90 protein-coding genes, 3 tRNA genes, 1 other RNA gene and 2 pseudogenes are annotated in these 95,899 nt (G+C 62.8%); 52 read left to right on the top strand and 44 right to left on the bottom strand.

What is annotated here, in order from left to right:
* Nucleotides 1-112: pseudogene (locus H6X51_RS20490) on the top strand (IS110 family transposase); the annotation flags it as partial.
* 192 nt (nt 113-304) lie between these two features.
* Nucleotides 305-1,153 (top strand): Tim44 domain-containing protein, encoded by an 849-nt coding sequence (locus H6X51_RS12175; protein WP_185267750.1) that lies wholly within the window; start codon nt 305-307, stop codon nt 1,151-1,153.
* Nucleotides 1,154-1,195: 42 nt separating this feature from the next.
* On the opposite strand, the gene H6X51_RS12170 is transcribed toward H6X51_RS12175, so the two are convergent.
* Together H6X51_RS12170 and H6X51_RS12165 are read right to left on the bottom strand one after the other, a co-directional pair.
* Nucleotides 1,196-1,750, bottom strand: coding sequence for a response regulator transcription factor (locus H6X51_RS12170; RefSeq protein ID WP_185267749.1), 555 nt, complete (start codon nt 1,748-1,750; stop codon nt 1,196-1,198).
* Entirely contained in the window at nt 1,747-3,018 is a 1,272-nt protein-coding gene (locus H6X51_RS12165) for an ATP-binding protein (RefSeq protein ID WP_185267761.1), read from the bottom strand. Before H6X51_RS12165 ends, H6X51_RS12170 begins: the two co-directional genes overlap by 4 nt.
* A gap of 172 nt (nt 3,019-3,190) precedes the next feature.
* On the opposite strand from H6X51_RS12165, the gene H6X51_RS12160 reads away from it, so the two are divergent.
* Nucleotides 3,191-3,892, top strand: a complete 702-nt coding sequence (locus tag H6X51_RS12160; RefSeq protein ID WP_185267748.1) for an SIMPL domain-containing protein — start codon at nt 3,191-3,193, stop codon at nt 3,890-3,892.
* Between the two features lie 15 nt (nt 3,893-3,907).
* Here the strand turns inward: H6X51_RS12160 and H6X51_RS12155 are convergent, their stop codons facing one another.
* Entirely contained in the window at nt 3,908-4,123 is a 216-nt protein-coding gene (locus H6X51_RS12155; RefSeq protein ID WP_185267747.1) for a hypothetical protein, read from the bottom strand.
* 69 nt (nt 4,124-4,192) lie between these two features.
* On the bottom strand, nt 4,193-4,873 hold the full coding sequence (locus tag H6X51_RS12150) for an energy-coupling factor ABC transporter permease (protein ID WP_185267746.1): 681 nt from the start codon (nt 4,871-4,873) through the stop codon (nt 4,193-4,195).
* Nucleotides 4,874-5,088: 215 nt separating this feature from the next.
* On the opposite strand from H6X51_RS12150, the gene H6X51_RS12145 reads away from it, so the two are divergent.
* The 5 genes from H6X51_RS12145 (at nt 5,089) to H6X51_RS12125 (ending at nt 7,098) form a co-directional block, all read left to right on the top strand.
* A complete protein-coding gene (locus H6X51_RS12145; protein WP_185267745.1) occupies nt 5,089-5,265 on the top strand; it encodes a DUF3094 family protein in 177 nt (58 codons plus the stop codon).
* Nucleotides 5,266-5,307: 42 nt separating this feature from the next.
* Nucleotides 5,308-6,624 (top strand): NAD(P)/FAD-dependent oxidoreductase, encoded by a 1,317-nt coding sequence (locus H6X51_RS12140; RefSeq protein ID WP_185267744.1) that lies wholly within the window; start codon nt 5,308-5,310, stop codon nt 6,622-6,624.
* A 219-nt stretch (nt 6,625-6,843) separates the two neighbouring features.
* Nucleotides 6,844-6,919 (top strand) — tRNA-Asn (locus tag H6X51_RS12135).
* A 12-nt stretch (nt 6,920-6,931) separates the two neighbouring features.
* Nucleotides 6,932-7,008, top strand: a tRNA-Pro gene (locus H6X51_RS12130).
* Nucleotides 7,009-7,022: 14 nt separating this feature from the next.
* Nucleotides 7,023-7,098, top strand: a tRNA-Lys gene (locus tag H6X51_RS12125).
* 310 nt (nt 7,099-7,408) lie between these two features.
* Here H6X51_RS12125 and H6X51_RS12120 read toward each other — a convergent pair.
* The 3 genes from H6X51_RS12120 to H6X51_RS12110 all read right to left on the bottom strand — a co-directional run bounded on the left by H6X51_RS12120 (nt 7,409) and on the right by H6X51_RS12110 (nt 10,439).
* A complete protein-coding gene (locus tag H6X51_RS12120; protein ID WP_185267743.1) occupies nt 7,409-8,953 on the bottom strand; it encodes a phosphoenolpyruvate carboxykinase in 1,545 nt (514 codons plus the stop codon).
* A gap of 162 nt (nt 8,954-9,115) precedes the next feature.
* On the bottom strand, nt 9,116-9,997 hold the full coding sequence (gene hslO / locus H6X51_RS12115) for an Hsp33 family molecular chaperone HslO (protein WP_185267742.1): 882 nt from the start codon (nt 9,995-9,997) through the stop codon (nt 9,116-9,118).
* A gap of 34 nt (nt 9,998-10,031) precedes the next feature.
* On the bottom strand, nt 10,032-10,439 hold the full coding sequence (locus H6X51_RS12110) for an RNA-binding S4 domain-containing protein (protein ID WP_185267741.1): 408 nt from the start codon (nt 10,437-10,439) through the stop codon (nt 10,032-10,034).
* Nucleotides 10,440-10,816: 377 nt separating this feature from the next.
* Between H6X51_RS12110 and rimB the strand changes: the two genes are divergently transcribed.
* Both rimB and rimK read left to right on the top strand, forming a co-directional pair.
* Complete coding sequence (rimB, locus tag H6X51_RS12105; protein ID WP_185267740.1) at nt 10,817-11,284, top strand: retropepsin-like aspartic endopeptidase RimB; 468 nt, start codon at nt 10,817-10,819, stop codon at nt 11,282-11,284.
* Nucleotides 11,285-11,294: 10 nt separating this feature from the next.
* Nucleotides 11,295-12,200, top strand: coding sequence for a 30S ribosomal protein S6--L-glutamate ligase (rimK, locus tag H6X51_RS12100; RefSeq protein ID WP_185267739.1), 906 nt, complete (start codon nt 11,295-11,297; stop codon nt 12,198-12,200).
* 85 nt (nt 12,201-12,285) lie between these two features.
* Here the strand turns inward: rimK and yrfG are convergent, their stop codons facing one another.
* Nucleotides 12,286-12,957, bottom strand: a complete 672-nt coding sequence (yrfG, locus tag H6X51_RS12095) for a GMP/IMP nucleotidase (RefSeq protein WP_185267738.1) — start codon at nt 12,955-12,957, stop codon at nt 12,286-12,288.
* Between the two features lie 66 nt (nt 12,958-13,023).
* Here yrfG and nudE point away from each other — a divergent pair, with 66 nt between their 5' ends.
* From nudE to mnhG, 9 genes are all read left to right on the top strand, one after another.
* Nucleotides 13,024-13,590 (top strand): ADP compounds hydrolase NudE, encoded by a 567-nt coding sequence (gene nudE / locus H6X51_RS12090; RefSeq protein ID WP_185267737.1) that lies wholly within the window; start codon nt 13,024-13,026, stop codon nt 13,588-13,590.
* Nucleotides 13,587-14,399: a 3'(2'),5'-bisphosphate nucleotidase CysQ gene (gene cysQ, locus H6X51_RS12085; RefSeq protein WP_185267736.1), complete on the top strand. Its 813-nt coding sequence runs from the start codon at nt 13,587-13,589 to the stop codon at nt 14,397-14,399. The genes nudE and cysQ overlap by 4 nt, the downstream gene beginning before the upstream one ends.
* A 9-nt stretch (nt 14,400-14,408) precedes the next feature.
* The gene (msrA, locus tag H6X51_RS12080; protein ID WP_185267735.1) at nt 14,409-15,050 is read left to right on the top strand and encodes a peptide-methionine (S)-S-oxide reductase MsrA; all 642 of its coding nucleotides are present in this window, start codon (nt 14,409-14,411) and stop codon (nt 15,048-15,050) included.
* A gap of 200 nt (nt 15,051-15,250) precedes the next feature.
* Complete coding sequence (locus tag H6X51_RS12075; RefSeq protein WP_185267734.1) at nt 15,251-18,166, top strand: monovalent cation/H+ antiporter subunit A; 2,916 nt, start codon at nt 15,251-15,253, stop codon at nt 18,164-18,166.
* A complete protein-coding gene (locus H6X51_RS12070; protein WP_185267733.1) occupies nt 18,166-18,507 on the top strand; it encodes a Na+/H+ antiporter subunit C in 342 nt (113 codons plus the stop codon). The genes H6X51_RS12075 and H6X51_RS12070 overlap by 1 nt, the downstream gene beginning before the upstream one ends.
* Nucleotides 18,504-20,144, top strand: coding sequence for a monovalent cation/H+ antiporter subunit D (locus H6X51_RS12065; RefSeq protein WP_185267732.1), 1,641 nt, complete (start codon nt 18,504-18,506; stop codon nt 20,142-20,144). Before H6X51_RS12070 ends, H6X51_RS12065 begins: the two co-directional genes overlap by 4 nt.
* Entirely contained in the window at nt 20,141-20,638 is a 498-nt protein-coding gene (locus H6X51_RS12060; RefSeq protein WP_185267731.1) for a Na+/H+ antiporter subunit E, read from the top strand. Before H6X51_RS12065 ends, H6X51_RS12060 begins: the two co-directional genes overlap by 4 nt.
* An 8-nt stretch (nt 20,639-20,646) precedes the next feature.
* The gene (locus tag H6X51_RS12055) at nt 20,647-20,916 is read left to right on the top strand and encodes a K+/H+ antiporter subunit F (protein WP_407925968.1); all 270 of its coding nucleotides are present in this window, start codon (nt 20,647-20,649) and stop codon (nt 20,914-20,916) included.
* Nucleotides 20,913-21,296 (top strand): monovalent cation/H(+) antiporter subunit G, encoded by a 384-nt coding sequence (gene mnhG / locus H6X51_RS12050; RefSeq protein WP_235991321.1) that lies wholly within the window; start codon nt 20,913-20,915, stop codon nt 21,294-21,296. The genes H6X51_RS12055 and mnhG overlap by 4 nt, the downstream gene beginning before the upstream one ends.
* 54 nt (nt 21,297-21,350) lie before the next feature.
* On the opposite strand, the gene H6X51_RS12045 is transcribed toward mnhG, so the two are convergent.
* The 5 genes from H6X51_RS12045 to H6X51_RS12025 form a co-directional block, all read right to left on the bottom strand.
* Complete coding sequence (locus H6X51_RS12045; protein ID WP_185267729.1) at nt 21,351-21,629, bottom strand: hypothetical protein; 279 nt, start codon at nt 21,627-21,629, stop codon at nt 21,351-21,353.
* A complete protein-coding gene (locus H6X51_RS12040; RefSeq protein ID WP_185267728.1) occupies nt 21,586-22,056 on the bottom strand; it encodes a hypothetical protein in 471 nt (156 codons plus the stop codon). The genes H6X51_RS12045 and H6X51_RS12040 overlap by 44 nt, the downstream gene beginning before the upstream one ends.
* Nucleotides 22,053-22,370: a DUF883 C-terminal domain-containing protein gene (locus H6X51_RS12035; protein ID WP_185267727.1), complete on the bottom strand. Its 318-nt coding sequence runs from the start codon at nt 22,368-22,370 to the stop codon at nt 22,053-22,055. The genes H6X51_RS12040 and H6X51_RS12035 overlap by 4 nt, the downstream gene beginning before the upstream one ends.
* A 108-nt stretch (nt 22,371-22,478) precedes the next feature.
* Nucleotides 22,479-23,321 (bottom strand): 23S rRNA (adenine(2030)-N(6))-methyltransferase RlmJ, encoded by an 843-nt coding sequence (locus H6X51_RS12030; protein WP_185267726.1) that lies wholly within the window; start codon nt 23,319-23,321, stop codon nt 22,479-22,481.
* A gap of 73 nt (nt 23,322-23,394) precedes the next feature.
* On the bottom strand, nt 23,395-24,345 hold the full coding sequence (locus H6X51_RS12025; RefSeq protein WP_185267725.1) for a LysR family transcriptional regulator: 951 nt from the start codon (nt 24,343-24,345) through the stop codon (nt 23,395-23,397).
* A gap of 161 nt (nt 24,346-24,506) precedes the next feature.
* On the opposite strand from H6X51_RS12025, the gene H6X51_RS12020 reads away from it, so the two are divergent.
* Nucleotides 24,507-25,430, top strand: coding sequence for a bile acid:sodium symporter family protein (locus H6X51_RS12020; RefSeq protein ID WP_185267724.1), 924 nt, complete (start codon nt 24,507-24,509; stop codon nt 25,428-25,430).
* Nucleotides 25,431-25,443: 13 nt separating this feature from the next.
* Here H6X51_RS12020 and H6X51_RS12015 read toward each other — a convergent pair whose 3' ends face one another.
* Together H6X51_RS12015 and H6X51_RS12010 are read right to left on the bottom strand one after the other, a co-directional pair.
* Nucleotides 25,444-27,243 carry a GspE/PulE family protein gene (locus tag H6X51_RS12015; protein ID WP_185267723.1) on the bottom strand — a complete coding sequence of 600 codons (1,800 nt, stop codon included), beginning with the start codon at nt 27,241-27,243 and terminating at the stop codon, nt 25,444-25,446.
* Between the two features lie 22 nt (nt 27,244-27,265).
* Nucleotides 27,266-28,669 carry a CYTH domain-containing protein gene (locus H6X51_RS12010; RefSeq protein WP_185267722.1) on the bottom strand — a complete coding sequence of 468 codons (1,404 nt, stop codon included), beginning with the start codon at nt 28,667-28,669 and terminating at the stop codon, nt 27,266-27,268.
* Nucleotides 28,670-28,798: 129 nt separating this feature from the next.
* Here H6X51_RS12010 and H6X51_RS12005 point away from each other — a divergent pair, with 129 nt between their 5' ends.
* The 3 genes from H6X51_RS12005 (at nt 28,799) to argE (ending at nt 32,010) form a co-directional block, all read left to right on the top strand.
* Entirely contained in the window at nt 28,799-29,476 is a 678-nt protein-coding gene (locus H6X51_RS12005; protein WP_185267721.1) for a TIGR00153 family protein, read from the top strand.
* 46 nt (nt 29,477-29,522) lie between these two features.
* A complete protein-coding gene (locus tag H6X51_RS12000; protein WP_185267720.1) occupies nt 29,523-30,773 on the top strand; it encodes an inorganic phosphate transporter in 1,251 nt (416 codons plus the stop codon).
* Between the two features lie 91 nt (nt 30,774-30,864).
* Nucleotides 30,865-32,010 (top strand): acetylornithine deacetylase, encoded by a 1,146-nt coding sequence (gene argE, locus H6X51_RS11995; RefSeq protein ID WP_185267719.1) that lies wholly within the window; start codon nt 30,865-30,867, stop codon nt 32,008-32,010.
* A 222-nt stretch (nt 32,011-32,232) separates the two neighbouring features.
* Here argE and amn read toward each other — a convergent pair whose 3' ends face one another.
* Nucleotides 32,233-33,678, bottom strand: a complete 1,446-nt coding sequence (amn, locus tag H6X51_RS11990; protein WP_185267759.1) for an AMP nucleosidase — start codon at nt 33,676-33,678, stop codon at nt 32,233-32,235.
* A gap of 159 nt (nt 33,679-33,837) precedes the next feature.
* On the opposite strand from amn, the gene argA reads away from it, so the two are divergent.
* Nucleotides 33,838-35,121: an amino-acid N-acetyltransferase gene (gene argA / locus H6X51_RS11985; protein ID WP_185267718.1), complete on the top strand. Its 1,284-nt coding sequence runs from the start codon at nt 33,838-33,840 to the stop codon at nt 35,119-35,121.
* A 234-nt stretch (nt 35,122-35,355) separates the two neighbouring features.
* Nucleotides 35,356-37,194, top strand: a complete 1,839-nt coding sequence (gene ilvD / locus H6X51_RS11980) for a dihydroxy-acid dehydratase (protein WP_185267717.1) — start codon at nt 35,356-35,358, stop codon at nt 37,192-37,194.
* Nucleotides 37,195-37,219: 25 nt separating this feature from the next.
* Here the strand turns inward: ilvD and H6X51_RS11975 are convergent, their stop codons facing one another.
* The 6 genes from H6X51_RS11975 to H6X51_RS11950 form a co-directional block, all read right to left on the bottom strand.
* Entirely contained in the window at nt 37,220-37,591 is a 372-nt protein-coding gene (locus H6X51_RS11975) for a DUF1090 domain-containing protein (protein ID WP_185267716.1), read from the bottom strand.
* A gap of 362 nt (nt 37,592-37,953) precedes the next feature.
* Nucleotides 37,954-38,472 carry a dihydrofolate reductase gene (locus tag H6X51_RS11970; protein ID WP_185267715.1) on the bottom strand — a complete coding sequence of 173 codons (519 nt, stop codon included), beginning with the start codon at nt 38,470-38,472 and terminating at the stop codon, nt 37,954-37,956.
* A 38-nt stretch (nt 38,473-38,510) separates the two neighbouring features.
* Nucleotides 38,511-39,284, bottom strand: a complete 774-nt coding sequence (locus tag H6X51_RS11965; RefSeq protein ID WP_185267714.1) for a ParA family protein — start codon at nt 39,282-39,284, stop codon at nt 38,511-38,513.
* Nucleotides 39,285-39,368: 84 nt separating this feature from the next.
* A complete protein-coding gene (locus H6X51_RS11960; RefSeq protein ID WP_185267713.1) occupies nt 39,369-40,163 on the bottom strand; it encodes a thymidylate synthase in 795 nt (264 codons plus the stop codon).
* Entirely contained in the window at nt 40,147-40,953 is an 807-nt protein-coding gene (lgt, locus tag H6X51_RS11955) for a prolipoprotein diacylglyceryl transferase (RefSeq protein ID WP_185267712.1), read from the bottom strand. The genes H6X51_RS11960 and lgt overlap by 17 nt, the downstream gene beginning before the upstream one ends.
* Nucleotides 40,954-40,962: 9 nt before the next feature.
* Entirely contained in the window at nt 40,963-41,745 is a 783-nt protein-coding gene (locus tag H6X51_RS11950; RefSeq protein WP_185267711.1) for a sulfite exporter TauE/SafE family protein, read from the bottom strand.
* Between the two features lie 131 nt (nt 41,746-41,876).
* On the opposite strand from H6X51_RS11950, the gene H6X51_RS11945 reads away from it, so the two are divergent.
* Nucleotides 41,877-42,623: an NRDE family protein gene (locus H6X51_RS11945; RefSeq protein WP_185267710.1), complete on the top strand. Its 747-nt coding sequence runs from the start codon at nt 41,877-41,879 to the stop codon at nt 42,621-42,623.
* Between the two features lie 2 nt (nt 42,624-42,625).
* Here H6X51_RS11945 and ptsP read toward each other — a convergent pair whose 3' ends face one another.
* Both ptsP and rppH read right to left on the bottom strand, forming a co-directional pair.
* Nucleotides 42,626-44,893 carry a phosphoenolpyruvate--protein phosphotransferase gene (ptsP, locus tag H6X51_RS11940; RefSeq protein WP_185267709.1) on the bottom strand — a complete coding sequence of 756 codons (2,268 nt, stop codon included), beginning with the start codon at nt 44,891-44,893 and terminating at the stop codon, nt 42,626-42,628.
* Nucleotides 44,894-44,895: 2 nt separating this feature from the next.
* Nucleotides 44,896-45,387 (bottom strand): RNA pyrophosphohydrolase, encoded by a 492-nt coding sequence (gene rppH, locus H6X51_RS11935; protein ID WP_185267708.1) that lies wholly within the window; start codon nt 45,385-45,387, stop codon nt 44,896-44,898.
* Nucleotides 45,388-45,530: 143 nt separating this feature from the next.
* Here rppH and H6X51_RS11930 point away from each other — a divergent pair, with 143 nt between their 5' ends.
* A complete protein-coding gene (locus tag H6X51_RS11930; protein WP_185267707.1) occupies nt 45,531-46,184 on the top strand; it encodes a histidinol-phosphatase in 654 nt (217 codons plus the stop codon).
* 262 nt (nt 46,185-46,446) lie between these two features.
* Here the strand turns inward: H6X51_RS11930 and H6X51_RS11925 are convergent, their stop codons facing one another.
* Complete coding sequence (locus H6X51_RS11925; protein ID WP_185267706.1) at nt 46,447-47,640, bottom strand: class I SAM-dependent rRNA methyltransferase; 1,194 nt, start codon at nt 47,638-47,640, stop codon at nt 46,447-46,449.
* A 124-nt stretch (nt 47,641-47,764) separates the two neighbouring features.
* Here H6X51_RS11925 and H6X51_RS11920 point away from each other — a divergent pair, with 124 nt between their 5' ends.
* The gene (locus H6X51_RS11920) at nt 47,765-48,298 is read left to right on the top strand and encodes a glycine cleavage system protein R (RefSeq protein WP_185267705.1); all 534 of its coding nucleotides are present in this window, start codon (nt 47,765-47,767) and stop codon (nt 48,296-48,298) included.
* Here the strand turns inward: H6X51_RS11920 and mgtE are convergent.
* The 10 genes from mgtE to H6X51_RS11870 form a co-directional block, all read right to left on the bottom strand.
* On the bottom strand, nt 48,295-49,917 hold the full coding sequence (gene mgtE, locus H6X51_RS11915; protein ID WP_185267704.1) for a magnesium transporter: 1,623 nt from the start codon (nt 49,915-49,917) through the stop codon (nt 48,295-48,297). The two genes, H6X51_RS11920 and mgtE, sit on opposite strands and share 4 nt — an antisense overlap.
* A 130-nt stretch (nt 49,918-50,047) precedes the next feature.
* On the bottom strand, nt 50,048-52,933 hold the full coding sequence (gene gcvP, locus H6X51_RS11910; RefSeq protein ID WP_185267703.1) for an aminomethyl-transferring glycine dehydrogenase: 2,886 nt from the start codon (nt 52,931-52,933) through the stop codon (nt 50,048-50,050).
* Nucleotides 52,934-52,991: 58 nt separating this feature from the next.
* Nucleotides 52,992-53,372: a glycine cleavage system protein GcvH gene (gene gcvH, locus H6X51_RS11905; protein WP_185267702.1), complete on the bottom strand. Its 381-nt coding sequence runs from the start codon at nt 53,370-53,372 to the stop codon at nt 52,992-52,994.
* A 74-nt stretch (nt 53,373-53,446) separates the two neighbouring features.
* Nucleotides 53,447-54,532 (bottom strand): glycine cleavage system aminomethyltransferase GcvT, encoded by a 1,086-nt coding sequence (gcvT, locus tag H6X51_RS11900; RefSeq protein ID WP_185267701.1) that lies wholly within the window; start codon nt 54,530-54,532, stop codon nt 53,447-53,449.
* A gap of 78 nt (nt 54,533-54,610) precedes the next feature.
* A complete protein-coding gene (locus H6X51_RS11895) occupies nt 54,611-56,212 on the bottom strand; it encodes an ABC transporter permease (RefSeq protein WP_328795668.1) in 1,602 nt (533 codons plus the stop codon).
* 107 nt (nt 56,213-56,319) lie between these two features.
* Nucleotides 56,320-57,321 (bottom strand): extracellular solute-binding protein, encoded by a 1,002-nt coding sequence (locus H6X51_RS11890; protein WP_185267700.1) that lies wholly within the window; start codon nt 57,319-57,321, stop codon nt 56,320-56,322.
* A gap of 453 nt (nt 57,322-57,774) precedes the next feature.
* Entirely contained in the window at nt 57,775-59,019 is a 1,245-nt protein-coding gene (locus H6X51_RS11885) for an FAD-dependent monooxygenase (protein WP_185267757.1), read from the bottom strand.
* Between the two features lie 23 nt (nt 59,020-59,042).
* Complete coding sequence (gene ubiH / locus H6X51_RS11880; RefSeq protein WP_328795666.1) at nt 59,043-60,236, bottom strand: 2-octaprenyl-6-methoxyphenyl hydroxylase; 1,194 nt, start codon at nt 60,234-60,236, stop codon at nt 59,043-59,045.
* Nucleotides 60,233-61,573, bottom strand: a complete 1,341-nt coding sequence (pepP, locus tag H6X51_RS11875; protein WP_185267699.1) for a Xaa-Pro aminopeptidase — start codon at nt 61,571-61,573, stop codon at nt 60,233-60,235. Before pepP ends, ubiH begins: the two co-directional genes overlap by 4 nt.
* Before the next feature lie 10 nt (nt 61,574-61,583).
* Complete coding sequence (locus tag H6X51_RS11870; RefSeq protein WP_185267698.1) at nt 61,584-62,156, bottom strand: UPF0149 family protein; 573 nt, start codon at nt 62,154-62,156, stop codon at nt 61,584-61,586.
* A gap of 165 nt (nt 62,157-62,321) precedes the next feature.
* Between H6X51_RS11870 and H6X51_RS11865 the strand changes: the two genes are divergently transcribed.
* From H6X51_RS11865 to H6X51_RS11845, 5 genes are all read left to right on the top strand, one after another.
* Nucleotides 62,322-62,531: a TIGR02449 family protein gene (locus H6X51_RS11865; RefSeq protein ID WP_185267755.1), complete on the top strand. Its 210-nt coding sequence runs from the start codon at nt 62,322-62,324 to the stop codon at nt 62,529-62,531.
* Nucleotides 62,528-62,830 carry a cell division protein ZapA gene (locus H6X51_RS11860; protein ID WP_185267697.1) on the top strand — a complete coding sequence of 101 codons (303 nt, stop codon included), beginning with the start codon at nt 62,528-62,530 and terminating at the stop codon, nt 62,828-62,830. The genes H6X51_RS11865 and H6X51_RS11860 overlap by 4 nt, the downstream gene beginning before the upstream one ends.
* A 49-nt stretch (nt 62,831-62,879) precedes the next feature.
* Nucleotides 62,880-63,058, top strand: a non-coding RNA gene (gene ssrS, locus H6X51_RS11855) — 6S RNA.
* A 4-nt stretch (nt 63,059-63,062) separates the two neighbouring features.
* The gene (locus H6X51_RS11850; protein WP_185267696.1) at nt 63,063-63,659 is read left to right on the top strand and encodes a 5-formyltetrahydrofolate cyclo-ligase; all 597 of its coding nucleotides are present in this window, start codon (nt 63,063-63,065) and stop codon (nt 63,657-63,659) included.
* A gap of 365 nt (nt 63,660-64,024) precedes the next feature.
* Nucleotides 64,025-65,878 (top strand): diguanylate cyclase, encoded by a 1,854-nt coding sequence (locus tag H6X51_RS11845; protein WP_185267695.1) that lies wholly within the window; start codon nt 64,025-64,027, stop codon nt 65,876-65,878.
* 1 nt (nt 65,879) lies between these two features.
* Here the strand turns inward: H6X51_RS11845 and ilvA are convergent, their stop codons facing one another.
* Entirely contained in the window at nt 65,880-67,400 is a 1,521-nt protein-coding gene (ilvA, locus tag H6X51_RS11840) for a threonine ammonia-lyase, biosynthetic (protein WP_185267694.1), read from the bottom strand.
* A 127-nt stretch (nt 67,401-67,527) separates the two neighbouring features.
* On the opposite strand from ilvA, the gene rpiA reads away from it, so the two are divergent.
* Nucleotides 67,528-68,208: a ribose-5-phosphate isomerase RpiA gene (gene rpiA / locus H6X51_RS11835; RefSeq protein WP_185267693.1), complete on the top strand. Its 681-nt coding sequence runs from the start codon at nt 67,528-67,530 to the stop codon at nt 68,206-68,208.
* A gap of 23 nt (nt 68,209-68,231) precedes the next feature.
* Here the strand turns inward: rpiA and zigA are convergent, their stop codons facing one another.
* The 5 genes from zigA to serA form a co-directional block, all read right to left on the bottom strand.
* Nucleotides 68,232-69,437, bottom strand: a complete 1,206-nt coding sequence (zigA, locus tag H6X51_RS11830) for a zinc metallochaperone GTPase ZigA (protein ID WP_185267692.1) — start codon at nt 69,435-69,437, stop codon at nt 68,232-68,234.
* Between the two features lie 218 nt (nt 69,438-69,655).
* Nucleotides 69,656-71,017, bottom strand: a complete 1,362-nt coding sequence (locus H6X51_RS11825; RefSeq protein ID WP_185267691.1) for an ATP-binding protein — start codon at nt 71,015-71,017, stop codon at nt 69,656-69,658.
* Nucleotides 71,014-71,691, bottom strand: a complete 678-nt coding sequence (locus H6X51_RS11820) for a response regulator (protein ID WP_185267690.1) — start codon at nt 71,689-71,691, stop codon at nt 71,014-71,016. The genes H6X51_RS11825 and H6X51_RS11820 overlap by 4 nt, the downstream gene beginning before the upstream one ends.
* Before the next feature lie 105 nt (nt 71,692-71,796).
* The gene (locus H6X51_RS11815; protein WP_185267689.1) at nt 71,797-72,402 is read right to left on the bottom strand and encodes an outer membrane beta-barrel protein; all 606 of its coding nucleotides are present in this window, start codon (nt 72,400-72,402) and stop codon (nt 71,797-71,799) included.
* A gap of 232 nt (nt 72,403-72,634) precedes the next feature.
* On the bottom strand, nt 72,635-73,864 hold the full coding sequence (serA, locus tag H6X51_RS11810; RefSeq protein WP_185267688.1) for a phosphoglycerate dehydrogenase: 1,230 nt from the start codon (nt 73,862-73,864) through the stop codon (nt 72,635-72,637).
* A gap of 172 nt (nt 73,865-74,036) precedes the next feature.
* On the opposite strand from serA, the gene H6X51_RS11805 reads away from it, so the two are divergent.
* The 3 genes from H6X51_RS11805 to H6X51_RS11795 all read left to right on the top strand — a co-directional run bounded on the left by H6X51_RS11805 (nt 74,037) and on the right by H6X51_RS11795 (nt 77,297).
* A complete protein-coding gene (locus H6X51_RS11805) occupies nt 74,037-75,431 on the top strand; it encodes an FAD-binding oxidoreductase (RefSeq protein ID WP_185267687.1) in 1,395 nt (464 codons plus the stop codon).
* A gap of 96 nt (nt 75,432-75,527) precedes the next feature.
* Nucleotides 75,528-76,196, top strand: coding sequence for a fumarylacetoacetate hydrolase family protein (locus H6X51_RS11800; RefSeq protein ID WP_185267754.1), 669 nt, complete (start codon nt 75,528-75,530; stop codon nt 76,194-76,196).
* 201 nt (nt 76,197-76,397) lie between these two features.
* Nucleotides 76,398-77,297 carry an SdiA-regulated domain-containing protein gene (locus H6X51_RS11795; RefSeq protein WP_185267686.1) on the top strand — a complete coding sequence of 300 codons (900 nt, stop codon included), beginning with the start codon at nt 76,398-76,400 and terminating at the stop codon, nt 77,295-77,297.
* A 6-nt stretch (nt 77,298-77,303) separates the two neighbouring features.
* Here H6X51_RS11795 and H6X51_RS20090 read toward each other — a convergent pair.
* A pseudogene (locus H6X51_RS20090) lies at nt 77,304-77,913 on the bottom strand (IS1595 family transposase); the annotation flags it as partial.
* A gap of 481 nt (nt 77,914-78,394) precedes the next feature.
* Between H6X51_RS20090 and H6X51_RS11790 the strand changes: the two are divergent.
* From H6X51_RS11790 to H6X51_RS11725, 14 genes are read left to right on the top strand one after another with little or no spacing between them, the layout of a single operon-like run.
* A complete protein-coding gene (locus H6X51_RS11790; RefSeq protein WP_185267753.1) occupies nt 78,395-79,213 on the top strand; it encodes a sugar transferase in 819 nt (272 codons plus the stop codon).
* Nucleotide 79,214: 1 nt separating this feature from the next.
* Entirely contained in the window at nt 79,215-79,865 is a 651-nt protein-coding gene (locus tag H6X51_RS11785) for a CpsD/CapB family tyrosine-protein kinase (RefSeq protein WP_185267685.1), read from the top strand.
* A 17-nt stretch (nt 79,866-79,882) separates the two neighbouring features.
* Nucleotides 79,883-80,890, top strand: coding sequence for a polysaccharide biosynthesis/export family protein (locus H6X51_RS11780; RefSeq protein WP_185267684.1), 1,008 nt, complete (start codon nt 79,883-79,885; stop codon nt 80,888-80,890).
* A gap of 8 nt (nt 80,891-80,898) precedes the next feature.
* Nucleotides 80,899-82,491 carry a GumC family protein gene (locus tag H6X51_RS11775; RefSeq protein ID WP_185267683.1) on the top strand — a complete coding sequence of 531 codons (1,593 nt, stop codon included), beginning with the start codon at nt 80,899-80,901 and terminating at the stop codon, nt 82,489-82,491.
* Between the two features lie 10 nt (nt 82,492-82,501).
* Nucleotides 82,502-83,545 (top strand): glycosyltransferase family 4 protein, encoded by a 1,044-nt coding sequence (locus H6X51_RS11770; protein WP_185267682.1) that lies wholly within the window; start codon nt 82,502-82,504, stop codon nt 83,543-83,545.
* Nucleotides 83,542-84,903, top strand: coding sequence for an O-antigen ligase family protein (locus tag H6X51_RS11765; protein ID WP_185267681.1), 1,362 nt, complete (start codon nt 83,542-83,544; stop codon nt 84,901-84,903). The genes H6X51_RS11770 and H6X51_RS11765 overlap by 4 nt, the downstream gene beginning before the upstream one ends.
* Nucleotides 84,900-85,865 carry a glycosyltransferase gene (locus H6X51_RS11760; RefSeq protein WP_185267680.1) on the top strand — a complete coding sequence of 322 codons (966 nt, stop codon included), beginning with the start codon at nt 84,900-84,902 and terminating at the stop codon, nt 85,863-85,865. The genes H6X51_RS11765 and H6X51_RS11760 overlap by 4 nt, the downstream gene beginning before the upstream one ends.
* Entirely contained in the window at nt 85,858-86,994 is a 1,137-nt protein-coding gene (locus H6X51_RS11755) for a glycosyltransferase (RefSeq protein WP_185267679.1), read from the top strand. Before H6X51_RS11760 ends, H6X51_RS11755 begins: the two co-directional genes overlap by 8 nt.
* A gap of 2 nt (nt 86,995-86,996) precedes the next feature.
* Nucleotides 86,997-87,989, top strand: a complete 993-nt coding sequence (locus H6X51_RS11750) for a polysaccharide deacetylase family protein (protein ID WP_185267752.1) — start codon at nt 86,997-86,999, stop codon at nt 87,987-87,989.
* Nucleotides 87,986-89,296 carry an oligosaccharide flippase family protein gene (locus H6X51_RS11745; protein ID WP_185267678.1) on the top strand — a complete coding sequence of 437 codons (1,311 nt, stop codon included), beginning with the start codon at nt 87,986-87,988 and terminating at the stop codon, nt 89,294-89,296. The genes H6X51_RS11750 and H6X51_RS11745 overlap by 4 nt, the downstream gene beginning before the upstream one ends.
* Complete coding sequence (locus tag H6X51_RS11740; protein ID WP_185267677.1) at nt 89,290-91,221, top strand: hypothetical protein; 1,932 nt, start codon at nt 89,290-89,292, stop codon at nt 91,219-91,221. Before H6X51_RS11745 ends, H6X51_RS11740 begins: the two co-directional genes overlap by 7 nt.
* A complete protein-coding gene (locus H6X51_RS11735) occupies nt 91,218-91,922 on the top strand; it encodes a GNAT family N-acetyltransferase (protein WP_185267676.1) in 705 nt (234 codons plus the stop codon). The genes H6X51_RS11740 and H6X51_RS11735 overlap by 4 nt, the downstream gene beginning before the upstream one ends.
* Entirely contained in the window at nt 91,919-93,040 is a 1,122-nt protein-coding gene (locus tag H6X51_RS11730) for a GNAT family N-acetyltransferase (RefSeq protein WP_185267675.1), read from the top strand. The genes H6X51_RS11735 and H6X51_RS11730 overlap by 4 nt, the downstream gene beginning before the upstream one ends.
* Nucleotides 93,037-93,837 (top strand): carbohydrate deacetylase, encoded by an 801-nt coding sequence (locus tag H6X51_RS11725; RefSeq protein WP_185267674.1) that lies wholly within the window; start codon nt 93,037-93,039, stop codon nt 93,835-93,837. The genes H6X51_RS11730 and H6X51_RS11725 overlap by 4 nt, the downstream gene beginning before the upstream one ends.
* Here the strand turns inward: H6X51_RS11725 and H6X51_RS11720 are convergent.
* Together H6X51_RS11720 and H6X51_RS11715 are read right to left on the bottom strand one after the other, a co-directional pair.
* Nucleotides 93,808-94,290, bottom strand: a complete 483-nt coding sequence (locus tag H6X51_RS11720; protein ID WP_185267673.1) for a DUF523 domain-containing protein — start codon at nt 94,288-94,290, stop codon at nt 93,808-93,810. The genes H6X51_RS11725 and H6X51_RS11720 overlap by 30 nt on opposite strands.
* A gap of 7 nt (nt 94,291-94,297) precedes the next feature.
* The gene (locus H6X51_RS11715) at nt 94,298-94,942 is read right to left on the bottom strand and encodes a 2OG-Fe(II) oxygenase (RefSeq protein WP_407925965.1); all 645 of its coding nucleotides are present in this window, start codon (nt 94,940-94,942) and stop codon (nt 94,298-94,300) included.
* A gap of 133 nt (nt 94,943-95,075) precedes the next feature.
* Between H6X51_RS11715 and H6X51_RS11710 the strand changes: the two genes are divergently transcribed.
* The gene (locus H6X51_RS11710) at nt 95,076-95,816 is read left to right on the top strand and encodes a DUF2059 domain-containing protein (RefSeq protein WP_185267672.1); all 741 of its coding nucleotides are present in this window, start codon (nt 95,076-95,078) and stop codon (nt 95,814-95,816) included.
* Nucleotides 95,817-95,899 lie beyond the last annotated feature (83 nt).

Raw genomic sequence — 95,899 nt, 5'->3', positions numbered from 1 at the left:
ACAGGGGCTGAAACCGGTTCAAGCGCTGGTTAAACTGGCGCGCAAGCTGGCACGTATTGCCTTTGCGCTGATGCAGAGCCAGACAACCTACCAGCCAAAAACAGCAGAATAAGGGGTTGCCTGGAACCATAGAATCTCCCACAACCTCACCCGGCAGCCCGCGCATAACCCGTGGGAGCGGCGCCCCGCCGCGATAGCGGACCATCAGCAGCCCCAGCCTCAAACAACGAAACATTTTAGCGCTGGCGACAGTTGCCCAGGTTTGGCACTATCGCCCGACTGATTATCCTGGAGAATTCTGCCCATGCGTTGGCTGTTACCCCTTTTCACCGTATTCCTGATGGTCGGCCTGACCATGCCCGATGCCGAGGCACGGCGCATGGGCGGCGGCAAGAGCTTCGGCTCCGCGCCCATGCATAAGAGCCAGCCGGCCCAGCGCCAGCAGGCGCCGCAGCAGCAGGCCGCGCCGCGCAACCAGCAACAGAATCCGGCAGCCAGCTCCGGCGCCAGCCGATGGCTCGGCCCGCTGGCCGGTATCGCCGCCGGCGGCCTGCTGGCTTCCATGCTGTTCGGTGATGGTTTCCAGGGTCTGCAGCTGTTCGACATCCTGATCTTCAGCCTGATCGCCTTCGTGCTGTTCAAGCTGTTCTCCTCCCGCCGCAATGCCGGTGCGATGCAGCGTCAGCCACATCCGGCCGGTGGCCCGAGCGAGTTTCCCCAGCAGCAGAACTGGCCCCAGAGTGGTCCTGTCGCCGAGCCCGCGGCGCAGCCGATCACCATGCAGGCGCCGGCCTGGTTCGATGCCGACAGCTTCCTCAAAGGTGCCGAGGAGCATTTCTACACCCTGCAGCGCCACTGGCGAGACGGCGATACCGCCGGCATGGCCGAATACCTGGACCCGACGCTGCTGCAGCAGATGTTGGCCGCCCGCGCCGAGGCCCCGCCGAGCAGCAACGGCTTCGTCGAACAGCTGGAAGTGCGCCTGGAAGGCATCGAGCAACGCGACGGCCGGACTATCGCCACCGTCGGCTTTACCGGCCTGGATCGGGAGTTCCCGCAGGATGAAGGTGAACGCTTCGATGAGAGCTGGCGCCTGGAACGTGCCGACGGCGACAACCAGCCGTGGCTGATCTGCGGTATCCGTCAGAACTGATATTGCCGGGGGTGCGTCGAGCAGATGCTCGACACGCCCCGCCTAGCGCCGAACCGGGCGTTTCTGCAGCTTGCGTTGCAGTGTCCGGCGGTGCATCCCCAGCGCCCGGGCGGTAGCCGAGATATTACCGTCGTGCTCGCCCAGCACCCGCTGGATATGCTCCCACTGCAGACGGTCCACCGACATCGGGTGTTCCGGCACCAGGCTGTCCGGGTCGGCCTGGTCCGACAGCAGCGCGGTCAGCACGTCATCGGCATCCGCCGGCTTGCACAGATAGTTGCAGGCGCCACGCTTGATCGCCTCCACCGCGGTGGTAATGCTGGAATAGCCGGTGAGGATCACCACCCGCAGGTCCGGATACAGCTCCAGCAGGCGCGGCAGCAGTACCAGCCCCGAGTCGCCTTCCATTTTCAGGTCCAGCACCGCGTAGTCGGGGCGACGCTGACGCGCCACGGCCATCGCCTCTTCCGCGCCGCCAGCGATATCCACCTGCAGGCCACGACGAGTCAAGGCCCGGGCCATTACCCGGGTGAAAGTCGGGTCGTCATCCACCAGCAACAGCAACGGCTGTTCTTCCAGATTGATTTCTTCAGTCATGCCTGATCCTCGGTTGCTATCGGCAAGATTACCTCTGTCAGTGTACCCCCGCCATCCTGGTTGAACAGTTTTACACTACCACCGATACGCTCGACCGCCGCCTGGCTGAGGAACAGCCCCAGCCCGAAGCCTTTCTTGCCCTTGGTGGTGACGAACGCGGTACCCAGTTGCTCGGCAATGTGCAACGGGACGCCGGGGCCATGATCGCGGATGCACAGGCGCAGTCGCTGGGCATTCCATTCCAGCGCGATGCTGATGTTGTCAGGGCAGGCATCAGCGGCGTTGTTCAGCAGGTTGAGAATCGACTGCCCCAGTTCAGGACTGTCCTTCACCTGCGGCACCGGTCCCGGCGGCAGGGGTTTCAATTGCCAGGAGGCCTCGGGACGCATCAGTTGCCAACGCTCCAGCAGGCCCTTGAGCCAGATATCGACCGGTTGGTTGTTATGCGGCTGGCTGCGATTGAATTCGGCACTGCGTACCATCTGCTGCAGGCTTTCCTTGCATTGGCGCACCTGCTCCTGCAGCAGCTCCAGGTCCTCCTGGATCTGCGGGTCGGTATGATCCGAGCGCATGTCCTTGAGTAGCACGCTCATGGTCGACAGCGGCGTCGACAGCTCATGCGCGGCGCCAGCGGCGACGCTGGCAATACCCAGCAGCTGGGCATCACGCAGGCTCTGCTCACGGCGCTCGGCCAGGCGCTCGGCATGCTTGCGCAGCGCCTCGGCCATGTGCACCACGAACAGACTGATCAGCCCGGCGCTCATAGCGAAGTTCAGCCACAGGCCAATGACCCGGATATTGATCTGACTGTCACGCACCGGCATCTCGAACAGCGCCAGCGGGTGATACCAGAACAGCAGCAGGCTGTAGGCGAGCATCGCCACACTGGCGAGGATCGCGGTGTAGACCCACGACAACGTCGCTGCGGCAATCGTCAGCGGCACCAGGAAGTAGGAAGCGAAGGGGTTGGTCGGGCCGCCTGCGTAGTACAGCAGCACACTGTGCACCAGGATGTCGAACAGCAGCTGCATGCCATATTCGATACTGGTCACCGGCCAGCCGCGCGACAGGCGCAGCAGCGACAGCAGGCTGACCCCCGCGGAAATGCCCAGGGTCAGCAACAACGGCATCCATTCCAGGGCGAACCAGCCGCTGTACCAGGCTCCCAGTACCGACAATGCCTGGGCCGCCAGTACCAGCAGGCGAATGAAGATCAGCCGCCAGAGATTCTGCCGGGTGGGCGAAAGCGCCAGGGCATTCAGGTTCATCAATAGTCGCTGCGACAAAAGTTCGCTCCAGTATAGAATCGACCGCTGACGGCCCTCGTGTGGCATAGCGTCGCACAAATGCGGGAATGATGGCAGAGGGGAACCGTCATGCCACATATCGGTCTCAGGGACTTGGGGAGCGAATTCCCCGGTATGCCACAAGGAGAATTTCATGCGTTCATTTCTGCTGTTGCCACTGGTGGCGAGCCTGGCCTTCGCCGGACAGGTGCTGGCCGAGCCATTGAACTACAACCAGGTATCGCTGCGCGCCGAGGTGCAGCAGTCGGTCAACAACGACACCCTGACCGTCACCCTGTTCACCGAGGAGCAGGATACGGATCCGGCCAAGCTGGCCAATCGCATCACCGCAACCCTGAACCAGGGGCTGGAAACCGCCCGTAAGAACAGCAATCTCAAGGTCAGCAGCGGCAACCGCTACAGCCAGCCGGTGTATGACGAAAAACGGCAGAACATCGTCGCCTGGCGCGAGCGTGGCGAGATCCGCCTGGAGGGTAGCGACTTCGCCCAGGTCTCCAGCACCACCGGTGACCTGCTCGGCGCCCTGAGCCTGGACAGCATGCAATTCAGCCTGTCACCGGCCAACCGCAGCAAGACCGAAGACGGCTTGATCAAGCAGGCGATCGAGGCGTTCAGGAACCGCGCCGACATCGCCACCGAGAGCCTGGGCGGCAACGGCTACAAGATCGTTCATCTGAACCTGAATACCCAGTTCATGTCGCCACGCCCCTACCTGCGCAGCAACAAGGTGATGGCCATGGCCGCCGACGCGGAAATGGCCTCCCCCGCCGTGGAGGGCGGCGAGGCGGATGTCACGGTCAGCGCCGATGGCGTGATCGAGGTGCAGATGCCTTGAGGGCCCGAGCCTGCCCTATGGCCGCATGAACGGATAGTCCTGATCCTCGTCGAGATTCTCGGCGAGGAAACCTAGCTCATGGGCGATATCCGCCGGACTGCGGTCACGCTTGTACACCGCGATCACCTCGGCCATCAGCGCCCGCGCCATCTCCTGCTCGCCATAACCAGCCTCGGCAGCCTGCGCCAGCGCCTGCTGCATGACACTCCCCGCCAGTTTGTATATCGACATCGCCTACTCTCCTGGAAAAATCATGATTGCAGCATACCGCCACGCTGCCTGTATTGATCTGGCGCAGATTCAACGCTCGTCGTCGAAGGGCTCCTGCAGATAGCGATCGGTATCGAAGGTTTCCACCCAGTCGGGGTAGAACACCACCAGGGCCGCTACCCCCATGCCATTGATGAAGCCTTCGGGAAACATCACCATGATCATGTAGCCGACCAGTTCGGCCAGCGAGCCGGGCGGGGTCAGTTGCCCGGACCAGGCCAGCAGCCCCATGCCCGCCAGCATGGTGCCCACCGCCCCCAGGGCAGCGGCGAAGAAGCCGCTGATGAAGATGTACAGAAACAGATTGGTCGGCTTGAAACGCTCCAGCATCCGGCTCATCAGCACCGTCACCAGCACCGGAATCAGCATGCGCAGCAGGCCGTTGGCGCCCAGCGCGCTGGCATCATCCAGCCCCAGCAGCACCAGCGCCAACTGAGCCAGCGTGCCGGCGGTCAGCGCCAGCGGCCAGTCGAGCATCAGCGTGACCACCGTCAGGCCGAGGAAATGGAAGGTCAGGCCGTTGTCGAAATCCTTGCGCAACAACCACAGCACGAACAGCGCGAACACGCTGCCGAAGAACAGGTGCTGGCGGCGGCTGTCAGCCACCAGTTCGACCCAGGACACCCGCATCAGCGCCCACAACAAGGCACCACCATACAGCAGCAGGCTGAGTACGATCTGGGTGGTGGTAAGCAGGCTGGCTGAGAGCATGGGATCTCCTGATGATGGCTGATCTGTGTTGCCCGACAGCACCCTGCCGGGCAAGATGCGGGGCGGACAGATCATAACAGCCCACATCCGCTCCTGCAGCGCCACCCCGGCAAGGTGCAATCTGCGCGGATGCGGCATAGAATGGTCGCATAGTCCGTCAGACTCCCGCGCAACACAGAATTGCGTCCATACAAGAAAAGCAACGAAGGTGACACATGGCCAGCCGTCTCTACCCTGAAGACCAGAAACGGGTCGAAGAATACCTCAACTCTCCCCTGCATCAGGTCGAGCGCAAACCCTTCAGGGTCTGGTGGCTGCTCGCTGCCATTCTCGCGACCGTACTCGGCCTCGGCTTGCTGGCGCGTTTTCTCGCCTCGCTGGTTATCGCGTGACTCTGACAGGCAAAGATTTCCTGTTATCTGAGAGTCCATGCAATGTCACAATCCGCAGTTTCTCCCCCTCCCCACATTGTTGTCGTCGGCGGAGGGGCCGGCGGCCTCGAGCTGGTCACCCGTCTCGGGCGCCGTCTGGGCAAACGCAAGCGCGCCCGTATCACCCTCGTCGATGCCAACATGACGCACATCTGGAAGCCGCTGCTGCATGAGGTCGCTGCCGGTTCGCTGAACGCCACCGAAGAGGAACTCAACTACGTCGCCCAGGCCAAGTGGAATCATTTCAACTTCCAGCTCGGCTGCATGACCGGGTTGGATCGGCAACAGCGACTGCTCCAGTTGGCACCCATCCTCGACGAGAATGGCGAGCCGCTGATCCCGGCACGACAACTGGCCTATGATTATCTGGTCATCGCCGTCGGCAGCAATACCAACGACTTCAATACCCCCGGCGCCGCGCAACATTGCCTGTTCCTGGATACCCGCGCGCAGGCCGAGCGCTTTCATACACGCCTGATCAACCAGTACCTCAAGGCCCAGGTGCACGGCGAGATGACGCACAACGAGTCGATCAACGTCGCCATCATCGGTGCCGGCGCCACTGGCGTGGAGCTGGCCGCCGAGCTGCACCATGCGGCCTTGATGCTGCGCTCCTACGGCCTGGACCGGATTGGCCCCGAGGACCTGAACGTCAACCTGGTCGAGGCCGGCCCGCGCATACTGCCAGCCCTGCCCGAGCGCATCGCCAATACCGCAGCGACCACCCTGGACGAACTGGGCGTGCATACCCATACCGGCTCACCGGTCAGTGAAGTCCGCGCCGATGGCCTGCAACTGGCCAATGGCGAGTTCATCCCCGCTTCGCTGAAGGTCTGGGCCGCCGGCATCCGTGCCCCGGCCTTCCTTGCCGAACTTGGCCTGCCGAGCAACCGCATCAACCAGTTGCTGGTGGACCAGACCCTGCGCACCGAGGACGAGCGCATTTTCGCCTTTGGCGATTGCGCCGCCTGCCCGATGGATGAATCCGGCAAGTTCGTACCCCCGCGCGCCCAAGCCGCCCACCAGCAGGCCACCCTGCTGAGCAGGAACCTGCACAACCTGCTGGATGGCAAGCCGCTGAAGCCCTATCGCTACCGCGATTACGGCTCACTGATCTCGCTGTCCTCGTTCAGCGCCGTCGGTAACCTCATGGGTAACCTGACCGGCAGCGTGATGCTCGAAGGCTGGCTGGCACGCATGTTCTACATCTCGCTGTACCGCATGCACCAGATGGCCCTGTACGGTCTGCCACGCACCATCATGCTGATGCTCAGCGATCGCATAGGCCGCAGCACCGAACCACGCCTGAAACTGCACTGAGGCTGTAATGGCCCGTCATTCTTCGCCAGCGGCGGCGAATGACGGGCAGCCTGGGCACGAAACCGCAGCGTCATTCGCAACTGTTTCGGCTGATTGTGCAAGAAGCTCAATTTCGGGGTTGACAGCCCCGCCGTGGCCGGTAAAATGGCGCGCCTCAGCAGGGGATATGTGACACCAACCACATCAACTTGCCGAGGTTGCAAGGCGTTTCAAGGTAATTCCGCGATAGCTCAGTCGGTAGAGCAAATGACTGTTAATCATTGGGTCCCAGGTTCGAGTCCTGGTCGCGGAGCCATCTTGCAAAGATCGGGGTATAGCGCAGTCTGGTAGCGCGCCTGCTTTGGGAGCAGGATGTCGGGAGTTCGAATCCCCCTACCCCGACCATTTTTTTGAGCATTGGGTCGTTAGCTCAGTTGGTAGAGCAGTTGGCTTTTAACCAATTGGTCGTAGGTTCGAATCCTACACGACCCACCACTCAAACCTCGCAGTATTCGTAGCACCTCCCTTTTTTTCAGCACACCCAACCCGGGACAGAAGTCTGTCTTGCCGGGGTCAAGTGCTGCCTGGCCTGCAACCACCTTTTTGTTGTTTTCTGAAAGCTCGCTATCGCGGCGAGGCGCCGCTCCTACAGAAAGCCTGAAGCCCTGCTCAGCACTGTGGTGCTGCCCGGCAATTGTAGGAGCGGCGCCTCGCCGCAATAGCAGACTCTCGCTGCAAAGCCGAACTCATCCCGAAAACAACAAACCCGCCGATTGGCGGGTTTGTTGTACAGACAGGATCAGCCTTACAGCTGCGGGCCCGCCTTGACGATGGCCTCGGCCACCTCGAACTTCTTGAAGTTCTCGATGAACAGACCGGCCAGGTCGCGCGCTGCCGCGTCATAGGCAGCCTGGTCGCTCCAGGTGTTGCGCGGGTTCAGCAGCTTGGTCTCGACGCCCGGAACCGCCTTGGGCACATCCAGGTTGATCACCGACACGTGCTCGGTCTCGGCGCCGACCAGCGCACCCGACTGGATCGCCGCGATGATGGCGCGGGTGGTCGGGATGCTGAAGCGGTTGCCGACACCGTAGCCGCCACCGGTCCAGCCGGTGTTGACCAGATAGACCTTGCTGCCGAAGGCATTGATGCGCTTGATCAGCAGCTCGGCGTACTCGCCGGCCGGACGCGGGAAGAACGGCGCACCGAAGCAGGTGGAGAAGGTGGACTTGATACCGCCGCCCGAACCCATCTCGGTGGAGCCGACCAGCGCGGTGTAGCCGGACAGGAAGTGATAGGCAGCCTGCTCGTTGTTGAGGATGGACACTGGCGGCAGCACGCCGGTCAGGTCGCAGGTCAGGAAGATGATCGCGTTCGGCTCACCGGCGAAGTTGGCCTCGACGCGCTTCTCGACGTGCTCCAGCGGATAGGCGGCACGGGTATTCTGGGTCAGGGATACATCGGTGTAGTCGGCCTTGCGGGAGTCCTGGTCGATGATGACGTTTTCCAGTACCGAACCGAACTTGATCGCATCCCAGATGATGGGTTCGTTCTTCTGCGACAGGTCGATGCACTTGGCGTAGCAACCACCCTCGATGTTGAACACGATGCCTTCGCCCCAGCCATGCTCGTCGTCACCGATCAGGTTGCGTGCCGGATCGGCGGACAGGGTGGTCTTGCCGGTGCCGGACAGACCGAAGAACAGGGTGGTGTCGCCGTCGTCACCGACGTTGGCGGCGCAGTGCATCGGCAGCACATCCTTGGCCGGCAACAGGAAGTTCTGTACCGAGAACATCGCCTTCTTCATTTCACCGGCATAGCGCATGCCAGCCAGCAGCACCTTGCGCTGGGCGAAGTTGAGGATCACGCAGCCGTCGCTGTTGGTGCCATCACGCTCGGGCTCGCAGACAAAGTGCGGTGCGTTGAGGATCTGCCACTGCTCCTTGCCCGCCGGATTGTACTGCGGCGGGTTGATGAACAGGGTGCGGCCGAACAGGTTGTGCCAGGCGGTTTCGGTTTCCATGACGACCGGCAGGTAGTGCTCCGGGCTGGCGCCGACGTGAACGTGAGAGACGTAGCTCGGGCCTTCGGCCAGGTAGTCTTCGACGCGGGTCCACAGGGCATCGAACTTGTCTGCCGGGAACGGACGGTTGATCGGACCCCAGGCGATGGCGGTGCTGGTGGACGGCTCGTCAACGATGAAGCGATCCATCGGCGAGCGGCCGGTGCGCTCGCCGGTCTTGACCACCAGGGCGCCATTATCGGCCAGTTGACCCTCATTGCGCTGGACCGCCAACTCGATCAGCTCGGCAATACTCAGGTCGTTAAATACTGTGTTGGTAGCTTGCGTCATCAAACTTCGTCCTCTTCGGCTTGACCGAAATCTCCACAAGACCGATGGATTCGGCCTCAGCACCTAGGGTTTTACAGCTTTGAAAACAGCGCCATCACCGCGCAAGCGCGACATTATGCCAAAGTTTTGGCCGCCGCGCTAAGCGGCGGGCGCCGCGGTTGGTCAATGCAGGCTCCGGGCGTGATCCCGAACCTTGTCGAACAGCTCGACCAGTGCTGCCCGGTCGAACAGATATCGGGTACTGCAGAACTGGCAGTCGATATCTATCTCGCCACCACGCTCTTCCAACAGCAAAAATGCATCGTCCCGCCCCAGACTGACCAGGGCACTGCCCGATCGTTCCGCCGAACAGCTGCACCGAAAGCTAACGGAACGTTCATCGAACAGCCTGACGTCCTCTTCGTGATACAGGCGGTGCAGGATGGTCTGGTTATCCAGCGCCATCAGCTCCTCCACACTCAGGGTATCGGCCAGTATGCTCAGGCGATTCCAGGTTTCCTGACGCTCCTGCGGATCGGTCTGACGATCGGCGGGCAAGGCCTGCAGCATGAAGCCGCGGGCGGTGCGTCCGTCGGCCAGCAGGCGGAAGCGACTGGGCAGCTGTTCCGAGCTGTCGAAATAGCCGGCCAGGGAGTCGGCCAGCGAGTTCCCTTCCAGAGCGACCACGCCCTGGTAGCGCTGACCCTGGTCGGGGTCGATGGTAATCGCCAGCACGCCATCGGGCATCAACGCGGCCAACCCTTCCCCTTGCAGGTCGTCACTGTAGCGGGCGATCGCACGCACTTCCTGCTGGCTGGAACATTCCACCATCAGGGTCGAGAGCGGCCCCGATGAGCGCGCCTGCATGATCAGCAGGCCATCGAACTTGATCGCCGTGGACAACAGCACTGCCGCGGCCAGCATCTCGCCCAGCAGCGCCTTGACCGGCTCGGGATAGTCATGTTTGGCGAGAATCTCACCATAGCTCTGGTTCAGCGACACCAGTTCACCACGCACATCGGCGTGCTCGAACAGAAAACGCTGGGTGACATCCTGGGAGGACATGGCTTCACCTTCAAAAAACCCCGATTATACCCAATCAATCACCGGAAAGCGTATTGCGCTCGTCGCGAAAGCGGTGAATCTGCCGACGCTGCTTCTTGGTCGGACGATGCTCGCTGATCAGCAGCCCCGGGGCGGCGGCCTTGCGCTGCGCGGCGGCGGCCTCGCGCTGCTGGATGCTCTGCTGCGTTTCCTCATACAGCAGCTGGGCCTCGGGCGCACCCCGGCGGACCATGGAAACGGCCCGGATCACTACCGTACGGGTGTCGTGCCCCTGCCGTATCTGCAGCTCGTCGCCGACCTTCGGCTCCTTGCTCGGCTTGCAGCGCTCACCCGCGCTATGCACCTTGCCGCCCTCGATCGCTGCCTTGGCCAATGCACGGGTCTTGAAAAACCGCGCCGCCCACAGCCATTTATCCAGCCGCGGCTTGCCATCTTCGCTCATCGGATCTGTACTCCTGTAGAACCTAGGGTCTGTTGACGTTTCATCATAAGCCGCGCCGGCGCCTGTTTTTGCGCGAGGCAAGGCGCGAGGAGAGAAATTTGGTCATTCCAAATGAACGACGAGTAACGCAGCATCGCGCAAAAACAGGCCCGGCCCTCCGGGTTGCGCGTAAAATCTCGCCATGCGTCGTTGCGGGACTTGGCAAGGGAATGACCATTGCCTGCGTCCCACGCCTAGCCTGGCGAGATTTTACGCTGCAACGCGGCTTATGATGAAACGTCAACAGACCCTGTGCTCACCAGTGTATCAAGCTTGTTGAATCATCGATCTTGGCCCATGATGCGCGCCATTGCAGATTGCCGATTGCAGGAGGGGGAATGAAGACCTTCGATCATCTGAACGTGATCGGGTTACGCGAGTGGATCGGCCTGCCGGAGCTGGGCATACCCAAGCTCCGGGCCAAGGTGGACAGCGGCGCCAGGACCTCGGCGCTGCATGCCAGTGATATCGAGACCTTCGAACGTGACGGCGAGACCTGGGTGCGCTTCAAAGCCCATACCGGCACCCCGCACAAACCCCGCGATACCGAATGCGAGGCCCGGCTGGTCAGCTTCAAGCGGGTCAAGAGCTCCAATGGGCATCTGCAGGAACGTCATGTCATCCGCACTCCGATGGTGCTGGGTGACAAGTGCTGGTGGGTGGACTTCACCCTCACCTGCCGCAAGTCGATGCGCTACCGGGTACTGCTCGGTTGCACCGCCATGCTCGATGGCCAGCTTGTCATCAACCCTGGACTACGCTTCGTCCAGAACCACCCCCAGACAGACCTATATACAGAAGGTTGAACAGAACATCATGAAAATTGCGGTATTGTCGCGCAACCCCAATCTCTACTCTACCCGCCGCCTGGTCGAGGCCGGGCGGGCGCGCGGCCATGAGGTGCGGGTGATTGACACCCTGCGTGCCTACATGAACATCGCCAGCCACAAGCCGAGCATCCATTACAAGGGCACCGAACTGGAGCCCTTCGACGCGGTGATCCCGCGCATCGGCGCCTCTATAACCTTCTATGGCGCCGCAGTGTTGCGCCAGTTCGAAATGATGGGCGTGTTTCCGCTGAACGAGTCGGTGGCGATCAGCCGTTCGCGGGACAAGTTGCGTTCCCTGCAGCTGCTGTCACGCAAGGGCGTCGGCCTGCCGGTGACCGGCTTCGCTCATTCGCCGGATGACATCCCCGACCTGATCAACATGGTCGGCGGTGCGCCGCTGGTGATCAAGCTGCTGGAAGGCACCCAGGGCATCGGCGTGGTCATGTGCGAGACCGAACAGGCCGCCGAATCGGTACTCGAAGCCTTCATGGGCCTGAAGGCCAACATCATGGTGCAGGAATATATAAAGGAGGCCGGCGGCGCGGACATCCGCTGCCTGGTGGTCGGCGACAAGGTGATCGCGGCGATGAAACGCCAGGCCAAGCCCGGCGAGTTCCGCTCCAACCTGCACCGTGGCGGCAGCGCCAGCCTGATCAAGATCACCCCTGAGGAACGCATGACCGCAGTGCGTGCGGCCAAGGTCATGGGGCTGAACGTCGCCGGTGTGGATATCCTGCGCTCCAACCACGGTCCGGTGGTCATGGAAGTCAATTCCTCGCCGGGGCTGGAAGGCATCGAGTCGACCACCGGCAAGGATGTCGCCGGGTTGATCATCGAATACATCGAGAAGAACGCCCGGCCGAACCAGACGCGGACCCGGGGTAAGGGCTGAGCCGATACCGGCTGAAGGACTGACGCTGGCCTGCTCTTCGGTGTGTCGAGCGCCTGCTCGACGCAAGGCGGCTGAGCCGGAGGCGCTACGCCCCGGTTTCCCCAATGGCCCGCACCAGGCTGGCGTAGTCCTCGACGGCCGCGAACTCCTCGGTATCACGCAGTCCACCCTGACTGTCCGGCTGGCGCACCGCCAGCAGCTGCGCGATACCGAACTCGCGGGCGGCGCGCAGGATCGCCAGGCCATCATCGATGAACAGAGTGCGCGCCGGATCGAACTCCACCTCGCCGCGCAGCGCATGCCAGAACGCCTGCTGTTCCTTGGGATAACCGAAATCGTGGGAGCTGATCAAGCGCTGGAAATAGGTGCGCAGCTCGACCCGCTCCATTTTCAGCGACAGTGAATCGCGGTGCGCATTGGTGATCAGTACCACCTGCCGGCCGCTCTGCTGCAGCGCCTGCAGAAACGCATCGGCATCCGGGCGCAGGCGGATCAGGTGCGCCACCTCGCGCTTGAGTTCGACGATCGGCAGGCCCAGCTCGCGGGTCCAGAAGTCCAGGCAGTACCAGTCCAGCTGGCCATGGATACGCCGCATCAGCGGGTCGATCCGCTCTCTGGCCCACGCCAGCGTCTGGCCGTGCTGGCGGGCATAGCACTGCGGCAGGTAGTCGACCCAGAAGTGATTATCGAAGTGCAGGTCCAACAGCGTACCGTCCATATCCAGCAGGACGGTGTCGATGGTATTCCAGTTGAGCATGAGTGGTTGGGTTTTGCTTGAGTGGACGGCTATGATAACAGACCACCCATTGATCACGGAGCCAGCATGCCGCAGAAGCCAGAGATTCTCGACGCCCGCGTTGTCGCCAAGAGTCGGTTGTTCACCGTCGAGCAGATGCAGCTGCGTTTCAGCAACGGCACCGAGCGCACCTACGAACGCCTGGTTGGCTCCGGCGCGGGCTACGGTGCGGTGATGGTGGTGGCCTTGCAGGATGAGCGCACGGCCCTGCTGATCGAGGAGTATTGCGGCGGCACCCATGACTACCAGTTGTCGCTGCCCAAGGGCCTGGTCGAGCCGGGCGAGGACGTGCTGGATGCGGCCAACCGCGAACTGATGGAAGAAGCCGGCTTCGGTGCCCAGCGCATGGAACTGCTGGGCAAGCTGTCACTGTCACCCGGCTACATGAGCCAGAGCATCTCGGTGGTACTGGCGCGCGACCTGTATGAGAAGCGCCTGCCGGGTGATGAACCCGAACCGATCCGCGTCGACAGTGTTGACCTGTACGCCCTGAGCGAGCTGCTGTCGCGCCCGGGCTTTTCCGAAGGCCGGGCACTGGCGGCGCTGTACCTGGTGCGTGACCTGCTCGAACAACGCGGCGAGCTGCGGCCATGAGCCTGCCGTTCGCTGTCGAGCGACTCTGCCAACTGGCACGTGATGCTGGCCAGGCAGCGATGCCCTGGTGGCGCCAGGACCCGGAAGTGATCATCAAGACCGATGATTCCCCGGTCACTGCCGCCGATCTGGCGGCCAACCAGTGCATTCTTGATGGATTGCAGGCGCTGACCCCGGATATCCCGACGCTGTCCGAGGAAGCTGCCGATGTGCCACTGCCGCAGCGTCGGCACTGGTCGCGTTTCTGGCTGATCGACCCGCTGGACGGCACCAAGGAGTTCATTGCCGGCAGCGACGAGTTCACCGTCAATATTGCCCTGATCGAAGACGGACAGGTGCGCTTCGGCGTGGTCGGCGTCCCGGCGCGCGATACCCTGTACTGGGGCGGTGCCGGGCTCGGCAGCTGGCGCCAGCAGGGCAATCAGGCGCCTGAGGCGCTGCACTGCCGTGCCCCGGCGAGGCCATTGCGGGTGGTCGCCAGCCGCCGGCATACCAGCGCCGAGCAGGAAGCGCTGCTGCAACGCCTGCGGCAGGCCCATGCCGTGGAGCTGGCCGGGGTCGGCAGCTCACTGAAATTTTGCGTCCTGGCCGAGGGCGCTGCGGACCTGTACCCGCGCTTCGCCCCCACCAGCCAGTGGGACACCGCGGCCGCCCAGGCGGTGCTGGAAGGTGCCGGCGGTCAGGTGCTGGATCTGCACGGCCAGCGCTTCGCCTACCCGCACCGCACAGACTGGCTGAACCCGTACTTCATCGCCACCGGCAGCCCCGACCCGGCCCTGCGGCAACTGCTGCTCTCAGAACCAACATAGGAGTCCACCATGTTTCTCCGAACACCGCCCGAGCACAAAATGCGCCTGCCAAGCGCCACCGAGGCCCTGCCCGGCCGCCCCGAGCCGATTCCCACCAGTAGTATCCACGCCGTGCTGGGCACGCCGATCAAGCCGCCGTTCCCGGACCATCTGCAGCAGATCATCGTCGGCATGGGCTGCTTCTGGGGTGCCGAGCGGCTGTTCTGGCAACTCGACGGGGTGCATACCACCGCCGTCGGCTACAGCGCCGGACTGACCCCGAACCCGACTTATGAGGAGGTCTGTTCCGGGCTGACCGGGCACAACGAGGTGGTACTGGTGGTATTCGATCCGCAGGTCCTGACACTGGACGAGCTGCTACGGGTGTTCTGGGAAAGCCATGATCCGACCCAGGGCATGCGCCAGGGCAACGACCTGGGCACGCAGTACCGCTCCGGCATCTACGTCAGCGATATGGCCCAGCGAGCGCAGGTCGAAGCCAGCCGCGCACGCTTCGCCGAAGCCCTGCAGGCGGCCGGTCGTGGGCCGATCACCACCGAGATTATTCCAGCGGCGGAATTTTACTACGCGGAGGACTATCATCAGCAGTATTTGCACAAGAACCCGGGCGGCTATTGCGGCCTGGCCGGGACCGGAGTTTGCATGCGGTAATATTTTTTTGCTTGCAGATTCAGGCAATTACTAATAAAACATCCGCTCTGCGGAATAACTCAACGGCACCATGCCGGACCTGGGAACTGCTCCTGGCGATGCACCGGGAACAGGCCTTAGAGACCGCTTTCTTGCCGGTGTCGCTGATGCGAGGCTCGAACGCATAATCCAATAACCCTGACCATCTTCCCCGGGAGCCCATGCTGTTACTGACACTGATCTTGATCCCCTTCATCGGGTGCTTCATCGCGGCCCTGTTGCCGGTGAACGCGCGCAACAGGGAGGCCTGGCTTGCCGCCGCCGTCGCCCTGATCGGCCTGATCATCATCGGTATCCAGTTCCCGCATATCAACAATGGCGAGGTGTTGCGCTACCAGCTCGACTGGATGCCCGAATACGGGCTGAACCTGGTGTTGCGCATGGATGGTCTGGCCTGGCTGTTCAGCATGCTGATCATCGGCATATTCCTGCTGGTGGTGCTGTATGCACGCTACTACATGTCGCCGGAAGATCCGGTACCACGCTTCTTCTCCTTCCTGCTGGCATTCATGGGCTCCATGCTCGGGGTGGTGCTGTCGGGCAACCTGATCCAGCTGGTGCTGTTCTGGGAGCTGACCAGCCTCTCGTCCTTCCTGCTGATCGGCTACTGGCACCACCGCGCCGAGGCGCGGCGTGGTGCGCGCATGGCCTTCACCGTGACCGCCACCGGCGGCCTGTGCCTGCTGGCCGGGGTGCTGATGCTCGGCCACATCATCGGCAGCTATGATCTGGATGTGGTGCTGAATTCCGGCGAGGTGCTGCGCGAACACGCCTGGTACCTGCCCACACTGATTCTCATCGCCCTCGGCGCCCTGACCAAGAGCGCGCAGTTCCCGTTCCACTTCTGGCTGCCGCATGCCATGGCCGCGCCCACGCCGGTCTCGGCTTACCTGCACTCGGCCACCATGGTCAAGGCCGGTATCTTCCTGCTGATGCGCCTGTGGCCGGTGCTGTCGGGCACGCCGGAGTGGACCTGGATCATTGGCGGCGCCGGGGTCTGCACCTTGCTGATCGGCTCGTTCATCGCGATCTTCCAGCATGACCTCAAGGGGCTGCTGGCCTACTCCACCATCAGCCACCTGGGTCTGATCACCGCCCTGCTCGGCATAGGCACGCCGCTGGCGATGGTGGCGGCGATCTTCCATACCCTCAACCACGCCACCTTCAAGGCCTCGCTGTTCATGGCGGTGGGCATCATCGATCACGAAAGCGGCACCCGCGACATGCGCAAATTGCGCGGTCTGTCCAAACTCATGCCGCATACCGCGACCCTGGCGATCGTCGCCTCGGCAGCCATGGCCGGGGTGCCCTTCCTCAATGGCTTCCTGTCCAAGGAAATGTTCTTCGCTGAAGCCCTGCTGGTCGGCAGCAACAGCAACTGGTGGATGCCCCTGGCGGCGGTGACCATGGGTGTGTTCAGCGTGGCCTACTCGCTGCGCTTCATCTACGTATTCTTCGGCAAGCCGGCCACCGATCTGCCGAAAACACCACACGAGCCACCACGCTGGATGCGCTTTCCGGTGGAGGTTCTGGTGGTGTTCTGCCTGATCGTCGGCATCATCCCGGGCCTCAGCGTAGGGCCGGTGTTGCATAACGGCGTGCAGGCGGTACTCGGCGAGCAGACGCCGTACTACAGCCTGGCACTGTGGCATGGCTTCAATGTGCCGTTGCTGATGAGCTTCATCGCCCTGGGTGGTGGTGTGCTGCTGTATGCGGTGCTGCGTACCCGGTTCAACCTCACGCACCGCGACCAGGTTCCACTGCTGTACCGTTTCAATGGCAAGCAGGCCTATGAAAGCACCATGCTGGAGTTGCGCAGCGGCGCCTCGCGGCTGGAAAGACTGCTTGGCACCCGCCGCCTGCAACCACAGCTGGTGTTGATGGTTTCCGTCTGCCTGGCAGCTGCGGTGGTCACCGCCTGGTCCGCACCCCAGGTATGGGCGGCCATAGAACCCAGCAAGCCGCACATTCCCTTCAGCGTATTGTGGCTGGTCGGTTGCGCCTGCGCCATTGCCGGTGCCTGGCAGGCCAAATACCACCGCCTGGCCTCTCTCAGCCTGGTCGGCGGTGCCGGCCTGGTGGTGTGCCTGACCTTCCTCTGGCTGTCCGCACCAGATCTGGCGCTGACCCAGTTGATGGTGGAAACCGTGACCACGGTACTGATCCTGCTCGGTCTGCGCTGGCTGCCGCCGCGCATCCTGTCCATCGAGCAGGACCGCGCCGAGAACCGCCGGGCCCGGGTGCGCCGTAGCCGCGACTTCGTCCTCGCAGTGCTCGCCGGCCTGGGCATGGCAGCGATCAGCTATCTGGTACTGACGCTGCCGGCCGGCAGCGGTATCGGCGGCTTCTTCCTTGAGCGGGCACTGTCCGAAGGTGGTGGCAGCAACGTGGTCAACGTGCTGCTGGTGGACTTCCGCGGCTTCGACACCATGGGCGAGATCGCCGTGCTGGGTATAGTCGCACTGACCGTCTACGGCCTGCTGCGCCGCTTCCGCCCGGCCGCTGAAAGCATGTCGCTGCCCGCCCAGCAGACCAACCTGGTGGACCCGGCCGCGCAGCAGACACCCACCGAGCAGGCCGAGAGCGGCTACCTGATGGTGCCGGGGGTGTACCTGCGCCTGCTGCTGCCGATGATCCTGGTGTGCTCGCTGTACTTCTTCATGCGCGGGCACAACCTGCCCGGTGGTGGCTTCGTCGCCGGCCTGGTGTTCTCGGTGGGCATCATCATCCAGTACATGCTGGCCGGCACCGTCTGGGTCGAATCACGCCTGCACCTGCAACCGCACCGCTGGCTGGCGCTGGGGCTGATCATCGCCGTAGTTACCGGGCTCGGCGCGCTGGTGGCCGGCTATCCGTTCCTGACCAGCCATACCGCGCACTTCACCCTGCCGGTATTGGGTGAACTGCATATGCCCAGCGCGTTCTTTTTTGATCTCGGCGTGTTCTGCGTGGTGGTTGGCGCCACCATGCTGATTCTGACCGCGCTGGCCCACCAGTCGATCCGCAGCCACCGTCTGCCATTGGCTGCCATGGAGGCCGCCGATGCCGCCGATGCCGCTGGAAAGGAGAAAAACTGATGGAAGCTGTCATCGCCATTGCCATTGGCGTCCTGTTCGCCTCGGGGGTCTGGCTGATCCTGCGTCCGCGTACCTTTCAGGTCATCATCGGCCTGCTGCTGATTTCCTACGCGGTCAACATGTTCATCTTCATCATGGGCCGCCTGACGGTGAACAAGCCACCGTTGACGCTGAAGGAACCGATCGAGGCAGGGCTGTTCGCCGATCCGGTGACCCAGGCGCTGGTGCTCACCGCCATCGTCATCGGCTTCGCCACCACCGCGCTGTACCTGGTCCTGCTGCTGACCTCGCGCGGCCTGACCGGCACCGACCATGTGGATGGTAAGGAACCACGCCAATGAGTTTCTGGGCTGACCAACTGATCCTGCTGCCCATCCTGCTGCCGCTGCTGTTCGCCGCGGCGCTGGTACTGCTCAGCGGCCGCCAGCAACAGCTCAAGTATGCCGTCAACCTGATCGGCACCCTGGCGCTGCTGGCCACCGCCATCACCCTGTTCTGGATCACCGACAAGGAGATCTGGCCCAACGGCGTGGGCGTCTACCTGGCCGCCAACTGGATAGCCCCCTTCGGTATCGCACTGGTGGTGGACCGCTTGTCGGCGCTGATGCTGACCCTGGCGGCGGTCATCGCGGTGGCGGCGCTGCTGTTCTCCTACCGCCGCTGGAGCCGAGCCGGTGTGCACTTCCATTCACTGTTCCAGTTCCTGCTGGCGGGGATCAACGGCTCCTTCATCACCGGCGACCTGTTCAACCTGTTCGTGTTCTTCGAGATCATGCTGGCGGCCTCCTACGGCCTGCTGCTGCTCGGCCTGCAGGCCAACCGGGTGCGCGCCAGCATGCAGTACGTGGTGGTCAACCTGGTCGCCTCATCGTTTTTCCTGATCGGCGTGGCACTCATCTATGCCGCCGCCGGCACCCTGAACATGGCCGACCTGGCGGTGCGCGCCGCCAACCTGGGCGACAGCGAGCGGCTGCTGCTGGAAGTCGGGGCCGCGGTGCTGGCCATCGCCTTCCTGACCAAGAGCGCCATGTGGCCGCTGGGGTTCTGGCTACCCACCACCTATGCTGCAGCGGCGCCGCCAGTGGCAGCGATGCTGGTGCTGATGACCAAGGTCGGCGTCTATGTGCTGCTGCGCCTGTGGCTGCTGGTATTTGCCGAGCAGGAAGCTTCGCTCGGGGCGATTTCCGGTACCGCGCTGGTGGTTGGCGGCCTGCTCACCCTGGTCTTTGGCACCATAGGTCTGCTGGGCAGCCAGGAATTGGGGCGCATGGCCGGTTTCAGCGCGATCATTTCCTCCGGTACGCTGCTGGCGGCGGTCGGTTATGGTGAACAGAAGGTCGTCGGCGCCGCGCTGTTCTATCTGGTCAGCTCGACCCTGGCGGTAGCAGCGTTCGTGCTGCTGATCGAGCTGGTCGAACGCATTCGCAAGCCCAGCGCGGCGATGCTGGCGCTGACCATGGAAGCCTTCGCCATCGACGACGACCCCGAGGAGTCCGCCGGGGTGGTGATTCCCGCAGCGATGGCCTTCCTCGGCCTGTCGTTCTTCGCCTGTGCGCTGATCATCGCCGGCCTGCCGCCGCTGTCCGGCTTCCTGGCCAAGTTCGCGCTGTTCCATGCGCTGCTCAACCCGACCGGGCTGTTCGTCGACAACCTGTACATGGCCGGCCCGCTGGCCTGGACCATGCTGGCGCTGATCATCATCTCGGGGCTGGCAGCGATCATCTCGCTGATGCGCTTCGGCGTACGCACCTTCTGGGCCACGCCGGATGCCAAGGCCCCGCGCCTGCAACTGAGTGAAGCTGCACCGGTGCTGGCGTTGTTGCTGCTGTGCGTGGTGATGAGCGTGGCGGCCGGGCCGACCAGCCGCTATATGGAACGCGCCTCCGCCACCCTGCATCAACCGCAGCTGTATATCGAGCGCGTGCTGTCGAGCCCCGCGGTACCCGGTGTCGTGAGCACCGCAGGAGTAGAGCAATGAAACGCTGGCTGCCTACTCCGCTGATGTCGCTGGCCCTGTTGCTGCTGTGGCTGATGCTCAACCAGAGCATCGAGCCGGCGCACCTGCTGCTCGGGGCGATCATCGCCATCGCCGTCCCCCTGCTGATCGCACCGCTGCGGCCGACGCCGGCGCGGGTATCACGGCCGCTGACCATCATTCGCCTGACCATCTATGCGCTGATCGAGATCCTGCGCTCGTGCTTCAACGTCTGCACACTGATCCTGTTCGGCCGGGGCCGCCTCAATTCGCAGTTCATCCGCATCCCCCTGGACCTGCGTGATCCCCATGGCCTGGCGGTGCTGGCGTGCATCATCAACTCCACTCCCGGCACCGTCTGGGTAGAGATCATTCCAGGCAGTAACGACCTGGCACTGCATGTATTCGACCTGCACGATGCGGCCTGGTGGGTGAACATGATCAAGACCAGGCTGGAAAGCCCCTTGATCGAGATTTTCGAACAGGAGAAAGCATGACAGGCCTGATGCTGACACTGGCGCTCGGTTTCGCCCAGCTGTGCGTGCTGCTGGCGCTGATCTTCTGTGCCATCCGCCTGCTGCGCGGCCCCACCGCCCAGGACCGGGTGCTGGCACTGGATTCATTGTGGATGGTGGCGATGCTGTTCATCCTGCTGCTGGGCGTGCGCTTCTCGAGCATGGTGTACTTCGAAGCAGCGCTGGTGATAGCGCTGACCGGCTTCGTCTCATCCATTGCCCTGGCCAAGTTCCTGATGCGCGGGGAGATCATCGAATGAGCAGTTTCCTCACCGAGCCGATGAGCGCCCTTTCCCCGTGGCTGGCGATCCCCATCGCCCTGCTACTGGTACTGGGTGGCCTGATCACCTTCATTGGCGCCCTGGGTCTGCTGCGCCTACCGAATTTCTACCAGCGTATTCATGGTCCGGCGGTGTTCATTACCGTCGGCACCGGCTGCTTCCTGATCTCCTCCATGCTGTACTTCAGCGGTACCGAGGAGCGACCGGTGGTGCATGAACTGCTGATCACCGCCTTCGTCCTGCTGACGGCGCCAGTGGTATCGATGATGGTGATGCGTGCCGGGGTGTATCGCGATCTGCGCGCACGCAAGCCCGACAGCGGCAAGATCGATGCCTATCAGTTCCCGGATGATGAATAACGGCTGGACAGGATGATGGGCGGCGCTACCCCGCCGCCCAGAAGTTACCCTGACTTATTCGGAAACGTTGCTGGCGACAGCCAGACTCGGCATCAGCAGACTGGCCAGGCGGAACAGGTTGCCACCCTGGCTGATCAGCAATTTCGGCCCATTGGACCCGATCAGCTTACCGGCGAGCAGCCCCGCCGCCAGGCTTGCGGCGACCCAATACAGCGGCGGTACCCGTTGCAATGCGGTAGAGCGCTCCCGCCCATCGAGCTTGAGCAGGGCAAGCTCGATGGCAAGCTGGTCATCCAGCTGCCGGATCTGATTTTCCAGCGTCTTGCGTCCCATTCACTTGCTCCTTCAGCGCTTTCAGTTGCCGGTTGGTTGCCGGGAAGGACAGGCTCTTCGCAAATTTCTTGCAATAGGCCGCCATGATTCCCAATGCCACTACCTGTACAACGATGAACGTCCCGATAGCCAGCGCCTGGGAGCCAAGCCAGGCGAATACCAGCCACGCCAACAGCACGGAAAGGCCGATCCAGGCCAGCAGTGCAATGGGCAGCATGACCAACCCCAACACCACCAGTCGCCCGGAGTCGCCCGCGGCCAGACGCAGCTCCAGCCCCGCCAGGCGAACCAGATCGCCGCCTGCCAGCGCGGCATGCTCCAGCCATTCCAATGACGACTTGAGCTCAGCCGTCAGCGGCTGTCGGCGCTGCTCCTGGCCGCCGACATCGCCGCTTTCAGGCGTATTCTCTCCGGGAATACCGGTCATTTCTTGGACATGAGCTGCGAGACCAGGAAACCGGCGGCAAAGGCAAGACCGAGCGTCGCCAGCGGCTTGTCGTGCAGGTAGCTGTTGGCTTGGTCACATAGCTCTTCAGCCTTGGCCTTGCCCTTCATCAGCTGCCCCTCGGCGTCCTGTTTCCAGTCCATCCCGGCGGCTTCGGCTGCATGCTTGAAGTGTTCCTTGGCTTCCATCAACTTGCTGTAGGCAGCCGCCACCGCTTCCTTACCAGAGTCGATTTCTTCTTTCTTGCTGACATCGTTTTGCTTCGTCACGGTTCCGTTCTTGTCAACAGCAGTCATATTCATGCGCTCCTTGATAGCTTCGGATAAGTCGTGTTCAACACATCGACACAATACTTGACCCCCGGGGCCTGCGGCATGTTCCCGCTTTTTTGCAAATCAGCCCACTCAGGGCTGACCCGCCAGCCAGTCCATGCGCCAGCCACCCGTCCCGGACTGGGCCAGCTGCGCAGCGAGCCAGGGCAGGGTCTGCTCCAACTCCTCCCATAATGGCCATGGCGGGTTGACCAGCATCAGTCCCGAGCCATTGAGACCCAGGCTGGTATCGACTGGCCGCACATTCAGCTCGACCCGCAGCACCTTGGGCAGCCCTGCAGCGGCGATGCCCTGGTAGAACTCACGCAGCAGGCGCTGATCCTTGATCGGATACCACAGCGCGATCACCGTCTGGCGCATGCGCTGGATGCCGACCTGCATGGCGGCGAGGCAGCGCTGCAGGTCATCGGACTTCTCGAATGGCGGGTCGAGCAGCCACAAGGCGCGTTTCTCCGCCACCGGCAGGAAGGCCTTGGGCAACTCGTAGCCATCACGCTGGTGCGTGGCGATACGCGGCTCGTCGGCAAAATGATCTTTCAGCGTCAGCGCATCCTCGGGGTGCAGTTCGCTGAGAATCATGCGGTCCTGCTCACGCAGTGCATCGGCCACCAGTTGTGGCGAGCCTGGATACAAGCGTAGCAGCCCATCGGTATTGTGGCGCGCCACCGCATCGCGGTAGGCGAGCAACAGCTCGGGCAAATCGTCCCGGCTCCATAACCGACCGATGCCTTCCAGATACTCCCCGGTACGGCTGGCATCCTCGCCGTGCAGGTCATACAGCGCGGTGCCGGCATGACTGTCCAGATAGCACAGGGGAGCCTCCTTGCGCTGCATCAGGGTGACCATGCGCAGCAGGATGGCATGCTTGAGGACATCGGCGTGATTGCCGGCGTGGAAGCTGTGGCGGTAATTCATGTGAGGTTCCTGAACGGCGGATGCTGCATTCTAGGGCCTGTTAGCGCTTCATCGCCAGTCGCACCGGGGACGGTCAGGCACGACCGGTGGATTTTGCTGCCCTGCCCTGCATTTCCTGCAACAGCTCTTCCAGCTCCGTCATCAACCAGCGCATATAGGGTTCCTGGCCGAGTGACTTGCGCCAGTACAGGCGCACCGGGATGCTGCGGCAGGCGAAGGGTACCGGCAGCAGGCGATTGCCGTTGAGCCGGGCCAGGCTTTGCGCGTAGCTGCGTGGCATGGTCAGCAGCAGATCGGTCTGGGCAACCACCTGCGCGGCGGCGTGGTAGTGTTCACAATGCAGGGCGATGCGGCGTTGCTGACCACCGATGCCGAGCAGATCCTGGTCGACCAGCGCGCGTTCGTGCTCGGCGAGGGTGACCAATACCTGCTCACTGTGGGTGTAGTCCTGCAGGCTCAGCGCACCACTGGCATAGGCCGGATGGCCGGGGCCGACCATGACGCACAGTTCCTCCTTCAGCAGCTCGCGGCTGGCCAGTTGCTCGCTGACCGGGTATTCCAGGCCGACCGCCATGTCCAGCGCACCGGACAGTATCCGCGCTTCGATATCTTCACCCGGCACCCGCTGGCTGCGAAAGCGCACCTGCCAGCGCCGCTGCCGGGCGCGTTGCATCAGCGCCGGCATCAGCAGAAACTCGAGGGCATCGCGCAGGCCGCAGCGGAAGATCATGGCTGACTGCGTCGGGTCGAAGGGAGCATTGCGCAGGGTGGTGCCGGCGAGCTGCTCAAGGGCCGCACGCACCTCCGGCAGGATGCTGCGGGTATGCGCGGTCATCACCAGTTGCCGACCATGCTTGACGAACAGCGGGTCACCGAGCATCTCGCGCAGCCGACGCAGGGCATGGGAGACCGCCGACTGCGACAGATTCAGCTGTGCTCCAGCCTCGCTGGTACTGCCACTGTCGGCCACCGCAAGCAGAACGCGAAACAGGTTGAGATCGCCTTTCGAATGAATTTCGCTCATTGTTTCGCCTGAAAAAACTACATTATACACATAGGTCGTTGCAGGTTACTGTGCCGGGATGATCGGACAAGCAACCCGATCAGTGCGACTGATTCATCTCCCGAAACAATAACCACAAGCCGGGACAGACGGGCCATGCCCGCAACCGGCAAGGACTGACCATGGCCGGCGATCTGTTATCACAGGTGGTACTCCCCCTGTGCTTGTTCATCATCATGCTGGGGATGGGGCTGACGCTCACCCCCGGCGACTTTACCCGCATTTTCCGCTCTCCCCGCGCTGCACTGGTGGGGCTGGGCGGCCAGATGCTGGCGTTGCCGCTGGTCGGCTTCGCCCTCGCCGCCTGGCTGATGCCCACCCCGGTGCTGGCGATCGGCCTGGTGCTGCTGGCGGCCTGTCCCGGCGGTGCCACGTCCAATCTGGTGACCTATCTGGCGCGCGGCGATCTGGCATTGTCGGTGAGCCTGACCGCGGTCAACAGTCTGCTGGCCATCGTCACCATTCCACTGGTGGTCGGGCTGGCCTTCCTGGTGTTTTCCGATGGTTATCAGAACGTGCAGATTCCGGTGTCGAAGATGATGCTGAGCCTATTGCTGATGACCCTTCTGCCGGTGGCACTGGGTATGTGGGTACGCGCGCGCAGCGCCCGCCTGGCGCATTGGCTGGAGCCGAAGATCAGCCTGTTCGGCGCGCTGTTCATGGCCGTCCTGATACTGCTGATTCTGTATCGTGAAGGCGGTAACCTGCTGCCGACGCTGTCCTACAGCGGACCGGCGGTGCTGTTGCTCAACCTGATCATGATGGCGGTCGGCCTGCTGGCGGCGCTGGCCATGCGCCTGAACTCCGCCCAAACCACATCGATCACCCTGGAAATGGGTATCCAGAACAGCACCCTGGCGATTCTGGTGGCTACCAGCTTCCTGCAGGACCAACGGCTGGCAGTACCCGCCGCACTCTACTCGATGGTGATGTATGTGACGGCCATGGCGGTGGTGGCATTCCGGCGGCGCCGCCATGCCTCATGCGAGATGGCACATGGAGTCCAGGATTCAGCCGCCATGGACGATGCTCCACCCGCGCGGTAAACGTCAACAGACCCTAGGCCTGCTGGCTGGTCGGCGTCACCCGCAACACTTCCTCGATGGTGGTCAGCCCGGCGGCCACCTTCTGTGCCCCCGACAGGCGCAGACTGTGCATGCCTTCGCGGTAGGCCTGGCGGCGCAGGGCGTTGAGATCGATATCGGCCTGCACCAGCGGCTTGAGACTGTCGCTCAGCGGCATCAGCTCGTAGACCCCGGCCCTGCCGCGATAGCCGGTTTCGCGGCATTCGGGACAGCCGACCGGGCGGTGCGCGCGACCGGGCAGCGGCGAGTTCCACGGTTTGGTCAGTTCATGCCAGTCGCGTTCGTCGATCTCCACCGGCTCCTTGCAGTGCGGACACAAGGTGCGCACCAGGCGTTGGGCCATGACCCCGAGCACCGTCGCCTTGATCAGGTAGGCCGGCACCCCCAGTTCGATCAGCCGGCTCACCGAACTGGGTGCATCGTTGGTGTGCAGGGTGGACAGCACCAGGTGGCCGGTCAACGCCGCCTGGATCGCCATTTCCGCGGTCTCCAGGTCGCGGATCTCGCCGACCATGATGATGTCCGGGTCCTGGCGCATCAGCGCACGCACGCCACTGGCGAAGGTCAGCTCGATATTGTGCTGCACCTGCATCTGGTTGAAACTGTCTTCGACCATCTCGATCGGGTCTTCGATGGTGCAGACGTTGACCTCCGGGGTCGCCAGTTGCTTGAGCGTGGTGTACAGCGTGGTGGTCTTGCCCGAGCCGGTCGGACCGGTCACCAGGACGATGCCGTTGGGCTGCTGGACCATGCCCTGCCAGCGACGCTGGTCCTCGCCGGAAAAGCCCAGTTGGTCGAAACTGCGCAGCAGCACGTCGGGGTCGAAGATACGCATGACCATCTTCTCGCCAAACGCGGTCGGCAGGGTCGACAGGCGCAGTTCGATCTCGTTGCCCTGCGGTGACTTGGTCTTGACCCGGCCATCCTGCGGCTTGCGCTTTTCCGCGACATTCATCCGCCCCAGGGTCTTCAGGCGGCTGACCACCGCCACCGCAACCTGCAGCGGAAACTGATAGACAGTATGCAATACACCATCGATGCGCAGGCGTACGCTGCCGGCCTCGCGCCTGGGTTCGATATGGATGTCGCTGGCGCGCTGCTCGAAGGCATACTGGAACAGCCAGTCAACGATATTGACCACGTGGGCATCGTTCGCATCGGGCTCCTGACCCATGCTGCCCAGGTTCAGCAACTGCTCGAAGTTGCCGACCGCACTGAGCTTCTGGTCCGTGGCATTGGCGCCATGCACCGAGCGCGCCAGCCGGTAGAACTCCACCGAATAGCGCTGGATATCCGCCGGGCTGGCCACCACCCGGCGGATATCGCGCTTGAGCACATGCACCAGGTCGGCTTCCCAGCCACGCACGAAGGGCTGGGCGCTGGCGATGGTCACCTCGCGCTCGTTGATGTCCACAGCGAGAATGCCGTGGCGCTGGGCAAAGGCGAAGGACATCAGCGGGGTCACGGCGGAGACATTGATCTTCAACGGATCGATGCGGTAGAACGGCTGACCCGCCTCGCTGGCCAGCCAACGGCTCAGCGACTCGATATCCAGCGTCTTGCCTGGACGGCTCGGGTCCTGCGGTGCCTGCCCGGCGATGAACTCCAACGGATGCAGCTTGGCGGTCGCGCCGGTGGCCGAACGCCGCAGCATGCTCAGTTGCTCGGCCGTCTCCTGACCCAGGCGTCCCTGCTGCACCAGCGCGCTCAGCAGATCGGTCAGTTCCAGGCGCCGGTCGCTGCCGGGCACGGCCAGTTCGCTCAGATGCTTCATCCCTGTTTCCCCCTGCTCCATGTCAGCCGTTGAGCTCCCGCCAGGCATCGAGTTTGCGCAGCCGCTGGCCCTGCTTGCGCAGCGCCGTGAGCAGCGCCGGGCGCACCTCGTCATCAACCAGCGGATACTGCTCCAGCAACGCCTGCAGCTTGTTCAGCTCACCGAACAGCCGATCCGGCTCTGGCACCTGCAGATACTGGCGGAAGCCGGACAGCAGGAAGTACAGGCGACTGAGCCGCGGCTGCTGGTCCAGCCACAGCCCCACCTCGCTGTCGGCATCGTTGTGGTGCGGCACGCGCAGCTCCTGGATCTCGCGGCCAACCGCTGCCAGCTGCCAGCGCGGCAGGCTCAGCGCGCCAATCCGCTCACCGCGCGGCGGCCGACCGGCTTTCCAGCCGGCCTCGTGCAGCCACAGCGCCAGGCCGATGAACAATTGCCCCCAGGCCGGATCGGCGACGCTCTGTTCGAATACCTGCGGCGCCCGCTCGCGGGCATCGCGGCCCTGCTCATCGTCGGCCCAGCCAGCGAGTACCAGTGGCCGGTATTGCTCCAGCAACCGATCCAGCAGCGGCGTGAAGGGTTGTGCGGCACTGCGTGGCAGGGCCAGGTCGAACACGCCGAAGAACGCCCGCAGACTGACCAGGTTCACCACCAGCTCACGAAACAGTCGCCACTGGCCGCTGAAGCGATATTGCTCAGCCAACCGCTGGGTATGCCCAAGCAGTTGCCAGCCAGCCCCGGCGATCACCTCGTCGACGCTGCTCTCTGGCGACCAGTTGCCGGCCTCCAGGCGCAGATCGTAGCTGCCCGGATCGAACAGCCGATAGCCCCGTTCGGCCTTGCTGATGTCGCAGGGCATCAAGGGCACATCCTCGGCCAGCGCAGCGGCCAGCTCCAGCAGCGCGGCAGTCGGCCCGCTGCGCAGCTCCAGTTCCAGCTCGCAGATCGGCTCCTGTCGACCATCGGCTACCACCTGCCCCTGATCCAGTGCGGCCTCGACTTCCACCGTCTCGCCAGCGCGCTCCCAGCGCAAAATCGCCTTGGTGCGCTGGAAGTCGGTGGTGAACACCGGCACCAGGGTGAGCTTGTCCAGCGCGCCCAGGCTGGCCGGCCAGCAGCTGTCGTCGAGCAGGGTCAGATCCAGTGCGGCGGCGCTCACCGGCCAGTCCCATTCATTGCGTTCGGACAGGCCGGCAACGCTCTGGCCACGGCTCTTGAGGGTCTGGATGAACTGCTCGCCATCACGCCGCACCCGCAATGCCACGCGCGCGGCGGACAGCTCGCGCGAGGCGGTGTCGTAGTACTGGTTGTACAACGGGCCGCTCTGCCACTCGCCCTGCAGACGCTGGCGCAGCAACGGATGAGTGCGCAGGTTGTCGAGGACCTCGGGGCTGACCCGCAGCTTGATTTCTGTCTCTTTGACCATGCTCTTCTCTTAATGGTTTTGCGCGATCGGCCGTGATCGAATCTGTTTGTGTCGTTTTTGTGTCTTTTGGATGACCGGCCGCCCGACCGGGATTATAATCAGCAGCCCATCCAGCCTTGGAGCCCCAGTATGTCCAGCAATCCTTTCGTGAATCTCTTCGGCCGCTCCCCCATCGGGCCGATGCAGCAACATATGGCCAAGGCCCATGAATGCGCTGCCCAGCTGGTACCCTTCATCGACGCCCTGATGGCGGAGGACTGGGTCGAAGCCGAGCGCATTCAGCAGCAGATATCCAATCTTGAACGCGAAGCCGACCAGATGAAAAAGAATGTTCGCGTCAATCTGCCCAACAGTCTGTTTCTCTCGGTACCACGCTCGGATCTGCTCGAACTGCTCAGTGTACAGGACAAAGTCGCCAACCGCGCCAAGGATATCGCCGGCCTGATGCTGGGTCGCAGAATGAAGATCCATCCCGACGTACAGCCGGCCTTCAGAGGTTTCGTCGAACGTTCGGTGGACGCGGCAGCCCAGGCTTTGCGGGCCATGGATGAACTGAGCGAGCTGATGGAAACCAGCTTTGCCGGTCGCGAGGTGAAGCTGGTCGAGAAGTTGATCGACGAGCTGGAACGTATCGAGCACGATACCGATGAGATGCAGATCAAGCTGCGCGCCGAGCTGTACAAACGCGAAGCGGTACTACCCCCGGTGGACGTCATGTTCACCTACCAGATCATCGAATGGATCGGTGATGTCGCTGACCGAGCGGAACGCGTAGGGAATCGCCTGGGCGTCATCATGGCCCGCTGACGGGCCCGCCTGCCACACACTCACTCACCAACAGAGCTTTTCACTTATGACCCTGATCGCAGAATATGGCACCCTATTGCTGGTGCTGGCCTGCCTGTTCGGCTTTTTCATGGCTTGGGGCGTCGGCGCCAACGACGTAGCCAATGCCATGGGCACCTCGGTCGGCTCCCGCGCCCTGACCATCAAGCAAGCCATTCTTATCGCCATGGTCTTCGAGTTTCTCGGCGCCTACCTGGCGGGCGGCTCGGTCACCCAGACCATCCGCAGCGGTATCGTCGACTCATCGATGATAAGCCCCGAGCAGATGGTCTTCGGCATGCTGGCCTCGCTGCTGGCGGCCGGGACCTGGTTGCTGGTCGCCTCCATCAAGGGCTGGCCGGTATCCACCACCCACACCATCATCGGCGCGGTGATCGGCTTTGCCGCTGTCGGGGTGTCGGTGGATTCGGTCAAATGGATGGGGGTGGTACCGATCGTGTCCAGCTGGGTGATCTCTCCCTTTCTGTCCGGCAGCATCGCCTTCATGATCTTCCTCAGCGTGCACAAGCTGATCCTGGATACCGACGACCCCTTCGCCAATGCCAAACGCTACATCCCCATCTACATGTTCGCAGTGGGCTTCATCATCGCCCTGATGACCCTGACCAAGGGGCTCAAGCACGTCGGGCTGAATTTCACTGACCTGCAAAGCTTCGGCCTGGCGGTATTGTCCGGCCTGGCGGTGACCATGATCGGCGTGATCCTGATGAGCCGCATCAAGGATGAACCCTCGAAAAAATCGCACCTGCATGGGGTCGAACGGGTATTCGCCATCCTGATGATCTTCACCGCTTGTGCCATGGCCTTCGCTCATGGCTCCAACGACGTGGCCAATGCCGTCGGTCCGCTGGCAGCCATTGTCGGCGTCCTGCAATCCGGTACCATTCATGCCCAGTCCACCGTTCCCGGCTGGGTTCTGCTGCTCGGCGCCCTCGGTATCGTCGTCGGCCTGGCCACCTACGGTTACCGGGTGATCGCGACCATCGGCAAACACATCACCGAGCTGACTCCCAGCCGCGGTTTTGCCGCCGAACTGGCGGCCGCTACCACGGTAGTGGGTGCCTCGGGTATCGGCCTGCCGGTCTCCACCACCCACACCCTGGTAGGGGCGATTCTCGGGGTCGGCATGGCCCGCGGTATCGCCGCGCTCAACCTCAAGGTGATCGGCACCATCTTCACCTCCTGGGTAGTCACCCTGCCCGCCGGGGCCATTCTGTCGATCATCTACTTCCTGATCTTCTCGGCCATTTTCGGCTGACGCCCGCGCCTGGCTGACGTAAGCTGTCCGCTCAGCTACGGCCCCGTGTATCGAGCCACGGTACACGGGGCCAGCAGTCAAGGAGTCAGCCATGCCCCTCCCCTCGCTCAAGGCGCAATTCGCCGCGCTACTGCAAACCCCCTCCATCAGTTGCACCCAGGCCGAACATGATCAGTCCAACCTGCCGGTGATCCATCTACTGGCCGACTGGCTCGGCAGCCTGGGCTTCGACTGCCGCATCCAGATGGTCACCGAATCACCGGCCAAGGCCAACCTGATCGCCAGCCTGGGCCAGGGCCCGGGTGGGCTGGTACTGGCTGGGCATACCGACACCGTGCCCTGCAACCCGGAACGCTGGCAGCATGACCCCTTTGCCCTGACCGAGGCGGATGGGCGCTGGTATGGCCTGGGCAGCTGCGACATGAAGGGTTTCTTCCCGCTGATCATCGAGGCGCTGCGGCCGCTGCTGGATCGCCCGCTGCAGCAACCGCTGATCATTCTCGCCACCGCCGACGAGGAAAGCGCCATGGGCGGCGCCCAGGCGCTGGTGGCCGACGACCTGCTCGGTGCCCGCCACGCGGTCATCGGTGAGCCGACCGGGCTGCAACCGATCCGGGTACACAAGGGAATCCTGATGGAGCGTGTGGATATCACCGGCCAGGCCGGCCACTCCTCCGACCCCAGCCTGGGACACAATGCCATCGAGGCCATGCACCAGGTCATCAGCGAGCTGCTGACCCTGCGCAGCGGCTGGCAACAGCAGTGGCACGACCCGCTGTTCAGCGTGCCGACACCGACGCTGAACCTGGGCTGCATCCATGGCGGCGACAACCCCAACCGCATTTGCGGCCACTGCGCCCTGGAGTTCGACCTGCGGCCACTGCCCGGCATGGACCCGGGCGCCCTGCGCGCCAGCATCGGACAGCGCCTGGCCGAGGTAGCGGCGCGGCACCAGGTGCAGATCGACTACCAGCCGCTGTTTCCCGGCGTCCCGCCTATGGACACCCCGGCCACTGCCGCCATCGTCCAGGCCTGCGAGCAGCTGACCGGCTACCGCGCCGGCAGCGTGGCCTTCGCCACCGAAGGGCCGTACCTGAACCAACTCGGCCTACAAACCGTCATCCTCGGCCCCGGCGACATCGCCCAGGCGCATCAGCCGGACGAGTACCTGGCGCTGGACAGGATCGAGCCGACGGTGAGGATATTGCGGGAGTTGATTGGGCGGTTTTGTTTGTAGGCGGGGCTTTTCCCCCTCTCCCCAGCCCTCTCCCGCAAGGGGAGAGGGAGCCGGATCTGTGCAAACCGGCAATATCGGTTGCCTGAGCCTGCCGTGGCTAGTGTGCTCGCCGAGCTAATGGATGTTTTCCTACAGCAGCAAAATACAAGAACTACCGGTAGGCATGGCTTGACTCCCTCTCCCCTTGCGGGAGAGGGCTGGGGAGAGGGGGAAACCAACCCCTCACCGAAACGGCGGCTCATCAAAACTGCGCAACTTGCGCGAGTGCAAACTACTCTGCCCACGCAACAGCTCCAGCGCCGCGATGCCGATATGCAGATGCTGGGTCACCGCGCGCTCATAGAACGCCCCCGCCGCCCCCGGCAGCTTGATCTCGCTGTGCAGCGGCTTGTCCGATACACACAGCAGCGTGCCATAGGGCACCCGCAGCCGGTAGCCCTGGGCGGCGATAGTGCCGCTTTCCATGTCCACCGCCACCGCCCGGGCCAGGTTGATCAACGGCCGTTCCTGGGCCCAGCGCAGTTCCCAGTTGCGGTCGTCATAGGTCAGCACGGTACCGGTACGCAGCCGTCGCTTGAGTGCGTCGCCCTTGTCTCCGGTTACCAGCGCCGCCGCATCCTGCAGCGCCTGCTGCACTTCCGCCAGCGCCGGCAACGGTATGTTCGGCGGCAGCACCCGGTCGAGGATGCCGTCGCGGCGCATGTAGGCATGCGCCAGTACATAGTCACCGATGGTCTGCGACTGGCGCAGGCCGCCACAGTGGCCGATCATCAGCCAGCAATGCGGGCGCAGTACCGCCAGGTGGTCGGTGATGTTCTTGGCATTGGACGGCCCGACACCGATGTTGACCAGGGTGATGCCGTCGCCGTCTTCGGCCTGCAGATGATAAGCCGGCATCTGGAAGCGATGCCAGACCACCGTCTCCAGTACCGCCTGCATCTCGCCTTCGGCCATGCCGCGGCGGATCACCACGTTGCCCGGCAGTACCATGCGGCAGAAACGCGAGTCGTTGATCAGCATGTCCAGCCCGTGGCGGACGAACTGGTCGACATAGCGGTGGTAGTTGGTCAGCAGTATCCACGGCTGCACATGGCGCCAGTCGCTGCCGGTGTAGTGCACCAGTCGGCGCAGGGAAAAGTCCACCCGCGCCGCGTCGAACAGCGCCAGTGGCAGCGGATCGGCCTTCTGCCAGTCGTGCAGACCATCGGCGGTGTCGTCGCTGGCCGAGGCCAGGTCGGTACTGGGGAACACCCTGGCCAGCTCGGCGGCGGTCACCCCCGAGCCGGCCAGTTCGTCGCCCTGCTCGACCACATAGGGATAGGGGATCGCCTGCTGGCTGACACCGACCTCGACGCGCACGCTGAATTCGTTCATCAGCGGATGCAGCTGTTCCAGCAGATAGCCGCGGAATGCCTGCGGCTGGGTCACGGTGATGCTGTAGGTGCCGGGCACCTGCACCTTGGCCCAGGCGCGCACACTGCTCGGCACCGCCTCGGCTCCCGACCAGCTCAGGCGCAGCTCGGGGTAGCGGAACAGGCGCAGCTGGCTGGCATCCGGCCGGCTGCGGTCTTTCAGATAGGCCTTCAGCGAGCGCCCCAGCGCCTCCACAGCCTGCTGGTACAGCGCAGCCAGGCGATCGACTGCCGCCTCGGGGGTCGGCACCACCATGAAATCATCAGCACCTGCGGTCACGGCATTCTCTCTTGTTGCGGTTGATCCCTTGTATCTTGCCTGTGTTTCACGCGCATGGCACGACCTGCAAGCGATGGCGCCCTTGAAGGCCGCAACCGAATGTCTCTACACTGGCGTTTTTTCCGGAACAGCCGCATGTCCGATTACGTCAAATGGTTCCGCCACTCCACGCCCTACATCAACACCCACCGCGAGCGTACCTTCGTGGTGCTGTTGCCGGGCGAGGCCATCGCGCACCCGAACTTCAACAACATCATCAATGACATCATGCTGCTCAACAGCCTGGGTGTGCGGCTGGTGCTGGTGCACGGCTCGCGGCCGCAGATCGAGGAGCGGCTGGCCGTGCGCGGTTTCGACTCGCGCTACCACCGCGACCTGCGCATCACCGACAGCGATACCCTGGGTTGCGTGATGGATGCGGTCGGCAGCCTGCGCATCGCCATCGAGGCGCGCCTGTGCACCCTGGCCGGCCAGGGCAGCCGCCTGCGCGTGGTCAGCGGCAACTTCGTCACCGCCAAGCCGATCGGCGTGATCGACGGCGTGGACCTGCACCATACCGGAGAGGTCCGGCGTATCGATCGCAAGGCGATCAGCCGGCATCTGGACGATGCTTCCATCGTGCTGCTGTCATCGATCGGCTACTCGCCGACCGGCGAGGTGTTCAACCTGGCCTGCGAGGATGTCGCCATCAGTGCGGCCAGCGCCCTGGAAGCCGACAAGCTGATCCTGTTCGGCCCCGACACCGGCATCTTCGATGCCGACGGGCAACTGCTGCGCGAACTCAAGCCCAGCCGCGCCCTGCCCCTGCTGGCGGCACTCGGCAACAGCCTGCCCGGATCGCTGCTGAGCGCGGCCTGCAAGGCCTGCAACCAGGGCCTGCGGCGCAGCCATATCATCAGCTATGCCGAAGACGGCGCCATGCTCACCGAGCTGTTCACCCGCGACGGTGGTGGCACCCTGGTCACCCAGGAACCCTTCGAGAAGGTCCGTACCGCCACCATCGAGGATGTCGCCGGCCTGCTGGAGCTGCTGCAACCGCTGGAAGAGGCCGGGATTCTGGTGCGCCGCTCGCGCGAAGTGCTGGAAACCGAGATCGACCAGTTCACCCTGGTCGAACGCGACGGCATGATCATCGGCTGCGCCGCGCTGTATCCGCTGGATGAGCACAGCGCCGAACTGGCCTGCGTGGCGATCCATCCCGACTACCGCCACGGCGGGCGCGGCGACCAGTTGCTTGAGCACGTCGAGACCCAGGCCCGCGCGCGTTCACTGACCACCCTGTTCGTGCTCACCACACGCACCGCGCACTGGTTCCGCGAACGCGGCTTCGAGCCCAGCTCGGTAGCTCGCCTGCCCCAGCAGCGCGCCTCGCTGTACAACTACCAGCGCAACTCCAAGGTGTTCGAGAAGCGTCTGTAGCGCTGGGGGAGGCACGCCAGTGACCTGACAGCCTGTGCAGCGCTCGTCGGCGAGCAGGCGCTCGCCAACCCCAGGCGGGCTCCATGCAGGGTGGCAGAACAGGGGGTGTAGCGCACCTGCGCTACGCCTTGCGACCCGACAGCCTGCGCGGTATCCGCCGACCGGGGCTGCGGGTTGAGCGGCAAATTGATATGCTAGGCACATCCTGCATCACGCATAACGAGATAGATATCCATGCCTGATTATCGTTCCAAGACTTCCACCCACGGCCGCAACATGGCCGGTGCCCGCGCCCTGTGGCGCGCCACCGGTATGAAGGATGAAGACTTCAAGAAGCCGATCATCGCCATCGCCAACTCCTTCACCCAGTTCGTGCCCGGCCACGTGCACCTGAAGGATATGGGCCAACTGGTTGCCCGCGAGATCGAGAAGGCCGGCGGCGTGGCCAAGGAATTCAACACCATCGCGGTGGATGACGGTATCGCCATGGGTCACGACGGCATGCTGTATTCGCTGCCCAGCCGCGAGATCATCGCCGACTCGGTGGAATACATGGTCAACGCCCACTGTGCCGACGCCATCGTCTGTATCTCCAACTGCGACAAGATCACCCCCGGCATGCTGATGGCCGCCCTGCGCCTGAACATCCCGGTGGTGTTCGTCTCCGGCGGGCCGATGGAAGCCGGCAAGACCAAGCTGGCGTCCCACGGGCTGGACCTGGTGGATGCCATGGTCGCCGCCGCCGACGACTCCTGCTCGGATGAAACCGTCGCCGAATACGAGCGCAGCGCCTGCCCGACCTGCGGCAGTTGCTCGGGCATGTTCACCGCCAACTCGATGAACTGCCTGACCGAAGCCCTCGGCCTGTCACTGCCGGGCAACGGCTCGACCCTGGCCACCCACAGCGACCGCGAGCAGCTGTTCCTGCGCGCCGGCCGCCTGGTCGTCGAGCTGTGCCAGCGTTACTACCAAGACAACGATGAGTCGGTGTTGCCGCGCAACATCGCCAGCATCAAGGCCTTCGAGAACGCCATGACCCTGGATATCGCCATGGGCGGCTCGACCAATACCATCCTGCACCTGCTCGCCGCCGCCCAGGAAGGCGAGGTGGACTTCGACCTGCGTGACATCGACGCGCTGTCGCGCAAGGTGCCGCAGCTGTGCAAGGTCGCGCCGAACATCCAGAAGTACCACATGGAGGATGTACACCGCGCCGGCGGCATCTTCTCCATCCTCGGCGAACTGGCCCGTGGCGGCCTGCTGCATACCGACGTACCCACCGTGCACAGCAAGAGCATGGCCGAGGCCATCGCCCAGTGGGATATCACCCAGACCGACGATGCGGCGGTGCATGAGTTCTTCAAGGCTGGCCCGGCCGGTATCCCGACCCAGACCGCCTTCAGCCAGAGCACCCGCTGGCCGAGCCTGGACGATGACCGTGCCGAGGGCTGTATCCGCTCGGTCGAGCATGCCTACTCCCAGGAAGGCGGCCTGGCGGTACTGTACGGCAATATCGCCCTGGACGGCTGCGTGGTGAAGACCGCCGGGGTCGATGACTCCATCCTGGTGTTCGAGGGCAACGCGAAGATCTTCGAGAGCCAGGACAGCGCGGTACGCGGCATCCTCGCCGATGAGGTGAAGGCTGGCGATATCGTCATCATCCGCTACGAAGGGCCCAAGGGCGGACCGGGCATGCAGGAAATGCTCTATCCGACCAGCTATCTGAAGTCCAAGGGGCTGGGCAAGGAATGCGCGCTGCTGACCGATGGCCGCTTCTCCGGCGGCACCTCGGGGCTGTCCATCGGCCACGCCTCGCCGGAAGCCGCGGCGGGCGGTGCGATCGGCCTGGTACGCGAAGGCGATAAAATCCTCATCGACATTCCCAACCGCACCATCAACCTGCTGGTGTCCGATGAGGAACTGGCACACCGCCGCATCGAGCAGGACAAGAAAGGCTGGAAGCCGGCGGAAGTGCGCCCACGCAAGGTGTCCACCGCGCTCAAGGCCTATGCCCTGCTGGCCACCAGTGCCGACAAGGGTGCTGTGCGCAACAAGGCGATGCTGGAGGACTGATCTCTGGCGGGAGCAGTGGCTGCGGCTACTGCTCCCGGGCTTCGCCCAGCTCCTTCAACGCCTCGGCCAGCTTGCCTTCACGCTTGTCGATCTTGTCCTGATCGCCACTGCGGCGCGCCTCGGCCAGATCCTCCCGACGCTCCTCGACTTCCGCCTCACTTTCAGCGATGCGCTGGCGACGCTGGTCTGCCAGGTCCTCTTCGCTGCAATTGGCCCGCATTTCCTGCAAAGCCTTGGTCAGGCCACGGACCTGGGCCTGATTGTCTGCCGCTTCAGCCCGTTGCAACCGCTCGAGAATACGCTGTTCCTTGTCCGCACAGGTTGGCTGGGTGTCGGCCTGCGTTTCTGCCTGCGCGGGGGCAATCAGCAGCAGCGCCACCAGAAGAGACTTGCTCATGGGCGTACCTCATATGGGAGTTATCAGCCACAAGCATAGACAATCAGCGGGCAGGTCCAGAGTATTGCCGCACCATCCCCACTCCCCCGTCATCCTTCGCCTTCTCGTCATCCTTCGCGAAGGCGAAGGATCCAGGGTGCCGGCTGACCCGGAGTGGCCTGTGGGTCCTTCGCCTTCGCGAAGGACGACGAGGTAGAGAGCAATCCCGTATGGTTTCAAATCAGCTCAGGAGTGGGAAAGCCCTTAAATGATCAGCATTACGGCCTCGGCTTTGGCTTCCTGCGTCGCCCTGATTCCTGCATCCATGCGCCGAGGACGGCGGTATGGAGTCAAGAAAAAGCCGGCCCGACTGGCCGTGACAATCACCGAGGCTCTGGCGACCTGATCCAGGTTTCGAAGGTGTATGCCGGGCGGTCATCCAGCGCGGGATGCGCGTCGCTCTCAGTGCGCTGCCAACCATGGAACTCGGGAAACCAGGCGTCGCCCTGCGCCATCAGGTCGATACGCGTCAGGTAGATGCGGTCGGCCAATGGCAGCGCCTCGGCATACAGTTGGCCACCGCCGATCAGCATGATTTCGTCCGCACCCTGTTCCAGCGCCCATTGCCCGGCCCGTTCGATGGCTGCCGTCAGGCTGGCGCATACCTCGGCGCCCTGCAGCTGCAGATCGGCCTGGCGGCTGACCACCAGGTTGAGCCGGCCCGGCAGCGGACGACCAAGCGAGTCCCAGGTCTTGCGACCCATGATGATCGGTTTGCCCAAGGTCCTGGCCTTGAAGTGCCGGAGATCCTCGGGCAGGTGCCAAGGCATGCGGTTGTCCAGCCCGATCACACGGTCATGTGCGCAGGCAGCGATCAGCGAAAGGGGGAGTGTCTTTTTCATCGGCGCAGAATACCCCTGCGCGCCGGGTGCGGCAACACTCAGCCGGCCGCTTCCAGGTGATCGTGCAACGCGACGAACTGCTGGGTCAGCTTGTGCTTCGGATCGAGGTGTACCAACGGACGGCAGGCCTGGTGCGACTCGCGCATCTTCACCGAGCTGGTCAGATACACCGGCAACAGCGGCAATCCCTCGGCCAGCAGCTCGTCGATCATCTGCTGCGGCAGCGCCGCCCGTGGCTGGAACTGGTTGACGATGATCCCCTCGACCTGCAATCGCTCATTATGGTCTTCGCGGATATCCTCGATCTCCTCCAGCAGCGCGTACAACGCCTGGCGGGAGAAGCTGTCGCAGTCGAAGGGAATCAGGCAGCGGTCGGCGGCGATCAATGCCGACACGGAATAGAAGTTCAACGCCGGGGGTGTATCCAGGTAGATGCGTTCGTAATCCCCATCAAGCTTGTCCAGCAGCTTGTTCAGCTTGTTGATCTTGTGCCTGGCTTCCAGCTTGGGCTGCAGGTCGGCCAACTCTGGCGAGGCGGTGATCAGGTACAGGTTGGGGTACTCGGTCTCGAGGATCTGCGGCCTGGCCTTCTTCGCCGCGATCCCCGAGGTGAGGATCAGATGGAAGAACTCGGCGATGCCGGTGGGGATATCCGTCCCACTCAAGCCGGTGAGATAGTGACTGGCATTGGCCTGCGCATCGAGATCGATGAGCAAGGTGCGATAGCCCTGGGCAGCACTGACCGCCGCCAGGTTGCAGGCGATGCTGGATTTGCCGACACCACCCTTCTGATTGAATATGACCCTGCGCATTGCCGCACCCCAACGAACGAAAGTAGCGAATCGAGTGTACGGCAACAGTGTTTCAATATGATGACAGAACGGAAATGGCCCGCCTCAGACCGCGACCGGTGCCTTGATATGCGGATGCGACTGGTAGCCTTCCAGGCTGAAATCGTCAAAGGTAAAGGCGAACAGGTCCTTCACCTCGGGATTCAGGCGCATGGTCGGCAACGGATAGGGTTCGCGGCTCAGCTGCAGATCGGTCTGTTCGATATGATTGGCATACAGGTGACAGTCCCCACCGGTCCAGATGAACTCACCGGGCTGCAGGTCGCAGACCTGCGCCACCATCAGCGTCAGCAAGGCGTAACTGGCGATATTGAACGGCACGCCGAGGAAGATGTCCGCCGAGCGCTGGTACAACTGGCAGCTCAACTTGCCGTCGGCGACGTAGAACTGGAACAGCGCATGGCATGGCGGCAGCGCCATTTCATCGACCAGCGCCGGGTTCCACGCCGAGACGATCAGCCGACGCGAGTCCGGATTGCTCCTGAGCATCTGCAGCAGCTTGCTGATCTGGTCGATCGACTCGCCATTGGGTGCCGGCCAACTGCGCCACTGGTAGCCGTATACCGGCCCCAGGTCACCCTTCTCATCCGCCCACTCATCCCAGATGGAGACACCGTTTTCCTTCAGGTAACGGATATTGGTGTCACCCTGCAGGAACCACAGCAGTTCATGCACGATGGATTTCAGGTGGCACTTCTTGGTGGTCACCAGCGGGAAGCCCTCGGCCAGATCAAAGCGCATCTGGTGGCCGAATACGCTCCAGGTACCGGTGCCGGTGCGATCGCTCTTGAATGTGCCGGACTCGCGCACCCGACGCATCAGGTCAAGATACTGTTTCATGTTTTGCATCCCCCTTGCGGTAGCCCCACCACATGAATGCGGCGCCGAGCAGAATCATTGGTATACACAGCAGCTGGCCCATGGTCAGCCAGCCGAACGCCAGGTAGCCGATATGCGCATCCGGCTCGCGGAAAAACTCGACGAAGAAGCGGAACGCACCGTAACAGACGGCAAACAGCCCACAGACGGTCATGGTCGGGCGCGGCTTGCGCGAGTAGAACCAGAGTATGCAGAACAGTGCCACGCCCTCCAGGGCGAACTGGTACAGCTGCGACGGGTGCCGTGCCAGCTGCGCCGGATCGGTGGGAAACACCATGGCCCAGGGTACATCGCTGGCCTTGCCCCAGAGTTCGGCATTGATGAAGTTGCCGATGCGCCCCGCTCCCAGGCCGATGGGCACCAGCGGCGCGATGAAATCCATCAGGCGGAAGAAACCGGTGTCGTGCTTGCGGGAAAACCACCACACCGCCAGCAGCACCCCGACCAGCCCGCCATGGAAGGACATGCCGCCCTTCCATATCTGCAGCACCAGCGACGGGTCATCGATATAGGACCCCAGATCGTAGAACAGCACATAGCCCAGGCGACCACCGGCGATAACCCCCAGCGCCACCCAGAACACCAGGTCGGACAGGGTTTCCCGGCTCCAGTCCGGGAAGGCGCGTGGCAGCCGGCGGCTGGCCAGCCACCAGGCGCCGCCGATGCCGACCAGGTACATCAGGCCGTACCAGTGGATCTGCAACGGCCCCAGGGACAGGGCGACAGGGTCAATCTGCGGATAAGTCAGCATGGTGGCTCCCTACAGGAGAAAATTGATGCCTACCGACACCAGCAACAGGGAAAACAGTCGCTTGAGCAGGCGTTGGGACAGACGATGGGCCAGCCGCGCGCCATACCCGGCAAAGAACACGCTGGTGGCGGCGATACCGATCATGGCGGGCAGGTAGACATAACCCAGGCTCCAGTCGGGCAGATCCGCCGCGGCCCAGCCAGTCACCATGAAACTGAGCGCCCCAGCCACGGCGATCGGCATGCCGCAGGCCGCCGAGGTCGCCACCGCCTGCTGCATGGGCACGCTGCGCCAGACCAGGAACGGCACGGTCAGCGAGCCACCACCGATACCGAAGATGGTCGAGGCCCAGCCGATGACGCCACCGGCGACAGTCAGGGTCGGTTTTCCCGGCTCACCCAGGGCCGCCCTGGGCTTGAGTTCGAAGGCCATCTGGATCGCCACGCAGATGGCGAACACGCCGATGATCTTCTGCAATATCGGCCCACTGAGTCCGGAGGCAGTCAGCCCACCGAGCAGGCAGCCGAACACGATACCCAGCGCCAGCCAGAGGAACAGGCGCCAGCGTACCGCACCCAGCTTGTTGTGCGCGCGTACCGAGTTGACCGACGTGAAGGCGATGGTGGCCAGCGAGGTACCCACCGCCATGTGGGTCAGCACCTCTGGCGCGAACCCCTGCAAAGCGAAACTGTAGACCAGTACCGGAACGATGATCATGCCACCGCCCACGCCGAACAAGCCGGCCAGCACCCCGGCACAGGCGCCCAGCACCAGATAGATGATGAATTCCATATATTCCCCGTGTTGCGCTGCTGCGCAGGCTGGCTAGTGTAGCGAAATCTCGCCGGCGCCGCTGCCCCGGATCGCACCAGGCAATCGCGCCGGGAAGGCGGTACACTGGCGAAAACCATCTGGAGACGGCTATGTGCTTGATCGCTTTCGCCTGGCAGGTAGCGGAGCGGCCATTGCTGCTGCTTGGCAACCGTGACGAATTCCACCCCAGACCAACGCGCGCGGCAGCCTTCTGGAGCGAGGAAGGCCATCCCGACCTGCTGGCCGGCAAGGACCTGGAAGCCGGCGGCACCTGGCTGGGCGTCACCCGCGGCGGCCGCTTCGCTGCGCTGACCAATATCCGCTCGCCCCAGGTACGCAGCAAGCCGCTATCCCGGGGCAAGCTGGTGCAGGACTACCTGGCCGGGCACATGAGCCCGGAGGCTTACATGGGCACGCTGACCGCCGAACTGGACCAGTACGCCGGCTTCAATCTGCTCGCCGGCGACCTGCAGCAACTGTGGTTCCTGAACAGCGATGAGCGCCAGCCACGACCATTGGCACCGGGCGTCTATGGCCTGTCCAATGCCTCGCTGAACAGCCCCTGGCCGAAACTGCAGGCACTGTGCGCGGGTCTGGAGCAGCACCTGGATGCCGACAGCGAGGCCTTGCTGGCGCTGCTCAAGGACAGCCACGAATACCCGGACGAGCAACTGCCCGACAGCGGTGTGAGCCTGGAGTGGGAACGCCGGCTGTCCGCCACCTTCATCCTCGGCGCGGACTACGGCACCCGCGCCTGCAGCCTGCTGCGCATCGAGGCCGACGGCGGCATCACCTTCATCGAACAGGGCTTCGGCCCGCATGGCAAGGAGCTGGGGGAGTCGGGCTGGCGCTTCTAGCGTCAGCGCAGCGGCTTGAGCACCTTGCCCAGACCCATGTTGCGCAGGGTCAGGTCGAGGATGCTCTGCACCATGTAGGCATTATCCTGCTTCAGCACTTCCTGCAGTAGCTTCCGGGCGTCGCTGAGGCGGATCTGGCGCAGCAGCCACTTGACCCGTGGCAGGTTGGAGGCGCTCATCGACAGCACATCGCAGCCGAGCGCCAGCAGCAGTACCGCCGCCGCCGGATCGCCAGCCATCTCGCCGCATACGCTCATCGGCTTGCCGGCGTCTCGGCAGGCCTGGGCAACCAGCATCAGAGCCTGCAGCACCGCCGGATGCAGAGAATGGTACAGGTCGGCCACCCGTGGGTTGTTGCGATCCACCGCCAGCAGGTACTGGGTCAGATCGTTGGTGCCGACCGACAGGAAGTCCACCAGCTGCGCCAGCTCACGGGCCTGGTAGACCGCCGCCGGGACCTCGATCATTACCCCGACCGGCGGCATCGGCACCTGGAAGCCCTCGTCCAGCACCTCGCCATGGGCGCGGTGGATCAGGTGCTGGGCCTCCTCGACCTCATGCACACTGCTGATCATCGGCAGCATGATGCGCAGGTTCTCCAGTCCCTCGCTGGCCTTGAGCATGGCGCGGATCTGCACCAGGAAGATCTCCGGGTGATCCAGCGTGACGCGGATGCCACGCCAGCCAAGGAAGGGGTTGTCTTCCTTGATAGGGAAATAGCTCAGTTCCTTGTCGCCGCCGATGTCCAGCGTACGCATGGTCACCGGCTGCGGGTGGAAGGCCTGCAGCTGCTCGCGATAGATGGCCTGCTGTTCCTTCTCGCTGGGGAAGCGATCCTGGATCATGAACGGCACTTCGGTACGGTACAGCCCCACGCCCTCGGCACCGCGATCCAGCGAGCGGGCGATATCGGCGAACAGGCCGGTATTCACCCACAGGGGTATGCGGTGTCCATCCAGGGTCACGCACGGCAGGCTGCGCAGTTTCTCCAGCCCGTGGGACAGTTCCAGCTCCTCGCGGATCAGCTCGCGGTAGTGCCGGCGCAGTTCCTGGGAAGGGTTGGAATAGACTTCACCGGCGTTGCCATCGACGATCAGGTCCAGCCCGTCCATACGCAGGTAGGGCAGGTCCAGCGCCCCCATCACCGTGGGAATGCCCATGGCCCGCGCCAGGATCGCCACATGCGAACTACCCGAGCCCATCACCGAGACCAGGCCGACCAGGCGGTCCTTGGGTACCTCGCCAAGCATCGACGGGGTCAGTTCCTCGGCCACCAGGATGGTCTTCTTCGGAAACACCACCCGCTGGCGGCCGGCTTCCTGCAGGCAGGCCAGCAAGCGCCGGCCAAGATCCTTGATATCGGCGGCACGTTCCTGCAGGTAGGGATCGTCCATCAGCTCGAAACGCGCCACATGGGCACTGATCACGTCGCGCAGCGCGCCCTGGGCCCATTGTCCTTCACGGATGCCCTTGATGATCTCGTTGCCCAGCGAGGAGTCGTCCAGCATCATCAGATAGACATCGAACAGCGCCAGCTCTTCCGGTCGCAGCTGCGCCGCCAGCTTGTCGGACAGGCGCTTGATGTCGGCCCGCACCGCCTCGACCGCCCGACGATAGAGGGCGATCTCGGCGTCGATATCCTTCACTTCCTTGTCCGGCACGGCCTTGAGATCCGCCGGCGGCAGCATCACCACGGCGCGGCCGATGGCCACCCCCGGCGCGCCGGGCACCGCATCGAAGCGGGTATCCTGGATCACCTCCCCGCTCCAGCCCAGGCCACGGATGGCCCCGGTGGCCTCGGCATGGGCGATCACACCCGACAGCTGGGCGCTCATGGTCACCAGGAAGGATTCTTCCACCTCGTCGAACTGCCGGCGTTCCTTCTGCTGGATCACCAGCACGCCCATCACCCGGCGGTGGTGGACGATGGGCACACCGAGAAAGGAGGCATAGCGCTCCTCGCCGGTCTCGGCGAAGTAGCGAAAGCGCGGATGCGAAGCAGCGTCTTCCAGGTTGACCGGCTCCTCGCGTACCCCGACATAGCCGACCAGGCCTTCGTTGCTGGCCAGGCTGACCACGCCGATAGCGCTCTTGTTCAGGCCTTCTGTGGCCATCAGCTCGTAGCGCTCGGTATCGGGGTTCAGCAGGTAGACGGAACAGACATGGGTTTCCATCGCCTCGCGCACACGATGGACGATGATATCCAGCGCCGAGGCCAGGTCCTTCGCCGAATTGACTTCCTGAACGATACGCCGAAGCGTACTGAGCATATTCAGCATTCGCTGAACTCATTCAGTGGCAGGCGCGGCGCCAGCTCCTTCATCGCGCGGCGGTAGACATCGCGCTTGAACGCCACCACCTGGCCCAGCGGATACCAGTAGCTGACCCAGCGCCAGCCATCGAACTCGGGCTTGGGGGTTCTGGTCATGCACACCCGCTCATCCTCGCAGGTCAGGCGCAGCAGGAACCATTTCTGCTTCTGGCCGACGCAGACCGGCTGGGAGTGGCTGCGAATCAGCCGCTGCGGCAGGCGATAACGCAACCAGCCACGGGTGCAGGCGAGGATCTCGACATCCTCGGGGCGCAGGCCCACTTCCTCGTGCAGTTCACGGTACAGTGCCTGCTCGGGATTCTCGTGGCGCTGTATGCCACCCTGGGGAAACTGCCAGGCTTCCTGACCGATACGCCTGGCCCACAGCACCTGCCCCAACCCATTGGTCAGGATGATGCCTACATTGGGACGAAAGCCATCGGAGTCGATCACTGCCAGTATCCTTGTCTATGTTCCACTGCATTGTTCCATAAAGACGCGCACCCCAGCAATTGCCTAAATGCTGCGGTTCGAGTATTTATCTCGCGGCTGGATTATCCTTGCATGTCCGCCATCTCGAACTACAGGAGCAGACCGTGGCACTGGCCATTTTCGACCTCGACAATACCCTGCTGGGCACCGACAGCGACAATGCCTGGGGGGAATTCGCCGTCGCACACAACATCGTCGATGCGCAGACCTATGGCGCACTCAACACCCAGTTCTTCAATGACTACCTGGACGGCAAGCTCGACGTCAACGACTACCTGAACTTCTGCCTCGAACCGCTGGGCCGGCACAGCCGCGAGCAGCTGGAGCAATGGCATGTCCAATTCATGCAGGAGAAGATCGAACCCTTCATCCTGCCCAGAGCACTGGAACTGATTGCCCGCCACGAGCAGGCCGGCGACACCAGCATGATCATCACTGCCACCAACCGCTTCGTCGCCGGTCCGATCGGGCGCCGCTATGGCATCGATATCATGCTGGCTTCGGAGTGCGAGGAAATCGACGGCAATTACACCGGTCGCTCCTGCGACATTCCCTGTTTCCGCGAGGGCAAGGTCACCCGGCTGCAGCGCTGGCTGGAGGAAACCGGCAACAATCTCGAAGGCGCGTATTTCTACAGCGACTCACGTAACGACCTGCCGCTGCTGTCGATGGTCGACAACCCGGTTGCCGTTGATCCGGACGATGTGTTGCGCGCCCATGCCGAGCAGCATGGTTGGCCGGTGATCAGCCTCAGATAACAGACCCTGTGGTCTGTTATCTGCTCATGACAAGGTGGGCTGCTTCATCCTGCCCTCCCCGTCATCCTTCGCTCTCCCCGTCATCCTTCGCGAAGGCGAAGGATCCAGGGTGCCGGCTGGCCCGGAGTAGCGGGTAGATCCTTCGCCTTCGCGAAGGATGACGTACTCCGGGAAGGATGATGTACTCCGGCAGGGATGACGTGTTCCGGCAGGGATAACGTATTCCAGGAGGAAGACGGTGCAGAGTTACCGGCGACGATCCCTAGACCGGCAGCACCCGGCAGAAATAGCTCTTGATATAGCCAGTCTCCGGGATCGCCGGGTGCAGCGGGTGGTCCGGCCCCTGGAAGCCGCGTTCGGCGATGACCAGGTGGCGATCCAGGTGGCGGCTGGCAGCCAGCAGGATATCGCGCAGGTTGTTTTCCGCCAGGTGCATGGAGCAGGACGCCGAGACCAGGATGCCGTCCTTGTTCAGCAGGCGCATGGCCTGTTCGTTGAGCCGGCGGTAGGCGTTTTCACCATTGCGGATATCCTTGCGCTTCTTGATGAAGGCCGGCGGATCGGCGATCACCACGTCGAACTTCTCGCCGGCCCCTTTCAGCTCACGCAGCGCATCCATCACATCACCTTCGACCACTGACATCCGCTGCGCCACCCCATTGAGTGCGGCGTTGTGCTCGACCAGGTCCAGCGCGGCGGCCGAGCTGTCCACGCACATCACCTCGCTGGCGCCGAAGGCTGCAGCCTGGACACCCCAGCCGCCGATGTAGCTGTACAGGTCCAACACCCGCTTGCCGGCCACGTAGGGCGCCAGCCGTGCACGGTTCATGCGGTGGTCGTAGAACCAGCCGGTTTTCTGCCCGCTGTGCACAGGCGCCTCGAAGGCCACGCCGTTCTCTTCCAGCGCCACCCGCTGCGGCACCTCGCCGAATGCCACCTCGACATAGGAATCGAGCTTCTCCGCCTTGCGCGCCGCACCATCGTTCTTGAACAGGATGCCGGCGGGCTTGAATACCTGCACCAGCGCCTCGACGATCTGCTCGCGCACCCGCTCCATGCCCGGGGTGCTGATCTGCACCACCAGATAGTCGGCAAAGCGGTCCACCACCAGCCCGGGCAGCAGGTCCGACTCACCGTAGACCAGGCGATAGAACGGCTTGTCGAACAGTTTCTCACGCAGGCTCAGGGCAACCTTGAGGCGGTGCACCAACAGCGACTTGTCCAACCCATGGCTGGCGTCCCGGCTGTGCAGGCGGGCACAGATCAGATTGTCCGGGCTCATGGTGGCCAGCCCCAGTACCTTGCCCGAGGCCGTTTCCAGCTGAACTTCCTGGCCCGCCGCCAGCGCGGTGAGCGGCGTCTGGGCAGTATCGACTTCGTTGCTGAACACCCACAGGTGGCCGCCCTTGATGCGGCGATCGCAGTTGGTCTTGAGGCGCAGGCTGGGCAGATTCATGGTCGACTCCTGGGTTGCTGGCGGGAAGGGTTCGCCGGGGCGGCAGTATACAGACGCCATGCCATCCAGTCTGCGACTACACTGAACAATCCGGTCCCGCTCATTCGACCACAGGAGCCCCGTCATGACCATCCCGCTGATTCTCACCGTGATCTCCGCCGATAAACCCGGCCTGGTGGAGAGCCTGGCCCAGGCCATCAACCGGCATGGCGGCAACTGGCTGGACAGCCGCATGGCGCGCATGGCCGGGCAGTTCGCCGGTATCCTGCGGGTAGATATGCCAGCCGAGCGGGTCGATGGCCTGCGCTCGGAGCTGGAGCAACTGGCCAGCCTGGGCATCAATATCCAGCTGGCAGTCAGCGCCCAGGCCGAGCAACCGGCGCAGGAGATACTCTACCTCAGCCTGGTGGGCAACGACCGGCCCGGTATAGTGCATGAGGTCTCGGCCATCCTGGCCCGGCATGGAGTCAATGTCGAACAGCTGGAGACCCGCTGTGAGCCGGCACCCATGACCGCCGAACCGCTGTTCCGTGCCAGCGCCCGCCTCGGCCTGCTGCCGCAGACCGATGCCGAGGCGCTGCGCGCCGACCTGGAGGGCCTGGCCGACGATCTGATGGTCGAGCTGTCCGCCGAGGACAATTCACGGACGCCGAGCTAGAGCAGAAACACCGTGGCCAGGCCGAGAAAGGATGAGAAGCCGACCACATCGGTGACTGCCATCAGCACCATGCTGCCGGCCAGCGCCGGGTCGATGCCGAAACGCCGCAGGATCAGCGGGATCAGCAGGCCGGCCAGTACCGCGCAGATCAGGTTGATGAGGATCGCCATGCCGATCACCCCGCCGATCCCCCAGTTACCGAACCAGACGATCGCCACCCCGGCCACCAGCACCGCCCAGAGCAGGCCGTTGAGCATACCGATACCGACCTCCTTGCCCAGCAGCACCTTGAGGTTGCCGGTATCCACCTGGCCCAGCGCCAGACCGCGGATGACCAGGGTCAGGGTCTGGCTGCCGGCGATCCCGCCCATGCTGGCCACCACCGGCATCAGTACCGCCAGGGCGACGATCTGCTCCAGCGCGCCCTGGAACTGGCCGATCACCGAGGCGGCGAGGAACGCGGTGATCAGGTTGCAGCCCAGCCATACCGAGCGCCGGCGGGTGCTGGTCAGCACCGGTGCGAACATGTCGGCCTCGTCATCCAGACCGGCCATGCCCATGATCGCCCGCTCGGAGTCGTCGCGGATGCTGTCCATCACGTCGTCCACGGTAATGCGCCCGAGCAGTATGCCGTCCTCGCTGACCACCGCCGCCGAGAGCATGTCCAGGTCCTCGAACTGGCGGGCCACCTCCTGGCTGCTGAGCAATACGTCCAGCGCCTTGAAGTCGGCATCCATCACATCGCGTACCAGCTCATCGGCCAGGCTGGTGACCAGCCGGCTCAGGCGCAGCACCCCTTGGTAGTGATTCTCCCGGTCGACCACCATCAGCTTGTCGGTATGGTCGGGCAGGTCTTCCAGCAGGCGCAGGTAGCGCAGCACCGAACCGACCTTGACATCGGCCCGCACCGAGATGTGGTCGATGTTCATCAGACCACCGGCCGAATCCTCCGGGTAGGACAGCATATCCGCCAGTTGCTGGCGCTTCTTCACGTCCATCGACAGCAACAGCTGCCGACCAGGGCCGAACGGCAGCGCCTGGATCAGGTCGACCAGGTCATCGAGGTCCAGTTGCCGGGCGGCATCGAGCAACTCGGCATCGGACATTTCCAGCGCCAGGCTGGCGGCCACCTCTTCGCGCAGATGCACCAGCACCTGGCCCGCGCGGGTGCTGTCCAGACGCGACCAGATGCTGCTGCGCTCACCCGGCGGCAGTGATTCCAGCAGGCCGGCAGCCTGCGCCGGGTGCAGCTTGGCGAAGATCTTCAGCGCACGTTTGAAACGCCCCGCCTCCAGGGCATCGCGGACGCTGGCGATGGGACTGATATCGGCTTCGGCCTCGGCTTCCGGCTGGGTATCAAGCAGGTTGTCATCGCTGTTGGCCTGCAGCCGCTCGGCCAGTTCGGGCGCCAGCAGCGCCAGGATATCGCCCTCCTCCTGGTCGCTGATCTGGTCCCACACCAGTTGCTGCTGCTCATCATCGAGCTGGTCGAGCAGCTCGGCGATCTCGGTGGCACTCAGGTCACGCAGGATACGGCGCACCCGCTTGAGCTTGCCCTTGGCCAGCGCTTCGCTGATGGATTCCTGGGTTTCGGCGGCGGCAGGTGCATCTTCACTCATGGGGTGTTTCCGTCAGGCGGTGGTTCGGTTGACGCACGGCCAGCTGCATGGGTTACATGCAGCCGCGGCAAGCCCGCTAAAAATACCATATCGGAAGATCATCCGGCCCCGGGAAATGCCCGGACGACCACTACTGCGCCCAGTCCTCCAGCGGCGGGCAGGCGCAGAACAGGTTGCGGTCACCGTAGACGTGGTCGATACGATTCACCGCCGGCCAGAACTTGTTGGCCGCCACCCACTCCAGCGGGAACACCGCCTGCTCCCGGGAGTAGCCGCGCTGCCAGTCGCCGGTGATGTCGGCCTGGGTATGCGGGGCGTGGTGCAGGGGGCTGTCCTCGGCGCGCCACCGGCCCTGCTCGACCTGATCGATCTCGCGGCGGATACACAGCATGGCATCGATGAAGCGATCGAGTTCGGCCCTGGACTCACTTTCCGTGGGCTCGATCATCAACGTGCCGGGTACCGGGAAGGACATGGTCGGCGCATGGAAACCGAAGTCCATGAGGCGCTTGGCGATATCCTCCTCACTGACGCCGGTGGCCACCTTGAGCGGGCGGATATCGATGATGCACTCGTGCGCGACCCAGCCGTTGCGCCCGCTGTAGAGTACCGGATAGGCCGGGGCCAGGCGCTGGGCGATGTAGTTGGCATTGAGAATTGCCACCTCGGTGGCCCGGCGCAGCCCACTGGCGCCCATCAGGGCGATATAGCTCCAGCTGATCGGCAGGATACTGGCGCTGCCCCAGGGCGCGGCGCTGACCGCATCGTTTTCCGGGTGCGGGCCGTCCAGCGGCACCACCATGTGATTGGCGACATAGGGCGCCAGGTGCGCCTTGACACCGATCGGCCCCATGCCCGGCCCGCCGCCGCCATGGGGTATGCAGAAGGTCTTGTGCAGGTTCATGTGCGAGACATCGGCGCCGAAATCCGCCGGCCGCGCCAGGCCGACCAGGGCGTTGAGGTTGGCGCCATCCATGTACACCTGGCCGCCATGCTGGTGGATGATCTGGCAGATCTCGCGGATACCCTCCTCGTACACCCCATGGGTCGATGGATAGGTGATCATCAGGCAGGACAGCTCGGCGGCGTGCGCGGCGGCCTTGCTACGCAGATCCTCGATATTGACGTTGCCCTGCTCGTCACAGGCGACCAGCACCACACGCATGCCGGCCATCATTGCCGAAGCCGGGTTGGTGCCATGCGCCGAGGTGGGGATCAGGCACACCTTGCGCTGCTCGCTGCCATTGTCCTCATGGTATTTGCGGATCGCCAGCAGACCGGCGTACTCACCCTGGGCCCCGGAGTTGGGCTGCATGCAGATGGCGTCGAAGCCGGTGATAGCAAGCAGCATCGCCTCCAGCTCATCGATCATCACCCGGTAGCCCTCGGCCTGCTCCAGAGGGGCGAAGGGGTGCAGGCGGGCGAATTCCGGCCAGGTGATGGGAATCATCTCGCTGGTGGCGTTCAGTTTCATGGTGCAGGAGCCCAGCGGGATCATCGCATGATTGAGTGCCAGGTCGCGGTTCTCCAGGGCCTTGATGTAGCGCAGCATGGCGCTTTCCGAATGATGCTGGTTGAATACCGGGTGCGTCAGCAACGCCGACTGGCGTCGCCACGCCGGGGGAATACCGGTATCGACACCGCGTACCGCCAGGTCCAGCGCCGCCACATCCTGGCCGTGGGCGTCACCGGCAAAGCAGTGCAGCAGCGCTTCGATGGTCCCCGCGCTGCTGGTTTCATCGAGGCTGACACCCAGGTGATCGGCGTCGATCAGCCGCAGGTTGATGCTCCGGGCCCGGGCGCGAGCGACAATGGCACTGGCCCGCCCCGGCACCTGCAGCGTCAGGGTATCGAAGAAGTGCCGGTTGCTGCGGGCGATGCCGCAACGCTCCAGCCCCAGGGCCAGGATCGCGGTCAGCCGCTGCACCCGCTCGGCGATGGTGCGCAGGCCTTGCGGGCCGTGGTAGACCGCATAGAAGCTGGCGATATTGGCCAGCAGCACCTGTGCGGTGCAGATATTGGAATTGGCCTTCTCCCGGCGGATGTGCTGCTCGCGGGTCTGCAGCGCCATGCGCAGCGCGCGCTTGCCGCGGGTGTCCACCGAGACACCGATGATGCGCCCGGGCATGGCCCGCTTGTACTCGTCGCGGCAGGCGAAGAACGCCGCATGCGGGCCGCCGTAGCCCATGGGCACGCCAAAGCGCTGGGAGGAGCCGAACACCACATCGGCGCCCAGTTCACCCGGCGGGGTCAGCAGCACCAGGCTCAATGGATCGGCGGCCACGCAGGCCAGCCCCTGTTGCTCCTGGACCTGGGCGATCAGTGGCTGCAGGTCGCGGATCTCACCCCAGGTGGTGGTGTACTGGAACAGCGCGCCAAATACCTGATACCGCTCAAGCTCGCTGACATCACCCACGATCAGCTCGAAACCGAAGGCCTCGGCACGGGTGCGCACTACCGAGATGGTCTGCGGGTGGCAGTCCTCATCGATAAAGAAGCTGTTGCTCTTGCTCTTTGCCACACGCCGCGACAAGGTCATCGCCTCCGCCGCCGCCGTCGCCTCATCCAGCAGCGAGGCATTGGCCAGTTGCATGCCGGTCAGGTCCAGGGTCATCTGCTGGAAGTTCAGCAGCGCCTCCAGCCGGCCCTGGGATATCTCCGGCTGATAAGGTGTATAGGCGGTATACCAACCGGGGTTTTCCAGCACGTTGCGCAGGATCACCGCCGGGGTGATGGTGTCGTAGTAGCCCATGCCGATGCACGAGGTGAACAGCTGGTTACGCCCGGCGACGGTCTTCAGGTAGTCCAGCACCTGCGCCTCACTGCGCGGCTCCGCCAGTTGCAGTGTACCGGCCAGGCGGATGCTCTGCGGCACTGCCTGGTCGATCAACTGATCCAGAGACTCTACCCCCAACTCCGCCAGCATGCTCTGCTGCTCGCTGGCATCCGGACCGATATGCCGCTGCACGAAGGCATCGTGCTGTTCCAGTTCGGCAAGACTGGGGGTATGGCTCATGTGTTCACCTCATGTATCAGGTCTGCTCGTCATTCTCGGCAGCGGCTGAAGATCACCCTCAAAGGGTGGCCAGATAACCCTCGGCATCCAGCAGCTTGTCCAGTTCACCGCTGTCGCTGGGCTGGATCTTGAACAGCCAGGCAGCACCATAGGGGTCGCTGTTGACCAGCTCCGGCGCATCACCCAGGGCATCGTTGGTGGCGATGATTTCACCACTGACCGGAGCATAGATGTCGGAGGCTGCCTTGACCGACTCGACCACGGCGCACTCGTCGCCGGCATTGACCTGGCGACCGACCTCGGGCAACTCGATGAAGACCACATCGCCCAGCGCATCCTGAGCATGGTTGGTGATGCCCACGGTGACCGTGCCGTCGGCTTCCTGACGGGTCCATTCGTGGCTGCTGGCATAGCGCAGTTCGCTGGGGGTATCGCTCATTACAGTTTCCTCGGTGCAGAAAAGAAAGCCGTCGCTGGTCGCCCTGCTATGCGGATGACCGACCCGGCTCGGGGTTATTCGAATACTTGCTTGCCGTTACGCACGAAGCCGGGGCGGATCACCCGTACCGGCAGCGACTTGCCGCGGATCTCCACCCGGGCGCTGCCGGCGGTGGCGCGCGGCACCCGGGCCAGGGCGATGGAGCAGCCCAGGGTCGGGGAAAAGCTGCCGCTGGTGATCTGCCCTTCGCCGATGCCATCGACGATCACTGCCTGGCCACTACGCAGCACTGCCCGCTCGCTCAGCAGCAGGCCGACCTGCTTGGGCTGGTCGGCCGCCTGGCGCTGGGCTTCCAGCGCCTGACGGCCGATGAAGTCACGTTGCGCCGGCTCCCAGGCGATGGTCCAGGCCATGTTGGCGGCCAGCGGCGAGGTCTGCTCGTCGATATCGGCGCCATACAGGTTCAGCCCCGCCTCCAGGCGCAGGGTATCGCGCGCGCCCAGCCCGCAGGGTTTGCAGCCAGCATCCAGCAGCGCCTGCCACAGCGCCGGCGCCTGCGCCGCCGGCAGCATGATTTCCAGGCCGTCTTCACCGGTATAGCCGGTACGCGCCAGGAACCACTGCCCGTCGGGCAGGCCATGAAAGGGTTCGAGCTGATCGATCAGCACGGCGCGGCTGTCGCTGACCACGCTGGCGCACAGGTCACGGGCACGCGGCCCCTGAATGGCGAGCATCGCCAGGTCGTCGCGCTCGGTGATGGTCACGGTGAAGTCCGCCGCCTGCTGGCGCATCCAGGCCAGGTCCTTGGTGCGGGTCGCGGCATTGACCACCAGGCGGTAGCCGTCATCCAGGCGGTAGACGATGAGGTCGTCGAGCACGCCGCCGGCGGGGTTGAGCATGGCACTGTACAAGGCCCGGCCCGGCGCCTCCAGGCGCGCGACATCGTTGGCCAGCAGGTACTGCAGCCAGGCCCGCGCGTCAGCGCCGGTAACATCGACCACGGTCATGTGCGAAACATCGAACATGCCCGCATCACGGCGCACCTGGTGATGCTCCTCGATCTGCGAGCCGTAGTGCAGCGGCATATCCCAGCCACCGAAGTCGACCAGCTTGGCCCCGGCGGCCAGATGACGCTCATACAGCGGCGTACGCGAACCCATGGCTGCTCCTTGTTATCGTCGGCCCAGTGCCTGATTGTAGCCACAAAGTGGCGCCTGTGCAGCGTTTGCCGGCGCGACTCAGTGCCGTCCCGAACGCCTGATCAGCACTATCACCGGCAGCAGCCCGACCAGCACCAGGGTCAGCGCCGGCAGCGAGGCGCGAGTCCAGTCACCCTCGGTGGTCAGCGCATGAATGCGCACCGCCAGGGTGTCCCAGCCGAACGGGCGCATCAGCAGCGTGGCGGGCATTTCCTTGAGCACATCGACGAACACCAGCAGCGCCGCACTGAGAATGCCCGGCAGCAGCAAGGGCACATAGATGCGCCAGAACACCACCCAACCGGACTGACCGAGACTCTGCGCCGCCTCCGGCAGCGATGGCCGGATGCGCGCCAGCGAGGTATCCAGTGGCCCATAGGCCACCGCCATGAAGCGGATCAGGTAGGCCAGCAGCAGCGCGAACAGGCTGCCGAGCAGGATCGGCGCCGGATTGGCCGCGCCCAGCCAGCTGCGCAGCGGCACCACCATGTTGTTATCCAGGAAACTGAAGAAGAACATGATGCCCACCGCCAGCACCGAGCCGGGCAAGGCATAGCCCAGGTTGGCCAGGGCGATGGCGCTGCGCACCCGGCGGATCGGCTGCAGGCGCTGGGCCAGCACCAGCAACGTGGCTACGGTCACCGTCATCAGCGCGGCGATACCGCCGAGCAGCAGGGTATTGCGGATCAGCGACCAGTAGCGGCTGTCCAGATCGGCGATACCGCTGCTGAGCAACCAGTACAGCAACTGGCCGACCGGGATGATGAAGGCGATCGACAGTACCAGCAGGCAGTAGCCGCAGGCCAGCCAGGCCAGCGGACCGCGCAGGCGGTAGAGCGCACCCTTGCGCGGCTTGTCGTTGGCCGGGAAGCGTTTGCTGCGGCCCTGGGCATGGCGCTCGGCAAACAACGCCAGGAACACGAACAGCAGCAGCAGGCTGGCCAGCTGGGTGGCGCTCTGCAGGCTGAAGAAGCCGTACCAGGTCTTGTAGATGGCGGTGGTGAAGGTATCGTAGTTGAACACCGATACCGCACCGAAATCGGCCAGGGTCTCCATGATCGCCAGCGCCGTACCGGCACTGATCGCCGGGCGCGCCATGGGCACGGCAACCCGCCAGAACCCCTGCCAGGGCGTCTGGCCGAGAATCCGCGAGGCTTCCATCAGCCCGCGGCCCTGGGCCAGGAAGGCGCTGCGCGCGAGCATGTAGACATAGGGATAGAACACCAGCACCAGAGTCAGTATCACCCCGCCGGTGGAGCGGATCGGCGGCAAGCGGAAGTCGCTACCGAACCAGCCGCGCAGCAGCGTCTGCAGCGGCCCGGCGAAATCCAGCAGGCCAACCATGACGAAGGCCAGTACGTAGGCCGGCACCGCGAACGGCAGCATCAGCGCCCAGTCCAGCCAGCGCCGCCCGGGAAACTCGCACAGGCTGGTCAGCCAGGCCAGGCTCACCCCGAGCAGGATAACGCCGACGCCGACGCCGACGATCAACCACAGGGTGTTGCCGATCAGCCGCATCATCTGCGTCTGCAGCAGGTGGCCCCAGATCTGCTGATCAACGTTCTGCCAGCTCAGCAACAGCACCAGCAATGGCATCAGTACCAGTGCGGCGGCCAGGTAGGCGATCAGTTGCCAGCGGATTTTTCGAGCTGTGGGTTGACGGGCCACGAACACTCCCTGTGGTGATGAACGAACACGCCCGGCATCAAGCCGGGCGCGCAGTATACAAGCAAATCGCTACGGTCGAATCAATTCCAGCCGAGGCGATCCATCAGCATGATGGCCTCAGGCTGACGCCGGCCGGCCACTTCGATATTGACGTTGTCGGCCTTGAAATCGCCCCAGGAGGCAACTTCGTCGGACGGCTCGAGCGATGCGTTGGCCGGGAACTCCATGTTCACATCGGCGAATACGCGCTGGGCTTCCTCAGTGGTCATCCACTCCAGCAGCTTGATCGCCTCTTCCGGCTGCTTGGCATGCTTGGTCACGCCGGCACCGGAAATGTTCACGTGCACGCCACGATCTTCCTGGTTTGGCCAGAACAGCTTGACCTTGACGTCCGGCTCGGCCTTGTGCAGACGACCGAAGTAGTAGGAGTTGACGATACCCACATCACACTGGCCGGCATCGATGGCCTTGAGCAGCGCGGTGTCATCGGCGAACACCGGGGTCGCCAGATTGGCCAGCCAGCCCTGGATCACCTCGGTGGTCTTCTCTTCACCGATGGATTCGAGCATGGTGGCGACCAGCGACTGGTTGTAGACCTTCTTCGCGGTGCGCAGGCAGACACGGCCCTTCCAGCTGTCGTCGGCCAGGGCTTCGTAGGTGCTCAGCTCTTCCGGCTTGACCCGCTCGGTGGAGTAGGCAATGGTCCGCGCGCGCAGCGACAGGCCGGTCCACTTGTCGTTGCTCGAACGCAGGTGCGCCGGGATGTTCTGCTCGATGGTCTCGGACTTGACCTCGCGGAACAGGTCCTGCTCCTCGGCCTGCCACAGGTTGCCCGCATCCACGGTCATGAACATGTCGGCCGGGGTGTTGGCGCCTTCAGCCCGCAGGCGCGCCATCAGCGGTGCTTCACGGTCGGTGATGAAGTTGATCTGCACGCCGGTCTTTTCGGTGTACATGTCGAAAACCGGCTTGATCAGGTGATCCTGGCGGGAGGAATAGACCACCAGTTCCTTGGCCTGGGCGACGCCGGTGAAAGCGGTCAGGGCCAGACTCAGGGCAACAACATTACGAGAAAATGACATCGGAAAGCCTCGGGTTCGGAAAGCGTAGAGGCCAGATGATAATGATTTTAATTATGACCAGCAACTCGGCGCAGCACATCAGGCCAGACAGAGAGTGTAAGGAAATGTTCGGTGCCTGGCTCAGTCATTGTCTTTTTCTTGAGCCTGCAAGGAGCAGGTTGGCCGGCAGGGCCGTGCCGACACGCCGTGAACCCATCCCTGGGGGCTCGCGGTTGCCATCCCTGGCAACCGATGGTCGGCACAACCCTGCCGGCCAACCTGCTCCGGAACCTTCCATGCTGCTGATGGTTTCAAACCCTCAGCCACACCAATACTTGCACCTTTGCGCCGGGAGCAGCCTACCTGCGACCGTTTGATGCCAGGGATGGCATCAACGAGCCTACAGGGATGTATTCACGGCGTGTCGCAGGTAGGCTGCTCCCGGCGCAAAGGAAACTCGGAACATGCAGCGAATTACGTGACGTTTTCCGCCGCTTGGGCCAGCGCCGGCAGGCTGCCGCCCAGTCCCATGGCCCGGCGCACTATGCTCGCCTTGAGCAGGCCCTGGCCGTTCAGCCATTGCATGCCGCTGTTGCGCAACCAGCGCAGCGGCAGGGCATCGGCATGGAACAGCCGTTCGAAGCCTTCCATCGCCGCCATCATCGACAGGTTGGCGCCCATGCGGCGGCGCTCGTAGCGCTGCAGCACCGGCAGGCTGGCGATCTCCTCGCCGCGCTGCAGGGCCGCATGCAACACTGCCGACAGCTCCGCCACATCCAGCAGGCCGAGATTGACGCCCTGCCCGGCCAGCGGATGGATGCTGTGCGCGGCATCACCGATCAACGCCAGGCCCGGCATCACGTAACGCTGGGCATGCCGCTGGCGCAGCGGGATGCAATGGCGCTGGTCGGCATGCAGGATGCGCCCCAGCCGCCCTTCGATGGCCGCTTCCAGCGCCCGCCGGAATTCTGCATCATCCAGTGCCATGATCCGCTGCGCCTGCTCCGGCAGCAGCGACCAGACGATCGAGCAATAATGTCCGCCGTCCCGGGCATTGAGTGGCAGGAATGCCAGCGGCCCGCTGGGCAGGAAGGATTGCCAGGCGGTCTCGGCATGGGGCCGCTCGGTGCGCACTGTGGTCACCAGAGCATGGTGCAGGTAGTCCCACTCGCGCATGGCGAAGCCGGCCAGTTCGCGCAACCGTGAGCGGGCACCATCGGCGGCCACCACCAGCGGCGCCTGGAGCGCCTCGCCACTGGCCAGTTGCAGGCACCAGCCGGTCGGCTGCTGGATCAGCTCGGTGACCCGCTGGCCACCCAGCAGGGTCACCGGGGTGCTCGCCAGGCTGTCCAGTACCGCCTGCTGCACCCGCCAGTTCTCGACGATATGGCCGAGCCGGTTCTCGCCCAGCATGCCGGCGTCGAAGCGGATCTCGCCGGTGCCCTCGCCGTCCCACACGCACATATGGCGGTAGGGGCTGCGAAACGCCGGATCGATGCGCGTCCAGGCATCCAGGTTGGCCAGGATATTCTCCGAGGCGGCGCTCAGTGCACTGACCCGCGGATCATAGCCCGAGTCGGTGGCCCGGGCGGTCAGGGCTTGGTCCAGCGGCAGCGCATCCAGCACCGCAATACGCAGCGAGGTGTCGGCCAGCGCCCGTGCCAGCGTGGCACCCACCATGCCGGCCCCGACAACGATCAGATCGAACTGCTGCGCCATGGCGCCTCCCGGAGATTGACTGTTCATCCGCGCAGCCCCATGCCCTGCCGGGCCAGCCGGCTCTTGAGCGGCGGCAGCAGATCCAGCGCCAGCAGCCCGGCATTGCGGCCAGCCACCAGCGCAACGTTGCGATTGCTGAATAGCTGGGTCAGGTAATGGCTGAAGGCGACGGTGCTCGCCTGATCGCCGAACTGCCCGTCGACATAGCCCTGCAAGACCGCCAGCGAACCGGGGTCGCGTTGCTCGCGCTGGGCCTGGAGCAGGCTGTCGACCAGCGCCATGGCATCGCGCAGCGACAGGTTGAAGCCCTGGCCGGCGATCGGATGCAGGCTGTGCGCGGCGTTGCCCAGCACCACCAGGTGCGAGCGGACCTGCTCCTCGGCCTCGATCAGGTTCAGCGGATAACTGGCGCGCTCTCCGACCTTGGTCAGCGCACCCATGCGAAAGCCGAAGGCCTCCTGCAAACGCTGCAGGAACGCATCGTCCGGCAGCGCGGCTACCGCCTCGGCGACATCCACCGACAGCGTCCAGACCAGCGCACTGCGCTGCCCAGACAGCGGCAGCAGGGCCAGCGGTCCGGTCTCGGTGAAGCGTTCGTAGGCAACGCCGGCATGGCCGTTGGCGCTGGTGATGTTGGCGATCACGGCCACCTGTTGATAAGGGTTGACCTTGCGGTGGATACCCAGCTGGTCGAGCAGCCCGGAGCGACCACCATCGGCGATCACCAGCAGGTCCGAGTCCAGCTGCCGGGGGCCGTCGGGGGTCTGCAGGTCCAGCACATAGCCGCCCGGTTGCGGCCGCGCATGCGCGACCCGTGCCGGCGCCAGCCATTCGATGGCCTGATGGTCCAGCGAGCCGAGCAATACCTCGCCGAGCCAGGCGTTCTCGACGATATAGCCCAGCGCCGGCACCCCTTCGGCGGCGGCATGCATGCGTGCCGAGCCGGGATGGCCGCGGTCGGACACATGGATCTGACGGATCGGCTCGGCGCGCCGGGCCAGCTCGGTCCAGATGCCCAGGCGTTCGAACAGCCGCCGGCTGCCATGCGACAGCGCCGTGGACCGGTTGTCATAACTGGGCTGCCAGCCACCCTTGACCGGCGGCTGGGCCTCGATCAGGCGGATTTTCCAGCCCGCCTGCCGGGCGCAGGCCTGCAATCCCAACGCCAGACTGGCACCGACCATGCCACCACCGACGATATTCAGGCTGAAGCTCACGCCGGCAGGTCCGCCGCGGCGCGAGCCCGCGCCATCAGCGCCTCGATCTCATCGGCTTCACGTGGCACCTTGCCGGTGAGTATCTCGTGCCCCTCGCGGGTCACCAGCACATCATCCTCGATGCGAATACCGATACCGCGCCACTTGGCCGGCACATCCTGGTTGTCCGCGGCGATGTAGATGCCCGGCTCGACGGTCATCACCATGCCCGGCTCCAGCACCCGCCACTCGCCGCCGACCCGGTATTCGCCGACATCGTGCACATCCATACCCAGCCAGTGGCCGGCACGGTGCATGTAGAAGGGTCGATAGGCGCCGCTGACGACCAACTCCTCCAGTTCGCCGCGCAGCAGTCCCAGTTCGAGCAGGCCGGCGGTGATCACCCGCACGGTGGCATCATGGGCTTCGTTCCAGTCACGGCCCGGACCGATGACATCGAATGCAGCCGCCTGCGCCTGCAGCACTATGTCATAGATGGCGCGCTGCTCGGCGGTGAAGCGGCCATTGGCCGGAAAGGTGCGGGTAATATCACTGGCATAGCAGTCCAGCTCGCAACCGGCATCGATCAGCACCAGGTCGCCATCGCGAATCTGGCTGGTGTTCTCGGTGTAATGCAGGATGCAGGCGTTGCGCCCGGCGGCGACGATCGAACTGTAGGCCGGGGAGCGGCTGCCATGGCGCATGAAGGTGTATTGCAACTCGGCCTCGAGCTGGTATTCGTACATCCCCGGCCGGCACGCCTGCATGGCGCGCACGTGGGCTTCGGCGGAAATGTCGCCGGCGGCCTGCATGACGCGTACTTCCGCCGCGCTCTTGTACAGGCGCATGTCGTGCAGCAGGTGATCCAGGGCGACGAATTCCTTCGGCGGCTCAGCGCCCATCCGCGCCTTGCTGCGGATGGTATGGATCCAACTGGTCAGGCGCATGTCGAACTCCTGGTTCGCGCCCATCGCATAGTAGACCCGCTCGCGCCCTTCGATCAGGCCCGGCAGGATGTCGTCGATATCGCTGATGGGAAAGGCATCATCGGCACCATAGCTTGCCACCGCACCTTCCTGGCCGGCGCGGTAGCCATCCCACAGCTCGCGCTCCGGGTCCTTTTCCCGGCAGAACAGCACGTATTCACCATGCTCGCGACCGGGGATCAGCACCGCCACCGCCTCCGGCTCGGGGAAGCCGGTCAGGTACTGGAAGTCGCTGTCCTGACGGTATACGTGTTCCACGTCGCGGTTGCGGATATGCACCGGTGCCGCCGGCAGTATGGCGATACTGCCGGGTTCCATCTGGTTCATCAGGGCCTTGCGGCGACGGGCGTATTCCTGCTTGCTGATGTGCATGGGTTCTCTCTCAATGCAGTGAGGCGGGCGGTTGGTCCTGCGGGCGGTCCGCCGGCTGGCATTCGCTGAACAGCATCAATACCGCCATGCGGACGTATTCCATGACCTCCATGAAATCGACCTCGTTGGCCTCGGATTCTTCCAGATCGGTCTGCACCTGGGCAATGGCGGCAAAGTCGGCGAGCACGCTATCACCCTCATCGCTCAGCCCGCCTTCACGCCCGACCAGGCCAAAGCCGCCGAGAAAACCTTCACACCACTGGCCCAGGGCCAGGGCACGGCGTTCTATGGCCGCATCATCGTCCGGCAGCAGTAGACTGAGTTCGAAACCGCTACCGGTCAATTGCGCCAGGGTTGCATCGTACAGCTGGATCAGTTGGACCCGCGCCGCCTCGGGCAGGCTGCCGCGGCCGTCAATGACCTCGCGTGCCACCTCCAGCCAGGCGCCGTGATCCAGGCGGCTGCCGGCACTCAGCCGGCCAACCAGATGGCCATGCAGTTCGGCGGGGAAGCCGGCGGCTCCCTGTTCGGCGAACATCTGGTCGAAGCGGTCATAGTCGAAGGCGGCGGGTATCAGAGCCATGATCTTGTGGTCTCGCGGAGGAAATGGGCGATGGCAACGGAATCTGTTGCAGGCAAGCCTATATCCTACAGACCCGGGACTGTGCTGAACAACCTGCAGCGGGGTTTGACCACCCTGGCGGGCAGCTCTATAGTTGGCCCACAGCGGGATGATAGAATGGCGCCGATGGAAGACCCCGAGATCAATACCCTGATTGCAAAAGTAGACCAGCTGATCGAGATCTGTGACCAGCTGCACCAACACAACCGCCAACTCCTGGCCCAGGAGCGTTCCTGGCGTGAAGAACGATTGCAGCTGATCGAGAAGAACGATTTGGCCCGTCAGAAGGTCGAAGCCATGATATTGCGTCTGAAATCCCTGGAGCACGATTCATGAGCCAACCCCTGACCGTCACCCTGCGTATCCTCGACAAGGAATACCAGGTCGCCTGCCCGCCGGAAGAACGCTACAACCTGGAAGAGGCAGCGCGCCACCTGGACGCGACCATGCGCGATATCCGCAACCGTGGCAAGGTCGTCGGGCTGGAGCGCATCGCGGTCATGGCTGCGCTCAATATCAGCCACGAGATGCTCACCGGCAACCGCAAGCAGTCCCAGGTCCTGGGCGACCAGCAGCAACAGATCAGCGATCTGGTGGACCGGTTGGACCAGGCGCTGGCACGCAGCCGGGAGTAGAGTCGATTGGCGGGCGTGAAGTTGCCATGAGTATTCTGTATACTCGGTCACATCCCTGGGGTGTTAGCCAGTCGGAGACGTCCCTGAGCCGATACTCCTGTAGAAGGAGGCCACGCGTTGCTGTCAGTGTGCATGTCCGCATGCCGGAAAGCCTGAGATGGTACCGTGTCCCCCACCTTGAACTTTCGGGTTCAAGGGCTAACCCGACAGCGGCATTCCGGGGACCTCATCAATGAATGGCGCCGAGCGTTCCGCCCTGCGCCGTCAGCTTCGCAGCGCCCGCCGCGCCCTGACACCCCAGCAGCAACACCAGGCCAGCCAACGTCTATTACGGCAACTGGCGCAGCATCCGCTGTTCCGCCGCAGCCGACATATCGCCTTCTACCTGGCCAATGATGGGGAAATCGATCCCGCTGCACTGCTGCGACATGCCCAGCGCCTGGGTAAGCATTGCTACCTGCCGGTGATCACCGGCTGGCCGGCCAATCGCATGCACTTTCAACGCCTGTTACCCAACCAGCGCTGGGTGCGCAACCGGTTCGGCATCCGCGAGCCGCTGCTCAACCGAGGCCTGCAGGCCCGGCCCTGGCGGTTGCAACTGGTACTGATGCCGCTGGTTGGCTTCGATCGCGCCGGCAACCGCCTCGGCATGGGTGGCGGCTTCTACGATCGAACCTTCGCCTTCCGTCAGCGCCGCCAGGGCTGGGCCGGGCCGCAGCTACTAGGATTGGCCCATGAATGCCAGCGCGTGGAGCAGTTGCCGACTGCCGCCTGGGACATTCCGCTGGATGGCATCGTCAGCGATCAGCAGGTCATTCTGCTGCGCTAGGCATGACTGCGGAAGGGTCTGTGGTGCGGTCGAAGTAACTCTGGGTATACCCCGTGGTCACCACACCCAAGGTGAATACAAGCACGAGAATCCATATCAAATCCGGCTTACGACGCATTACTGCCCTCCAATACTGGCCTACACCTGGCTGTTCCGTCAGAGCACCCGCGACACGGGCATCTACTGCATGTCGAGACTATCCATTCCAACGTATCGAGCGACACCGTATAACGCATCCCTGACTCGCCGTCAAGTCCCCTCTAATTCCAACACGCCGGTGCCCGGCCAACGAGGCGGCAGCCTGCGCGATCCGTGCATATACTGTACCCAGCCCACCGTCACTGACAGGATGTTCAAGCCACCCCATGGATGCGCCGTCATACAATCACCCTTCGAACCAGGCGATCAATGCCCTGCTGGTGGTGGCCCTGTTCGCCTGCCTGGCAACCGGGACGATCTGGGTGTGGCGCACGCTGGTGATTGCCGAGCAGCAGCAGAGCGAGAAGCTGCTGCAACAGGAAACACAGATACTGGCGCGCCAGATAGAAACCCACTTCACCTATCAGAGCAACGCGCTGCAGCGCTTCGCCCAGCGCTGGGAGCAGTACCATCAGCAGCGCACCCTGTGGTACCGGGACGCGGACCGCCTGCTGCACGACTTCGACAACCTGCAGGCCATCGAATGGCTGGATACCAGCCATCAGCTGCGCTGGATCCGCCCCCTGGCCGGTAACGAGCAGGCCATCGATTTCCGCTACCCTGCCGACCACCCGAACATACCCTTCGTGGCCCGCTCGCGGGAGCAGGGCCGGCCGATTCTCAGCAGTCACTTCGAGCTGGTGCAGGGCGGGCGCGGGCTTGCCTACTACGTGCCGCTCTACCGGCAGACCGAGGCGGGCCGCCAGTTCGACGGTCATCTTATCGCCATCTTCCGGGTCGAACAGCTGATCGACAGCCTGCTGCGCCGGCTGCCGGTGGAACACATGAGCCTGATGATCAGCGATGGCTCGCAGCCGATCTTCCAGCGCAAACGCGCCGACACCCTGGACTCCCCCAACCAGGTGCAGACCCGCGTCCAGCTGGGTGACAACAACAACTTCATTCTCCACACCTACCCCAGCCGGGAACTGCAGCAACGCCACAGCACCGCAGTGCCGATGACCACCCTGGTCAGCGGTCTGCTGGCCAGCCTGCTATTGTGCTACGCACTGTGGCTGGCACTGCTCGACCTGCACCGGCTGCGCGCACTGCAGGACAGCAACCGCGCACTGCAGAGCGAGATCGCCCGCCGCCAGCAGACCGAGGAGGTGCTGCAAACCAGCCAGTCCCGCCTGCGGCTGATCCTCGACATGACCGACTACAGCCACGATGCCCTGTTCATACTCAGCCTCGACCCGCTGGAAATCGTCTACATGAACCGTACCTGCTGGACCAGCATCGGCTACAGCGGCGAGCAACTGCGCGAGATCATCGCCATCAGTCCGGAGGATGTCATGCCCGGTGCCAAGAAGTGGCTGCAGGCATTGCAGCAACTGGTGATCCACAGCGACAGTGCCATCTACCAACGCCAGGTACGCACCCGCACCGGGCGTCTCATTCCGCTGGAGATTAGCGTAAGGCACATGAACCGGCTGGGGCGTGACTACCTGATCTGCGTCGGCCGCAACAACCGCCAGCAACTGGAGGCCACCGCACAGCTGGAACGGCTGACCCAGCTCGACGGCCTGACCGGGCTGTTCAACCGGCGTCACTTCGATACGGCGCTGGTGTCGGAATGGCGCCGACTGCAACGCCAACAGCTGCCCCTTGGGCTGCTGATGGTCGATGTGGATTATTTCAAGCACTACAACGACAGCCTCGGCCATCAGGCTGGCGACGACGCCCTGCGCCAGCTGGGCCACGCCCTGCAACTGCATGTTGGCCGCGAGGGCGAGCGGGTGTGCCGCTATGGCGGCGAGGAGTTCGCGCTATTGCTGCCCGGCGCCGATCTGCAGCAGTGCCGCAAGGTGGCGGAACTGATCCACGAGGCGGTACGGGAGATGAACATCCAGCATGCGGCAACCCCCACCAACCGCATGACCGTCAGTATCGGTGTCGCCTGCACCATACCCGGTGCCGACCGGCAACCCGAAGGGTTGCTCGGCGCCGCGGACCGCGCGCTCTACCAGGCCAAGGCCGCTGGGCGCAACTGCAGCGCCAGCGCCGAGCTGGTCAGCTGACTCAACCCAGGTACAGCTGATAGGCGGGGTTGTCGGTCTCGTCCCAATAGGGATAGCCGATTTCATCCAGTGCCGCCGGCACCTTGCCGCGCTCGGCTTCGGGCACCTGCAACCCGACCACCACCCGACCATAGTCGGCACCATGATTGCGGTAATGGAACATGGATATGTTCCAGCGCCCCCCCAGCTTGTTGAGGAAGTTGAACAACGCCCCGGGGCGTTCGGGGAACTCGAAGCGGTACACCACCTCGTCCTCCACCTGCACCGAGTGCCCTCCGACCATGTGCCGGATATGCAGCTTGGCCAGCTCGTTGTCGGTCAGGTCGAGAACCGGAAATTCCTTCTCGATCAACCCGGCCACCAGTGCCTCCCGGGGATCGTTCTCCGGATGGGTCTGCACACCGACGAAGATATGCGCCTGCTGGGCATCATGATAGCGGTAGTTGAACTCGGTGATGGCGCGCTTGCCGATGGCCTGGCAGAACGCCTTGAAGCTGCCCGGACGCTCCGGAATGGTCACCGCCAGCAGTGCCTCGCGCTGCTCACCGATCTCGGCGCGCTCGGCGACATGACGCAGGCGGTCGAAGTTGATGTTGGCGCCCGAGTCGATGGCGACCAGCACCTGGCCGGTGCAACCCTCGCGCTCGACGTACTTCTTGATCCCGGCCACGCCCAGGCAACCGGCCGGCTCGCAGATCGAGCGGGTATCGTCATAGATATCCTTGATCGCCGCGCACATCTCATCGGAGGAAACGGTGATCACCTCATCGACATACTGCTTGCAGATATCGAAGGTGTACTTGCCGATCTGCGCTACCGCCACCCCGTCGGCGAACTGCCCTACCTGCGCCAGGGTCACACGCCGACCGCGCTGCAGGGCGGCCTGCAGACAGTTGGAATCCTGCGGTTCGACGCCGATGACCTTGATCTCCGGGCGCAGGTACTTCACGTAGGCGGCGATACCGGCGATCAGCCCGCCGCCACCGACCGGGACGAAGATCGCATCCAGCTGGCCCTGATGCTGGCGCAGGATTTCCATGGCCACCGTGCCCTGGCCGGCGATGGTCTCGGGATCATCATAGGGATGGATGAATACCAGGCCCTTTTCCTCGACCTGCTTCTGCGCGTAGGCCAGCGCCTCATCGAAGGCATCGCCGTGCAGCACCACCTTGCCACCACGTGCGCGCACCGCCTTGACCTTGATCTCCGGCGTGGTCCGCGGCATCACGATGGTCGCCTTGACGCCCATGTGCCGGGCGGCGAACGCCAGGCCCTGGGCATGGTTACCCGCCGAGGCGGCAATCACGCCGCAGGCACGCTGCTCATCGGTCAGCTTGGCCAGCTTGTTGTAGGCGCCGCGGATCTTGAAGGAGAACACCGGCTGCAGATCCTCGCGCTTGAGCAGCACGCTGTTGCCCAGGCGCTCGGAGAGAAAGGCGGCGCGGTGGATGGGAGTCTCGACCGCCACGTCGTATACGGGGGAGCAGAGGATCTTCTTTACGTAGCTTTCCAGGGTAGGCATCGGGGTTTCGGCTTGCAGGTGAAAAGACAAAGCAGCCAGTCTAAACGAATCGGGCACGCCGCGACTACACGTAGCAGGGGCGTGGCCTTATAATCGGCACTTTATCAAACGCACAGAGGTAACCGGCATGACCCAGGACGAACTCAAGCGCGCCGTTGGCCAGGCAGCAGTGGACATTCTGCTGCCCCAGCTGGAGGACCAGAGCGTCATCGGGGTCGGCACCGGCTCGACCGCCAATTGCTTCATCGATGCCCTGGCCCGGCACAAGGGCAGGTTCGATGGTGCGGTAGCCAGCTCCGAGGCCACCGCCCAGCGCCTCAAGCAGCACGGCATTCCGGTCTACGATCTGAACAGCGTGGCCAACCTGGATTTCTACGTGGACGGTGCGGACGAGACCAACCGCCACCTGGAGCTAATCAAGGGCGGTGGTGCGGCCCTGACCCGGGAAAAGATCGTGGCCGCGGTAGCCCGCACCTTCATCTGCATTGCCGATGAAAGCAAGCTGGTAGCCACCCTGGGCGAGTTTCCGCTGCCAGTGGAAGTGATCCCCATGGCCCGCAGCCATGTAGCCCGGCAGATCGTCAAGCTCGGCGGCGATCCGGTGTACCGCGAAGGCGTGGTCACCGATAACGGCAACGTGATCCTCGATGTGCACAATATGCAGATCCATGATCCGCGTGGCCTGGAGGAGCAGCTCAACGCCATCGTCGGCGTGGTCTGCAATGGCCTGTTCGCCGCCCGGCCGGCGGATATCCTGCTGCTCGGCACGACGACCGGTGTACAACGCATGGAGCGTGGCGCCGGCTGACGCCAGCGCTCAGTATCAGGCCATCATTCCCAGCCGGAAAACGGATTACCCCAGGTGCTCCAGACCTCCGGCCCCTGAGCCATTTCCGCGTCGTCCAACAGGCAGGCGTCGAGCCGCGCGCGCAGCTCGGCCTCGTCCATGTCCATGCCGATCAGCACCAGCTCCTGGCGGGCATCACCCACCTGCTCATCCCACTTGGCGCGGATGAAGGCCACCGATTCCGGGTCCTGCGGCCATTGTTCGTCGGGCACCGCGGCCCACCAGTAGCCGGCCACGCCATGACGGGCCACGGCGCCGGCCTGCGACCAGGAGCCGGCCAACTGCGGATGACTGGCCAGCCAGAAATAGCCCTTGGAACGCACCACTCCCGGCCATTCGCTCTCGACCAGCTCGAAAAAGCGCTGGGGGTGGAACGGCCGGCGGGCCCGGTAGACGAAGCTGTGAATGCCATACTCTTCGGTCTCGGGGGTGTGCGTGCCGCGCAGCTCCTGCAGCCAGCCCGGCGCCTGGGAAGCCTCATCGAAATCGAACAGGCCGGTATCCAGCACCCGTTCCAGCGGTACCTTGCCAAATTCGGCGATTTCGATGCGTGCCCGCGGATTGAGGCCACGAAGGATCGCCATCAATTGCTCGCGCTGCGCATCGGTGATCAGGTCGACCTTATTCAGCACTATCACGTCGCAGAACTCGACCTGCTCGATCAGCAGGTCGACCACGCTGCGCTCGTCCTCCTCGCCGAGAGACTCGCCGCGTGACTGTAGGCTGTCACGCGAGCTGTAGTCACGCAGGAAGTTGAAGGCATCGACCACGGTGACCATGGTGTCGAGCTGTGCCAGATCGTTCAGGCTGCGGCCATCCTCACCCTCGAAGGTGAAGGTCTCGGCCACCGGCAGCGGCTCGGAGATCCCGGTGGACTCGATGACCAACTGGTCGAAGCGCCCTTCGCGGGCCAACCGGTCGACCTCGATCAGCAGATCTTCGCGCAGGGTGCAGCAGATGCAGCCGTTGCTCATCTCCACCAGCTTCTCGTCGGTACGCGACAGGTCAGCGCCACCACCGCGTACAAGGTCGGCGTCAATATTGACCTCCGACATGTCATTGACGATGACCGCCACCCGGCGCCCCTCGCGGTTGTTGAGGATGTGGTTGAGCAAGGTGGTCTTGCCGGCACCGAGGAAGCCGGACAGAACGGTAACCGGAAGTGTGGGGGACTGGGTTTCAGTATTCATCAGGACGCTCGAAAAGTTTTGGAAGTTATCTTCGGTCCCAGCATGTGCAAGCTGGTGCAGGCGGCATCCTGGATGTACAGGAGGAATCGACGGATCGGCGAATCCACCGCCATGCGATAATGCTATATTATAACCTTATCGAAATAATGTCCATATTGCCGATGAACCGAAGATGTGAAGCCAGAGGGGCTGGTATCCGGACGGTAGCGCTCAGCGACTCAACCGATGTGCCGCCCCTCGCTCTTCAGGCGAATATGAAAAGCCGCCCCGCCCAGCGGCGAATCGGTCAGGCTCAGCTCGCCGCCGTAGCTTTCGATGATGTCCCTGACTACCGACAGGCCGATGCCCTGCCCCGGGTGGGTGGTATCGAGCCGCTCACCGCGGCCGATGATGCGCTGGCGCTGGCTTTCCGGTACGCCCGGTCCGTCATCCTCGACCAGCAGGTCGCACACCCCGGCCGCTGCTGTGGCGCTCACGCGGATGCGCGAGATGCACAACCGATAGGCATTCTCCAGCAGGTTGCCGAGTAACTCGAGCAAGGCGCCCTCCTCCATCGGTACGCTCAGCCCCCTTTCGATATCGCATTCCAGGTGAATGGACTTGTCCCGATGGACCTTGCTCAGCGCCTCGCCCAGCCTGGTCACCAGCGGCGCCAGCTCGGCGCGGTGCTGCACCAGACCACTGCGGCGCAGGCTGGCGCGCTGCAGCTGGTAGTCGATCTGCTGGCTCATGCGCTCAATCTGGTCCTGCAATACCCGCGACTGCTCGTGTTGCCGCGGCTGCTGGCGGATATTCTCCGCCACGGTCTGCAGCACCGCCAACGGGGTCTTGAGGCTGTGCGCCAGGTCGGCCAGCGAGTCGCGATAGCGCGAGCGCTGCAACCGCTCGCTGTCGAGCAGGCGGTTCAGCGACCGGGTCAGCCGGGCCAGTTCACTGGGGTGCAGATCGCTCAGCGAGTCGCGGACGCCGGCCTCGATCTCGCTGAGTTCGCGGCGCACCCCCTTGAGCGAATGCAGGCTCCAGGTCAGCCCCAGCCACAGCAGCAGCAACAGCAACAGCAGGCCGCCCCCCAGCCACAGGCGCAGCTTGTAGCGGAAGTCCTGCTGCAAGGGTGCGAACTCGCTGCTCGGCAGCATGGTGACGAAACTCAGAGGCAGCTCGTCGTCCCCGGCCAGATGCACCTCCACGTCGTAGACGTAGTACTCCTTCTGGTTCAGGTCACGAATACGCAGGAAGTCGATACGTCCGCCGCTGAAATGCGGCATGTAGTTCAGTTGCTCGTCCTCGGTGGAGCGCGAGTGCCAGATCAGGTTGCCTTCGCGGTCATGCACATAGCCCAGCAGCTTGGCCTCCGGCAGGTTGAATTCCTCGTCCGGCATCAGTTCGGGCATGCGCAGCTGGCCATCGACCACCCGGGCGGCACTGACCAGCGTGGAGGCATCAGCAGCCAGGCGCTGCTGGATGATCTGTTCCATGGCCTGGTCGAATACGCTCTGCAGCGCTGGCAGCAGGGCCAGCATGAACAGCATGACGAAGCCGGCGATACTGAATACCAGTCGCGAACGCAGAGAGCGAATCATTGGCAGTGCCCGGTGAACAGGTAGCCCTGGCCCCGCACGGTATCGATCAGTTGCGGCTCGCCGGCGGCTTCCAGCTTGCGCCGTAGCCGCCCGACCAGCACCTCGATGACATTCGGGTCACGCTCCTCGTCGTCGGGATACAGCTGTTCGATCAGCCGTTCCTTGGCCACCACCTGTTGGTGATGACGCATCAGGTATTCGAGAATCCGGTATTCGAAGGCGGTCAGCGGTACCGGCTGGCCGGCCACACTGGCCTGCTTGCGATTCAGGTCCAGCACCAGCTCACCGGTACGGATCTGCGCCTGGACAAAGCCCGAGGAACGGCGCACCAGTGCATTGAGCCGCGCCTCCAGTTCCTCGAACTGGAACGGCTTGACCACATAGTCGTCGGCGCCGGACGTCAGCCCCTCGACCTTGTCCTGCCAGTTACCACGGGCGGTGAGGATCAGGATCGGAAAGGCCCGCCCCATGCTGCGCAGTTGCCGGATCAGGTCCAGGCCACCCATGCCGGGCAGCCCGAGGTCGATGATGGCGATGTCATGATTGAAGTGCTGGGCCTGGAACAGGCCTTCCTCAGCACTGTCCACCGCATCGACGACGTGCCCGGCCTCGCCGAAACGCGTGGACAGATGGTGGCGTAACAACGCCTCGTCTTCGACCAACAGCAGCTTCATGCCACCCTCCGATACAGCAGGCTCCGCCATCGCGGGCCTTTTTTGCGAAAGCAACGCAGACAAACCCGCCCGGCACGGGCCGGGCGGGTTCATACGCGCCGGACATCAGAAGTGGTAGTTTAAACCGAGATAGGCCTGGTCCGAGCTTTTCAGGTCGAATGAGCCGCCGACGCTACGATCCCGCGCGTTCAGGTCGGCATCGGCAGTGGTGCGCAGGTAGCGATAGCCGGCCTCTACCGAGGCGTTGGGGCTCAGGCTCAGCAGCGCACCGGCCTGCAGGCCAGCGGCAACACCCAGGTCGCTGTCGCGATGGTAGCCGGGGGAATCCTGTTCCAGCTTGACCAGTCCCGCTGTAACCCCACCGAACAGATTGACATTCTCCGCCACCGGCAGGAACAGGTCATAGCTGCCGAGCAGGTTCTGCTGACGCATCTTGTAGCGGTTGGAGTAGGTATCGGACACATACTCATAGGTCACGTACATGCGTCCAGTGTCATCCTGCACACCACCACGTACACCCCAGGTGCCCGAATTGTTGATGGTATCGTCCAGACGACGGGTCTCCGGGCTGCCTTTCAGCGCGCTGGAGCGATCGACATTGTTGCTGGTTTCGCCCCAGGTCAGGCCGACGAAGCTGTCCTGGGCCAGCGCCGGCAGGCTGGCGAAGGCCAGGCTGGTACCGACGGCGAGTAGTTTCAGAGTGGTTTTCATTGCTTGCGTCTCCTTGATGAACAACGGGACACAGCATGCCAAACAGCGGCTGAACACGACCTGAACCCGTGCTGAACCTTGGCTGAACGAAAGGAAAAAACGACATGGGCCGGCTCGACTGCTGGGCTGGCGAGCGCTATGCCTGGCGGCATGACTGAAGGGAACTGTCGTCGAGCAGGCGCTCGACGACCCGGTGATGGCGTGGCGGGAGCGGGCCCGCCACGCCGGTATATCAGAACAGTACGCGGCAGCGGATGGTACCGTTGACCTCGTTCAGCTTCTTCAATGCCAGGTCGGAATAGGCGGCATCGACGTCGATCACCACATAGCCGACCTTCTCGTTGGTCTGCAGATACTGACCGGAGATGTTGATGCCGTTGCTGGCGAACACCTGGTTGATCTCGCTCATCACACCCGGGATGTTCTGGTGGATGTGCAGCAGACGATGCTTGCCGGGGTGCGACGGCAGTGCCACCTCGGGGAAGTTGACCGAAGTGATGGAGGTACCGTTGTCGCTGTAGCGCACCAGCTTCTCGGCCACTTCCAGGCCGATGTTGGCCTGTGCTTCCATGGTCGAGCCGCCGATGTGCGGGGTCAGCAGGCAGTTGTCGAACTCGCGCAGCGGCGAGACGAACTCGTCATTGTTGGAGCGCGGCTCGACCGGGAACACGTCGATCGCCGCACCGTTCAGGTGCTTGTCGCGCAGCGCAGCGGCCAGCGCGTCGATATCCACCACGGTGCCACGCGCCGCGTTGATCAGGATGCTGCCCGGCTTCATGGCGCGGATTTCCTTCTCGCCGATCATCCACTTGGTCGCAGCGGTCTCCGGCACGTGCAGGGTGACGATGTCGGCCATGCCCAGCAACTCGGTCAGCGAACCGATCTGCTGCGCATTGCCCAGTGGCAGTTTGGTCACCACATCATAGAAGTACACCTGCATACCGAGGTTTTCCGCCAGCACCGACAGCTGGGTGCCGATCGAGCCGTAGCCGATGATGCCCAGCTTCTTGCCGCGGATCTCGAAGGAGTTGGTGGCGCTCTTCAGCCAGCCGCCACGATGGGCAACGGCGTTCTTCTCGGGAATGCCACGCAGCAGCAGGATGGCTTCGGCCAATACCAGTTCAGCTACCGAGCGGGTGTTGGAATAGGGTGCGTTGAACACGGCAACACCCATTTCCCGTGCCGTTTCCAGGTCCACCTGATTGGTACCGATACAGAAGCAACCGATGGCCACCAGCTTGTGCGCGTGCGCCAGGACATCCGCGGTCAGCTGCGTACGGGAGCGCACGCCGATGAAATGGGCATCGGCAATCGCTTCCTTGAGCTGGTCTTCGGGAAGGGAGCCGGTGTGATAATCGATATTGGTGTAACCGGCTGCCGTAAGCGTGTCGACGGCAGTCTGGTGCACACCCTCGAGGAGCAGAAACTTGATCTTGCTTTTGTCCAGCGAGGTTTTAGCCATGTGTCAGTTACCCGTAATGCTGATGTATGATGGTCCGTCAGGTATTTCGGCGTTTTCTCAGTCGGAGACCTGTTTCGGAAGCCGCATATGCTAGCATAATCTCCCTTTTTCAGATGCCCGGAGCAGCATGAAATCTGTGCAGGCATCGCATGAATTTTGTTTGAGAGCCGCCATGACCCCAGAAGCCATAATCGAAACCCTGAAAACGCTGGTTGACGCCGACAAGGTGCGGACCGACAGCGAGTCATTGAGCACCTGGGGACGGGACTGGACCAAGCAGTTCGAGCCGGCTCCGCTGGCCATCGTGTTTCCCAAGAGCATCGAGCAGGTGCAGGCGGTGGTGCGCTTCGCCAACCAGCACAAGCTGGCGCTGACGCCCTCGGGCGGGCGCACCGGGCTGTCCGCCGCAGCGGTGGCGGCCAATGGCGAGATAGTGGTGTCGTTCGATTACATGAACCGGATTCTCGACTTCAACCCCTACGACCGCACAGTGACCTGCCAACCGGGCGTGGTCACCGCCCAGCTGCAGCAGTATGCCGAGGAACAGAGACTGTATTACCCGGTGGACTTCGCCTCCGCCGGCTCCAGCCAGATCGGCGGCAATATCGGCACCAACGCCGGCGGCATCAAGGTCATCCGTTATGGCATGACCCGCAACTGGGTCGCCGGCCTCAAGGTGGTCACCGGCAGCGGCGAGTTGCTGGAGCTGAACAAGGGCCTGGTGAAGAACGCCACCGGCTACGACCTGCGCCAGCTGTTCATCGGCGCTGAGGGCACCCTGGGCTTCGTGGTCGAGGCGACCATGCGCCTGGAACGCGCACCGAAGAACCTCACTGCCATGGTACTGGGCACCCCGGACTTCGATTCCATCATGCCGGTACTGCATGCCTTCCAGGGCAAACTCGACCTGACCGCCTTCGAATTCTTCTCCGACAAGGCCATGGCCAAGATCATGGCGCGCGGCGACGTGCCCGCCCCCTTCGACACCGACTGCCCGTTCTATGCCCTGCTGGAATTCGAGGCGGTCAGCGAGGATATCGCCAACCAGGCGCTGGAAACCTTCGAGCACTGCGTGGAACAGGGCTGGGTTCTGGACGGTGTGATGAGCCAGAGCGAACAGCAATTGCAGAACCTGTGGAAGCTGCGCGAGTTCATCTCCGAGACCATTTCCCACTGGACCCCGTACAAGAACGACATTTCGGTCACCATCAGCCAGGTACCGGCGTTCCTGCGGGATATCGACGCCATCGTCGGCGAACATTACCCAGACTTCGAGATCGTCTGGTTCGGTCATATCGGCGACGGCAACCTGCACCTGAACATCCTCAAGCCCGACGCCATGCCCAAGGAAGAATTCTTCGCCAAGTGTGGCAGCGTCAACCAGTGGGTATTCGATATCGTCCAGCGCTACAACGGCTCGATCTCCGCCGAGCACGGCGTGGGCATGACCAAGCGCGACTACCTGGGCTACAGCCGCAGCGCCGAGGAAATCGCCGTGATGAAAGCGGTCAAGGCGGTATTCGACCCCAACGGCATCATGAACCCGGGCAAGATTTTCCCGGCCTGAATGCAAGCCTGCGTGGCGCTGTAGGAGCGGCGCCTCGCCGCGATGGCGTTTGCAGGACGACGCCAGGCTTTGACTGACTCTACCTGCGAGGCAACCATGACCTACCAGCACCACTACACTGACGGCACACCGATCGACCTGCCCATGGGCAAAGTGGTCTGCGTAGGGCGCAACTACGCCGAACATGCCCGCGAGTTGAACAACCCGGTACCCAGCGAACCCCTGCTGTTCATCAAGCCGGCCACCGCGGTGGTACCGCTGGCCGGAGGGTTCCGCCTGCCCGGCGGACGCGGTGCGGTGCATTACGAAACGGAGATCGCGCTGCTGATCGGCGCGCCGCTATCAGGTATCGTCAGCGCTGCGGAAGCCGCCGCCGCCATCACCGGTATCGGCCTGGCATTGGACCTGACCCTGCGCGAACTGCAGGAACAGCTCAAGACCAAGGGCCATCCCTGGGAACGCGCCAAGGCCTTCGACGCGGCCTGCCCGCTATCGCGCTTCGTTCGTCCCGAGCAGGCGCCGGCGCTGAATGACATCCCACTGCAGCTGAGAATCAACGGCGAGTTGCGCCAGGATGGCAACAGCGCCGACATGATCACCCCGATCATCGCCCTGCTGCAGCATATCGCCGGGGTCTTCAGCCTGCTGCCGGGTGATGTGGTGATCACCGGAACCCCGGCCGGCGTCGGCGTGTTGAACCCCGGTGACCAGCTGCAGCTGACCATTCCCGGTGTATTGCAGCAAACCACGCAGGTACTCGCCTGAGCGCCGCTTCCATCTCCGCTGCCATACGTCGCCCTTCGCGAACGACTGCATGGATGCAGGAGGTAGGGCGACGCAGGAAGCCAAAGCCGAGGCGAAGGATCCACCGGCCACACTAGAGCTGGCCGGAACGATGGATCCTCGGTCTTCGCCGAGGATGACGGTGCTTCCCCTATTCATGCTCAGAAACAAGGAGAGCGTCATTTGAAGCGTTATCTGCTGCCGGCAGCCCTGGTGCTGTTGCTGCTGGTCGCCGGGGGAACCCTGCATTACCTGCACCTGGACGTTCTGCTGTGGCAGAACTGGAAGCTGAATCGCCAGCCCATGCCCGCACAGGCCTTCAACCTGGGCCGCTACCGGGTGGATATCGAAGCCCTGCCGATCCCCGAACTGGACGATGACCTGTCCGCACTGACCTACAACAGCGACAGCGATACCCTGTTCGGCCTGCTCAATGGCGAGCCACTGATCGTCGAGCTGAGCCTGGACGGCCAGCTACTGCGACGCATCTGGGTCGAGGGTGTCTCTGACATGGAAGGGCTCACCCATATCGGCGGCAATCGCTACGTGATCGCCGAGGAACACCGGCACCGGCTGCTGCAGATCGAGATTGCGCCGGACGCGGTCGAGCTGGATGTCAGCGGCGCACCGAGCCTGACCATCGATCTCGGCGGCGACGACAACAAGAGCCTGGAAGGCCTGTCCTGGGATGAACAGCACCAGCGCCTGCTGGTGGTCAAGGAGCGCGACCCGCTGCAGGCCCTGGTGGTCACCGGCTTCGCCAACCAGGACAGCGGTGCCTCGGCGATCAGCATCAGCCTGGAACCGACCCTGTCGCCAGACCGCCTGTTCATGCGTGACCTGTCCTCCCTCACCCTGGACAGCCAGACCCGGCACCTGCTGCTGCTCAGCGATCAGTCGCACATGGTCGTGGAGTACGGCGCCGACGGCACGCCACTGAGCCTGCTGGGACTGTGGCGCGGCATGAGTGGGCTGCGCCGCACCATCCCCCAGGCCGAGGGCCTGGCCATCGACAGTCAGCGGCGGGTGTATGTGGTCAGCGAGCCGAACCTGTTCTACCGCTTCATTCCAGCGAAAGAGTAACGCACCGCCCCGCCGCGCCTCGTCCACCTCATACCACACCCCTGCTTTCCGCTTGCTGCGCCGGGCAAACGCCGCATAGACCGCCGCACCATCAGCGCAAAGTACCGCCGCCTTATCCACCAGCGGCTTTAGCGCAGCGCTCACATGCACGCCGTCGAGTTTCTCCAACTGAAAGTCAGCGATATGCCCTTCATGATCACGAACCACCAGAACGGGGATCTGATCTACCCCCGTGTCTTGCTCACAGCACCGCGCTTGCGGGGCGCACCTGGTATCTCTCGTTGACCTTTGAATGACTTCAGAAAGAAGCTCTCATCAGCCTCGACAAGACCGGTTTCACGCGTATCGCGATGCGTGGCCGCTGGCGTCAGAAAGCGATGTCACCAGAGAAATGCCGTGTTCTTGCTGATACCGCATCGTTTGGCGGCCTGACGAACAATAAAACCATCAATCAAGGCTTGGGCATAGTCTTGCCAGCAATCTGCTTTGCATAAGTGCGCCAATCCAGTGGCGGTCAAAGCATTACACGTACGCCGACAGGCGCGGCAGCAAAAGCGGCGCAACACCCGACTCCAACCCCGCGGACCAGCTGTGCGGCTACCGCCGCATAATGGGGGGCCGGCTTTCAGGTCCGGCAAGCTGCCTTCCACTGGGGCGGATCATGCAGAGAGCCCTGGAGGATGGTTTTTTCTGGACGCTGAGCAAACTCAGTTGGATCAGCCAGTACTGGAACGCCCGGGCATCCATAAGCAGGCCTCTTCAAAAGATGCCTACTCACAGTTTAGTCGTACAACTCAGAACTAGGACATAGCCGGTTTTTAAGCCATGCACTGACTGCATGGTCCTTACCTATCAAGGCCTTACCCTCCTTACTACAGGCAAACCACCCATGCGAACGTCAAATTAACATCACCAACACTTGATACGCGTCAATAAACAGATCAGAATATCGCGCATAGCGGCAATAAGATGGCCACAAGACGCCATTCATCCTGCCTCGCAGGAAAACCATCAAGGCCAATCAGTAGGCAGCATTTATCGCAGTGCAGCTCAGGGATGACCATCAACTTGTTCAGTATTCGGTTGGAGTGACGCAGATGGAACTGGAAAGTGCAGAAACGGATTTTGCAACACGTAGAAAAGCGTCGCCACAGCCCGCCCCCTCGGATAACCAGCGATGGATATCAACCACCGAGGCGCAGGACACACCAAAGCTTGATCGCAGGGACAACTCGTTCCGACAACTGGTGGAAAAGTCCACTGCCATGCAGCAGCATGGCTGGATTACAGGCCGCGACGGCGGGACCCCCTGGACACTCTCACGAACCAAGCGTATGACCTCTGCCACCCTGGCGCTGTTCATCCTGCTGGCCATTGCCCCTCTGTTGCTGGCCATCGCTATCGCCATCAAGACAACCAGTCGTGGGCCTGTGTTCTTCATACAGCAGCGCACCGGTTATCGTGGGCGACGCTTCCCCATGATCAAATTCCGAACCATGGTGACCAATGCAGAGCAGCTCAAAAGCTCCGTGCAGCACCTGAACAAACACGGCCCGAACTCAGTCGACTTCAAGATCGACAGAGATCCTCGCGTCACCCGGCTGGGCCGCCTGCTGCGCAAGAGCAGCCTGGATGAGTTACCCAACCTGTTCAACGTCGTTGCCGGGCACATGCGCCTGGTCGGCCCCCGGCCGACCTCTTTCCAGGCTAAAACCTACAAGGAACACCACCTGGGCAGATTGAGTATCCATCCAGGTATCACTGGCCTGTGGCAGGTATCCGGACGCAGTGATGTCGACTTCGACGGTCGTGTCACCCTGGATATGGCCTACATCAACAAACAGGGCCCATGGCTGGATCTGAAGATCCTGCTCAAGACCCCGTTCAAGATCATCAGTGGCCAAGGAGCCAGTTGATATGAACCCCACTTCCACGCCCAAGATCAAGCTGCAATCCCCCAGCGAAACCAATCTGGCAACGACCGTGCTGGATCAAGAATTGAAAACACTGCTGGTCACCTCCCCCAACAGCGGAGCTGGCGTGAGCAGCAGCGCCATGGTACTGGCCAGCGAGCTGGCCAGTAGCTGTCGCGGCAAGGTCTTGCTGGTCGATGCCTGCCTGTCAAAAAACAGCCTCACCTCCCAGCTGGAAAGCAAGCAGCACCCTGGGTTTCTCGAACTGACGCTGGCAGACCCGCCACCCACACTAGAATCCTGCATTATCAACAGCCCAGATCAGCTGTTTGACATCATGCCTTTGGGTGACCATCAACGCCATACTCAGCGACTGGCTCCGGACACACTGCATCAGACCCTGGCCCGCCTCACCGAAGTCTATCGTTTCATAATCATCGACGGCAGCGCCATTTATGCTGACAACAGCATGGATACGTTGGCGTTGAGTGCAGTGGTTGATGGTGTTGTTCTGGTGGTCCGCGCTGAAGATACGCGTTGGGAGGTCGCTCAGGCCGCCGTTCAGCGGCTGAACCAGGCTGGTGCCAAGGTGATTGGCAGCGTACTCAACGCCCGCCGCTACTACATGCCGAAATGGCTCTACGACCTGCTCTGAGCACCGGGAGACACCGAATGAAACGCTACATTCCCCTTTCTTTCCTGATGCTGGCTCTGGCTGGCTGCGCCTCGCAGGATGTGCAGCACATGCCTGTCCAGGTGCTGACTGCGCCGATCGAGCAGGCCCAGTTGCGTGAGGTTCAACCCTCCGCCCAGGTGCTGCGACCGCAGGATGTGCTGGATGTGATCTTTCACCTCAACACCAGCAACGATCAGCCCTATCGAATCCAGCCTGGAGATCATGTCGAACTGACCTTCCTGACCGCCAATGAACTGAGCGGCAGTCGTCTGGTCATGCCCGACGGCACCATTGATGTGCCTTATGCAGGCAATATCGCCATCGCCGGCCTGACCAGTGCCGACGCCCACCAACGGGTGATCGAGCGCTATACGAAGGTACTGCGGCGGCCCGAAATCCTGTTCTCCATTCCCCGGCCCATGGCTCAGCTGGAGAACCTGCGCATGACCCTGAACCACCCGGCCACGGGTATGAGCAGGGAGATCACCGTTACAGCCGATGGCCACGCCAGCTTTCCCCTGATCGGCAATATTGCCCTGCAGGGCATGACAGTGAATCAGTTGCAGGAAACGCTGAATGAGCGCTACGCCAACGAAGTTGGGCAGATCCGTGCCGACGTCATGCTCAAATCAACCGCCCCCAATCAGATCTACATCCTGGGCGAGGTTACCCAGCCGGGAGCCTATCCGGTGCGCCGCCCGGTATCCGTCCTGGAAGCACTGACGCTGGCGCAGGGACCGAATATCGGCGCGCGCCTGGATTCGGTAGTGATTTTGCGTCGTGAGGGCGATGACGTCGAAGCCAGGATCTACGATATCGACGAAGTCCTGAGCCTGGACGCACCACACATCGCCTACCTGCAACCGGACGACCTGTTGTACGTACCCAAAAACCGCCTGACCAAAGCAGGTCAATTGAGCCGCCAGCTGGCAGACGTAATTCTCTTCCAAGGTATCAGCTTCGGTTTCAATTACCGGGTCGACAACAAAGAAAACGACAACTGAGAAGCGCCATGAACAGAATGGAAAACTATCTGCACGAGTTCCTGCGCGTGCTCTTCGCCAATCGCCGTCTGATCAAGCGGATATTTCTTGCCTTTGCCATTGTCACGCTGTTGCTGCCTCTGCTGCTCAAGCAGAGCTTCGATATTACAGCCGACGTCATCGTACAGTCCAAGAAACTGTCGCAGGCAGACTCGACCACAACGCTGATGCTGGAGTCGGACAAGTTCCTACCGCCATCGCTGGCCGACATGGAAACCGAAAGCAACATCCTGCGCTCTCCGGCGCTGATCCGGGAAGCCATTGCGCAACTGCTTGAGGAGGATATGTACAGCCCCCGCTCCGGCATTTTCGCTTCGCTGGTCACGCAGCCCGCCAAGCGTTTCATTGCCGACCCACTGCGTACCTACGCAGTCAACCCTCTGCGTTCACTGATCGGTCTGGACCAGGACCCGGTGCGTGATACCACATTGGACCGCTATACAGCACGGGCGGTCAAGGATCTGAACATCGAGATACTCCCCGGCTCGAATGTCATTTCCATCATCTATTCGTACCCGGACCCAGTCGAAGGAACCCGCCTTGTCGAGCGCCTGCTGGCCAACTACCTGGTGAATCGTCAGAGCCTGCAGTCCAACGACCTGCCCGAAGCATTCTACGAACAGAAAAAGGCACAGTATGAGCACCGACTGGATGACCTCGAAGGTCAGCGCCTGGCTCTGCTGGAAAGCATTCAGTCATCCGACCCGAAAGAGGAGATTACCTTCAGGCTGAATGCGATCAATACCGAGGAGCAGTCACTCAACCTGTACCGTGATCGCGCACTGGAGTCCGAGCGCTGGTTGAGCTACCTCGAACAGCATCTCGAACAGGCACGTCGCAGCCAGACGCTAGACTACGCATTTCCCTTCACATTCGCCCATACCGTCGATAATGTTGCCTATGAAGACCGCGAAATCAAGCAACTGGGAGAGCAGCTGTTCGAACAGGTGACTCGTTTCGGCAACACAGCCGAAACCTTCCAGCAGGATAGCCTGCCGATTCGCCAACAACGCGACCAGATCAAACGCACTCAACAGCAATTCCTGGGCGTAGTGAGCAATCGCATCCAGGAGCGCTCCAGCGATCTGGACATCGCCAGGTCCATCATTGTGCAGAAGGAAGAGCGCATTGCCGGTTTCACGGACCGCATACGCCAGCTGCAGGAAGCACAGAGCAAGCTGCGGCAGCTGGAAACCGAGATCGATGCTCTGCACAAGGCATTCTTCACCTATACCCAACGTTACGAAGAAAGCCGCAGCCAGCTGCAGATGGATGGTGAGCTATCCAATGCCCGCATTCTCAGCGCCCCCTACGAGCCTGCGGAAGCAGCCTTCCCCAAACCCAAGGTGATCATCCCCCTGGGATTGCTGACCGGACTGTTACTGGCCGTGGCGATAGGTTATGTCCGCGAATTCTTCGACCATAGGTTCAAGCATCCGGAACAGATCACGCAGCACCTGGGGCTCCCGGTACTCATGGTGTTCAATACCGACCAAGAAATTCAGTCCAACCCGCACCGCCGAGGAAGCTGGCGTTGGCTATGGCACTGGGTCCGACAATAGAGAGTGCAGCATGCAAAGGACTATCGTGCACCTCATACACAGCGGCGGCTTCTATGGTGCTGAGCGCATGCTGCTGGACCACTGTCAGCAAGTGCCTGGCAAACACCGAGTACTGTTTCTGGATGCTCCAGCAGCATTACTCGAGCGTTTTCGCCAGGCGGGCATCAGTTGCGACAGCGTACACGGCATAAAAGCCCTGCTGGAGAATCTGCACGCACAGCCCGGTGTACTCAACGCGCACAATTTCCGCGCCCAGGTCTATGCCTGGATAGCTGCAATCCGACTGCGGCTACCGTTGCTACTGACACAGCACGGGTTTACCCCCAGCTCGCTCAAACAGCGCCTCTACACCTGGTTCAGCTTGCAATTATGCAGAACTCGAACCGTCAAGACGGTAGCCTGCGTTGCCCGCAGCATCGCCTTGCTGCATGAGCAGGCAGGTATCAGCCCCGGGAAGCTGGTGGTAATCCCCAACGGCTTACCCGAGGCAAGCTCTCACAGAGATGCCAGCCCGCGTCAGCTGATCGGTTTCGTTGGTCGACTGAGTCATGAGAAAGGCCCCGACCTGTTTCTCGATGCGATCCTGCCTCTGTGCTCCCAGCGTCCGGGATTGCATGCGGTCATGCTCGGCGGCGGCCCACTACAGGCCAGCCTGCAACAACGCATCCAGAGCGCCGGTCTGGAAAAGCAAATCACACTTCCAGGCTACCAGCAGAATATCCCGGAATGGCTCTCTCGACTTAGTGTACTGGTGATCAGCTCACGAACCGAAGGCACTCCAATGATCCTGCTTGAAGCCATGCAAGCCGGCGTACCCGTCACCTCCTTTGCGGTTGGCGGCATTCCCGACGTGCTGCAGAACAATGCTACCGGGCTACTGGTCGCCCCCGAAGACACGGTTCTGCTGGGTAGCCAAGTAAGACTGCTGCTGGACGACCCGACCCTGGCCGACAAACTGGCCCAGAGAGCCCGAGAGCACCAGCACCAGGAATATAACCTGAACAAGCTGAGCGAACGCTGGACCAGCCTGTACAACCAGGTGCAAGGCTCATGATCGCCGCTCTGCTGACTGCGGCACTCCTGGCGGTACTGTGCCTGGCCCTACTGGCCAGTCCCTGGCCGTTCCTTGCGCCCTTTGCGGTAATCGGGCTGTTTGCTCTCGCAGCCCTGTACCGCCGCCCAGCCTGGGGCCTGATCGGCCTGATTCTGCTGGTACCCTTCGAAGGGCTGTTTCAGGATATGAATCTGTCCGGCGCCAAATTATTGGGAGGTGCACTGATCCTGGTTGTCGCTCTTCAGTTCCTGCAGCGACGCATTCCCGAGCGTTACCTGGCCGGCAACCTCTGGCGACCATTACTGTTACTACTGCTGTGCATCACGCTGAGCTTCATGTTCAGCACCAATAAGCCACTTTCTGGCAGCAATCTACGCGAACTGGCGATAGGCATGGTGTTATTTCCCGTCACCCTGCTGATCGGTCGCCAACTGAACCTGGTCAGACTGTGTCAGGTCATGACCCTGAGCGTTGCTGTCACCTGCATCATCGCCATCTACTCATCAAACCATCAGGTCGGCGGACGGGCTATCGGGCTGCTGCAGGATGCCAACTATTTCGCATTGCTCATTGCCATGGCTCTACCGTTGGCCGTGCTGATGTTGCTGCAGGCAACAACCCTGCCGAGGCGCCTGTTCTGGTTGGGTATCGTCATATTGTTGCTGGCCGGCATGACAAAGACCGACTCACGCTCAGGGCTGGTGGTGCTGTTGCTGTGCATGATGATAGGCGCCTGGCATCATCGGGAGCGGTTGCGCCGTCTGCGTCCGAAACACCTGGGCTTCGTCATGTTTGGTGCAGCTCTGGTGTTGCCTCTGGCCCTGACATTCCTGCCGGATGACTACGTTGAGCGCATCAAGTCACTGACCCTGCTCAAGTCTGGGGTCAATGCGCACTTAGACCCCTCTCTCGGCCGACGGGCTTCCTACCTACTGGTCGGCGGCGAAATGATTGCAGACAACCCTATGACAGGATCAGGACCGGGCACTTTCCCGGTGCGCTATGCCTTCAGCGGTTACGCCAAGGCCTTTTCAGACAATCAGAGCGAGCAGAACCTCTATCGTCGTGCACACAATACCTACCTTGAAGTGTTCAGCGAAATGGGTATACCTGCCGGACTGTTTTTCATCGCGCTGATATGGCTCGGACTGCTGAACTTCATCCGAGCCAGACGCTCCTGGCTTGCCCGTGATGACAGGTCCATGGCTGACATGTCAACTCACCTTGGCCTGAGCCTGCTGGCCATAAGCCTGTTCCTGATATTTCTGAGCGCTCCAAACCACAAGTACCTCTGGATATTGCTGGCGCTGTCCTGCGTGATGCGGCAACAGGCAGAGAATCGCAGGGCCGTCGAATGACCAACCTGAGCATCATCATTCCCATGTTCAATGAAGCCCAGCATATCGGTCGCACACTTGAATCGGTGCTGCGCGCCGCCGAAGCGGCAGGCATCAGCTGCGAACTGATTGTTGCGGACAACGGATCCGTCGACCAGGGGCCTGCGCTGGCCGAACAGCTGGGCGCCCGTGTACTGCACTGTCCTGAGCTGAGCATCGGCGCCCTGCGTAACCGTGGCGTAGCCGCCTCCAGCCATCCCTGGCTGGCCTTCATCGATGCCGATATCGAGGTGCCTGCAAGCTGGCTGCTGCAGTGGAAGCAGGTACGTGCAAATGACGATGCCGATGTCATGGCGCTTGAATGCGAAGCTCCACCCTGCGCGCCCTGGTATGCCATAGCCTGGCAACGGCGAACGCTGTCCGGTGACCCAAAGCCCCGCCTTCACAGCTGGCTTCCAACCCCCAATTTATGTCTGGAGCGACGCTGGTTCGATATTATTGGCGGCTTCTCCGAAACACTGCGCAGCGGTGAGGACAAGGACTTCAGTATGCGTCTGGCCCAAGCTGGAGCACGCCTGCTGAGCGTTCCAGCCCCAACCGTGCTGCACTGGGGGTTCGAGGCCAGCTGGAGAGAATGGCTGGGTAAGGAAATGTGGCGCCAGAGCAGTCACCTGCAACTGCTGCAACGCAAAGAGAACCAGTTGCGCCTGCTGCGCTTTCCGCTGCTGTGTCTATTGCAATGTCTACTGACGCTGCTCCTGCTGCTCTGCCTGCCCTTTGGCTGGTCGACTATTACCGCATCACTACTGCTGACAGGTCTGACGCCTGCTCTGCTGCTGGCCTGGAGGCAGGCAGCCAGGCAGCGGCACCTGCAGCTGCTGATCGCACTCTGGGGGCTACATTGGCTGCGCCTGCACCTCGGGGGAGCGGCTCTTTTGCTGGCGCTGTTCAACCAGAATATAAGGAGACCGGATCGTGGCTGAGATCCTATTCTGGCTATGCCTTCTGCTTCCTCTGTATGCCTATGTCGGTTACCCACTGTGCCTGGCCCTGCTAAGCTTGGGTAAACCGCTCCTGCCCAACACGACAGCTCCCCCGCTCTCAATCAGCATCATTGTCGCTGCCCACAATGAAGCTCAGCACATAGTGCAAAAGATACATAGCCTGCTGGGGCAGGACTACAAGGCCACGGCACTGGAAATCATCATCGCCAGCGATGGCTCCACTGACGATACCGTCACACTGGCTCAGAGCCTGCAACACCCGGCCATTCGCGTACTTGACCTGCCGCGTCTAGGCAAGACCGGCGCACTCAATCACGCCACCAGCCTGGCCAGTAATGACATCCTGGTATTCACCGATGCCGACAACCGCTGGTCGAGCGATACGCTGGGCAGACTGCTGGCACCACTGGCTGATCAACAGGTCGGAGCCTGCGGTGGCCACATGGTTATAGCCAACCCCGGCAAGGGGCTCAGTTTCGGCGACAGTCTGTACCGACACTATGAGGCCTGGCTACGCGATCTGGAGAACCGCACAGGTTGTATGGTCTCCGCCGATGGCGCCCTGCTCGCCTTGCGCCGTGAACTGTTCCAGGAGATTCCACCACAGGTCAACGATGACTTCTTCATCAGCACCTGCGCTCCAGCTGTCGGGCAACGCATCATCTATGTACCGGAAGCAACCGTACAGGATGAAGGCGTGGATCAGCCCGATCGCCAGTTCCGTCGTCGCCAGCGGGTCACGGTCGGCGGACTGCACAGCCTGGCCGCACGCAGCCAACTGATGAACCCCTTGCGTCACGGCTCTTATGCCTTCGCCCTGATCAGTCACAAACTGTTGCGGCGTCTGGCACCGCTGGCACTCGTTCCCCTGTTGATCAGCAATCTGTTTCTGTGGCAGGCAGGTAATCTCTACCAGTTGATGCTGATAGCACAACTGCTGGGTTACGCTGCTGCCGTAATCGGCCTGCTCGACCGGAACGGACGCCTGCCCAGACCGTTCCGTCTGGCCGGATTCGTCCTGATCACCCTAGCCGGCATGGCCTCCGGTGTATGGCTGTTTCTGCGCGGGCACCGTTACACTCTGTGGAACCCCCAGCAGAACCGATGATCATGATGATCAAGTCACTTTACAAGGCTCTGGCCGGAACCCTCTACCTGCACTCATCGGCAGGACAGCGGCAACTGCGCCAATCAGCGACGATACTCATGCTGCACCGCGTACTGCCGGATGAGCAGGCTGCAGGCATGCCCCATCGCCAGGCTCTATGCATCGGCCAACAGAGCTTCGACCACCTGCTGTATTGGCTGCGCCGTCACTTCGACTGTCTCCCCTTGGAGACCTTGCTTGACGAGCCCACCGGCAAACGTCCGCGCATCGCCCTGACCTTCGATGATGGTTGGCGCGATAATGCACTGTACGCCCTACCACTCCTGCAACAGCACGGGGTTCCGGCCAGTATTTTTCTCTCAACCGACTTCATCGGTACCCATCAGCGCTTCTGGTGGGAGTCAATTGGCGAGACCCTGTGGGCATACCCGCAGAGCGATATCAGCCAGCCACTGCGCCAGCAGCTGGCACAGCTGCCTCCTCCAGACAGGCTACTGTACGCTGATCAGAGCCATGCCCGCAGTTTGTGCCTGGCCAGCTACCTGCAACAGCTGAAGCGGCTGACACCAGAGCAGTTGCAATCGCTCGCCGACCTGTGCCCAGAGCCGACTCAGCCCCATGCAATGGACTGGCAACAGGTCGTCCAGCTGGAGCAGAGCGGACTGATCCGTTTTGGCCCGCATGGTGCCAGCCACGCCATCCTGCCTCGGCTGGCGCAGCAGCAACTGGAGGAGGACCTGCAGCGCTCACATCGTGCTCTGCACCACTATTGCGTCGCACCGCTACCTGTGTATTGCTATCCGAACGGGGATCACAACGCCAGTGTCAGAGACGCTGTCGCCCGCCTGGGCTACCGCCATGCCTTGAGCACCGCACCCGGACTAATCAGCAAGGACAGCCAACCGCTGGCTCTGCCACGTATTGATCTGAGCCACAATGCAGCCCGCACTCCCAGCATGTTGGCATGGCGCCTGTATCGCGGAGCACGGGCATGAGCAGCAACCAGTATCTGCGCCATCTGCTATTCAGCATGGGGACGCGCCTGCTCATGGTCGTACTGCGCCTGTTGCGCAACGTACTGCTCGCCCGCCTGCTGGGCCCGGCCGACCGCGGCATTTTCGCCTTGCTGGCAGCGCTTCCCGACCTGATTGCCGCGTTCAGCAGCGGCGGCCTGAACACTGCCGTGAGCTATCAGGCGGCCCGCCAGAAACCCATTGGCCTACTGTTAGCCCAGATACTGGTCTACGGTTGCCTGCTGGCAACCCTGTTGACTCTGGCCGGATTGATCCTGGTACAACAATTCGGTTTTGCAACGGAATCGGTGCTCACCCTAGGCACGCTGCTCTGGCTATTGCTGCTGGCGGTACCGCTGACGGTACTCAAGACCAGCCTGCTGGTCCTGCACAATGCCTGCGGTCAGGTCGGTCCATTCAATGCACTGCGCCTGCTGGAGTCCAGCCTGCCACTGCTCCTGTTCATCGGCTTCTGGCTGCTGTGGCAGGATACGCCACTCGATGCAGCGCTGGTCAGCTGGCTCGGCGGGCTGATGGCCGTTGTTGTCATCGGTTGGTGCTGGCTGGCACGCTTCCACAACCTGCAGCTGCGCTGGGACACCAGGGAACAAAAAGCACTGCTGTTATATAGTAGTCGCAGCCATCCCGATGCTCTGTGCCAACAGCTTCTGCTGCGCGGCGACTACCTGTTGATCGGTCTCATGTTGGACCCTGCGGCACTTGGCTACTATGCAATGGCCAGCGCTGCCGCCGAACTGTTACTGATCATCCCCGAAGCAGTAACAACGCCGCTGATGAAGCGGTTGTTGCAACAGGGGCAAGATGTGCGTCGCCTGACCCCGCTGGCATTGCGCGTCACCGCCACCGTCATGCTGCTCGCTTGCATCGGCATGGCGTTATTTGGTTACTGGCTGATCATTCTGCTGTTCGGTCATGACTATGCTCCGGCCTACCCAGCATTGCTGGCTTTGCTGCCCGGCCTGCTCGGGTTGTGCTACGCCAGTATTCTGCGCCTCGATCTGCTCGGCAAAAGGAGGCCCGGCAGCCTGTCGCTGATGATGGGGGCTGGCGTAGTATTGAACCTGACATTGAACCTGCTACTCATTCCAACACTGGGCATCGTCGGTGCCGCAATAGCCTCATCGGCGGCCTACCTGACCGTTACCGGCATGATGCTTTTCCTCTATTGCCGCCTGAATGACACGCCCTTGTGGCAGACTCTTATTCTGTTACCTGATGATGTCGCAACGCTGCTCCGACTGCTGCGGGGCAAGGAGTCAACATGCTGACCATTCAACGCAACCTGATGCTGCTCCTTCTGTTACTGCCACTGCAAGTCAACAGTGCCACTCTGGACTGGGGCGACCTGCGAGATGGCCGCCTACTGCTACGCCCGTCGCAACCGGATCAATTGCAGATACGCTGGACCCCCGCCTGGTTGAGCGATGCCAACCACGAGCAGTTGTATCTGCTCGATGGTAAGGGGCAACTGGTCAGGCAGATAGATATCACTGCCGAACAGGAGCGAGGGGAACAGCAACTTGCTCTGACCACTGACGCCGGCGATTATCAGCTCAGCATCCCCGGCTACAGCTTCCGCAACTACCGGATCAGGCACGCCAACACTACCGCCGCGCTGCTCGCGCCAACCAAGATCCATTTCAGCATGGAGGTCAGTGGCAACCCTGAGTTCTACTTCAGCGTAGCAGCCCATGAGCATGCCATACTGGCCGGCAAGCATCATGGCGGCGTGCGACAACTGCAGGCAGTACGGATACGGGATGGCCATCGCATCACACTCCCCCTGCATGAGCACGCCCGATACTGGGAATTCGATCAGATCAGTTTCCCCGTCTCCAATCTGGACGAGACCTGGCGCCTGACCCTGATCGGTAGCGGTAAAGCGGCCTTCTGGCTGGATGGCACCAACAACCTGTTCGCCCGGCAGATTGATCATCTGTTTGTACCACAGGCTCAGCCAGGACAGGTCTCTCTCTATCTTGGTAACGACGTCCGTGGCCCCACCCCGGCACTTGGCATGGCCCTACCATACGCCCTGCCACCCGACAGCACCCATGCGCTGGTAGACGCACTGGGTGTCCAGTCGGCAAACTACTACAGTTTTGTTGATGCCTTGGCACGTAACCCTCGCCGCGAGATCGACTTCCGGCAGCTGTACAACACTCGATTCGGCATTCTCCACGACATCACACTACTGGCCGGCAGTGGGCGGCAGGCGGTACTCAAAGCCGATACCCTAACCCGCAATGGTCTGAACAACTGGCTGTCGGATACCCGTGAACTGCCCAGGGCAGGCCGCCATTACCTGGCCTTTGCCGATGAGCCCAACCTCAACTATCCAGACTACAAGTCATTTGAGCTGTACTTCGAGCAGGTTCTGCAGCACCTGAAAAACAATCCGCAACTGCGCAGCGGTGGTGTCAGAATTGCCCTGCCCCCCATGTCCCGGTGGCTGGATGGCCCCTTCCGCGTAGACGCCGCCGACCGAAGGGGAATCGACTGGGCTGCGCGCCTGCTCAGCCGTTATGAGAGCGATATCGATGCTGTTGCCTGGCACGAATGGATGGTGCGTGACCTACTCGCCACCCGACGCTATCGGGACAGCGTCAGGCAAGCAGCCGAGCTGGTTGGTCTGGACCGCCAGGGTCGCCCGAACAAGGCGCTGCTGCTGGGCCAGACCAACATATCCAGCGGCTACAGCCTCAGTCCCTACCAACAGGAAACACACTACGCCTCACTCTGGTGGGCTGCTGTGGCGATCAACTCAGCGCAGGATGGCTGGCTGGAGATGCTCAACTGGTTCCAGGCGGCAGATGAACCGGACTACCCGAAAGGCTTTCTGCGCTCGAGCAATGGTCAGTTTTCACCAAAGCCGGTAGCCCTGGCGCAACAATTCATTCGTCAGCACTGGTTGGGGCAGGTGATTGAACTGGACAACAGCGCCTTCGAGGTCGACACACTGGCCATGCAGAGCACACAGCGCTATAGCCTGCTGGGCGTCAACAAGGCACAGCGGATGCAACAGGTCACACTACACCACGCAAACGATGCCTGTCAGGCAGGCGCCCAACTGCACTTGTTCACCGAAGACAGCCAGGTACGGACTGCCAGCATCAACTGCACCAACGAACTGCTGCGCTTTGATCTACCGGAGCAGGCCCTGTTTGCACTGACCTGGGAGCGCATGCCATGAATCTGCTGCAACTGTTTCACAAGGTACGCCACAAGGGGCTGCTGGGTAGCCTGCGGGTGCTGATGGAGCGCCTTGGCTTTTATCGCTGGGAACTGCTGTTGCTGGAGAGGCCGCTCGATCTTCCGCAACACAAGATAAACCGTGAACGCTGGCCCATGGTCTCTATCGATCAGGCACTGCTTCCCGCTTTCACTTGCCATTTCCCCCACTACAAGAAGGCAATCACCGAACTGCTGACGCAGGATATCTACGGCTATGCCTTGCTGGATCAGGATGGCAATGCGATTGCCATGGTATGGGTAAGCCCGCAGGATTACCATGATCGACAGCTCTACCGCTGCTGGATCCGCCTGCCTGAAGATGCCATATACCAATTCGCTGGTGAGGTTGCACCGGCCTACCGGGGCAGCGGCATCGTTCTGAATATCCAATATCCGATTTGGGAGCACTTCCGCCTGCAAGGCAAACAGCGCGTGCAGTCTCTGGTCAATACCCGCAACATCGTAGCTCTGCGCATGCATACACGCTTGGGGTTCGCCGAGATCGGCAAATCAGTGCACATATACTGCCTGTTTGGTTGCCTACACTTTCATCGCCACCGGCGCTATGCCGGCTCCTACCTTGATCAGCTCAAGACTCGACCGCCCCGTTCGACCAGAACCTCCCCCGACCGCATTCCGGATAACGAGAATACTCTGTGACAATACGTTTCGAATGGCTGCGCAGCCTGCATGACCATCGTTTGCCGGCGAGTGATTACGAAGCACTCAGACAATCCCTGGAACACGCAACCCCATTCAATCATCTGGCGTGGCTGAGCGCTGCCGAGCTGAGTCTGGAACCGAATCAGGAACTGTGGATTCTGCTGGCATGGGCCTCCGACCAGCTGCAGGCCTGCCTGCCGCTGTTGTATTGCCGGGAGCAATATCTGGGCCTGCCTTTTCGTGTCGTCCGACACCTGGGTCACCCCATGAGTGATCGCCTGACCCTGCTGATAGCCAACGACAGTCCTATCCTGCTGACCGGCATCCTGAAACAGATCAGACAGCAACTGCCACATGCCATGCTGCAGCTCGACGAAGTCACCATGACGGCAGCCCGGACCAGCGGCATGACACACTGGTCTCGTCACTCCGTCTGCTGGGATCGTCGCACCAACTGCCGAGTACCTGAACACCTGATTACAGAAGCAGATCATCAGGAAGTGACAGGCAATGTGCGCTACAAACTGCGCAAGGCACGCAAGCGCTGTCAGGAGGTAGCAGGCACCCTGCTCCGCCTGCAACCAGACGGGCAGACCGTGGATGGCATCCTGGCGGCGGTGCGCCAGGTTGAACAGGTAAGCTGGAAAGGTACCGAGGGGGTCGGCATTTTCTCCGGCACACGCCAGCAATGGATGCATCAGGCCCTGAGTGGGCTGGCCTGCGCCGGTATGTTGCGCCTGGTGGCGGTCGAAGTGGATGGGCGCTACGTCAGCTACCGTCTCGGCCTGCTGGAGCGGGGGCGTCTATACGACTACAACCTGGCCTTCCTTCCCGAGTATGCCAACCTGGGTAGTGGCCGCCTGCTGCTCGACGAGTGGATAAACTGGGGCTTGGAGGAAGGCTGGAAGCAGATAGACGCTTCCAGAGTGAGCCTGAACAACTCCAGCCACCAGTTGCATGAACGCATGACGGGGCAGATTGAACACCACCGCTGGCGCTTCTACTCATATCGACCAGGCGGCCTGCTGTTGGGCCTGTCGAATACATTTTGGCGCAGGCTGAAGCCACATTTGCAGAACTGGAAAAAACGACTCGCCAAAAAGGATGAAGCATGATGACAAGGAGTACCCGGCACCAGGTCATCATCAACGCGGATGATTTCGGTCTGTCAAGCAAGGAAAACCGCGCCATTCTGGCCGCATTTGAACAGGGTGTTGTCAGCTCGGCAACGCTGATGGCCAACATGCCTGCCTTTGCCGAGGCTTGCGAACTGGCTCATCAGCACGAGCTGGAGCAGTGTCTTGGGTTGCATTTCAACCTGACCTACGGCAGCCCCCTGAGCACCCCCATAACCAGGCATAAAACGCTGTGCTCGGGCTCTGGCGAGTTCGATTTCTCCATCCCCCGCTATGCCATGATCCTGCCCGCCACAGTACGCACTGCGATTCGTACGGAGCTCGAAGCGCAATGGCAACGATGCCTGGATCATGGCATCAGACCCAGTCATATCGACTCGCACCAGCATGTACACAATATTCTTCCCATTGCCGGCCTGGTTGCCGAGTTCGCACACCAGCAGCAGGTACCAATACGACTGGCCCGCAACCTCGGCCACAATATCGGTCCACTCAAGCGTCTCTACAAATGGCTGCTCAACCGGCGCATGACACAGTTGGCGGGACGCACGGCAACCTATGTCTGTACTCCCCGGGATCTGCTTGATGGTATCCGCCCCGGTTCTCCGGTAGAGGTAGTAGCTCATCCGTTGATCATGGCCGACGGCAGTATCGGCGACGACTACCTGCCTGCGGGTACTTCACTGGCAACTACGCTGGATATCGCCCTGCCACAGCATGAGCGCATCGACTACCCGGCTCTGCAGTCAATCTACCTCCAGCAGACCAGCCAGTAAATCCAACTCCCCCTCGTTGAACACACGGACGCCGTGGCGACGCAACGCCGCCGCGGCCACTCCTTCACCGGCAACGCGAGTGCCGCTGAAACTGCCATCGTAGGTTTCATGGTTACCGCAGGATGGGCTGCGCGCCTTGAGTACGGCGTAGCGAATCCCATGTCTGACGGCCAACTGCAGCGCAGCATCGGCGCCGGCGACAAAGGCCGCACTGACATCGCGCCCATCAATATCCACTACCGGCACCCGCCCATCCAGCACCGCCGCGCCCTGCCCGCCGAGGACTTCCGCCGGCGGCCGGGGTGTCGGCAGGCCGCCACTGACCTCGGGACACAACGCCACCACGCGCCCCTGTGCCTGCCAGCGCTGCAGCAGGTCAGCGGGGTCGAAAGCGCCGCCGTCATAACGGACCGGGTGGCCCAGCAAGCAGCGACTGACGAGAATCTTCTGCATGACTTTCTCAGCGCAACAGGGGGTTGTCCGGGCGACGACGGAACCAGCCCACCAGGCTGGCACGCTCACGCTGCGCCTGCAGCACCTCGTGGGGCAGGCTGTCGCTCATGAACACCGCCAGCGTGCCGGCGCGCGGCGGCACGTCCATGCAACCCTGCGGCAGATACAGGCGCAACTCCCCACCATCGCCCGGCTGCCACTGACTGTTGAGGTAGAGCACCACTGAGACGGTACGCAGCGGGTTGTCCTTGAACCTGTCCACGTGGCGCTGGTAGCCGGCACCGGGCGGGTACAGCGCATAATGGGTTTCGAAGCTGTCCAGGCCGAGAAACAGCGTCCGGTTGAGGGTCTCGCGCAAACGGTCCATGGCCTCGAGGTAGGCGTCGCTGGCGGCACAGGGCGGACAGTCGTCCAGCCAGCGAATATGGTCCCCGCGCACCTGCGGCAAGACCACCTGTTCACCGGCCCGGCCAACCGCAGCCGGCTTCAATGCGGCGGCGCTCCACAGCGAACGGCAGTTGCGCTCCAGCTCATCGAGCAGTTCGGCAGGCAAGGCGCTCTCGGTTACCGACCAACCATGCAGGGCCAGGCTGTCAGCCACACGGACCAGATGGTCTACCGCAGCGGCAGGGAACTCGGGCATCATCGTCATACTCAAATCGGAATGGCAGCTCGGCCTTGTCACGGGCGTGGCACGGCGGGTAAGACCCGGAACCCCGGGCGTGGCATAGTGTAAAACGATTGCCGGAAGCTGCCGATATTTTTCTGACCCATTGCGAGGCTCCATGCACCCTACCCCCCTGCGTTTTGTCGTATTCCTGGTCGCTGGCCTGTTGTTCAGCCTGCAGGCCGCTGCCAACCCGGCCCAGCTGTATCAGGCCAGTGGCATGGCCCAGCACCAGCAGCACTTCCAGGCGGCACTGTCCAGCGCGCAACAACGCTATAGCCAGCAGTTGCCGCCGGCGCTGCAGGAAACCCTGATCCGCAACAGCAACCAGCGCTTCGAACAGCAGGGCATGCACGACCGGGCTCAGGCCCGACTGGCCCTGGCATTGGACGCCGCGGACATCCAGCAGGCACTGACCTTCTTCAATAGTCCGCTGGGCACGAAGATAGTTGCAGCGGAAACCCAGGCCAGCTCGCCGGCATCGGTTGCCAGCATGCAGCGCGGCCTGCCGGTGCAGCAACTCGATGCCGAGCGCCGCGCGCTGATCGAGCGGCTGGCAGCACGACTGCCGGCACTGGAACTGGGAGTGGAAGTGTCCACCGCGCTGACCGGGCTGGCGGCGCAGAGTGCCAACGAGCTGCTCGGCGGGCTGATGAACATTCCCCAGCAGGCCGGCAGTGGCGGGCGTGAACGCCTGCGCCAGCAGATGCGTCCCAACCTGCCCAATACCCTGGCCTATATCTATCGTGATCTGGATGATGACCAGTTGACCCGGTTCGCCGAATGGAGCGAGTCCTCGGCTGGCCAGGCGTTCTACCGGGCGACCGAGCAGGCTGTGCGCGATGCGCTGAATCCTTAGACGTTTCCGTCATTGCGTATAGGGACTCCTCCCCGGTTGCAAGCTCCGATGGTTGAAAAACATAAAGCCGATGCGTGCGTATA

The sequence above is a fragment of the Halopseudomonas xiamenensis genome (assembly GCF_014219065.1).
Classification (GTDB): Bacteria; Pseudomonadota; Gammaproteobacteria; order Pseudomonadales; family Pseudomonadaceae; genus Halopseudomonas; species Halopseudomonas xiamenensis.
Note: the sequence above shows the minus strand (reverse complement) of the source record. Positions and strands in the feature narration are given on the sequence as shown.

Coding starts and splice junctions, on each gene's coding strand:
- H6X51_RS12175 (WP_185267750.1), top strand. CDS start 305: ATGCGTTGGCTGTTACCCCTTTTCACCGTATTCCTGATGGTCGGCCTG.
- H6X51_RS12170 (WP_185267749.1), bottom strand. CDS start 1,750: ATGACTGAAGAAATCAATCTGGAAGAACAGCCGTTGCTGTTGCTGGTG.
- H6X51_RS12165 (WP_185267761.1), bottom strand. CDS start 3,018: ATGAACCTGAATGCCCTGGCGCTTTCGCCCACCCGGCAGAATCTCTGG.
- H6X51_RS12160 (WP_185267748.1), top strand. CDS start 3,191: ATGCGTTCATTTCTGCTGTTGCCACTGGTGGCGAGCCTGGCCTTCGCC.
- H6X51_RS12155 (WP_185267747.1), bottom strand. CDS start 4,123: ATGTCGATATACAAACTGGCGGGGAGTGTCATGCAGCAGGCGCTGGCG.
- H6X51_RS12150 (WP_185267746.1), bottom strand. CDS start 4,873: ATGCTCTCAGCCAGCCTGCTTACCACCACCCAGATCGTACTCAGCCTG.
- H6X51_RS12145 (WP_185267745.1), top strand. CDS start 5,089: ATGGCCAGCCGTCTCTACCCTGAAGACCAGAAACGGGTCGAAGAATAC.
- H6X51_RS12140 (WP_185267744.1), top strand. CDS start 5,308: ATGTCACAATCCGCAGTTTCTCCCCCTCCCCACATTGTTGTCGTCGGC.
- H6X51_RS12120 (WP_185267743.1), bottom strand. CDS start 8,953: ATGACGCAAGCTACCAACACAGTATTTAACGACCTGAGTATTGCCGAG.
- hslO (WP_185267742.1), bottom strand. CDS start 9,997: ATGTCCTCCCAGGATGTCACCCAGCGTTTTCTGTTCGAGCACGCCGAT.
- H6X51_RS12110 (WP_185267741.1), bottom strand. CDS start 10,439: ATGAGCGAAGATGGCAAGCCGCGGCTGGATAAATGGCTGTGGGCGGCG.
- rimB (WP_185267740.1), top strand. CDS start 10,817: ATGAAGACCTTCGATCATCTGAACGTGATCGGGTTACGCGAGTGGATC.
- rimK (WP_185267739.1), top strand. CDS start 11,295: ATGAAAATTGCGGTATTGTCGCGCAACCCCAATCTCTACTCTACCCGC.
- yrfG (WP_185267738.1), bottom strand. CDS start 12,957: ATGCTCAACTGGAATACCATCGACACCGTCCTGCTGGATATGGACGGT.
- nudE (WP_185267737.1), top strand. CDS start 13,024: ATGCCGCAGAAGCCAGAGATTCTCGACGCCCGCGTTGTCGCCAAGAGT.
- cysQ (WP_185267736.1), top strand. CDS start 13,587: ATGAGCCTGCCGTTCGCTGTCGAGCGACTCTGCCAACTGGCACGTGAT.
- msrA (WP_185267735.1), top strand. CDS start 14,409: ATGTTTCTCCGAACACCGCCCGAGCACAAAATGCGCCTGCCAAGCGCC.
- H6X51_RS12075 (WP_185267734.1), top strand. CDS start 15,251: ATGCTGTTACTGACACTGATCTTGATCCCCTTCATCGGGTGCTTCATC.
- H6X51_RS12070 (WP_185267733.1), top strand. CDS start 18,166: ATGGAAGCTGTCATCGCCATTGCCATTGGCGTCCTGTTCGCCTCGGGG.
- H6X51_RS12065 (WP_185267732.1), top strand. CDS start 18,504: ATGAGTTTCTGGGCTGACCAACTGATCCTGCTGCCCATCCTGCTGCCG.
- H6X51_RS12060 (WP_185267731.1), top strand. CDS start 20,141: ATGAAACGCTGGCTGCCTACTCCGCTGATGTCGCTGGCCCTGTTGCTG.
- H6X51_RS12055 (WP_407925968.1), top strand. CDS start 20,647: ATGCTGACACTGGCGCTCGGTTTCGCCCAGCTGTGCGTGCTGCTGGCG.
- mnhG (WP_235991321.1), top strand. CDS start 20,913: ATGAGCAGTTTCCTCACCGAGCCGATGAGCGCCCTTTCCCCGTGGCTG.
- H6X51_RS12045 (WP_185267729.1), bottom strand. CDS start 21,629: ATGGGACGCAAGACGCTGGAAAATCAGATCCGGCAGCTGGATGACCAG.
- H6X51_RS12040 (WP_185267728.1), bottom strand. CDS start 22,056: ATGACCGGTATTCCCGGAGAGAATACGCCTGAAAGCGGCGATGTCGGC.
- H6X51_RS12035 (WP_185267727.1), bottom strand. CDS start 22,370: ATGACTGCTGTTGACAAGAACGGAACCGTGACGAAGCAAAACGATGTC.
- H6X51_RS12030 (WP_185267726.1), bottom strand. CDS start 23,321: ATGAATTACCGCCACAGCTTCCACGCCGGCAATCACGCCGATGTCCTC.
- H6X51_RS12025 (WP_185267725.1), bottom strand. CDS start 24,345: ATGAGCGAAATTCATTCGAAAGGCGATCTCAACCTGTTTCGCGTTCTG.
- H6X51_RS12020 (WP_185267724.1), top strand. CDS start 24,507: ATGGCCGGCGATCTGTTATCACAGGTGGTACTCCCCCTGTGCTTGTTC.
- H6X51_RS12015 (WP_185267723.1), bottom strand. CDS start 27,243: ATGAAGCATCTGAGCGAACTGGCCGTGCCCGGCAGCGACCGGCGCCTG.
- H6X51_RS12010 (WP_185267722.1), bottom strand. CDS start 28,669: ATGGTCAAAGAGACAGAAATCAAGCTGCGGGTCAGCCCCGAGGTCCTC.
- H6X51_RS12005 (WP_185267721.1), top strand. CDS start 28,799: ATGTCCAGCAATCCTTTCGTGAATCTCTTCGGCCGCTCCCCCATCGGG.
- H6X51_RS12000 (WP_185267720.1), top strand. CDS start 29,523: ATGACCCTGATCGCAGAATATGGCACCCTATTGCTGGTGCTGGCCTGC.
- argE (WP_185267719.1), top strand. CDS start 30,865: ATGCCCCTCCCCTCGCTCAAGGCGCAATTCGCCGCGCTACTGCAAACC.
- amn (WP_185267759.1), bottom strand. CDS start 33,678: ATGGTGGTGCCGACCCCCGAGGCGGCAGTCGATCGCCTGGCTGCGCTG.
- argA (WP_185267718.1), top strand. CDS start 33,838: ATGTCCGATTACGTCAAATGGTTCCGCCACTCCACGCCCTACATCAAC.
- ilvD (WP_185267717.1), top strand. CDS start 35,356: ATGCCTGATTATCGTTCCAAGACTTCCACCCACGGCCGCAACATGGCC.
- H6X51_RS11975 (WP_185267716.1), bottom strand. CDS start 37,591: ATGAGCAAGTCTCTTCTGGTGGCGCTGCTGCTGATTGCCCCCGCGCAG.
- H6X51_RS11970 (WP_185267715.1), bottom strand. CDS start 38,472: ATGAAAAAGACACTCCCCCTTTCGCTGATCGCTGCCTGCGCACATGAC.
- H6X51_RS11965 (WP_185267714.1), bottom strand. CDS start 39,284: ATGCGCAGGGTCATATTCAATCAGAAGGGTGGTGTCGGCAAATCCAGC.
- H6X51_RS11960 (WP_185267713.1), bottom strand. CDS start 40,163: ATGAAACAGTATCTTGACCTGATGCGTCGGGTGCGCGAGTCCGGCACA.
- lgt (WP_185267712.1), bottom strand. CDS start 40,953: ATGCTGACTTATCCGCAGATTGACCCTGTCGCCCTGTCCCTGGGGCCG.
- H6X51_RS11950 (WP_185267711.1), bottom strand. CDS start 41,745: ATGGAATTCATCATCTATCTGGTGCTGGGCGCCTGTGCCGGGGTGCTG.
- H6X51_RS11945 (WP_185267710.1), top strand. CDS start 41,877: ATGTGCTTGATCGCTTTCGCCTGGCAGGTAGCGGAGCGGCCATTGCTG.
- ptsP (WP_185267709.1), bottom strand. CDS start 44,893: ATGCTCAGTACGCTTCGGCGTATCGTTCAGGAAGTCAATTCGGCGAAG.
- H6X51_RS11925 (WP_185267706.1), bottom strand. CDS start 47,640: ATGAATCTGCCCAGCCTGCGCCTCAAGACCAACTGCGATCGCCGCATC.
- H6X51_RS11920 (WP_185267705.1), top strand. CDS start 47,765: ATGACCATCCCGCTGATTCTCACCGTGATCTCCGCCGATAAACCCGGC.
- mgtE (WP_185267704.1), bottom strand. CDS start 49,917: ATGAGTGAAGATGCACCTGCCGCCGCCGAAACCCAGGAATCCATCAGC.
- gcvP (WP_185267703.1), bottom strand. CDS start 52,933: ATGAGCCATACCCCCAGTCTTGCCGAACTGGAACAGCACGATGCCTTC.
- gcvH (WP_185267702.1), bottom strand. CDS start 53,372: ATGAGCGATACCCCCAGCGAACTGCGCTATGCCAGCAGCCACGAATGG.
- gcvT (WP_185267701.1), bottom strand. CDS start 54,532: ATGGGTTCGCGTACGCCGCTGTATGAGCGTCATCTGGCCGCCGGGGCC.
- H6X51_RS11890 (WP_185267700.1), bottom strand. CDS start 57,321: ATGTCATTTTCTCGTAATGTTGTTGCCCTGAGTCTGGCCCTGACCGCT.
- H6X51_RS11885 (WP_185267757.1), bottom strand. CDS start 59,019: ATGGCGCAGCAGTTCGATCTGATCGTTGTCGGGGCCGGCATGGTGGGT.
- pepP (WP_185267699.1), bottom strand. CDS start 61,573: ATGCACATCAGCAAGCAGGAATACGCCCGTCGCCGCAAGGCCCTGATG.
- H6X51_RS11870 (WP_185267698.1), bottom strand. CDS start 62,156: ATGGCTCTGATACCCGCCGCCTTCGACTATGACCGCTTCGACCAGATG.
- H6X51_RS11865 (WP_185267755.1), top strand. CDS start 62,322: ATGGAAGACCCCGAGATCAATACCCTGATTGCAAAAGTAGACCAGCTG.
- H6X51_RS11860 (WP_185267697.1), top strand. CDS start 62,528: ATGAGCCAACCCCTGACCGTCACCCTGCGTATCCTCGACAAGGAATAC.
- H6X51_RS11850 (WP_185267696.1), top strand. CDS start 63,063: ATGAATGGCGCCGAGCGTTCCGCCCTGCGCCGTCAGCTTCGCAGCGCC.
- H6X51_RS11845 (WP_185267695.1), top strand. CDS start 64,025: ATGGATGCGCCGTCATACAATCACCCTTCGAACCAGGCGATCAATGCC.
- ilvA (WP_185267694.1), bottom strand. CDS start 67,400: ATGCCTACCCTGGAAAGCTACGTAAAGAAGATCCTCTGCTCCCCCGTA.
- rpiA (WP_185267693.1), top strand. CDS start 67,528: ATGACCCAGGACGAACTCAAGCGCGCCGTTGGCCAGGCAGCAGTGGAC.
- zigA (WP_185267692.1), bottom strand. CDS start 69,437: ATGAATACTGAAACCCAGTCCCCCACACTTCCGGTTACCGTTCTGTCC.
- H6X51_RS11825 (WP_185267691.1), bottom strand. CDS start 71,017: ATGATTCGCTCTCTGCGTTCGCGACTGGTATTCAGTATCGCCGGCTTC.
- H6X51_RS11820 (WP_185267690.1), bottom strand. CDS start 71,691: ATGAAGCTGCTGTTGGTCGAAGACGAGGCGTTGTTACGCCACCATCTG.
- H6X51_RS11815 (WP_185267689.1), bottom strand. CDS start 72,402: ATGAAAACCACTCTGAAACTACTCGCCGTCGGTACCAGCCTGGCCTTC.
- serA (WP_185267688.1), bottom strand. CDS start 73,864: ATGGCTAAAACCTCGCTGGACAAAAGCAAGATCAAGTTTCTGCTCCTC.
- H6X51_RS11805 (WP_185267687.1), top strand. CDS start 74,037: ATGACCCCAGAAGCCATAATCGAAACCCTGAAAACGCTGGTTGACGCC.
- H6X51_RS11800 (WP_185267754.1), top strand. CDS start 75,528: ATGACCTACCAGCACCACTACACTGACGGCACACCGATCGACCTGCCC.
- H6X51_RS11790 (WP_185267753.1), top strand. CDS start 78,395: ATGGAACTGGAAAGTGCAGAAACGGATTTTGCAACACGTAGAAAAGCG.
- H6X51_RS11785 (WP_185267685.1), top strand. CDS start 79,215: ATGAACCCCACTTCCACGCCCAAGATCAAGCTGCAATCCCCCAGCGAA.
- H6X51_RS11780 (WP_185267684.1), top strand. CDS start 79,883: ATGAAACGCTACATTCCCCTTTCTTTCCTGATGCTGGCTCTGGCTGGC.
- H6X51_RS11775 (WP_185267683.1), top strand. CDS start 80,899: ATGAACAGAATGGAAAACTATCTGCACGAGTTCCTGCGCGTGCTCTTC.
- H6X51_RS11770 (WP_185267682.1), top strand. CDS start 82,502: ATGCAAAGGACTATCGTGCACCTCATACACAGCGGCGGCTTCTATGGT.
- H6X51_RS11765 (WP_185267681.1), top strand. CDS start 83,542: ATGATCGCCGCTCTGCTGACTGCGGCACTCCTGGCGGTACTGTGCCTG.
- H6X51_RS11760 (WP_185267680.1), top strand. CDS start 84,900: ATGACCAACCTGAGCATCATCATTCCCATGTTCAATGAAGCCCAGCAT.
- H6X51_RS11750 (WP_185267752.1), top strand. CDS start 86,997: ATGATGATCAAGTCACTTTACAAGGCTCTGGCCGGAACCCTCTACCTG.
- H6X51_RS11745 (WP_185267678.1), top strand. CDS start 87,986: ATGAGCAGCAACCAGTATCTGCGCCATCTGCTATTCAGCATGGGGACG.
- H6X51_RS11740 (WP_185267677.1), top strand. CDS start 89,290: ATGCTGACCATTCAACGCAACCTGATGCTGCTCCTTCTGTTACTGCCA.
- H6X51_RS11735 (WP_185267676.1), top strand. CDS start 91,218: ATGAATCTGCTGCAACTGTTTCACAAGGTACGCCACAAGGGGCTGCTG.
- H6X51_RS11725 (WP_185267674.1), top strand. CDS start 93,037: ATGATGACAAGGAGTACCCGGCACCAGGTCATCATCAACGCGGATGAT.
- H6X51_RS11720 (WP_185267673.1), bottom strand. CDS start 94,290: ATGCAGAAGATTCTCGTCAGTCGCTGCTTGCTGGGCCACCCGGTCCGT.
- H6X51_RS11715 (WP_407925965.1), bottom strand. CDS start 94,942: ATGACGATGATGCCCGAGTTCCCTGCCGCTGCGGTAGACCATCTGGTC.
- H6X51_RS11710 (WP_185267672.1), top strand. CDS start 95,076: ATGCACCCTACCCCCCTGCGTTTTGTCGTATTCCTGGTCGCTGGCCTG.